Raw genomic sequence first — 100,745 nt, 5'->3', positions numbered from 1 at the left:
GACGTGACCGGCACCGTGACCCTGGCCGAAGGCACCGAGATGGTCATGCCCGGCGACAACGTGTCGTTCGGCGTTGAGCTGATCGCGCCCATCGCGATGGAAAACGGCCTGCGTTTCGCGATCCGCGAAGGCGGCCGCACCGTCGGCGCCGGCGTTGTGTCGAAAATCATCGAGTAATTCGCGCAAGCGAATGATCAGACGGAAAGGGCGTCCCGCGGGGCGCCCTTTTTGTTAGGATTCAAATGCCATGCTTCCCTCGATTTCGAGATAGCAAGCCAATACGCCAAGCTTGCGTTGAACGGCGACCCTCGACAAAATTGCAGTCAGAAATGTCCTGTAGGGGAGGATGGTGGGATGACCAAGCATGTTGAAATCGGCCGGACTGGAGTCAGGCTGCCGCAAATAGGGTTCGGTTCAACAGGTCTGGGAAGCATACCTCAGATATATGGTTACGAGGTAGACGAAGGCCGTGCGCTGGACACAATAAGGGCAATTCTCCAGCGCCCGGATGGCTTCATTGACACAGCGCGTGGGTACGCGATGGGTCGAAGTGAAGAGCGTATCGGGCAAGTCATTCGTGAACTGGGGGGGTGGCCTGAAGGCCGGGTTCTGTCCACGAAACTGGACCGGGACATGGAGAGCAACAGGTTTGATGCGACACAAGCGCGAAGGTCACTTGAAGCAAGTCTTCAGGCCCTCGGGGTGGAACAGGTGGATATTCTCCATCTACATGACCCCGAATACGCTGCAGATATTTCAGAGGTGACCGGCACCGGCGGTGCACTTGATGAGCTGTTCCGGATCAAGGAAGAAGGTTTGGCGAAGGCAGTGGGGCTTGCAGGCGGCCGGATTGACGTCCTGATGCCGATGCTGCGTGATCGCGAGTTTGACGTCCTTCTGACACACAACAGGCATACGTTGGTCAACGTGAACTCCGCTCCAATGATCGAGCTTGCGCGATCCAAAGGTGTGGAGGTTCTGAATGCGGCGCCCTATTCCGGAGGAATTCTGGCCAAGGGAAGTTCTGCTCATCATTATTACGTCTATCAGCAGGCGACCGAAGCCGTTCTGGGCCCGGTTCGTGCTGTTGAGAGTATCTGTTCTCGTTACGATGTACCGTTGGGGGCGCTTGCGTTGCAGTTCTCAGTCAAGAACGCAGACATTGCTTCAACAATCTGCGGTGCGACATGGCCGCAACATGTAAACCAAACATTCGAATGGGCCAACTGGGCTATTCCGGATGCGGTTTGGAGCGAGTTGGCGGAACTGGGTCAATCCCAAAACGATCCTGAAACTGGGTAGGGTCTATCGGTTTTTACGTTGCGCGGTGGCTCATCACCCATTTTACAAACTGTATTGGGGTCCTGGTCGCATTTCGCCCTCCTGCCAAGTCCTGCGAACCTCACCAATACACGCGGGTTCTCAACAAGAACGTCAAGGTGGGATGTTTCCCGCCAATTGGGTTTGATGAAGGGTGGTGATGCGCGTCTGTCATCCTCTCAACCGCAAAGTCAAGGAAACGGGCAGAGCGCCTTATTTGGTCGCGTTCCGCGCGGACTGTAGTCCTTGTTTGACAAGGGCTGCGATCCGCACCGGCGGCTGACAGTCTTGCTGACAGCCGCCGGTGATTGCAAATCAGGACAGCGCTGATTCAGCAGCTGCCCGGACGGCACGGATGTTGTCTCCGTAGATCTGTGGGGTTGAAACCGAACCGCCCTTGAACACCGCGGAACCGGCCACCAGCACATCCGCACCTGCCGCTGCCACCAGCGGAGCGGTTTTCGGGTCGACGCCACCGTCGATTTCAATATGCACCGGACGATCACCGATCATCTGACGCAGTTTTTTGACCTTGCCGGTCATGTCGATGAATTTCTGGCCCCCAAAGCCGGGGTTCACGGTCATCACGCAAACCAGATCCGAGAGGTCCAGCAGATGCTCGACCGCTTCGGCAGGGGTGCCGGGGTTCAGGGCAACGCCGGCTTTCATTCCGGCGCCGCGAATGGCCTGCAAGGTGCGATGGGTGTGGGGGCCAGCCTCGACATGTGCGGTCAGAATGTCCGCTCCGGCATCGGCATAGGCCTGGATGTAGGGATCGACCGGCGTGATCATCAGGTGAACGTCCATGACCGTTTTCACATGCGGGCGAAACGCTTTCACGGCCGGAGGGCCAAAGGTCAGGTTTGGAACGAAATGGCCATCCATCACGTCAACATGAACCCAGTCGGCGCCCTGCGCTTCGATGGCCTGAATTTCCTGCCCGAAATTGGCGAAATCGGCGGACAGGATAGACGGCGCGATCTTGATGGTGCGGTCAAAGCTCATGGTGGCCTCGTATCAGCTGAAGAGTCGCGGATGCGTATACCCCTGCGCCGGTGGGATGGATAGCCCCCGCAAACGCCGTGTTGCCACAAAACTCTCACCGCGCGGCTTCTGACCCAATGGGCTGAGACCTGGGATCGGCGGTCGGTTGCGGCTGAGAACCTGTGTTCGCTTATGCCTCGTTCAGGGTCAGCGTTACACGCTCACCCGCGAAAACCGTGCGGCCGTATTCGACTGGCCGTCCATCCGGGTCGGCATTGACGCCGACCGAGAAGAGAACAGGAGCACCTTCAGACAATTGAAGTTGCAGCGCCTGCGTTGCAGTCGCCCCGCGCGCGGTCAGGCGAGTCGACACGCGGACGTAATCCCTGACGCCGCAGGCTTGCAGCGCTTTGGTGACGGATTGGGTTACGGTCAATGTCTGCAAGATTTCAGGAAACCGTTCCGCGGGGAAAACGCTCTGAAACAGGGCTATGGGCTGCCCGTCCGCCAGGGACAATCCGTCATAGACGTGCACTGGATCACCCTTGTTCAGGCCCAGAGCTTCGGCTTCGGCTTCATCGGCGACGCGCGTGGTCAAAGCCAGGATTTTCTTGCCCGGTATCTTGCCGCTGGCCGAGATGTTTTTGTGATAACGCACCCTTTTGCCGATCGGGTAATCCGTTGGCCGTGCCGCAACAAAAACGCCTGCACCGCGCCGAGCGTGTACCAGACCCTGATCAGACATGTCAGCCAAAGCGCGCCGTACCGTGTGGCGGTTGACGCCATAGGTGGCGGCCAGCTGGGCTTCGGTCGGCAGGCGATCTCCGGTTTGATAGCGCCCCTCGGCGATGTCCGAGGTCAGGCGCAGGGCAATACTTTTCCAGATCGGCGTTTTGCTCATTTCACCAAACCTTCAAACGGTCGCAGATTGCATTTTGACAACCTGTCAGTTAGTATTTGTCTAGTTGTATAGTTTACCTAGACAACCTGTCCAAGAGGCTTTGATGGCAAATCAGGCGGAAATCGGGATCAAGGCACGGAAGGATTGGATGGGTCTGCTGGCGCGCGCGCCGGACGTCGCCCTGATGACGCTGTGGGACGGCATTCAGGATTGCCCGAGTTTCGAATGGCTGCGCAGGCCCGAAGTGGGTGGTGTCATGGTGCGTGGCCGCATCGGAGGAACCGGCGCTTTGTTCAACCTGGGTGAAATGACCGTTACGCGCTGCTCGGTCGTGTTGCAGGATGGTACGGTCGGTCACGGATATGTTCAGGGCAGGTCGAAATCCAAGGCAGAAGCCGCGGCACTGATTGATGCGATGATGCAGACGGCCGCTGCTGATGATTTGCAGACACGGCTGCTTGATCCGCTGAGGCTGCAAATGCAGTCGATCAAGACAGCGCGCGCCGCAAAGGCAGCGGCCACCAGGGTCGAGTTTTTCACGCTGGTTCGGGGGGAAGACTGATGCCTGATCAAATGCGGTTCTTGGGTGGCTTTCAAGACGCAGCTATCGATGCGGCACATGCATTCCGCGCGGCCATGACCGTCATGGCGCGTCCGGGTGAAATCCGCGCGCTGGCTGGCTGTGAACCACCCGCGCCCTTGTCCGTCGCGGCTGGCACGCTGCTCGTGACGCTTTGCGACGCCGAGACAAATGTTCACCTGGCGGGTGAAGCCGATACCGGTTCGGTGCGCAAATGGCTGACCTTTCACACGGGTGCACCGATAGTGGCGGCGGAAGAGGCTGATTTTGCCCTTGGCACGTGGGATGCATTGGCGCCGCTCAAAACCTATCGTATCGGGACGCCGGAATACCCGGACCGGTCCGCGACGCTTGTTGTGGAATGCAGGCGGCTGGAGCAGAATGGTGCGGTTCTGAGCGGCCCCGGCATCCGGGACACGGCGCGGCTTTCTCTGCCGGATGTTCAGGCTCTTCAGAACAATGCGCTGCTTTACCCTTTGGGGTGTGATTTTTTCTTTACCTGCGGTGAGGCGGTCGCGGCTCTGCCGCGTAGCACGCAAATCAGGTCCAGGGGGTAAGCCATGTATGTCGCTGTCAAAGGAGGCGAAAAAGCCATCGAGAATGCCCATGCGTGGCTTGCCGAAGAACGCCGCGGTGCAACAGATGTCGCGGAACTGAGCCTTGCGCAGATCCGTGAACAGTTGAGCCTTGCGGTGAACCGGGTCATGGCCGAGGGGTCGCTGTACGATCCCGACCTTGCTGCGCTGGCGATCAAACAGGCACGCGGCGATCTGATCGAAGCGGTTTTCCTCGTCCGCGCTTACCGCACGACCCTGCCTCGTTTCGGCTGTTCCAATCCCGTCAAAACCGGCGACATGGTCTGTGATCGCCGGGTCTCGGCCACGTTCAAAGATGTTCCCGGTGGTCAGGTTCTGGGGCCAACCTTCGACTACACCCACCGACTGCTGGATTTCAAGCTGGCGGCCGAGGGCGAAGTTCCAAAGGCGCCTGAAGGCCCCGTGCGGCTGGAACCGACGCCACATATTACCGCATTCCTGAAAGGCGAGGGTATCATTCAGGATGAACCTGCCCGCGATGACGTTCCGGGCGATCTGACCCGTGAACCGATGGAGTTCCCGTCCACCCGCCCGGTGCGCCTTCAGTCGCTGACTCGTGGGGATGAGGGCTTTGTGCTGGGCATGGCTTATTCGACCCAGCGCGGTTACGCCCGCAACCACGCCTTTGTCGGAGAATTGCGTATCGGCAAGGTCGTGGTTGAGCTGGACATCCCCGAGTTGGGCTTTGCCATCGACATTGGCGAGGTCGAGCTGACCGAATGTGAAACGGTGAACCAGTTCACCGGTTCGAAAACGGAACCGCCGAAGTTCACGCGGGGATATGGGCTGGTCTTTGGCCAGTCTGAACGAAAATCCATCGCGATGGCGCTGGTCGATAGGGCCTTGCGGTGGGAAGAGTTGGGTGAAGACAACGTGGGTGCGCCCGCGCAGGATGAAGAATTTGTCCTGAGCCATGCGGACAACATTCAGGCCACCGGCTTTCTCGAACATATCAAGCTGCCGCATTACGTCGATTTCCAGTCCGAGCTGGAACTGGTCCGCAAACTGCGTCGAAAGGCCGAAGAGCGCATGTCAGAGGAGGCCATGGAATGAAAGCCGTCGTTTTTGATATCGGAAACGTGCTGGTCAAATGGGATCCGCATCTGGCATGGCTGGAGGAGATGGGCAGCCGCGAGGCGGTGGCAGAGTTCCTGGCGCGCATCAATTTCCCCGAACGCAACCTGCGGGCCGATGGAGGAGAGATGTTCGCCGATCTGGCCGCTGAACTGGAAAATGCGGAAGATCGGCAGCGCCTCAGTGTTTACGTTGAACGTTATGCCAGAACCGTTCCGCGAAAGATCGAGGGAAGCTGGCGCCTGCTTTACCGCCTGAAAGAGAAAGGCACTCCGGTTCACGCGATCACCAATTGGGCAGCGGAAACCTGGCCTGTCGGCGTGGGGGCACATCCCAAATTGGGCGAAGTGTTTGGTGTCACCGTCGTGTCGGGGCAGGAGAAGCTTTTGAAGCCTCAGCCAGAGATTTTCCATCTGCTGTGCAAGCGGGCCGGGCTTTCACCCGAGAACTGCATTTTCATCGATGACGGGCCGCACAATGTCGAAGGCGCGCGTGCGGTGGGCATGGATGGGATCCACTTCACCGCGCCGCACGCGCTTGAACGCGCTCTTTCAGAAAGAGGCTGCTTATGAGCGCGTACAATTTCGCCTATCTGGACGAACAAACCAAGCGAATGATCCGGCGGGCGATCCTCAAGGGCCTGGCCATACCGGGGTATCAGGTGCCGTTTGCCAGCCGCGAGATGCCGATGCCCTATGGCTGGGGTACCGGGGGCGTACAGGTTTCAGCCGCGACGTTGACGCCCGAGGATACGTTCAAGGTGATCGATCAGGGCGCAGACGACACGACCAACGCTGTATCCATCCGCAAGTTCTTTGAAAACACCGCAGGGGTCGCCACCACGGAAAAGACGGAACAGGCCACAATCATTCAGACCCGCCACCGCATCCCCGAGGCAAAACTGCGCGAAGACCAGATCATCGTTTATCAGGTGCCGATTCCCGAACCTTTGCGCTTTTTGGAACCGCGCGAGACCGAGACGCGCAAGATGCACAGTCTTGAGGAATACGGGCTGATGCATGTGAAATTGTACGAGGACATCAGTCAGCACGGAGCGATTTCGACCGCTTATGCCTATCCTGTGAACGTGGCTGGACGCTATGTCATGGACCCGTCCCCAATTCCGAAATTCGACAATCCAAAGCTTGAGATGGACGCGATCCAGCTGTTTGGCGCCGGGCGCGAGCAGCGCATTTATGCGGTGCCACCGCATACCAGGGTCGTGAGCCTCGATTTCGAGGACTACCCGTTCGAGGCCACCAAGGCCGATCATCCCTGCGACCTGTGCGGGGCCGAAGACAGCTATCTGGATGAGGTCATCATGGATGACGCTGGCAACCGGATGTTTGTCTGTTCCGACACGGATTACTGCCGGTCACGCCGTGAGGCGGGGCATGCAGGCCGATTGGTCGGAAAGAACGCGCAATGACTCCTTTGTTGCAAGTCAAGGGCGTTGAAAAACGCTATGGCCGCCGGATCGGATGCGCGGATGTGAATTTTGATCTCTTCCCCGGAGAAGTGATGGGAATCGTTGGTGAAAGTGGGTCCGGCAAGTCGACCTTGCTCAACTGTATGGCCGGTCTTCTGAAGCCTGACGCCGGGCAGGTGATCTTTGATACCCGTGCAGACGGCCCGGTCGATACGGTCACAATGTCCGAGCCAGAGCGCCGGATGCTGAGCCGCACCGACTGGGCCTTTGTCCATCAACACGCACGCGACGGGTTGCGGATGTCTGTCAGCGCCGGAGGCAACATCGGCGAGCGGCTGATGGCCGTCGGCGGTCGCCACTATGGCAGCATTCGGGGCAAGGCCATTGACTGGCTGGGCCGGGTCGAGATTGACGAGAGCCGCGTCGATGACCGCCCCAGCGCGTTTTCAGGCGGGATGCAGCAACGTTTGCAGATTGCGCGCAATCTGGTGACAGGTCCTCGGCTGGTGTTCATGGACGAACCGACCGGTGGTCTGGATGTGTCGGTGCAGGCGCGTTTACTGGATTTGTTGCGCGGACTTGTACGTGAAATGAGGTTGAGTGCGATCATCGTCACCCATGATCTTGCCGTGGTGCGTCTGCTGGCGGACCGGTTGATGGTGATGAAAAGCGGCCGCGTGGTCGAGGCCGGGCTGACGGATCAGGTGCTGGACGACCCGCAACATGCCTATACGCAGTTGCTGGTATCCAGCGTTTTGCAGGTTTGAGGCTTTGGGGAAAGATGAAGCGATGATTGAACTTGTTGATGTCAGCAAAAGCTTCACCCTGCACAATCAGGGCGGCGCCACGATCCCGGTGGTGAAAGGCGCGTCTCTGAAAGCGGAGCCGGGTGAGTGCGTCGCCCTGACCGGGCCGTCGGGTGCAGGCAAATCCACGCTGATGCGTGTGATCTACGGCAACTATCTGGCGGCCACTGGTCAGGTGCTGGTCGCAGGGTTGGACGTGGCCAGGGCTGAACCGCGGCAGATCCTGTTGCTGCGTCGTGACACCTTGGGCTATGTCAGCCAGTTCCTGCGGGTCGTGCCTCGGGTGCCGACGCTGGACGTTGTGGCAGAGCCGCTGCTGGCTGTGGGCTGTGACAGGCAAGTGGCAACGGACAGGGCAGCCGGATTGCTGAAACGGCTGAATATTCTCGAACGTCTGTGGACCCTCAGCCCGACGACCTTCTCGGGCGGCGAAAAGCAGAGAGTGAACATTGCGCGGGGCTTTGCGCATGAATATCCGGCAATGCTGTTGGATGAACCGACCGCAAGCCTGGATGCGCAGAACCGGGAAACCGTTTTGTCCCTGATCGAAGAGGCCAAGAACAAGGGCGTGACGATTGTCGGGATTTTTCACGATCTCGACGCACGCGAACGGGTCTGTGACCGCGAGGTCGATGTCTCGGACTTCACGCCGGGGATGGCTGCATGACGTTTGCTCCGGTTATAGCGGTCGTGGGTCCTTCGGGTGTCGGAAAGGACAGCGTAATGAACTCGTTGGTGGCCCGGGCGCCGGGTGTTCAGCGGCAGCGGCGGGTGATTACCCGTCCCGAAGGCGAAGACGGCGAAGATTTCGACCGGGTCTCGGTCGATATATTTCAGCGAATGGAACGGGATGGTGCGTTTGCGCTGAGTTGGCATGCGCATGGGCTGTATTACGGCGTGCCGAAGACGATCACGCGGCAGCGGCAGGTGGCCGAGGCGGTTCTGGTCAACCTGTCACGAACGGTGTTGCTTGAGGCGCAGGAGGTGTTTGGTGATCTGATCGTTATTTCCCTGACGGCAAAGCCCGAGGTTCTGTCTGAACGCTTGTCCTTAAGAGGGCGGGAAAGCAAGGCGGAACAGACGCGGCGTCTGGACCGGGCCCAAACGTCTTTGCCCAACGGTTTGAACCGGGTCTTGGAAATCGACAACTCCGGTGCGATGGAAGATACGGTTGCTGAAATCCTGTCGCAGCTTCAACCGGAGAGCGCGTAGCGATGGATCAGGTGAAACCGCCCGTCCTCAGCCTCGCCCGCAAGGGCCAGATCCGTGATCTGGAAGGGCTGCGGCAGCAATGGGGCCAGATGGGTTTGCAGCGCGTTCCGAGTTGCTCTCAGGGTCGGTTTGTCCAGCTTGCCGCTCAGCGTGATGTGAAAGCGGAACGCGTCCAGTACGTAAGGATAGCCCCACTGAACCAGGTTGGCGTCTTGCTTCGGGGTCAACCCGGCGGCGCGGCGGCGGGCCAGTTCGGCCTCGGAGGTGGGCGCACGAAAACAGTCCAATTCCCGAACACAGGCCGCGGCAAGCGCATTCAGTGCCCGCGTCTCACCCAACGGACGCAGGGCCAGAAAGCGCCCAAACCGGGCGATCTCGAGGCCATCCAGCGACACAGGTGGTTGGCGGGAGGCGAGCGAGCTGCAAGCCTTTTGCAGGGCTTCGTACGTTTTGCCGTCGCGCAGTCTGAACGGTGGCTTCAGTGTCGCGTGCAGCCCGTACTTGCGCGGCACCTCCGTGACGGCGGCAACGTCGATGCCTTCGACAATCGGATGGGCAACCGGCTTTCCCGCCTCCATGTCCCAACCCAGCCAGCTGGTTGCAAATTTCGCCCATTCCTTTCCCGCGGGCTTCGCAAAATAGATCGCGTATCGCGTGAATGTCATATCGGCCTCCTCTTGCGTGGCCTTCCTCGGTCTCAACATGCGTGAAGTTCAGATGACAGAAGACTTGATCCTTGCCAATGCCACGCTTGTATTGCCGAATGAAACCGTAACCGGCACTGTCCGGATTGTGGGTGAGGCCATCGCTGAAATCGACACCGGAAACAGGGTTCCCGCGGGCGCGATAGATTGCGAAGGCGACTATGTCAGCCCAGGGCTTGTCGAATTGCACACGGACAACCTTGAACGTCACATTCAACCGCGCCCACAGGTGAACTGGCCCCATGCCGCTGCAATTCTTGCGCATGATGCGGAATTGGCCGGCGCCGGGATCACGACAGTGTTCGATGCCATGCGGGTTGGATCGATCCCGTCGGGCGCGCGGCGGTATGGGAAATACGCCCGCGGCCTGTCGCAGGAGTTGTGGGATCTGCGCGAACAGGATGCGCTCAAGATCAGCCACTTTCTGCACTTGCGGGCCGAGGTGTGTTCGGAAACTCTGGTTGAAGAGCTGAGCGAATTTGGACCGGAAGACAGGGTTGGCATTGTGTCCATAATGGATCACACACCCGGTCAGCGTCAGTTTCGAGATATGGGCAAGCTGGAGACCTTTCTGAAGGGCAAATATGCCATGGATGATGACACGTTCTTTCAGCACGTGGCGCAATTGAAAGGGCTTCGAGATCGCAATGGCGCACTGCACGAGGTCGAAGCTGTCAAAGCTGCCCGCCGTTTCGGAGCAGTATTGGCCAGCCATGACGACACGACTGAAGATCAGGTGAAAGTGTCCGCAGGTCACGGTATCCGTCTGGCCGAGTTCCCCACGACCGTCGAGGCGGCACGCGCCTGCCACGAAAACGACATTCAGATCATGATGGGTGCGCCGAACATAATCCGTGGGGGATCGCATTCTGGCAATGTTGCGGCCCACGAGCTGGCCCAGCTTGGGTATCTGGACATCCTGTCTTCGGATTATGTGCCGTCGGCCTTGTTGCTTTCGGCGGTTAGGCTGGGCGAGATCTGGGGCGACATGGCGCGGGGGATGAAGACGGTAACGCTGGCCCCGGCTCGGGCCGCAGGGTTGGAGGAGCGGGGCGAGTTGCGCGCCGACGCCCGCGCCGATGTCATCCGCTTCCGGATGCGCGCGGGTGTACCCGTCCCGAGTTCGGTCTGGGTGCGCGGTCGACGCGTGGCGTGATCAGGCCGTGTAGAACAGGTAACGGTCCGGGGCGATTGTCTTGGGCCCCTGGATCTGGGCAAAGCCGACCAGGGGCTGACCTGAAATCAACAACCCTCCGGGCTGCATGACTTTCGCGATCAGCGGGCTGAGCCGCTCTGCTTCGGCAACGTCCTCGTGCTTGATGCCGCGTCCGAAATCGTAATGCGCCAGCGCGATCCGATGCCCGCCGGCTGCCAGTCTGTGCAGCATTGGTTCGGCTTCACCCATCAGGAAATCCTCGGCCGGGGGCGTGCTGTCCGGATGGCATTGCAGGACCCGGTCCATCACCCAGATCCGGCGTTCTGGCAGGATTTCACGCAGGTGATCATAGGTGCGGCCATTGCCCAACCCCATGTCCAGCACATCGCCCGGCTGACCGCTGATCCGCTCGGCTGCCCAGTTCAGTCCGTCACGTTGGGCCGTCAGTCGGCGCAGCATGGAATCCAATCGGCTCATGGTGATGTCCTCATTCGTTCTGTGGCGCGATCCAAGCAGTGGCAGGCCCGCTCAGCAATTTGTTCAGCAGGGCCTCGGTAAAGGCCCAGATGCCCTGGTCATGGACCAGATGATGGGTCAATATGCCAAAGGGCTCGGTGTTGTCTGAACGGCCTTCGCGTCGGTCTCGCAGAAGACCAACAGTTTGTGCGATCAGGGCGTCGGGTGAGATCAAGCCACGCGACCCGCGCCAGTCGATCGGGTCAAGGTGGGTGTTGATCTGCTCAAGCCCCGGTGCGGCCAGACGCGATTTGCGGGGCGTTGCGGTGGACAGGATGCAGTATCCCAGCTTTGGCAACTGTTTGGCCATCTCGGGCGCAATGCGATTCCAGGGGGGCACGAACACCTGTCGCACATTGTCACCAAACAGGGACCGAAGACGCGCCATCCCGGCCTGCGCATCCGCCGCCATCACGTCCAGCGGACGGTCGAGCCGAAACTCGGCCTTCTTCTCCCCACGGGGCGCATGGTTTGTATGCGCCCACCCGTGTACGACCGGAATAAGAGACGCGCGCCCGGCAACATATTCCGCCAGCGCAGGCGTCGCGTCGCGTGGGATGACGGCCAGATGCACGGGCAGGCCCAGTTTGTCGGCCAGCACGGAAAGGCGGTCCAATTGCGGGGTTGGCGCAATGGCATCATCATCGCGCCACCACAGAGGCAAGGGCAAGCTTTCGGCACGCCAATGGTTCAACTCGACATCAAGTGGGCGCCAGTCGGGGTTCATGTACGCTGCTCCAGCAGGCGCTTGGCGACGTGAACGGATTGGATGGCCCCGTCAAAACCGAAATCCTGTTGTACACGGGGGCCGTCCGCCAGGACACGCTCCACCGCCTGCGCCAATGCCGCCCCGCTCAACGCTTTGCTTTCCAGAACTTCGATTGCAGGCAGATCGGACAGGCTCTGCCCGCGCAGCCCCTGTTCCACCTCTTTGCCGTCGTCGAAAGGCACAAACACGGCGGCGGTACCACTTTGAAGGATATCCATGGCAGTGTTGTAGCCGCACATGCTTACCGATGCCGCTGCCAGGGGCAGCATCTGGCGGAAATCCGGCCGCACCGGTTCCAGAACAACCGAAGCACCTTCGGCCATCCGGGACAATTCCGCGATCCGAACCTTTGCATCCGTTCCACCGACCAGCAGGCGCCAGCGCCTGTTGGGCATCTTTCGGGCGGCCTCGATGGCCGCGCGAAAGATCGGTTGCCCGACGGATCCGCCGCCAGCGCTGACCAGGATTTCATCCTGACCCGCCGCGTCGGGGTGCGGTCGGGGCAATGCAGGCGCCACAAAGCCAGTGTAGTGAAGTCGCTTGGCCAGTCGCTCCGACACCGGCCAGCTGACCGACAGGGGCGTAACGCTTTCGGTGGAATGAACCAAGATGCCGTCATAATACCGAGACACGATTTCATCCGCGCGCTCGACTTTGGCAGGTTTGGAGGGCGGAGCCAGAATGTCCCGGATCGATCCGAGAATGACGGGACGCTCAGGCAACGCGATCGCCGCATTCAGGGCCGCATCGAACTCGGCAGACAGTGATCGGCGACCAAAGGGGTAAAGCTCGGTGATCAGGATCTGCGGTTCGAAGCTATTCACCGCCTGCACCAGGGCTGCCTCACGCGCTGCGTAACAGGCCGCGTCAGCCTTTTCGCCGCTTTCGGTCAGCAAACGGGTGAAGTTGGTTCCGTCCGACCTGAGCGGCGGCAAGCCGAACAGGGTCATGCCCGTGCTGTCCAATTGCGGCGCGGGCATACCACCCGTCACGACCATGACGTCGTGGCCATCATCCCGAAATGCCCGCCCCAATGTCAGCGCCCGGCTGAGGTGCCCGGTGCCCAACAGGTGCGTGACGATGATCATCACCTTCATTGCGGGGTCTCGCGCTTGATCAGGCGAACGGGGTCGGCGGCGGCGGTCATGGTATTCATGTCGACGATATACAGCCGATTGCGTTTGATCTTAAAGGGGGCAGGCCCTTCAAAGTTCCAACCCCAGGCCTGAGCCAGAATGACCCGCATGATACCGATATGGCAGACCGCGACCGTATCTTGCCGCAACTCGGACAGCCACGGGTCAAGCCTGTCCCGAACCTCGGCCGGGCTTTCCCCGTTTGGTGGGCGGAAATCCCAGCCCCAATGCTCGATATGACGATACCCGCTGGATGTGTCCGCGATCAGGTCGACCCCGCGCTGACCTTCCCAATCGCCCCAGTTCATCTCGGTCAACGCGTCCGAGGTGTTCGGGTCGCGACCTGTCACTATCCGCGCCGTCTCACTGGCGCGGTGCAGGGGGCTGGACCAGATGTCAGCCCTGGCCCAGTCCTGCGGCAATCCAAAGCCCGCCAATTCGGCTCGGGCGTCATCGTCCAGCGGTATGTCGCTGCGCCCCTGGATCCGTCCCGCGCGGTTCCAATGGGTGTGCCCGTGGCGGAGCAGTGCAAGCCGGGTCATGATGCGTCCTTAAGCAGAGGTCGGAGGGTTGCCCACAAGCGCTCGGTCGCCTGTGGCATCAGGTGGCGCTCTGCCACGTAGTTGCGTGCCGCAGCGCCCAGAGTGTGGCGCAGCGTGGAATCCGACAAAAGGGCCTGCATGCCATCCGCAAATCCCCTGGCGCCACTTTCGACGGATGGATAGGCCGCCGGGGACAGAACATCGCGTACGCCGGGCCGATCCTGAGCGACCACAGGCAATCCCGCAGCCTGCGCCTCGAGGTAAATCATGCCGTAAGCTTCGTTCACTCCGGGCCATGCAAGCAGAGATGATTGTTGATAGACGCGTTGCAGTTCTTCCCGGTCAAGCTGACCCAGAAAACGCACCCGCTGTCCGAACGGCGCCATCAGCGCCTCAACTTGCCTGCGCGCTGGGCCGTCTCCTGCGATGTTCAGGTGCCAGTCCCCGGTCAAATGCGCCAGGGCCTCGGACAATATCTGATAGGACGCCAGCTTGTCCCCATGCCGCATCATGCCGACGGTCAGCATGGGTGCGCCACCTGTGGCGGCCGGAGGCAGTTCCGAGATGGGCAGGAACGGAGGCAATTCGACCAAAGCCTGATCGCCAAAGCGATCCCGCTGCAAAGTGATCAGGTCGTTGGCCGTATGATAAAAGATCACATCCGCTGCATCGCAGGCCTGATGCGCCGCCTTGGCGAACTCAGCCCACGGCCCGTTTAACCGACTGGATGCGCGGGTGCTTTCCAGTTGCACATAGGGAATGCCACGCGCCTTGCAAACCCGAGGGCCCAGCAGGTCAGGTGCCTTGTAATAGTTGTGGTAGGTCACCCACAGATCGGTATCTGATGGCAAGTCAGAGACAAGTCGCTTCGCTTCATCTTCTGCCGCGCGCCTCAGGGCTTGTTGCAGGTCTTCGTCGCCGCTTTTGTCATAGATGCGCAAGTCGGTCGCCAGATCGACCGTTTCACCCTCGGCGGTCAGCGCCTGCATCAGATTCCGGGCCATTTCACGGTCGCCCGAAGGTTTCGGGCTGTCAGGAGATTTCATCGGGGCATAAAACGCGACCCGCGCCATTACGCGTTTTCCATGCACATGGAATTGAGGCGTTCCGACAGCCGTGCAATGCCGGGAGCCATCCGGAATTCGGCGATCAGGCGATCATAGGCCGCATGCGCCATCTTTGACGCTTGCTGCGGATTGGCTGACAAACGTTCGACGGCATCCGCAAGTGCAGAGGGGGCGTCATCGGACAGAACCCCATGTGTTCCGGTTTCGATAAACTCGGGGATCGCCGAGACCGGTGTCGACAGGATTGGCAACAACTGAGACGCGGCCTCCATCAACACATTCGGCAACCCGTCGCGGTCTCCGTCCTTCGCGATGCGGCTGGGCAGAACGAACAGGTCGGCATCACGCATTGCTGCGATGACCTGGGGCTGGTCGCAAGCCCCTTTCCAGGTGATCCGGTTCGCAATGCCGGCTGCGTTCGCCTGTGCCCGCAAAGCGTCACCCAATGCGCCGCCGCCGATATGGGTCCAGTGCCAGTTCAGGTCATCGGGCAGAAATGCAAAAGCCGCGATCAGACGATCGAAGCCTTTCTTCTCGACCAGCCGCCCGACGGAAATCATGTGAAAAGGATCATTCACAGCACGCAGCCTTCGCGTTGGGGGCTTGGGAAAGCGAGACAGGTCCAAACCGTGATAGATCAGGTCCACGCGCTTGGGGTCATCGGCCAGGCTGCGCAGATGCTCGGCTCCGATGGCTGTGCAGGTGGCACCAAACGTGGCCCCGTAGGATGCGGCTTGCAGCTTTTCACGTTTTTCCCAATCCGGCGACGTCCAGATATCCTTGGCATGAGCCGAAAAACTCCACGGCAATCCGCGCATGATGGCGGCGTAACGGGCAACGGATGACGGCGTGTGCATGAAGTGAGCGTACAACCCTTGCGTCCGGGCAGGCAATTCCGCGGCCAGAACGCAGGCTTGCCCAAACCGGCGGATGCGATTGGGTGTCGGGTCGCGCTTCAAGTCCTGACGCCAGATCCGATAGGCCTTGTCGTAACCGGGAAGCGTTTGGGCAAGGGCCCGTGCCGCCCAGACCCGTTTGGGTTCGTCATGAAGATACTCGGGCAGGTATCGGACCTGTCCTGTGAACCGGTCGTGCAAGGGATGGCGTTTCGTATCGGTCGGGTTCCGCAAAGACCAGATGTCAAAGCGATGCCCGGCCTCCTGCAAGGCGACAAGTTCCTGCGCAATGAACGTTTCGGACAGTCGTGGCCAACCTTTGACCACAACCGCCAATCGAGGAGAATCTGAGGTCATCCGGTGGCTCGTTCCTGTTCCCAGGTCAGCAGGCTTTCGATGCGGTCGGTGACATAATCCAGCCCGTCCAGCAATCCGCTTTGTATCGCCTGCGACGGCAGGGACTGGTGCGGCAGTTCCCGAATGGCGCGGATCATCGCGTCCGGCGTCAGGCCATCCCGGTTTTCATCCAGCATTCGGACAAGGCCCAGCCCTTCTGCGCGCGAGGCCCGTATCCACTGTTCCAGACGGGGCGTGGTGCGCGGGACGATGACAGCGCGTTTGTCAAAGGAAAGAACCTCGCAGAACGTGTTGTAGCCGCCCATGCAGACGACGCCTTCGGCCCCTGCAAACAGCGTTTCGATCTGGGATTCGAACCCAACGGCGGTGACGCGACCGTTCAATGCGGCAACGCGGGTTTCGAAATCTTCGCGCAACTCACCGGACAGGAAGGGGCCATAGACCAAAACCGCCCGCGGCGACAGGTTTGGATCTTTTTCATAGGCAGACAGGACGAGGTTGACCATCGCCTTGCCGTCGCCGCCGCCGCCGGGCGTGATCAGGATATAGGGTTGTTGCGGAGGCTCGCCGACCGGACCAAGATCGCGGCGCAGATATCCCGTCCAGTGGATGCGGGACTGTGCCGCGGCGCTCAGCGGCAACCCCTTTGTCGGGTCGTAAATCGACTGCAAACCGTAAACCCAGATTTCGTGATAAAACCGTTCGGTGGCTTCAACCGCTTCCTTGCGCGCCCACTCGGCGGCCAGGACTTCGGGTTCATCCAGAACATCGCGCAACCCAAGCACCATTTTGGTTCCGCAGTTCTGTTGCAGGTGGTTCAGTGTCGGCAGCAGCTCACCCCGGAACCCCGTCGGTTCCTTGTCGACGATCAGCACATCAGGGTCGAACTGCTGAACAGCGGTTTGAATCAGACCCGACCGCAACTCGGTCACTTCTTCGATGCCCATCCCGATCGTGCGTGCAGCATAAGACCCGTCTGCGCGTTTGGTGACACCGGGCAGGCGCACGTGGTCAACGCGACGGGGAAAGGTAAACCGTCCGGCCACGGGTGATCCCGTCAGGATCAGCGCGGATGCGCTTTGGTCCGCCTGCGTGATCGCGGCCGCCAAAGCCCGAGACCGGCGAAGATGGCCCAGCCCGAACGTGTCGTGACTGTAAAACAGGATACGCGGTGCGCGGCCCGGTTTGGAATTGGTTTTGCCTAGGCTCATAGTGTTGCCTGTCTTCTTGATCCCGGTTCGAAATCCGCGCGTTTGCAAGCGTTACTGTATATATCCCCGTCACGCTTGCCAAAGGAGGAATTGCTCTTCCGCAAATGTTCCAAGCATTGCGATTTGGCAACAGCATATTGACGGTTTCGCGTCATGTCGCACCAAGGCTTGAGAGGGATCGCAAAAGAACCGGTGAACTGGCAAAGGCGCAGGGCCTACAGATCCCGTTCATATTCAATTTTCGCCAGATTGAAAACATCCGGAATCGGGCAGTGCGCCAAGAACACGCCCGGACACGATATTGAGCAGGGCGCGCCCGAGTGTTTGAACTGCCTGAAACCCTTCTGTAATCTGACCGCTATCGGAAAAACTGGATGTAAAACCCCATGAAACATACCTTTCTGGCCGCAACACTTCTGGCTTTGTGGGCTTTTGTACTGGCGCTTCCGGTCAGCGTTTCAGCGCAAACATCCTTGATTCCGGGATACAACGCGGACAGTTCGTCTGCGTCCTCGCCGGAAAGCGATTTGGCTGCCGCAATTCGCGCCGCCAGCGAAGCCGGGGCCAGTGTGATCGTCATCGACAGCGCCGGGCAGGTTGTGACAACAGCCGGCGGCACGGATGCGGGCACGAATGATGCGGCGGGCGATTCGAACAATCCCATGGGTGAGGGATCGCAGCTGATGAAGGCGCAGGAGAGGTTCTCGAAATTCCGTGAGTCCATGCAATCACGGCTTGAGGCGCTGCCGTATTCGGTGTTCGAAGTGAAGTATATCCTGCGCCAGACCAGTCCGGACGGTCGCATTCAGACCTATGTGGAAGTTCTGGGCTGGAACATCCTGTTCCTGTTGTTGGGCCGCTGGCTGTCTATCGAGATATACGGGAAACGCATCGCGCGCCGCTGGGTCGTGGCGCGGATCAAGGATGAACCGCAGGGTTACCGAGAAAAGATGCCCTTCCTTCTGTTCCGGTTCCTGATGGGGATCGGAGCGACGATATTTGCCATGCTCATGGCCCTGATCGTCGGATATCTGTTTTTTGGCGAAGCGGACGATATCTCGATCCAGTTCACGGTCACGGCGATCTTCACGGCGTTCTTCCTGTCGCGCACGGTGTCCGATCTTTGGCGGATGGTATTGTCACCTTACCTGAGTCAATACCGGCTGCCACCGTTCTCGGACCGGGACGCCAAGCGGCTGTATCTGTGGGCTTCGGCACTCGCGACCTATGACATCACGGTTGTTCTGTTTTCGACCTGGGTTGCGGATTTCGGGCTGAACTACAACGTCTACGCCATGGTCTATGGCTGCCTGACAATGGTGGGCGCTTTCGGCAATATTCTGATGATCCTGTTCAATGCCCGGGCCATTTCAAATGCAATCCGGGGCGGCAGAGCGCCGGATCAGGTCTCGTGGTTGTTGCGGTTCGTATCCTTCGGCTGGGCACCTGCACTGATCGTCTATGTCGTGTTCAGCTGGTTCCGTCTGGCGGTTGATCTTGCACTGGAGAACCCAACGCCGCTGCCGCTGATCGCAAGCAGCTATATGATCTTCATGTCCGTCGTCGTTGCCTATGGTGCGATGAACTACGTGCTGGAGCGGTATTTTGACCGTTCGCGCAAGATCAACGAGATAAACGAAGAAACCGCCGCTGCCGAAGCGGATGCCGAGCCCGTGGAAACGCCCGAGGCAGAACAGCGCAAACAGTATCTTCTGACCTATGAGGATCTGGCGCGCCGGGTGGCCGGAATTCTGGCCTTTGTGATTGGTGTCTACGCCCTTGTGGTGATTTGGTATCCCGATGCGGACTGGAGCGAGGACCTGCCAGTTGCACGCGTGCTGGATGTAATGGTCATCATTTTCATCGGCTACATCCTGTTTCATTTCTTTCGCATCTGGATCGACAGCAAGATAGCGGAAGAAGTCGATGATGGCACCGAGGCCGAACTGGGCGATGAGGGCGGGGAAGGCGGGCAAAGCCGGCTGGCGACGCTGCTGCCATTGTTCCGCGGCGCAATTCTGGCCGTTGTGGTCGTGACCATCATGCTGATCGTTCTCATGGAACTTGGTATCAATGTCAGCCCGCTGTTTGCCGGTGCCGGTGTGGTTGGTCTGGCTGTCGGTTTCGGATCTCAAACACTGGTGCGGGACATCTTTTCCGGGGCGTTTTTCCTGATGGATGATGCCTTTCGGAAGGGTGAGTACATCGATATCGGAGACGTCAAGGGAACGGTCGAGAAAATCTCGGTCCGGTCCTTCCAGCTGCGTCACCATCTTGGCGCGCTGAACACGATTCCTTTTGGCGAAATCAAGGTTCTGACGAACTATTCCCGTGACTGGGTGATCATGAAACTGCCGCTGCGCGTGACCTATGACACTGACGTGGAAAAGGTGCGAAAGCTGATCAAGAAGCTGGGGCAGGAGTTGCTGAGCGATCCTGTGATCGGCGAAAACTTCATACAGCCGCTGAAGTCCCAAGGCGTGATCGAGATGCAGGATTCAGCGATGATCATCCGGGTCAAGTTCATGACCAAACCGGGCGATCAGTGGTTGGTGCGCAAGAAGGTCTATCAGGAAATTCGCGAATTGTTCGCGCGGGAAGGCATCAAATTCGCGCATCGCGAAGTCACCGTGAGGTTGGCGGACGGCAAAGAGGCCGATGACTTGACGCCGAAACAGCGTGAGGCGGTAACAGGCGCGGTGCAGGCGGCGATCGATGAGGATTACCTGGACGATATCGGCCCTGGGGGCGATGATCGATAGGGGCGCTCCCGTCGCTTTGGACTGCGTCTCTTACGAGACGCCACCCAATGCGTTGGGCCCGGCCGCGCGTCTCGCGCGGCGGATGGTCAGTAGGCGTCGAGTGGCCAGACAGGTTCCGAACTGCCCAGTTTCGACGCAGGCAAATCCCAGCGCATCGTCGCTTCGCCGACCCTCAGCGCAGGGTTGAGGCGATGGCCCGGCCCCCAGCCGGACGCCTCCGTCGCCGTGCCGTAATCCGTTGTTGCCGGGGTGATGGGCGCGGATTGTGCTTCGTCTTTGCCGAGCACGGCCAGAAGTTCGGCGGTGCGCGCCAGAGAGAGATGCGCGTGCATGATGGAATTGCCTGATGCGGCCTCGGCCAGTGCGGACAGGACGGCAGCCGCCATCAGATAGCCGGTCGCGTGGTCCAGAGCTTGAACCGGCAACGGGGTCGGCTTGTCCGCGTTCGCCCACCCCATCCCGGCATGGGCGATACCCGCGCTCATCTGGACAAGGCTGTCAAACCCGCGCCGGGTCGACCATGGACCTTGCCAGCCATAGGCATCCAGCGTGACTTCGATCCGGTTCGGAGCCAGCTCGTCACGTTTGGCCCGGGTCAGACCCAGTGCCTCCAGCGCGCCGGGTCGATACCCGTGTACGAACACATCCGCCTGAGCCAGCAACCCATGCAATCGTTCAAGGCCGGTTTCGGATTTTAGGTCAAGATAGGCGCAGCGCTTTCCCAGCGATATGTCGGGGATCACCCCGGGTTCATCCCAGCCAGGTGGGTCGATGCGCAAGACCTCGGCTCCGAACCCTGCAAGCGTTCGGGTAGAAACCGGGCCGGCCAGAACGCGCGTCAGATCCAGCACCCGTAACCCGGCCAGAGGCCGATCAGCGGTGGCCCGAGGTCTGTCGCGCAGATTGACATAGCGCGGTCCCTGCCATCCGATCAAAGGGTCGCGCGACACGGCGCGGCCTTGTGGGTGATCAAGCCATTCCGTCCGGCTGCGCATGGCAGCGGCCACCCCACCTTCGGCAACAACCGCCGTTTCCAGATCCGATATTGCCCAAGACCTGACGGCTTTTGCCACGGCTTCACGCTCTGGCTGGGTGGCAAGGACTTTCAACGCGGCAGAGCGATGGCGGGGCAGGTTTGTGTGCAGCCTGATCCAGCCATCCGCGGCTTTGTAGTCGCCCGCGACCGCATCCCACAAACTGGGCATGTCCCAACCTTGCGGTTTGAAGGAATAGCCGAACCACAGAGATGCCAGCCGATGATCGATCGAGACTTCGGGTGCCTTCGTGGACAGGCTGATCGCCTGGATCAGCCGGGCCATTTCCCGCCCCACGGCTGCGAAACTGGCGGTGGCCAGTTCGGAAACGGCAAAGGCGCTTGGCAGCATACCGGCACCGACCATGTGATAGCTGCCGGCAGCGGGAAGCGTCGCCAGCAGACTCATTGCTGATAGGGGTCGAGACTGTCGCGCAGCCCGTCACCAAGGAAGTTGAACGCCAATACCACGACAATGATCGGCAGCATCGGGATTGCCGTCCAGGGATAGATCTCGATCGACGCGAGGTTCTGCGCGTCATTCAGCATCACGCCCCAACTGACTGCGGGTGCGCGCAGGCCGAGGCCAAGAAAACTGAGCGCCGTTTCCCCCAGGATCATGGCAGGGATCGACAATGTGGCCGATGCAATCAGGTGCGACATGAAGTTGGGCAGCAGGTGCTTGCGGATCACGCGGCCAGAACTTGCCCCCATCATCTCGGCGGCTCTGACATATTCCTCTTCCCGCAATGACAGGAACTTCGCCCGAACCGAGCGCGCCAAACCCGGCCAGTCGAGGATGCCCAGAATGATCGAAATGATGAAGAACACCGCGACCGGGCTCCAGTTCGAAGGCACGGCGGCGGAAAGGGCCAGCCACAGCGGCAGTTCCGGCAACGAACGCAGGATTTCGATGACGCGGTTGATGGTCCAGTCGATACGCCCGCCGAAATAGCCGGCCATCGAACCGAACAGGATGCCAAGAAAGAAGGACACCGAGATACCGATCAGACCCACCGTCAAAGACAGCTGCGCGCCATAGAGAATTCGGCTGAAGATGTCTCGGCCCAGACGGTCGGATCCCCACAGGAACAGCGTTGTCCCCTCTGGCGGGCAGAACAGATGCGTGTCCGACGGTATGAAACCGGCCAGATTGTATTCAGAGCCTTCGCAGAAGAACCGGATCGGGCGCGGGTCTTCCGTGTCGGGGACAAACTTCCATTGGAAGGTTTCAAGGTCCGCCTCGGCGACGATCGGATAGACATGTGGGCCGATAAACTCACCCTCGTGAAACCAGTTTACCGATTGTGGTGGCGCGTACAGGTGCTCTCCGTTTCGGTCATTTGGCCCATAAGGCGCAATAAACCCGGCAAAGGGCAGCATTAGATAACAAAACAGCAGGAAGATGCCCGAGATCAGGCCCAGCTTGTGGGTTTTGAACTTGCGCCAGACCAGAACCCAGTTGGGGGCATCCAGATCGGCGCGTTCCAGCTGCTGAATCGAGGCCTGCGGATCAAACGGCGCATCATCGACATAGCGATTGTCAGGACGATCAGTCATGCCTCGCGCCCCTCATACCGAATGCGCGGATCCAGCATCACCAGCAGGATATCAGAAATCATCGTGCCGATAAGCGTCAGCAGGGCGACGAACATCAGGATGAACGCTGACAGGAACTGATCCTGCGTCTTCAAGGCAGTCAGCAGTGTAGGGCCAATGGTTTGCAGGCCCAGAACGACCGATACCAGAACCGAGCCGGACACCATCGACGGCAGCAGGTTGCCGATATCGGCGACAAAGGGGTTGAAGGCCACCCGCAGGGGATACTTGGTCAGCATCCGTGACGGGGCCATGCCCTTTGCAATGGCGGTTTCCACATAGGGTTTGCCGAGTTCGTCCAGCATGTTCGCGCGCAGACGCTGCATCATCGCCGATGCGCCTGAAGTGCCGATGACGAAGGTCGGTACGATCAGGTGGATGAGGATGGATTTCAGTTTCTCCCAACTCATCGGCTGGCCTTCGAAACTGGGATCCATCAAGCCCCCGATCGGCAGGTTGAAATACTGGTGGCCATAATAGAACAGGATCAGCGCAAGCAAAAAGTTCGGCGTTGCCAGCCCCAGATACCCCACGAAGGCCGAGGTATAGTCGATCCATGTCCGGGACCGCGCGGCGGCGATAACGCCCAGCGGCAACGCGACGGCATAGACAAACAGGATCGCAGCCAGATTGACCACAACCGTCAACCAAAGCGTGTCGCCGACGATTTCGGAAACGGGACGGTCAAATTCAAAGGACCACCCGTAATTGCCCTGGATCAACCCCGAAAACCCGTGCGGTCCGGGCCAGAATCCCATCCAGATCAGGTATTGTTCCCACATCGGACGGTCCAGAGCGTATTCAGCGCGCAGGAACTCTGCCTTTGCGACACCTGCCGACTGGCCCGAGGCCTGAAGTTCAGCGATCTGGTTGCTCAGATAGTCGCCGGGCGGAAGGTTGATGATTACAAAAACCAGAACCGAGACCACCAACAAAGTCAGCAGCATCGTGAAAAAGCGATACACCACGTAGCGCAGCATGATCATTTAGCTGCTCCTGCTCAATCGGCGAAAAAGAACTCTTCCGGGCGGTGAATGCCGAAATGTGCACCGGGTTCCCAGGCCCACATAGCCTGTTCCGGAACATTTCGCAGGCGGTTTGACACCACAATGGGCTGGGGGGCGCCGTTCAGGATGCCGATGGCATAGACCTGATCGGCATGGATTTTCAACATCTCGGTCCAGACAGCCGCGCGTTCTTCATCGGTCGTGGCGATTTGCCATTCATGCGCCAATTCCATCAGGCGCTGCGCCTCTGGCATGTCGGGGGCTTCACCCGCTTCGCCACCGGTCTGATAGTGCTGCCCCCATTTTGGCCAGGCCAGGAACACCTGATCTGTCGGAGCGAGATAAGCCGGGGACGTATGCGCCTGCGGAATACCATCATCCCAACCGAACCAGACGGACGCCATCGAATTGCCCGCGAACACACGGTTGCGTAGGATGTCCCTGTCCAGCGGGCGCATGACCAGTTTGACACCGATTTCACGCCAGGTATCGGTTACGATCTGAAGCGCGTTTTCGACTTCCTGCCGCTCACCTGCGGTTTCGATTACCAGCTCCATTGGGCGACCGTCAGGCAACAGGCGAATGCCGTTCTTGTCGCGCTGATCCAGACCAGCCTCATCCAAAAGCGCATTGGCCTGATCAACATCGTATTGCGCCCAGGCCGCAGCGTTTTCTTCACTGTAGAAGGGCGAGGCGGGAAGAACCGAGTTCGCGGCGGGGTGTGCGAGTTTGAAGTAAAGCGCCTGGTTGATGGTCTGCCGGTCGATGGCCAGCGACAAGGCGCGCCGCACGCGAACGTCCCTCAGTACATCGCGCCAGACATCATCCGAAAAGTTCAGGTTCGGGTAGATCGCGATCTGCGAGGCCACGCCGGTTTTCCACAACAGCGTTTTGTATCCGCCTTGTGCTTCGCCTTTCTTGAGGATCGACGCGTCTCGGAAGGCAAGGCCACGGCCTTGCAGGTCGCTTTCACCGGCGTTGGTCTTGGCGGCAACAAGACCGGGGGCGACGATCTCCATCTCGACCACGTCAATATAGGGAAGTTGCACCCCCTTGCTGTCGATCCGGTGATAATAGGGGTTGCGCACAAAGTTGTGACGGATTTTCTTGCCCGAACTGGCGTTCAGCCATGGCTGCAACGTGGGAAGTTCGTGGTTGTCGAACTTGTAAAGATTATCCAGCTTGTTGTGCAGCGCCGCCCAGCTTTTGACCCGGGCATCTTCAACCTGAAAGGCAAGCTCTTCCGCGTCCGCGTATTTCTCGTGATACTGTTTCAGAAACGCGGCCGGCCGGTAAATAAACGGCGGTCGTGCTTGTGCCAGAGATTGCAGGAAGTTCGGGTTCGGGTCGTCCCATTCGAAGATCACGGTGGTCTCATCGGGAAACGTGACCGTGGGCAATTTACCTTCGACGATCAGAAAATCGGGTGGGCCTGACGGGCTGAGCAACTCGTTGCTGGCGACGTCTTCCCACCAATAGCGGAAGTCTTCCGAGGTAAAGGGTGAGCCGTCCGACCACTTGTGCCCTTCGCGCAGTTTCAGGGTAAATTTGCGATTGCCCTCGTTTTCATACGAGGCCAGCAGGTCGGGTACCAATTCGTAATCTTGGTTGAACCCAACCAACCTTGCATAGCCATAGACAACCATCTGCCGGATATCTTTGGATCGCGTGACCATAGTGCGCAGAGTGCCACCCGGTTTCCCGAATTCTCTTCCTTTTGCGGCCAGATCCACAATCAGAGGGTCCTTGGGCAAACGCCCCTGCACTGGCGGAAGATTGCCGCTTTCAACCTCGGCGCTCCAGAAGGCGCTTTCCTGAGGTGTTGGGATTGTATCTGCCGCCGCGGGCAGGATCCCTGAAAACGCCAGCATAGCAGCCAGCAGCAGAGGGCGAATGGTATTAAACATGGCAACGTACCTTATGGCCCGGTTCCAATTCCACCAGTGAGGGTATCACGGTGTCCGAGAAACGAAAGGCTTCATCCCAACTGTCCGGCGCGCCGGCACCCAGAGAAACCAATTGAAGGTCAATCGGGCGATTGATGTCGGGTTCGGGTTGAGCGGCAATCAGCGCCTTGGTGTATGGATGGCGCGGATTGTAGAAAAGAGTTTCGGGCGGTGCCTGTTCGACGATCAGACCCCGCCTCATGACGGCAACTTCGTCAGCGATCCGTGCGACAACGGCCAGATCATGTGAGATGAACAGGTAGGACAGGTTCAGGCTGTCTTGCAGGTTTTCCAGCAAGGTCAGGATTTGTTCCTGAACAGACACATCCAATGCCGAGGTCGGTTCGTCGCACACGATCAACTGCGGGTCCAGCATCATGGCGCGTGCCACGGAAAGGCGCTGTCGCTGCCCACCGGAAAACGCGTGCGGATAGCGTTTGAGCATATCACCCGTCAGGCCGACGCGCTGCAACATCTCGGCGGCCTTGTCACGCTGTTCGGCTGTTGTGCCGATGCGGTGGATTTCCAGCGGTTCGGTCATGGCGTCCTGGATGCGCATCCGGGGGCTGAGCGAACTGTAAGGGTCCTGAAAAACCATCTGTGCCTTGCGCTGAAACGCTGTGCGCTGGGCTCGGGTCATGTTGTGCACCGTGATCGGGTCGGCATCGGGGGCGGTACGAAACAGGACTTCACCACCGGGGTCGGGCAATTCAGCCCCCAGGGCGATGCGGGCCGCCGTTGTCTTTCCCGATCCGCTTTCACCGACAATTGCCAAAGTCTTGCCGCGCGCCAGGTTCAGGTCGACTCCTCGGCAGGCATAGATTGCTTTGTCAGACTGCCATCCTTTGCTGGACCGCATGGTGTAGGTCTTGGACACATCCTTCATCTGAAGGATCAGATCCGTGTCGGGCATCGGTATACCCACCGCATCCTGGTCCGGTATTTCCGGCGCGGCATCAAAAAGCTGCTTGGTATACGGGTGTGCGGGCGCGGTCAGGATCGGGGCGGCAGGGCCGGCCTCCATGATACGTCCCTTGTGCATGACGACGACCTGCTCGGCCATGTTGGCGACGACACCCAGATCATGAGTCACCAGAATGAGCGCCATGCCGGTTTCACGCTGCAATTCCTTGATCAGGCCCAGAACCTGCGCCTGCGTGGTCACATCCAGTGCGGTGGTCGGTTCGTCCGCGATCAGCAATTCTGGTTTTGACACCATGGCCATGGCGATCATGGCACGTTGGCGCATACCGCCGGACAACTCGAAAGGGTAGGAGTCATAGGCGCGCTGTGGATCAGGGAACCCGACGCGTTCGAATTGCGTCAGGACCTTTTTGCGTGCCGCGGACTCGGACAGCCCACGATGTAGCCACAAAACCTCGCTGACCTGATTGCCAATCTTGTGCAGCGGGGACAGCGATCTCATGGGCTCCTGAAAGATCATTGAAACCCGATTGCCGCGGATGTCGCGCAGCTCACGTTCGGAAACCGTGGTGAGCTCGCACATGCCCTTGGAATCGTTCAGGGTAATCGTGCCGCTTCGAATCTGCGCCGTGCGGGGCAGGATACGTAAGGCTGCGCGGCATGTGATTGTTTTTCCCGATCCCGATTCTCCGACAAGGGCAAGCGTCTGTCCGGCTTGGACATCGAAGTTCACATCCGTGACCACGGAATTGCCCGTACCAAAGCCGATGCTGAGGTCTCTTACGGACAACAACGCGCTCATGCGGGTTTTCCACCCGTTTGACCGTTCGATGACATCGGTTACTTCAACTCCCCGTGATTTTTTGTTCAGTGTCGCGCGGTTCCGCCCGTCTAGTCAAACCCGTTCTTGGGCCGAAATGTCGCGAAATCGTGAAACTACGGGCTTCGTCGCTACACAAAGTCTTGAGATTTTGCCATCAAGGACGGCATCGGGCGCATTTATGCTCTCGAATGGTATCAAGGAGATATTTTCCGGTGTCCGAGAATCAAAGCCGTCTGGATCTGTTCATCGATCGCATGGTGTCACAGCGCGCTTGTCTGGATTACGCAATCCGGCAAACTGCGGGCATGACAGGTCCGGTGTTCGAATTGGGTTTGGGCAACGGGCGTACGTATCACCATCTTGTGCAGCACATGGATGGCCGCCCGGTCTATGTGTTCGAACGCGCGGTGGCTTCGCACCCCGACTCGACCCCGCCCGAAGATCACGTGATTCTGGGCGATGTGCGGGATACCCTGCCTGCATCGGTTGAGCGGTTCGGCGCGTCAGCCAGCCTGATCCACGCGGATCTTGGTGGGCACAATCGCGAAAAGAATGACAAATTCGCGCGGTTTGTATCTCCGCTCATCGAGCCTTTGCTTGCTCCGGGCGGGCTGATGGTCTCAAGTGATCGGATGTATTTCGAAGGGCTGACCGAGATGCCGTTGCCCGAAGGCGCCGTCGAAGGGCGCTGTTTCATATATCGCCGCTGACCGAAAAGGAGTAACGGCATGATTTTTTACGATTGCTCCACTGCTCCAAACCCCCGTCGTGCGCGGATGTTCATTGCCGAAAAAGGATTGGATATCGAAACGCATGAGGTCTCGATTGCGAAAGGTGAACAATTGAGCGAAGCCTTTCGCGCCGTGAACCCACGGGCCACGATCCCGGTTCTGGTAACGGATGACGGAACCGTTCTGACAGAAAATCTGGGCATTGCGGCATTTCTGGAGGCACGGTTTCCCGAACCGCCTTTGATGGGCCGAACCCCCGAGGAAAAAGGATTGGTTCTGATGTGGAACGCGATCGTCGAACATCAGGGCGGGGCACCGATTGCCGAGGCTCTGCGCAATGGACATCCTGCCTTCAAGGATCGCGCCATTCCAGGCCCTTCCAATCATGCGCAGATTCCCGAACTTGCACAGCGCGGGCGCGAGCGTGTGGCATCCTTCTTTGAAATGCTGGAATCACGTCTGACGGAAAGCCCTTTTGTGGCCAGTGACGTGTTTTCCCTGGCGGATATCTCGGCTTTCGTTTTTGTCGATTTCGCCCGCGTCATCAAGATGCGTATCCCGGAAGACAACGCGGCCACCCTGGCGTGGTTTCAAGCTATCCAATCTCGTCCAAGCGCAAGTCTGTAAACCAGCCGAACCGTGCCGGGTTGCGTTGTGACCAGCACTGTACAGAAATGTCTAGACAGATGTGAACAGTGCCACTAGCGTCTCCTCAGATTCTGTTCAGGGGAGGTCGGGATGAAATCCCAATATCGCGTCGTGGTCATCGGAGGAGGCGTTGTCGGGGCCTCGGTTCTGTATCACCTGGCCAAGTTTGGCTGGTCGGATGTCGTCATGTTGGAGCGGCGGCGGCTGGCGTCTGGGTCGTCCTGGCACGCAGCGGGGGGCATTCATGCTTTGAATGCCGATCCGAACATGGCGTCTTTGCAGGCCTATACCATTGATCTGCTCAGCGAGATCGAGAAGGAATCAGGCCAGAATATCGGCCTGCATATGACCGGCGGTCTAACGCTGGCGGGAACCCCCGAACGGTGGGAGTGGTTGCAGGCCAATTACCGCATCTTCCAGTCCATCGGCATTGACGATTGTGAATTGCTGAGCCCGGAAGAGGCGCAGAAACGCTGCCCGATCATGTCCACCGATGGCATTCTGGGCGCGATGTGGGCCGACCGAGAGGGGTATATCGACACCACCGGCACCGTGCAGGCCTATGCCACCGCCGCAAAAAAGCGCGGGGCGGAATACTATGAGGAAACCAAGGTCGAGGAACTGATCCAGACCGCCGATGGCTGGCAAGTGGTGACCGACCGGGGCACGATCACCTGCGAACATGTGGTCAATGCCGCCGGCCTGTGGGCCAAGCAGGTGGGGCGCATGGCAGGGGTCGAACTGCCGGTCTCGCCGCTGAAACACCACTATCTGATCACCGACACGGTGCCCGAGGTCGCTGCGGCCGATTTCGAGATGCCGATGACCGTGGATCTGGAAGGCTTCACCTACATGCGGCAGGACCAGAAGGGCGTTCTGGTCGGCATCTACGAGGTCGATCACGAACACTGGGCCATGGACGGCGCGCCGTGGAATTATGGCGAGGAGCTGTTCAAGGAGCAGCTGGACCGTATCGAAAACGAACTGACGCTGGGCTTCGAACGCTATCCGGCGATCCAGAATGTGGGCATCAAGACATGGGTGAACGGCGCGTTCACCTTCTCGCCCGACGGCAACCCTCTGGTCGGTCCGGTCCCGGGCAAGCGCGGCTATTGGACCGCCTGCGCGGTGATGGCCGGGTTCCTGCAGGGGGGCGGTGTCGGCAAGACACTGGCCGAATGGATGATCCATGGCGAGCCCGAGGCCGACGCCTGGCCGATGGACGTGGCGCGCTATGGCGACTTTGCCCAGAACAAGCGCTATATCCGCGAGACGACGGGGCAGTTCTATTCCCGCCGCTTCGTGATGACCTATCCGAACGAGCAACTGCCCGCCGGGCGGCCGCTGAAAATGGCACCGGCGCATGATGCGATGACCGAGGCAGGGTGCAAATGGGGCGTCAGCTGGGATCTTGAAGTACCGCTTTATTTCGCGCCGAAAGGGTTCGAGGAAACGCCGACGCTCAAGCGTTCGAACGCGCATGACATCGTGGCCGAGGAATGCAATGTGATCCGCGAAGGTGCGGGCTTGCTGGATATTTCGGGCTTTTCTCGGTTCGAGGTTTCCGGTCCGAACGCAGAAGCCTGGCTGGATATGGTAATGGCCTCCAAGCTCCCCGGCCCGGGTCGTGCGAAACTGGCCCCGATGTTGGGTGAGGATGGGCGGCTGAAGGGCGATCTGACGGTGCTGAACTGGGGCGACGGGACCTGGTGGATCATGGGCAGCTATTACCTGCGGGCCTGGCATATGCGCTGGTTCGACGATCACATGATGGATGGCGTCAATATCCGTGATTTGGGCGAGGAATATTGCGGCTTTGCCGTGGTCGGGCCGAAGTCACAGGCGGTTGTGGAAAAACTGGCGGAACAGGATATCTCGGGCTTGAAGTTCATGGGGTGCGGCGATTTCGATATCGGCCTCGTGCGCGCCCGCGTCGCCCGCATGTCGGTGACCGGAGAAAAAGGGTACGAGATCAACTGCCGCTATGGCGACCATATCAAGCTGCGCCGCATCCTGTTGGAAGCAGGGGCCGAGGAAGGCATCCGCGAATGCGGCTTCAACGCGATGCTGTCAACACGGCTTGAAAAAAGCTTTGGCATCTGGTCGGCGGAATTCACGCAAGCCTATACACCGGGCATGACCGGAATGGATCGCTGGATCGACTGGGACAAGGACTTTGTTGGAAAGGCGGGCGCGCTTGCCGAACGTGACGGCAACGGCCCCGCGCAAATTCAGGCGACACTGGAAATTGATGCTCTGGACGCAGATGCCAGCGGATACGAGCCGGTATGGGCCAATGGCGAACGCGTTGGGTTTGTAACCTCGGGTGGCTACGGGCACTATACCGGCAAGTCACTGGCAATGGCCCTGATCGATCGGGACAAGGCGGAACCGGGCACGGAACTGTCCGTCCACGTGGTGGGCGTTGAACGTCCGGCGCGCGTGATTGCGCCGTCACCTTATGACCCCGAAGGCAAAGCGATGCGAGGCTGATCATGACTGCTGCAGAGCGCGGACGCCGACGGCGGGGGCGGGGGGCGGAAGCCGCCCCGCAGCCCAGTCGCGATGTGAACTATCGCCAGCTCAGGAACCCTTTCCCACAGATGGAAGTGTTCCCGGCCGATCAAATCGCGGATATGCATGACACCGCCTTGCGGACACTGGAAGAGTTGGGGGTAAAGACCCTGCTTCCCGAGGCGCGGAAACTGTTTAAACAGGGCGGCGCGCGGGTGGATGAAGACACTGAGATGGTGTTTATCGGGCGCGAGATGGTTGAAGCCGCAGTCGCGTCAGCGCCCAAATCCATCGCCTGTCGCGCCGGCTCGCGGCGTCGCGATTTTACGCTCGAACTGGGCTCGCTGGTGTTTCAACCCGGAGCCGGCGCGCCGAACGCAACCGACCTTGAACGTGGTCGGCGCCCGGCGACGGGTCAGGATTATCTGGAGTTTCTGAAGCTCACCCATCATTTCGACGTGTTCCAGATGATCTCGCCGCAGGTCGAGCCGCAGGATGTGCCGACCCATCTGCGCCATTACTTCACGACTCGGGCCCAGATGGAACTGACGGACAAGTTTCCGTTCTTCTTTTCGCGTGGAACCCCGCAAGTGATGGACTGCTTTGAGATGCTGACCACGGCACGCGGTCTTTCGGATGATGCGTTCCGGGGCCATGCGCATTGCTATACGATCATCAACACTAACAGCCCGCGCACATTGGATATCCCCATGGCACAAGGTCTGATCGACTTTGCCCGCCACGGTCAGATGTCGATCATCACACCCTTTACCCTGATGGGCGCGATGGCACCGATCACCGTGGCCGGGGCGATCACCTTGTCCCATGCCGAGGCCCTTGCCGCGCTGACTTTGACCCAACTTGCCAATCCTGGTGCTCCGGTCTGCTATGGCACGTTCACCAGTAACGTGGACATGAAGTCCGGCGCGCCCGCCTTTGGGACACCGTCGCACTTTCAGGCATCACTGGCTGCGGGCCAACTGGCGCGGCATCTTGGTTTGCCCTGGCGGTCGGCTGCCGGATCGGCGTCAAACACCAACGACGTGCAGGCCGCAAACGAGAACCAGTTTGGCCTTTGGGGATGCCTTATGGCCGGCGCAACGGTGATCATCCACTCCGCAGGCTGGTTGGAAGGCGGGTTGACGGTTTCCTTCGAAAAGCTGGTCTGCGATGCAGAAGTGCTGAACATGGTCGCCGAACTGTGCGCGGGCGCGCAGGCAGGGCCGTCCGAGATCGGGTTTGAAACTGCATTGAGTGAGGTTGAACCCAGTGGCCACTTCTTTGCATCAAGCCAGACGATGGAGCGCTATAATACTGAGTTCTATCAACCGCATGTCCATGACTACGCCAATTTCGGCACCTGGGCCGAACGCGGGTCGGTGGACGCGAACCATCGGGCAACGGATGTTTGGAAAGGCATTTTGAACGACTTCCGGGCGCCCGCTGTCGACAATGATCGGACAGGTGATTTACATGAGTTCATTGCCCGTCGTACCGCCGAGGGCGGTGCCCCACCGGAGAGTTGAATGAGCCCGAAACCGATCCTTCATCGCGATGACCCCGAGGCCGAACCATTGATCGGCAACATCAAGGTCACGCGCGACGACTGGCTGAACGTGGCGATGGATGTGCTGATTTCGGACGGGGTGGACCAGATCAAGGTCCTGAACCTGGCCGAACGGATGGCAGTATCGCGGTCGTCGTTCTATTGGTACTTCAAATCCCGGCAAGAGTTGCTGGATGCATTGCTGGCGCGCTGGCAGGCCACCAACACCGCCGCCTTGGTCGCGCAGGCCGAAGCACCAGCCGAGACGATAACGGCGGCCGTCTGCAACGTTCATCGGTGCGTGGTGAACACCGATCTGTTCGATACTGCGCTGGATTTTGCCGTACGTGACTGGGCGCGAAAATCAGGCAAGGTGCGGCGTATTCTGGACCAGTCGGACGCCCGCAGGCTGGAAGCGCTGCACGCCATGTTCGCCCGCTACGGCTATTCCGAGATCGAAGCCGAAACCCGGGCGCGCGTGCTGTATTACATGCAGATCGGTTATGATCTGGCGCAATTGAATGAACCTATCGAAATGCGGCTGTCGATGGTGCCGCATTACCTCTACGCTTTCACAGGCGTCGAGCCGAAACCCGAGGAAGTTGAAGAATTCAGCGCGTATTCCCTGCGCTTTTGGAAAGGAAACCAGACATGAGCCAACCAGACGCAATCATCATCGGAACCGGCGTGATCGGCGCGGCCATTGCGTTCGAGATGTCCAAGGCGGGATGGAAAACCCTGTCGTTGGACCGGAATTCTCAGGTCGGGCACGGTTCTACCGCGGGGTCCTGCGCGATTATCCGGATGCATTATTCTACATTTGATGGAACCGCGTTTGCCTGGGAAGGCTACCACTACTGGCGCGACTGGGCCGCGTATCTTGGCTTGCCGGAAGACGCCAACCTTGCGCAGTTCCGCGAAACCGGCTGTCTGGTCATGAAAACCGAGGCGAACGGGATGCTGGAGAAGCACATGCGCAATTCGTCCGAGCTGGATTGCCCGTTCGAGGAATGGTCAGATGAAAAAGTGCTGGAACGCTTGCCGGTCTATTCGCTGGACAGCTTTGCCCCCGCGCGCCGTATGGACGATCCTGAATTCGGCCAACCCAACGGGCGCAGAATGACGGGCGGTGTGTACTGGCCTCAGGCGGGTTATGTCACCGACCCGGCCCTGTCGGCCCAGAACCTGATGGATGCCGCGAAGCTGCATGGGGCAGAGGTGCGCACCGGCGCTGAAGTCACGGAAATCCTGACCGAGGGCGGGCGCGTTTCCGGCGTCAAGCTGGCTTCGGGCGAGGAAATCCACGCCAAGGTTGTGGTCAATGTGGCAGGACCTGGTTCGTCCATCATCAACAAGATGGCCGGCGTTCTGGACGATATGACCATCAAAACCCGGCCCTTGCGGCAAGAGGTCGTGCACGTTCCAGCCCCTGAAGGGTTCGATTTTGAACACGACGGAACCATCGTTTCGGACAGTGACATTGCCTGCTATTGCCGGCCGGAACACGGCAATCACATCCTTGTCGGATCTGAGGATCCGGAATGTGATCCGCATCAGTGGTGCGAGGACGATGTGAACTACAATCGTGAATTCACCGATCAATGGACCACGCAGGCCATGCGGTATGCGCAGCGTGTGCCCAGCCTTGGTATTCCATCGAAAACGCGGGGCGTGGTTGACCTGTATGATGCGTCTACCGACTGGATTCCGATCTATGACAAATCCAGCCTGCCGGGGTTCTACATGGCCTGTGGGTCAAGCGGAAACCAGTACAAGAATGCGCCGATTGCGGGCAAGATGATGGCGTCACTGATCGATTACTGTGAAGGTGGCGCCGATCACGACGCGAAACCGTTGCAGTTCGAATTGCCATATATCAAGCGGACAATCGACGTGGGCTTCTACTCGCGCAAACGCCCGATCAATGAGGAAAGCAGTTTCTCGGTTCTGGGCTAGTCGCGTTTCGCAAACGGTCTATGTCGTGTGTGGCTGTCAACAAGCCCGGCCCTGACATGACCGACCGAAAGACAACCGTATTGATCCTTGGCAGCGCCCCATCGGCGCTGGAGGCGCGGGCATGGTCGCGCGCGCCTTTCACGCATATCGTCGCCATCAACAACGCGTGGCGCATCCGAGAAGACTGGGATTACCTGATCCACCCCGAAGACTTCCCGGCAGAGCGCCGCCTTGGAAAAGTTTTTGGCACTCAACACATAGTCACTGCCGACGAATACGTCCCAAGACAGAATGACTATGGCGGGTTCGTCTATGCCGGCGGAACGATGGCTTTCACGGCAGGCTATTGGGCTTTGTCAGCCCTGAAGCCGGGTGTTCTGGCTTTTTCCGGTTGCGACATGATGTATTCAGGATCGGGACGAACACATTTTTACGGAAATGGCACTGCGGACCCTTTGCGAGAGGACGTGACACTGCGTTCGCTTGAAGCGAAGGCCGCTCGACTGGGTCTTTTTGCAGCCGCTCAGGGGTGCAGAACCGTACGGTTGTCCAGCGCGCCAAGCCGGCTGGTGTTTCCATCCGTCAACATATCTGACCTGACGGCCGCGCCGCTTCCCGATATTGTAGCCATGCACAGTGTGCAGCGAATGGAAGATGATCTTGGATATTATGTAGCCTCTGGTCGGTATTGGGAAGTTGAACACCGGTTCGACCCTGCTGCGATTGACGCATTGGATCGGATGTGGCTAAGGGCCTATCGGCTTGCCGTATCGGAGAACGCGGCCTGACACCGTTCAGGCGGCGGCGAAAGTAACCCAGGCCCAAACCATCGCAACATAAGTTAGGTTGTGCATCAACTGATCCAAACCTGCAGCGCGCCAAAAAGCGGGTTGCGTTGGCTCAAGTCGTTTTTTGTCTGAATAGCTGGCCTTGATGAAATCGATATTGAAATGGATGAACCATTCCAGCGCCCCGACAATCAGAATAAAAGACAACGGCGCGCCGAACACCAAAAAAACGACGACAGAACCCACAACATGCACAGCGGCATGTTGCGCGCGTCCCAAGTGAAAATACTCACCCCGACCGGAAAGCATCTTCGGTGTCTGGAGGTAGTAGTCAGCGAACATATGCTTGATCAACAAAAGACAAAGCATAAGAAACACTGCGCCAATACTGGCAGTCAAAAGAACCCTCCCGATATCGTTCTGCCGCCAACATTAGGCAATAAAACGGGCACGCGTAAATGAACTAGTTCACATTCGTTCAAGAAATTTTCCAAAAGGGAAAAATTTGCTTATCCTGTCTGGATGATATTTGATTCATGCTGTTGAAATTGCATGCATTGCGTTTAATCCACGTCGAAGGTCAGCAGCAGGGGCAGGTTCCATAGAACGCACAATTTTCCGCTTTATCTGGAAATACTCCAAGCGCGAACAGCTGATCCTGCTGGCCGTGACGGCGACGCTGTTTCCTTTGCTGTACCTCACACTTGAGTTGCCAAAACGAATAATCAATGACGCGATCGGGTCGTCCACCTCTGAGGTGACGATCTGGGGCTATTCCATGTCGCAGACCAGTTTTCTGGTCGTTCTGTGCTTTGCCTTTCTGGCGGCCGTGCTGTGCCACGGCCTGATGAAAATGCGCATCAACACCATGAAGGGCGTGCTGAGTGAACGGATGCTGCGGCGCTTCCGCTATCAGTTGATCAGCCGGGCGCTGCGCTTTCCTCAACCCTATTTCGAGCGTGTCAGCCAAGGTGAAATGGTGTCAATGATCACCGCCGAAAGCGAGCCGATGGGCGGCCTGATGGGCGATGCGATCAGCCAGCCGGTTCTTCAGGCCGGCCAAATGATCACCATACTTTCCTTCCTGTTCCTGCAAAGCGTCTGGTTCGGGCTGGCCGCGGTGGCGCTGATACCCTTGCAGGCCTGGTTGATCCCCAAGCTGCAACGCCAGATCAATCTGCTGAACAAAAAACGCATTCAGGAGGTTCGGGTTCTGGCGGCGCAGATCGGCGAGAACGCAGCGGGCGCGTCCACCCTGCGGACCAATGGCGGCTGGCGTTTTCGCCGGTCGATGATCTCAGAGCAATTGGGACGCCTGTTCGGCATCCGTTTCGAGATCTATCAAAAGAAGTTTTTCATGAAATTCCTGAACAACTTCATCTCGCAGCTTACACCGTTCATGTTCTATCTGGTTGGTGGTCTGTTGGTGCTTCAGGGCTCGGTTTCACTGGGGGCGCTGGTTGCCGCATTGGCTGCGTACAAGGATCTCAGCTCACCTTGGAAGGAACTGCTGACCTATTACAACCAGACCCAGGACATGTCGCTGCGCTGGGATGTGGTTCTTGACCGTTTTGCCCCGGCCGGAATGCATGATGAAACCTTGTTCAAAGGTGAACCTACCGAGTGGCCGCACCTGAACGGCGACATCGTGCTGGATCACGTTTCGGTGCGCGACATGGATGGCAATCAGGTGCTTGATGATCTGGACCTCAGTTTTCCTGCCGGAAAGACAATTGGGATCGCCGCCCCCAGCGAGGAAGATCGACGCGCCATCGGCGAATTGCTGACACGGGAAATACGTCCAAGTGCTGGCCAGGTTCGGATCGGGGATCTGAAACTGGCCGAGGTGCATCAGGCGGTTGTCGCCGCGCGTATCGGGTATGTCACATCACGCCCTGTCATGTTTCAGGGTACGCTGGGCGACAACGTGATGATGCCGATGCGGTTCAAACCGCTGACTGACCCGCCGGACGATCCGGATTTTCTTGAAACTCTGAGGGCGGGCAACAGTGCCGATCCGTTCAGGGCGGAATGGTTGGACCCAACTCTGGCCGGCTTTCAGGACGCCGCAGAACTGCGTGCCTGGTGGTTGCAGTTGATTGATGGAATGGGGTTTGGCGCAGCGCTGTTCCAACGAGGCGCCGAACAGAGTTTCGATGCGGCCGAGCATTGTGAATTGGCAAAGAAACTGATCGAGCTGCGCCCGGTCGTGCAGCAGGCCGTTCGGGAGGCCGGGCTGGAACAACAGGCGCTTGTCTTTGACCGGAACACCTATAACGCGGCCCTGCCTGTGGCTGAAAACCTGCTTTTCGCAACGCCACGTGTTCCTGTGACACAGGCTTTGCTTGCGCAGCAAAAGGTCTTTCTCGGACAGTTGCGTGAACTGGGGCTGGACGAGACATTGATCGCGTTGACACGCGATGTGATCGACATGCTGCGCCAGATCTTCGGGATCGATGGAACCGACCACCCGTTGTTCCAAAAGCTTGGTCTTGATGCAAAAACCTATGAAATTGCAGTGGATCTGGTGGACCAGACCCGCAAAGAAGGTTCGGACGGGCTGGATGACGAACAGCTTGCCAACATGTTGGCGGTGCCATTTGTGATCTCTGCCGAACAGATCGGACCTGCGTTCACGGATGAACTGAAGGATCGCATCCTTGAACTCCGGCACAGCCATTCCGAGAAACTGATGGAGCGTTTGCAAGACGTCTTCGTTCCATTGGATCCGAACGTCTTTGCGCCCGGATTGACGGTCATGGAAAATGCGCTGTTCGGAAAAGTCAGCCAGATTGGCGGTTCCCGTTCGGACGAAGCCCGCAAGGTGATTGTCGATGTGTTGGCTGAAAACGGCGCGCGCCCATTGGTCACAGAGCTGATCTATGATGTGCAGGTTGCTTTGGGCGGTCAGAATCTTCCGGCGGTATTTGCCGAACCCTTGGCCTTTACCCGTGCGACGATCAAGAAACCTGACATCCTGATTCTGGAAAATGCGCTGGCCAGCTACGACATGAAAACGCAGGTTGCTGTCTATAAACGGCTTCGTGAACTGCTGCCGGACACCACTGTTGTCTATCTGAATGATCAGTTCGAAAACCCCGGTGCATTCGACATGTATGTGGAAATCCGGCAAGGTCGTGTGGTCTCGGACGGAGGGCCTGTGGAGGTGGAGGAAGACAGTGCAGCATCGGCGGATTTGACGCGGAAACTGCGCGCTCTGGAACAAACCCCGTTGTTTTCGGGTCTGGATCGGCGGCAGCTGCGCCTGCTGGCCTTTGGTGCGCGCTGGTTTGATGCCGAGCCAGGGCAGGTGGTGTTCTTGAAAGATGACCAACCCACCGACGGTGCCTATGTGGTGCTGGAGGGCGAAGCAGGTCTGTACCTGCCGCAAGAACAGGGGCCTGACCAATTGATCACCAAAGTCGGGCCTGGTGCTTTGGTCGGAGAGTTGGGCCTGATCAGAAAAGAACCGCGTGCGCTGAGCATGGTGGCAGAAACCCAGCTTTCCTGCTTGCGGATCGGTGAAGAAGAATTCCTTGCCGTTGTGGAAAACGACGCGGCGACCGCATTCAAGCTGTTGCAGGTGATCGCCGGCTATGTGTCCAATTAGCGATCAGCAGTCCGTGTTGCAGAACAAATCATAAAGCAGACGGATCACTTTTTCCGTGGCGCCGTCGCGCAATGAATAATAGATTGTTTTGCCTTCCCGACGCGTCGAGACCAACTCTTCCTCGCGCAGGCGCGCCAGCATCTGGCTGACTGCGGCCTGCCGCAGCTGAAGCAGCTCTTCAAGTTGGCCAACGGATTTTTCACCACCACCAAGATGGCACAAGATCATCAGACGCCCCTCGTGCGCCAGTGTTTTAAGAAATGCAGCCGCGCGTGCAGCATTGTCTTTCATGTCCGGCAGAGCGTCTGTTGGGTGTTCCTGAGGTTCGGTTTCGTTAAGTGCCACTTTCTGACCGTCATATCGCGTTTGTGATGCCAATATGCATCAAGGCCATTGATATTGTCACCCCTCGGTTGCCGGGGCGCCCCCTTGAAAAGCGTTGCCTTCAACGTAATCGCATGGGTCTTCCTGCATTTGCAGATGCAAACCGTCTCCGTCATATGGGTGCGCGCGGGCCAGGTCTTCATCGACATCGATCCCAAGGCCCGGAGCATCCGGGGCGGCGACAAAGCCATTCTCGACCCGGATCGATCCCTTGATCAGTTGATCGTGGAAAGGTGTTTCGATGGTTTCCAGAAGCAGCAGGTTGGGAATGGACGCCGCCAGATGAATATTGGCGGCCCATTCCACCGGACCGGCATACAGGTGCGGAGCCATCTGCGCGTTGAAGACCTCGGCCATGGCCGCGACTTTCTTCATCTCCCAGATTCCGCCTGCGCGTCCCAGGGCCGGTTGCAGGATTTCGGCCGCTCCGGCGCGCAGGACGGCTCCGAATTCGGCCTTTGTGGTCATCCGTTCTCCGGTGGCAACCGGAATGCGTACATTGCGCGCGACGCGGGCCATGTCTTCGATATTGTCCGGCGGCGTAGGTTCTTCGAACCACAGGGGTTGGTATGGTTCCAACGCCTGCCCCAGCCGAATTGCACCGGCTGTGTTGAACTGGCCATGGGTACCGAACAGCAGATCGGCCCTGTCCCCCACGGCCTCGCGGATCGCCTTGCAGAAGGCGACGGACATGGAAATGTCGCGCATCGCGGGCATGTGCCCGCCGCGGATCGTATAGGGGCCGGCCGGGTCGAATTTCACGGCAGTGTAGCCACGTTTTACCATTTCCGCCGCCGTTTCACCGGCCTGTTCGGCAGAGGTCCAGAAATCGTTCAGGTTGTGCTGGGGCAGGGGGTACAGGTAGGTATAGGCCCGGATCCGGTCATTCATCCTGCCGCCCAGCAGCGCATGCACCGGCCTGTCGCGATCTTTGCCCAGAATGTCCCAGCAGGCGATTTCCAACCCCGAGAATGCGCCCATCACCGTCAGGTCCGGGCGCTGCGTAAAGCCGCTGGAATAGGCGCGGCGGAACATGAGTTCAATGTTTTCGGGGTTTTCTCCTAACATATGCCGGTCGAACACGTCCTGAATGACATGACGCATCGCTTCGGGGCCTACGGACGAGGCATAACATTCACCCCATCCCGTGATGCCGGTATCGGTCGTCACTTTGACAAGTATCCAGTATCGCCCTCCCCAGCCCGGAGCGGGCGGGGCGGTGACGATGACGTCGAGATCCTGAAGTTTCATCCCAAATCCTTTCGGTGGGTCAGGTCCTGTCGAACAGGATCACATTTCGCTTGGCCGATCCGGTTTTGGTGTCGGCGATGGCCTCGTTGATCTGATCCAGAGACCAGCGGCCCGAGATCAGCTCGTCCAGTTTCAGCCGCCCCTGCTTATACAGGTCCACCATCCATGGTATGTCGCGCTGAATGACCACGTCGCCCATTTTCGACCCGACGATACCCTGGCCCAGGGCTGCCAATACAACAGGTTCATAGCTGGCCATGTCACCGGAATGTGGCATCCCGATCATGATCGCCTTGCCGCCGCGCCCAAGATAGCGCGGAGCCTGATCATAAGCGGGAACCGCGCCGACAGTGATCAGAACGGCATCGGCACCGCGTCCACCCAGCGCCCTGTATGCAGCTTTCCAAGGTTGATCCAAGCTGGCCAAAACGCCGTGGGTTGCGCCGAACTCTTTGGCGATCTCAAGCTTTTCTTCGGTCATGTCCACGGCCACGATCCGCCGGGCGCCTGCAATCCGCGCGCCTTGAATTGCGTTCAGGCCGACACCGCCGGCCCCAATGACCACCACGTCCTGACCGGGGCGCACGCCCGCCGCATTCACCGCAGCGCCGACCCCGGTGATCACACCGCAGGACAGCAGGCTGGCCAGTTCCTTGGGCAGGTCATCCGGGATTTTGACGATCTGGCGGTGGCTTACCACGACCTTTTCGGCAAAGGCCCCGCATGCCATCGCCTGTTCGAGCGGGCCGCCATCGCCTGTTTTCAACGGACCTTTGACAGTGTCGTAGGGTGTTTCGCAAATTGTCGGTTGCCCGCCTGCGCAAGCAGGGCAAGACCCGCAGGCGCGGATCAGGGTCACCACCACAGGGTCGCCGACCTTGAAATCCCCGGCCGCCTCTCCGACTGCGGTGATCACGCCTGCGGCTTCGTGCCCGTAAACGGCTGGCAGGAACCCTCCCCATGCGCCTTCGGCATAGGAAATGTCCGAATGGCAGATGGCCACGGCATCCAGTGTCACCTCGACCTCGCCCGTGTCAGGGGGGCCCAGATGAACGTCTTCGATCACCAGTGGCTCGCCAAATGCCCGGCAGACTGCGGCTTTGATTTTTTGCATGTTGTCCCTCACTCCCGTTGGGTTCACGGTGGCGCGGGAAAAGGCGGCTCGCAAGGCAGAAACCGCCATTTGCGTGTCGTTGTTACGCTACGACAGGCCGGGACCGTCTAAACAGAAGGAACCCTGCCAGCATCAACATGAGTGCCAGCAGGAAAGGGGCGCCGGGCAGGTAGAGCGGGGTGTCAGGTCGAATGAACTGCGCGAATACGCTGGTCATCACCAACGGTGAGATCACCATCGAAAGCGCATGCAACGCAGTCAGGACACCTTGCAATTCGCCTTGCTGCGAATCTGGTGTGGCCCGTGACATCATCGCCTGAAGGGCGGGCGTGATGACCGCCCCAATGGCGGTAATCGGAATGAGAAGCAGTGCAATCAGGCCGTTGGTCAGAAAGGCCAGAATCGCGAAGCTTATGATTTCAAAGATCATGCCATAGATGATTGTTGCCCGCTCGCCCAAAAGCCGGATGGCCGGGCGGATCAGACCGCCTTGCACGACGGCCATGCCGATACCATAGATTCCAAGCGACAGGCCGATCATCTGCGCGGACCAACCGAAGCGCTCGGTCGTGAAATAGGACCAGATGGCCGGATAGACGTAGATTGAAACCGAATACAGGAAATAGACCCACAGCATCGGCTGGATGCCGGGCAATGATGCTATGGCGCGAAGCGAGTTCACCGGGTTCGCGCGTCGCAGGTTGAAGGCACGCCTGTTTTCATCGGTCACCGTTTCGGGCATCACGAAATATCCGATGCAGAAGGTCAACGCCGCCAAACCCGCAGCAGCCCAGAACGGTGCACGAGTTCCAAATTCGCTTAGCAATCCGCCGATCACCGGACCCAGGACGAACCCCACGCCAAAAGCGGCGCCCAGAAGGCCGAAATTTGCGGCCTTGTCTTTTGGGTCGGACACATCCGCCATGAAAGCCGCCGCTGTCGAATGGGTGGCCGCCGTGATGCCGCCAATGATACGTCCGACCAGCAAAAGCCAGATGCTGCCCGCCATGGCCATGACGACATAGTCCAGCGCCATGACGAACAAGGACACCAGCAATACCGTTCTACGCCCGTAAGCATCGGACAGATTTCCCAGAATGGGGCCGAAGATGAATTGCATCGCGGCAAAGGCTGTGCTCAGCACACCGCCCCAGATCGCGGCATTGGCCAGGGTGCCGCCCTGAACCTCGACAATCAGTTGCGGCATGATCGGCATCACAAGACCAATGCCCATAGCATCGATCATGACGATGCCGAGGATGAAGAAAAACGGCAGACGCATGGGACCTGAACAAATGAGTTGTGAGCGGCACCCTAGTCATGCCCGACGAATGAGGAAAGAGACAGTTCCGCCGGACACCCCATGTCGTTGCGGCAGGTTGCTAGAGTTTGCCCGCCAGCTCGGACAGAAGCTCAGCCAATTCCTGCGGATGTGAAAAAAACGGCGAATGCGAGCTGTCGATTGTACGTCGAAGGTTTTCGGGGACGCAGGCGCTCATGTCTGCCTGGTACTCGGTCGGTATCGTGTGGTCGTCGGTTGTTCGGATATAGGCCTTGGGGACCTTGGCAAAGCGTGCGCCGACAGGCAGCGGTGTTTCTTGTGGCAGGATGGCTTGCGGACACAGGCGCGCGTATGCGTATGGCAGGATGTCGTCCGGGCAATCGTGATAAAACAGCTGTGGGACCGCATCCACGGACACGGTATAGGAAAGCCCGTCCGCAGATTTTTCCACTGCGTGCGCAATGGTTTGCCGCGACCCGCGCCTGCGCATTTCCGCCATCGAAAGACCATCCCGGGGGACATAGGCACACAGGTAAATCAAAGCGCGCATTGCATCCGGGCGCGCCTCGGCCGCTGCGCTGATCGGAAAGCCGGCCCAGGAATGGCCGACGACGATCGTATCGGGTGTACAGGCGTTCAAAATGGCATCGCGGCAACTGTCCAGCGTGACGTCGGCCACCGGCGTGGGGTCTGCACCATGGCTGGGCATGTCGATGGCGCGGGCGGTATGGCCCAGGGCTTCCAAAGCGGGGATCAGGTCGCGCCAGCACCAGGCGCCGTGACACGAGCCATGGACCAACAGGAAGGACGTCATTGTCATTCTCCTTCAGACATGTCCGATCTCGGTCAGAAATCCGGTCAGGATTTCTGCGTATTCCGCGGGTTTCTCAACGCAAGGCAAATGTCCGGCGCGGCGGATCAGCCGAAATCGGGATCCGGGAACAAGATCAATCGTTTCCCGCACCAGATCGGGCGGGGTCGATCCGTCTTCGCTGCCCGCAATCCCAAGCGTGGGCAGGCGCAGGCCGCTTGTGGGGGTATAAAAGTCGGTACCGGCAATGGCGGCACAGCAGCCCAGATACCCTTCGACTGGTTGGCTGACCATCATATCGCGCCAGGGCAGGTGGTTTTGGGCGCGGCGGTATTCGCGCGAGAACCAACGCTCCATCGTGGCATCGGCCAGAGCCTCGATCCCGCCCTTTCGCACCGCCTGAATGCGCTCTTGCCAGATCGAAGGCGTAGCGATCTTGGCAGCGGTGTTCGACAGCACCAGCGCACGAAACTGGTCCATGCGTTTGACCGCCAGCCCCTGCGCGATCATCCCGCCAATCGAGAGGCCGACAAAGACGCAATCGCGAACCTGAAGGTGATCCAGCAGCGCCTCGGCATCCCGCACCAAAGCGCCCATCGAATAGGGTGCAGGGGGCACCGAGGATTGCCCGTGCCCACGTTTGTCATACCGGATGACGCGCAGCCCGTCGGGCATGTATGGCAGCACCGCGTCCCAGAGATGCAGGTCGGTTCCCAGGGAATTGGCAAACACAATGGGTGCACCGTCCGTGGGGCCGTCGATGCGATAGTTCAGTTTCACGTCGCCCAGATCAGCGATCATCATGACAAAGGTCCTTGTCGTCATGCGGTCCTGATGCAATTTGCACAGCTTTCGCACCCATGTCAGGTCAGGAATTCCAACGCCTTAGCAAATATTCCCGGATCGACATTCCCGCCCGATGTGACGACGATCACGTCGTCGCCTTCGATCTCGTCGCCCCGGAAAAGGGCTGCGGCCAGGGCTACGGCGCCGCCGGGTTCCAACACGATTTTAAGGCGCAGAAAGGCATATGCCATGGCCTGCAATGCCTCGTCTTCGGTGACAGAAAGTCCGGGGCCGCAAAGACGGTGAAGGATCGGAAAGGTGATGTCGCCGGGCTGCGGTGTCAGGATCGCATCGCATATGTTACCCGACGCCGCATTGTTGTTTTGAATGCGACCTGACGCCAAGGATCGTTTGACGTCGTCGAACCCTTCCGGCTCACAGGGGCGCGCCCGCAAATTCGGCGCGTGTTTCTCCAGCGCCAGCGCAATGCCCGAGGTCAAACCTCCGCCGCCGCAACAGATCAGAACATCCGCCTGCGAAACCCCAATTTCCGCTGCCTGCCTGGCGATTTCCAGCCCGGTTGTGCCTTGCCCCGCGATGACCTGCGGTTCGTCATAGGGGCGGATCAGGGTCAGACCACGTTCGGCAGCGATGGCTTCGCCTATTTCCTCCCGTCTTTCATTCGCACGATCGTACAAAACGACTTCGCCGCCCAGCGCACGGGTGTTGTCGATCTTGAGTTGCGGCGCGTCCGACGGCATGACAATGACCGAGGCAATCCCGTGCTTCGCGGCGGCCATCGCAACGCCTTGCGCATGGTTGCCTGATGAATATGCGATCACACCACGCTGGCGTATGCCCTCATCCAGCGCCGAAATGGCCGACCACGCGCCGCGAAACTTGAAACTGCCGGTATGTTGCAGGCATTCCGGTTTGACCCAAATCCGGCGGCCCGCAAGCGTATCGAGAAAGGGCGACGACAGGATCGGCGTTTCGCGAACGTGTCCTTTCAGCCGCTCTGCGGCGGCTTCGATCATCTCAAATGTGCTCATGCGGCGTTCTTCAATACCTTCTGTATCAGGTCCAGTGATTGGGGTTCGTTCAGGAAAGGAACATGCCCACGATCTGGTACCTCGACCGAGATCAGGCCCGGGTGTCGGTGCCGCATCTCGGCCAGAGTGGCCACGTCCAGAACATCGGAATTCGCGCCCCGGATCACACCGGTGGGAATGTCGCGCAAGGCTTCGAAGAACACCCATAGATCAGGGGCTGCCCCGCTTGCAGCTTGTTCAAGAAGCGCCTTGCGCAAGGCTGGATCATATCGCAGCTTCAGCCCACCCTTGCGCATTTCATACTGAAATTCTGCCTGTTTGCGCCAGGTTTCCAGTGGAACACCGGGAAATTGCGGCTCCATTACGTGTTTCAATGCGGCGGCGGCTTCATCATAGGTTTTGGCCGTGGGCTGCGCCCCCACGTAGGCCATGATCTTGGCGATGCCCGACGGCTCGATAACCGGCCCCACGTCATTCAGAATTACGGCGGCCAGACGTTCGGGGTGGCTTGCGGCCAGCGCCATGGCGATCAGCCCGCCGCGCGATGTTCCCAGAATGACTGCTTTAGCGATCCCCAGATGATCGAGCAGCTCAATCGCGTCATGGGATTCGCGGAAGATATTGTAGTTCATGAAATCGGAGTCGTATTCCGAACGCCCGCGCCCCCTGTAATCCATGGCGATCATGCGCAGGCCCGAGGCATGTGGCGCAAAAAACGAAAAGTCGCGGCTGTTTCGGGTCAGACCAGCCAGGCACAAAAGCGGCGTGCCGGTGCCGGCCTCTTCGAAATAGATGCGCCTGCCGTCCGTTGTCATGAATTCTGACATCAGAGACCGGCCAGCTTGGGAATCGAGGTCAGATCGGACAGCACATGCGCAGGTGTCCAGGGAAGGCGATCCATGGGTTCACCAATCCGATTGACCCATGCGGTCACAAAACCGTACCCGCTGGCCCCGGCAGCGTCCCAGCCGTTCGAACTGACGAACAAGACCTCATCGCGTGCGCAGCCAAACCTGTCTTGCACCAGATCATAGACACGGGCGTGGGGTTTGAAGACGCCGACGCTTTCGACCGACAGAACATCATCCAATACATCGCCGATTCCGGCGGACTTCACGGCTCCGTCCAGCATGGGGGGCGACCCATTGGACAGGATCGCCATGTGCAGCCCACCATCCTTGAGGGCTTTCAGCATGGCCGGAACTTCGGGATAGGCCTGCAATTCCCAATAGAGATCAAGCAGACGTTGGCGCAGTTCCGGGTTGCCTTGCAGGCCTGTGGCCTCCAGAGCCCAATCCAGCCCGTCCTGGGTGACGTCCCAGAAATCCGCATGCGCATCCGCCACGGCGCGCAGCCATGTGTATTGCAGTTGTTTCAGACGCCAATGCCCCGCAACGGTGGTCCATTTGTCTTTCAGGGCTTCGAAACCCGGCTCGTCTGCCGCCTGTCGGGCAGCCGCGGCAACATCGAACAATGTTCCGTAGGCGTCGAACACACAGGTCGTGATCGCCATATGATCCTCCTTTGATTGCGCGCAGGTTGGCACATCGGCGCAGGGGGTGAAAGAGCCGAGGGTTTACAACATTGTGTCAACCTATAGGGTTGGCCGCTTAACCCCTTGGAACGGCCGGAGGCCACGATGACCGAAATCAAACAAGGCGACACGGTTCGCATCCACTACACCGGGACGTTGCTGGACGGCAAAGTCTTTGACAGCTCGGACGGGCGTGATCCGCTGGAATTCGTGGTCGGGTCGGGCCAGATCATCCCGGGTCTGGACCGTGCCATGCCGGGCCTGTCCACCGGGGATAAGACGCGGGTCGAGATTGCCTGCACCGACGCCTACGGCCCGATCAACCCGGCGATGCGTCAGGAAATTCCCCGTGAAGGCATTCCAGACGACATCCCCCTGGATCCAGGGACACAGTTGCAGATGCAAACGCCAGAAGGTCAGGCCGTGCCTGTAACGGTTGTGGATTCAAACGACGCCACCGTTACCCTGGATGCAAATCACCCGCTGGCAGGGCAGGATCTGGTTTTCGAGATCGAAGTCGTTTCAGTCAACTGAGACATGGTTCGGGCCGGGTGTCCGGCCCGGATCTCACCCTATCAGAGCGTGAATCGCAGCCCGCACCTGTGGCTGCGTAAAGAAGACAAATACCAGCAACAGCGAAGTCAACGTAAGCAATAGCACCCTGGCCCGTTGGCTGAGAAAGCCGGGCTTTCGCCTGCTTTGCGTCACGCGTGCATTATTTGCAATGATTTGGTCAAGTTTGCTCATATCGATTACCTGCCGCTTAATGATGGTAAAATCTGGGCAGCGGCAGGGAAAGATATGGTCACATGGATTCGGGTTGAGGCATGCCCAGAACGTGGAAACCGCCGTCAACGCGGATGATCTCACCCGTCGTGCAGGCGCCGGCATCTGACGTCAGGTACACTGCCGTTCCGCCGACAGCTTCAAGTGTGGCGTTAGAGCGCATCGGTGCATTCTGATCGCAGAATTTGTAGGTCTTGCGTGCACCGCCGATGGCTGCACCGGCAAGGGTTCTCATCGGCCCCGGGGAAATCGCATTCACGCGGATGCCATCGGGGCCAAGATCGTTGGCCAGATAGCGCGTTGCTGATTCCAGCGCAGCCTTTGCGACACCCATCACGTTGTAGTTGGGCACAACCCGGTTGGAGCCCTGATACGTCAGGGTCAGCAGGGAACCGCCATTGTCTTTCATCAACGGATAGGCGCGGCGCGCGACCTCGATGAAGGAATAGGCCGAAACATCCATCGAATGCTTGAAATTCGCCCGTGTGGTATTCAGGAACCGACCTGTCAGCTCGGACTTATCCGAATAGGCGATAGCATGGACCAAGAAATCTATGGTGGGCCAACGTTCGGCCAGCTCGCCAAAAGCGCGATCCAGAGACTCGTCGTCGGTGACATCCGCATCGACCATGAAATCGCTGCCCAGGCTCTGAGCCAACGGCTCCAGCCGTTTTCCGAATGCCTCGCCCTGATAGGTGAATGCCAGTTCGGCGCCAGCCTCGTGCATGGCCTTGGCAATGCCCCACGCAATCGAGCGGTCATTGGCCACGCCCATGATCAGGCCGCGTTTACCTTTGAGAAGATCCGACATTACTTTCACCCGTTATACTTTGAAAGAACCATGGACCCGTTTGTGCCGCCAAAGCCGAAGCTGTTGGTCATAACACTGTCCAGTCCTGCGTTTTCAACCACTTGAGTTGCAATTTCACCGGGCTGAATGCCTTCGGCAAGCGTGTCGACATTGATCGATGGTGTAATGAAATCATTTTCCAGCATCAGCAGGCAGAAAATAGTTTCAAGCGCGCCCGCCGCACCCTGAGCGTGGCCTGTCATCGACTTTGTCGAGGAGATGGGGGGTACATTGCCTTCGCCAAAGATGCGGCGCACCGCCTCTACCTCACCCACATCGCCGACGGGGGTCGAGGTGCCGTGGGCATTGATATAGCCGACCTTGCGCCCCTCGGGCAGGGTACCCAGAGCAAGTCGCATCGCGCGCTCGCCGCCCTCACCTGAAGGAGCAACCATGTCGTGGCCGTCTGAAGTTGCGGCATAACCCGTAACTTCAGCATAAATCTTGGCGCCGCGGGCCAGGGCGTGGTCCAGCTCTTCCAGAACAACGACTCCACCGCCGCCCGAAATCACGAAACCATCGCGGTTTTCGTCGAACGCGCGCGAGGCTTTATCGGGTGTGTCATTATATTTCGACGACATGGCGCCCATTGCATCGAACAGGCAGGAAAGCGTCCAGTCCAGTTCTTCACCGCCGCCGGCGAACATGACGTCCTGCTTGCCAAGCATGATCTGTTCGGCCGCGTTGCCGATGCAATGCAGCGAGGTCGAGCAGGCCGACGTGATCGAATAGTTGATGCCCTTGATCTTGAACGCGGTCGCCAGATTGGCCGAGATCGTCGAGCACATGCATTTCGGCACGGCAAACGGCCCGATGCGCTTGGTCGCGCCCGTCTTCAGAACAGTCTGATGCGCCGTCAGCATCGCGCTGGTCGATGGTCCGCCAGAGCCAGCAACAAGCCCGGTGCGCGGATTGACGATCTGGTCTTCGGTCAGACCAGAATCGGCAATCGCCTGGCTCATGGCGATATGTGCATAGGCCGCCCCTGGACCCATGAAGCGCAATGTGCGCTTGTCCACATGCTGGGCCACGTCGATCTTGAGCGTTCCTGCGATCTGGCTGCGAAAACCATGTTCCGCCATCTGTTCGCTGGCCACGATCCCGGATTTACCTGCTTTGAGCGAGGTCAGTACCTCTTCGGCATTGTTCCCGATCGAGGACACAACCCCCAGACCGGTGACGACTACTCGACGCATGTGCGCACTCCTTGTTTCAGACCGTTCAGGCTCAGGCCTCGGACAGAACGACCTTCATGTCCTTGACATCATAAATCATCTCGCCATCGGCTTCGACAATGCCATCCGCCACACCCATTGTCAGGCGGCGCGTTTGAATCGCTTTTTTGAAATCGATTTTATACGTCAGCATCTTGCGGTCCGGGCGCACCATGCCGGTCAGCTTTACTTCGCCGACGCCAACGGCCATGCCGCGCCCCTGCCATCCACGCCAGCCAAGGTTGAAACCGGTCAGTTGCCAAAGCCCGTCCAGCCCCAGACAGCCCGGCATGATCGGGTTGCCCGGAAAGTGGCACTCAAAGAACCAAAGGTCGGGTGTGATGTCGAATTCGGCCAGCACATGGCCCTTGCCGTGCAGACCACCATCCGCAGAGATGTCGGTGATCCGGTCCATCATCAGCATCGGTGGGGCGGGCAATTGTGCGTTGCCGGGGCCAAATAACTCACCGCGAGCGCATTTCAGCAGATCATCTTTGTCAAAACTGCTAGGGAACTGGGCCATTCTGCCACCTTTCCTGCCGGGGGTCTGTCTTTACATCTGGCTTCGTCTAACACCCGTTTGCAAGGTCCTGCAAGAGCAGCGCGCCACATCATGTTGTGTTGGTTCTTATCTTGCGAATGAATTTCATTTGTAATTGCCGGTGATGCGCCCCTATATATATAGGCAGCAATAACGGGTATCGGATCGATGACACCTCAGAGCCGCGAAATCGCAACAGGTTGGCTGGTGAATGCCGGCTTGCGACCGACGCGTCAGCGCGTGGCGCTGGCTGAGCTTCTGGTGGGCGACGGCCGCCATCGCCACGTCACCGCAGAAAGCCTTTTTGAATCGGCAAAGGCGAACGGGGATGCGGTGTCTCTGGCAACGGTCTACAACACTCTGCGTGCTTTTTGCGATGCGGGTGTGCTGCAAGAAATCACAGTGGACGGATCGAAAAGCTATTTCGACACGAACACGCATGATCATCCCCACTTTTATTGGGAAGACGACGCAAGGCTAAGCGATGCGCCGTCGGATCAGCTGGTCATTCAGCGCCTTCCCGAGGCGCCGGAAGGTGTCGAAATCGCATCTGTCGATGTCGTCATTCGCTTGCGCAAAAAGTAAAAGACCTTAAACGCCTGTCAGCCCGGCCACCAAAACTCGCTCGGCCTTTTCTATGACCGTGTCAGAGGGCCCTGTGCCGTGCCGTGCCAGAACGACGGATTCTGCTGTGTCCGGATTGGCAATCGGTACGCTGACCAGATGCTTGTTGTCATAGCTGAAGCTGCTGGGTGGGCTGGCATAGCTGATCCCGATTCCCTCACCATGGGCGGCAAGGCTGCGTTGAATCTCAAGGGATGCGGCCCGGTGCGCGACGGTAGGGCGCAGCCCGTTTTGCCGGAACAGGCCGAGAATGTGTTGGGCTGACAATCCTTCCGAAGACAGAATCAACGGATAACCCTCCAGCAACGCAAGGGTGACTTCCGTGGTTGTCGCCAATGGATGATCCGGGGACATCAACGCCTTCGGCCTGCTGTCGAACAGCTTTGTACGGGCGAACCCCGCATCCATGGTCAGATCGTATGTGATTGCAATGTCAATCTGGCCATCCATCAATCCATTCAGCAGCCCTTCGAAGGACCCGGCCACATATGTAAGGTTGATATCGGTGAACCTGTCGCGGAGAAGTTGCAGGGCCGGGGCCAAAAGGAAGGGGGCAAGGTCCGTAAAGCAGCCCAATCTCAGCCTGGAGTTGCCCGGCGCGGAGGTATCGGACGTTTCGATTCGCGCAGCATTTTTCAGCAAGACCTCGGCTTGGTCTATGAACGTACGTCCCTGAGGTGTCAGTGCCATGGCTGCGCCTCGGCGGCGAACGAACAGCGGAAACCCCAAATGGGCTTCAACACGCGTCAGCGCAGTGGACAAGGCCGGTTGCGAAACATTGAGATGCTGGGCTGCCGCCGACAAACTGCCGTGACGCCCGACTGCACAGACATATTCATATTGGCGCAGTGAAATATATAACATGAGCTTAATAATAACTTCGAAAGATATGATTTGAACAGAATACATTTTTCCGGGCAAAAACAAAAAAAACTTCAGGAGCTTCCGATGCCACACCCTCTTGTTTCTCAGCAGATGATCGACACTTATCAGGCCGACGGCGTCGTACTGGTCAAAGGGCTGTTTGCGGATCACGTGGATCAACTGCGCGATGGTGTGGCCGCGAATATGGCCGATCCCGGTCCCTATGCCTCGGAAAACAAGAAGGCGGGTGAAACAGGTCGTTTCTTTGATGATTATTGCAATTGGACCCGGATTCCGCAGTTCCGCGACGTGATCGAGACGTCTCCCGCAGCTGAGGTTGCCGCGGATCTGATGCAATCGAGACGCGTTCAGATGTTTCACGATCACGTGCTGGTCAAGGAACCCGGTACGTCGATGGCGACACCGTGGCATCAGGACGGCCCATATTATTTCGTCGAGGGTCAGCAGACGATCAGCTTCTGGTCTCCGCTTGATCCGGTCAGGCAGGCGACGCTGCGGTGTGTCGCCGGGTCGCACCGATGGGAGAAAGAAGTTCTGCCGACCCGATGGGTTTCCGAGGACGGCTTTTTCTCGGATGAAGGTCAGTACATCCCCGTGCCGGATCCGGTTGCCGAAGGTATGAAGATCGTCGAATTCGAGATGGAGCCCGGCGATGCCGTTGCTTTCAACTATCGCACGCTACACGGTGCACGCGGAAACCAGTCGGACAGCCGTCGCCGCGCGTTTTCACTGCGGCTGGTGGGCGACGATGCCCGGTATGTAGAGCGCCCCGGCCGAACCTCGCCCCCGTTTCCCGGTCATGACATGACGCCGGGACAGCGCCTGCGCGAGGATTGGTTTCCGATCTTGTTGCAGCGCCAGGCCGGCTCAGAACCACTGACCTGATTCGATCAGCCCGAGATCCAGCAGCTGGTGGGACTGCCATTCAAACGGCACCGAGTTGCGCCAGCGAAAGCTTCGGATGTCAAAGGTTGACCCTGCATTGGATTTCAGCGCCTTCGCGGCACGGAAGGAACAAATGGCGGCCGTCAGGTTGTGATGCCAGGGACAGGAATAGGTATTGTATTCCGGTTCGTTGAACGTGTGATCGGGTCTCAGCACCAGGTTTTTTTGCGCTTTGAACAATGCGATGCGGTCGATCCTGCGACGTTCGTATGGAATGTGGTCCTCGAACCGCCATCGCAACCCGCCTGAAAGATCCACCTGACGGTCCAGCGGTTGGCCGCTTGGGTCGTGGCGGGTATGGGCATAATAGCCAACACTGTCGAACATGGCCTGATCGGGGGCCACGCCATTGGGATGTGCGGTCAGATCCTCGGCGTATAGGTCAACGACATAGCTGAGCATCGCATTGCGACGCTCTTCACCATGAAAGACAAGCATCTCGCCCACGCTGCGCGTTTCGCAGTAGGGAAAGAATAGGTATTCGGCGTTGTAGCAATAATACATCCAGATGCCGGGTGCGGCCTGAATGATCCTGTTTATGGTTTCGAACACGACCAGCCGGGGAACACATTTCAAATTGATCCGATGCACCTTGGCGGACAGGTCCTCTGTCAGGTGAAACTCGTCCGGGGCAAAGACGATCACGGATTTGAAGCCGAGCCTTAGATGATGGTGCAGCGTGCTGGCCAGCTCCACGTCGTCCTCGGCAAAAATCAATGCTACGGGGCCTTTGGACAGTGCGGCCTGTCCCGATTTCAGGAAATGGTCGAGGGAATCGTACGTCATCGGGTGCTTTTTGGTCCGGCCTTGCTGGAAAGTCCTGCCAAATTCGGGTAATTGCGCCCGCATTGCAAGCGGCGTTCGAAGCGTATAGATGACGCCGATCCAGCGAATGCAAAGGCCCGTCCCATGTCCGAACCGAAGAAGCTGTTTATCAAGACTTATGGCTGTCAGATGAACGTCTATGACAGTGAACGCATGTCCGAGGCGCTGGGCGGGCAGGGCTATGTCGAAACCAAAACGCCTGACGATGCCGACATGATTCTGCTGAACACTTGTCACATCCGCGAAAAAGCGGCTGAGAAAGTTTATTCAGAACTCGGTCGCTTCAAGGGTCTGAAGGCCGAAAAGCCTGACCTGAAAATCGGTGTGGCAGGCTGTGTTGCGCAGGCCGAAGGTGAAGAAATCATGCGCCGCCAGCCGCTGGTCGATCTGGTCGTCGGTCCGCAAAGCTATCACCGTCTGCCCGAGATGGAGGCCAAGACCCGTGCGGGCGAAAAGGCGCTGGACACCGATTTCCCCGAGGAAGACAAGTTCGAAAAACTGAAAAACCGTCCCAAGGCCAAGCGCGGCCCGACGGCGTTTCTGACTGTTCAGGAAGGGTGCGACAAGTTCTGCGCCTTCTGCGTGGTGCCTTATACGCGTGGGGCCGAAGTCAGCCGCCCCGCGGATCGCATCATCCGCGAAGCCCATGATCTGGTTGAACGCGGCGTGCGCGAGATCACGCTGCTAGGTCAGAACGTGAACGCCTATCACGGGGCCGGCCCCGACGGAGACATGACCCTGGCAGGGCTGATCTGGGAACTGAACAAGGTTGACGGGCTGGAACGTATTCGTTTCACCACGTCGCACCCCAATGACATGGCCGACGACCTGATCGAGGCACATGGCAGCTGTGAGAAACTGATGCCGTATCTGCACCTGCCGGTTCAGTCGGGCTCGGACCGTATCCTCAAGCGAATGAATCGCAGCCACACGGCAGAAAGCTATCTGCGCCTGATCGAACGCATTCGTGCGGCGCGCCCGGATATCGTGATGTCAGGGGATTTCATCGTCGGCTTCCCCGAAGAAACCGAAGAGGATTTTCAGGCAACGTTGGATTTGGTTGAAGAGGTCAAATACGGCTACGCCTATTCCTTCAAGTATTCCACACGCCCGGGAACACCGGCGGCCGAGCGGGCTCAGGTTGATCCGGCTGCGGCGGATGATCGATTGCAGCGCCTTCAGGCCCTTATCACAAGACACCAAAGGGAAATTCAGGACGGTATGGTCGGTCGTACAGTCCGCGTTTTGTTTGAAAAACCGGGCCGCCTGCCGGGCCAGATGGTCGGAAAATCCGAGTATCTGCATTCGGTGCACGTGAAGGGCACCGGGATTGCCGTTGGTGATCTGAAAGAGGTCCGGATCACCGACTCGGGCGCCAATTCTTTGGCGGGTGAGCTGCTCTGAGTCGGTAAGATTCCGCCGTTCAGACACCATAGTTGGTGTTTGTTTCGAAAATTTACCCTTGATTTATTGCTTGGAACTATGCTCGGAGAGGAGCCATGTTTTTTCAGGCGCCGTTTTTGCGTCAAAAAAACGATTATTCGCCGATCCCGAGATCGGAGTGATGGAGGTACGAGTGCCAATCTTGAACAGCTTCAGGACCCTGAGCCTAGTGAAAACCTTGCCTTTGGCCTCGGTTGTCACTTTTTTTGCCAGCGCGACGATTGCCGGAGACCTGAAGGGCACGACAACCGATCCTGTCGTTATCAGCCCCAAGAAGTTCAGCAGTGACGTCAGTGCATTTTACCTGGGGATTGCTGGCGGCTACGCATCTGGCTGGGACGATCGATTTGGTCTGAGAACGCCCGCCGGGCTGTTTGATATTGGCGACCTGAACGTATCCGGCGCATACGGTGGCTTTCGTGGTGGCTGGCGTGGTGTTCTGCCTTCAAGGTGGGGGCGTGATTTCGTTTATGGTTTTGAAGTCAGTTATGATTTCGGATCCTTGGACGATAGTGTCAGAACCCAGATCTCTGGTGCCGATGTTCAGGGTGGGACAGAGGTTTCTGACGTTTTGTCCCTCAGGTACCGAAGCGGCCTGACAAGTCGAAACGGTCGGGTTCTGTACTTTTTCAGTGTCGGTTACTTGTGGGGGGATGTTGAGACAACCAACAATATCGCAACGGGGACTTCGACACAGAATTTTGCGGTGTCGGATCGGCGGGGCGGATATACCGCAAGCATCGGTGCCGAACACAAGCTGACAGACAATTGGTCGGTCACCGGCGAATACGAATACGTCCAGTTCAAATCCGAAGACGTTCAATTCGGTTCGGGCTTTTCCACGAAGTCCACACCGAAATACGGCGGCTTGAGATTCGGGCTGAACTATACGTTCTGATGCGCGTCTGACAGGCTTTTTCTTTTGTATGATCGGCGCTTTTGTCATCTGTGGGCTTATTTTTGAAACTGTGGCTTGCGCCCACCGAGATTTGTTGTCTACGCTCAGGGTGAACTGCCAAGACAGGAGAACGGATTGGCCATCGGTGCCCTGACCCCACCGCAAGACGAAATGCCCCAACGCGAGGCGTTTTTAGAGTTTCCCGACAACCGATTGTTGATTGACCTGTGCGGCGAATACGACCGCAATCTGACCGACATCGAAAGCAAGCTTTCCGTCCAGATCGTACGCCGCGGCAATCAGCTTGTCGTGATGGGCGATGAAGACGCCCAGAAGCAGGCTATTGAGGTGCTTCAATCGCTTTACACGCGATTGGAAGGCGGGCGCGAGGTCGAGGCCGCGGACGTGGACCGAGAACTGCGGATGGGTGGTTCGGAACAGGGGACCGGCAGCCGCGACGGCGATCAGTTGGAAATGTTCAAGGGCGGTTCAGTCGAGATCAAAACCCGCAAGAAACTGGTGGAACCGCGCACGGACGCCCAGAAAGCTTATGTGCAGTCACTGTTTCAAAATGAGCTTGCATTTGGCATTGGGCCTGCTGGCACGGGGAAAACCTATCTGGCTGTCGCGGTGGGCGTGTCGATGTTCATTGGCGGGCATGTGGATCGAATCATCCTCAGCCGCCCGGCGGTCGAGGCGGGTGAAAAACTGGGCTATCTGCCCGGTGACATGAAGGACAAGGTCGATCCCTACATGCAGCCGCTGTACGACGCGCTGAATGATTTTCTGCCCGGCAAGCAGTTGGCCAAGCTGATCGAGGAAAAGCGAATCGAAATAGCGCCGCTGGCGTTCATGCGTGGACGCACGTTGGCCAATGCTTTTGTGGTGCTGGACGAGGCACAGAACGCCACGACCATGCAGATGAAGATGTTCCTGACTCGTCTGGGCGAGGGCAGCCGCATGGTAATCACCGGCGACAGGTCTCAGGTGGATTTGCCACGCGGCGTTCAGTCGGGTTTGCAAGATGCGGAAAGACTTTTGAAAACGATCCCCAACATCAGTTTCAACTATTTCACGTCCAAGGACGTGGTTCGCCACCCGCTTGTGGCCGCGATCATCGAGGCGTATGAGGCGGATGCGGGCCGCGAAACCAGTTGATTGCAAGGCTCATTCACAGGGCTGTTGTGCGATATATGAATCTGGAACTCACTGTCGAAGACGACCGGTGGCAAGGGCTTGAAGCTTTGTCGCGGCAAGCGATATCCGCCGTCCTGTCCCATGCGGAACTGGACCCTGAGCTTTGCGAAATCAGCGTTCTGGGATGCGATGATGCGCGCATTTCGGAGCTGAACGCCGAGTTTCGCGGCAAACCAGCCGCCACCAATGTTCTGAGCTGGCCGGCAGAAGACTTGGCCCCGGAGGAAGCCGGGCAAGCGCCGCATCCGCCAAAGCCGGATTTCACCGGTGAAATTCCTTTGGGCGATATTGCGATTTCCTTCGACACCTGCGCGCGTGAGGCGGATGAGGCGGGCAAGGACATTGACGATCACGTCATTCATTTGCTTGTTCACGGAACGTTGCATTTGCTGGGATATGATCACATTCGTGACCCCGATGCCGCTTTGATGGAAGGGATTGAGGTCGAGATACTTGGCAAATTGGGTATAGATAACCCATATAAGGCATAAGGTGGGTCAGGTGACCCGATCAGTTGGAACAAGGTAATGGGCGAAACAGACGGCAGTTCTAGGGCAGCGCAAAGCGCGCAACCTCAGGACAGCGGCAATGATACAGAAGAGAAAAGCGGGCTTATTTCCCGAATTTTCGACGCGTTTTCGGGTCATGAGACTCAGCAAAGCCCGGTGATCAATGGGCAGAGCGCAGCGGCAGCTCGGCCTCACGGGATGATGAACCTGCGCCGGATGCGCGTCGAAGACGTGGCCATTCCAACGGCCGAGATCATCGCGGTTCCTTCTACCATCACCAAGGATGAACTGGCCGACGTGTTCCGGGGCAGTGGGTTGTCCAGAATCCCGGTCTATGAAGGAACGCTGGATACGCCGTTGGGCTTCGTTCACCTCAAGGATTTCGCACTGACCCATGGTTTCAATGGCGGTGCCGACAAGTTTGACCTGAAATCCATGTTGCGCACGCTTTTGTTTGTGCCGCCTTCAATGCCGATCGGTGTCCTGCTGACAAAGATGCAGACCGAACGTCGCCATATGGCGTTGGTGATTGATGAGTATGGCGGCGTCGACGGGCTGCTGACGATCGAAGACTTGATCGAGCAGGTCGTGGGTGAGATCGCGGACGAACACGATGCAGACGAAGATCAGCTTTGGGTGCAGGAAAAGCCCGGCTGTTACGTTGTGCAGGCACGTGTGCCGCTTGAGGACTTCGAGGCCGAGATCGGCAGATCCTTGACCAGCCACGAGGATGTGGATGAAGAAGACATCGACACGCTGGGGGGGCTGGTGTTCATGCTGTCCGGGCGTGTTCCGGCACGGGGTGAGGTCGTGATTCATCCGGAAGGGCCGGAATTCGAAGTGATTGAAGCCGACCCGCGACGCATCAAACGGTTGCGCGTCATGCTGCCGGACGTCGCTGCATGACGCCTGTCCGGGGCTGGCCGTCATCGTTGAGATTGTTTGCCGCCGCCGCACTGGGCGCCTTCGGCGCTTTTGGCCAGGCACCGCATGGGTATTGGGGCGCTACGGTTGTTGCACTGGTTTTGATCGTTCCGGTGTTCCTTGGCAGTGAAACCCGTGCTCGCGCGGGGTGGATCGGCTGGTTCTTCGCCACCGGCTATTTTGCCCATGGGCTCAGCTGGATCATCGAGCCTTTCCAGGTGGATGCAGAGCGCCACGCCTGGATGGCACCGTTTGCGCTGGTGTTTATGGCCGGCGGGCTCGCCTTGTTCTGGGCGGTTGCGTTTCGACTGGCGCGGCATGTTGGCGCGACCGCCATGCAGCAAAGCGTTTTGCTGATCGCGACGCTGTCGCTGGCTGAACTGGCACGGGGATACGTGCTGACCGGGTTCCCCTGGGGCGGAGTGGCGCAAATCTGGGTGAATACGCCCGTGGCGCAATTGCTGTCTCTGGTAGGGCCGTATGGACTGAATGCGCTGACATTTGCCGTGGCGTTTCCGATAGGGGCGGCACTGGCTCAGGAAAGACGCTTGCGGGCACTGGTCCGTCCACTGGGATTTACAGCTGTGGCGGCGGTGCTGGCGATTGGCTATACGTCGATGCGGCCAACGGTTCAGGAAGGCCCGCACACAGTTCGTGTTGTTCAGCCCAACGCCCCGCAGCACCAAAAGTGGGACCCGGCATATGCGCCCTTGTTCTTTGCCCGTCAGATTGAATATTCCGCCGCTTTGCCCAGACCGGACCTGATCGTCTGGCCCGAGACCGCAGTTCCAGCCTGGCTGGGCAGCGCGCAACCGTATTTGACGGCCATTGCGGATGCCGCTCAGGGGACGCCCGTGGTTTTGGGGATCCAGCGTGGAGACGGCCCGAGGATTTTCAACTCGATGGTCTATCTGGATGAAGCCGGGCAGCAGGGCGGTCTGTATGACAAACACCATCTGGCCCCGTTTGGAGAATATGTGCCTTTTGGCGAGTTGATGGGCCGTTTTGGGATTTATGGGATGGCGGCCACAACGGGGCATGGATTCAGCGCAGGGCCGGGGCCCGAGCTCTTGGGCCTTGGCAAATTGGGAAAGGCGCTGCCTCTGATCTGTTACGAAGCCGTGTTCCCGCAGGATGTGAACGGGGCGGCGGGTCGGGCGGACTTTCTGTTGCAGATCACCAATGACGCATGGTTCGGAACGCGTTCGGGACCGTTTCAGCATCTGGCACAGGCCCGGATGAGGGCAATTGAACAGGGTCTGCCGATGATCCGTTCAGCCAATACCGGCATATCGGCCATGATTGACCCATTGGGTCAGGTCACGGCCTCAATGGCGCTGGGCAAGGCGGGATACGTGGATGCGATCCTGCCGCAGCCACATCAGCCAACAGTTTATTCCCGCATCGGGGACAGCCCTGTTCTTGGACTGCTATTGTTTCTTGCTGCATTGGCGTGGTTCAACATCCGTCGCCTGACCAAATAATTTAAGATTGACCCCATCTTTAAGCGAGCGTATGCGTCTGTGACCTGTCACAACGGCTTCCTGGCGTGGCGGAGAAACCCCTAATGGAGCACATTTATGTCCCGACAGAACTATACATTTACTTCGGAATCCGTTTCCGAAGGGCATCCCGACAAGGTCTGTGACCGCATCTCGGATGCTGTCCTTGATGCATTTCTCAATGAAGAACCAGAAGCCCGTGTGGCCTGCGAAACCTTCGCCACGACCAACCGGGTTGTGATCGGTGGCGAAGTAGGTCTGTCTGATCAAGACAAGCTGCACGATTACATGGGACGCATCGAACAGATCGCCCGCGACTGTGTCAAAGACATCGGTTACGAGCAGGACAAGTTTCACCACGAAACCGTCGAAGTAACCAATCTGCTGCACGAACAATCCGCCCATATCGCTCAGGGCGTTGATGCTGCGGATGACAAGGACGAGGGTGCCGGCGACCAGGGCATCATGTTCGGTTATGCCACGACTGAAACTCCGGCGCTGATGCCCGCACCGATCCAGTATTCGCACGCTATCCTGCGGCGACTGGCGGAAGTACGCAAGAATGGTACCGAACCTGCTTTGGGCCCCGACGCAAAGTCGCAGCTGTCAGTCGTTTATCGCGACGGCAAGCCGGTCGGCGTCAGCTCGATCGTTCTGTCTACGCAGCATCTGGATGAAGCGTTGTCTTCGGATGATATCCGCGCCATCGTCGAGCCTTATATCCGCGAAACCCTGCCTGACGGCTGGCTGTCGGCCGAAACCGAATGGCACGTCAACCCGACCGGCAAATTCGTTATCGGCGGACCGGATGGTGACGCGGGCCTGACCGGGCGCAAGATCATCGTAGATACCTATGGCGGTGCGGCCCCTCATGGCGGCGGCGCGTTCTCGGGCAAAGACCCGACCAAGGTTGACCGCTCGGCAGCATACGCAGCACGCTATCTGGCCAAAAACGTCGTGGCGGCCGGCATGGCCGAACGCTGCACGATTCAGCTGAGCTATGCGATTGGCGTGTCCAAGCCGCTGTCGATCTATGCCGACACGCACGGAACCGGCCAATTGGCGGATACGGTTATCGAAAAAGCTGTGGGTGAGGTCATGGATCTGACACCGCGCGGCATTCGCCAGCATCTGCAACTGAACAAACCGATCTATCAGCGCACAGCTGCTTACGGCCACTTTGGTCGCCAGCCGAGCGATGATGGGGGTTTCAGCTGGGAGCGCACCGATCTGGTCGATGCGTTGAAATCCGCAGTCTGATCTGAACAACACAAAGCGCGCCTTGCAGGGCGCGCTTTTTCCTTGTGCGTACCGCGCGCCCTTGCAACGTTCTCTGGCGCGCAGTATGGCGACCGCCATGAGCACCGAGACCCCACAACGCCCGCGCAGAAACTTCTATGGCCGCTTCAAGGGCAAGACCCTGAAGCCCAGCCAAAAGACCTATCTGAACGAAGATCTGGCGGCTTTGTCGCCCGGTGCGGTGGATTGGGATACAAACCCCGAACGCAGGCCGTTGGACCTGAACAAGTTGTTCGGCGGCAAGCCGGTCTGGCTGGAAGTCGGCTTTGGCGGCGGCGAGCATCTGGTTCATCAGGCGCAAAGCAACCCCGACATCGGCATCATCGGGGCCGAGCCCTATATCAACGGCGTTGCCATGCTGCTGGGCAAAATTCGGCAGGCGGAGGTTGATAACCTTGCCGTGCATCCCGGCGATGCCCGAGACCTGTTCGACGTTCTGCCAGAGGCCAGCATATCGCGCGCCTTCCTTCTGTATCCTGACCCGTGGCCCAAAACCCGGCATCATCGTCGCCGTTTCGTGACACCGGAACATCTTGAACCCTTGGCAAAGGTCTTGAAGCCCGGATCGATCTTCCGGGTCGCCACGGACATCCCCGACTATGTGCGGCAGACTCTCGAGGAAGTCCCCCGCGCCGGGTTCGAGTGGCTGGCCGAGCGCCCCGCAGATTGGCGCGAGCCGTGGGACGACTGGATTTCCACACGCTACGAGCAGAAAGCCTTGCGTGAAGGTCGCACGCCCCATTACCTGACCTTCCGCCGCAATGACTGATTGCCGCTGGACCAACCGGTACCAATTCGCTAATCGGCTTGAGCACTGATAGCGCAAAAGGAGCCCCCATGTCCGGACACGGAACGCCCATCCCGATGACTTCGCATCCCTGCGGCCCGCTGACCGGCACGGCAGAGGTGCCGGGCGACAAGTCGATTTCGCACCGGTCGTTGATCCTTGGCGCGATGGCTGTGGGCGAGACCAAGATCTCGGGGTTGCTCGAAGGTGAGGACGTCTTGGACACCGCAAAGGCAATGCGGGCCTTCGGGGCCGAAGTCACAGATCATGGCGGCGGCGAATGGACGGTGCATGGCGTGGGCGTCGGCGGGTTTGCCGAACCGGATCAGGTGATTGACTGCGGCAATTCCGGCACCGGAGTCCGGCTGATCATGGGTGCCATGGCGACCTCGCCGATTACGGCAACCTTTACTGGTGATGCCAGCCTGAACAAGCGGCCCATGGCGCGGGTAACGGATCCGCTTGCGTTGTTTGGTGCGCAGGCCGTGGGCCGCTCGGGGGGGCGTTTGCCAATGACGATCGTCGGTGCGGCAGACCCGACTCCGGTCCGGTACGAAGTTCCGGTGCCCTCGGCCCAGGTAAAATCCGCCGTTCTGCTGGCGGGGCTGAATGCCCCCGGTAAAACCGTGGTTATCGAGAAAGAGGCGACCCGCGATCATTCCGAGCGGATGTTGTCCGGTTTCGGTGCCGAAATTACCGTGGAAGACACTGTTGAAGGCCGGGTCATCACTTTGACGGGGCGCCCGGAATTGAAGCCGCAAGTCATCGCCGTTCCACGCGACCCGTCCAGCGCGGCCTTCCCGGTTTGCGCGGCGCTGATCACGCCCGGTTCGGACGTTCTGGTGCCGGGTATCGGCCTGAACCCCACGCGCGCGGGCCTGTTCACGACGCTGCGCGAGATGGGCGCCGACCTGACCTATGAAAACGAGCACGAAGAGGGCGGCGAGCCGGTTGCCGATCTGCGCGCGAAATACTCGCCAGACATGAAGGGTATTGACGTACCGCCTGAACGCGCGGCCTCGATGATCGACGAATACCCCGTTTTGTCCGTGGTTGCCGCAAACGCCACGGGCACCACGATGATGGGCGGGGTGAAGGAACTCCGGGTGAAGGAAAGCGACCGCATCGATGCCATGGCGCGCGGTCTGCGCGCAAACGGCGTCACGGTCAACGAGGGTGACGACTGGTGGTCGGTCGAAGGGTTGGGTATCGGCAAGGTTCCGGGCGGCGGGACGTGCGAAAGCTTCCTGGATCACCGCATTGCCATGTCCTTCATGGTGATGGGCATGGGCGCGCAGAACCCGGTAAGCGTGGATGATGGTGGTCCGATCGCGACATCCTTCCCGATTTTTGAACCGTTGATGGCGTTGCTTGGTGCAAAGGTAGAGCGCAGGTGAGCTTCACTGTCGCCATTGACGGACCTGCGGCTGCGGGCAAGGGCACGATCTCCAAGGCCGTTGCGGCGCATTTCGGGTTCGCGCATCTGGACACCGGCTTGCTGTATCGCGCCGTTGGGCGGCGCACTCTTGAAGGGTTTGGCGCGCTTGAAGCAGCGCAGGCCCTGACCGCCGCAGAGCTTGAGCAGGGTGATCTGCGCACGGCTGAAATCGCGCAGGCCGCATCCAAAGTGGCGGTGATTCCCGAGGTTCGCGCCGCCTTGGTGGATTTTCAGCGCGCCTTTGCCCGAAGGTCGGGCGGAGCCGTTTTGGATGGGCGCGACATCGGGACGGTGATTTGTCCCAATGCCGAGGTGAAGCTGTTTGTAACAGCCAGCCCAGAGGTGCGAGCCGAACGCCGGTTTCTGGAGCTTAGTACAAAAGGTGCTGACGTGACGCGCGAACAGGTTCTGGCAGATGTCAAAGAGCGGGATGCCCGCGACGCAGAGCGCAGCGCTGCGCCGATGAAGCCAGCTGAGGATGCAGTGCAACTGGACACAACGGACCTCAGTATCGAGGCTGCATTGGCCAAAGCGCTTGAAATCATAAGCGCAAAACTGCCCGCGACGCGCTGACGTCGCAGGCAGGGGCGACATTTACAGCTCGCCTACGGCGATGCTCTTGATGTTTGCCCACTGTTCGTCCGCCGTTTTTGCGGTGGCGGGAACGTCCTTCAGGAAGGCCGCGCGGGTTTCGGCGTTCAGGAACAGGTACAGTTTTCCATCTGCGACCAGGTACTGATCCGGGTCTCCGTCGAACTTCTTGCCGACCGATACGCCGAATGAACAGAACCCACCATGCTGCGGCAGGTAGGCCTCCGGGTTTGCTTCGAACGCCTCGAGGTTGGCGGCTGTGGTGAAGTAATAGGATGCGCCATCATAGGTCGCCGAGTGGGTGGCGAAGCCTTCGACCGGATTACCATCATTGACCAAAGCAACCAGATCGACCCCATGTGCGGCAAGCGGGGCACCTGCGGCCGAGATGCCGTTCGACACGTTGATTTCGTCCGCGGCAAATGCCGGAGTGGACAGGGCGATGGCGGCTGCCAGGGCGGTGAAGACGATAGTTTTCATTACACGTTTCCTCTTGGTTCTGGGTTCGGGTCGATCGGATCGTCGACCGGTGAAACATAGTTAGGGGATGAAAGCTGGACGTGTAATCGCAGATAGGCCATCAGATATTGCAGATCGTACAAGTATCTGAATGTCCAGAAGGTGCGTTCACCAAGCTTTGTTTGGTCAGTGTGGTTTTGCGTACCTATGCTGAAAGAATGCCCGCAGGAGTGCCATCATGATCCGATTAGCCCTCATCCTTGTTTTCATTGCCCGAAGCCTTGCCGCGCAAGAGCCCGTGCAAAGCCCACCCGAAGCCGAGCCGCCGATGACGTATGAACGGCTGGGCAACATTCTTTTCGCGCTTGACCCCGAAGCAGAGCCGAGCGGCCCCGGGTTTCAATTGACGATTGCAGGGGTGGAGGTCTTGGTCATCACCGACACCAATGCGGATCGGATGCGGGCCATGGTCCCGATCCGCAGCGCCGAGGCGCTGTCGGAGGAAGACTTGATCCGAATGATGCAGGCCAATTTCGACAGCACGTTGGATGCCCGCTATACGATTGCCAATGGCACCTTGTGGGCTGCGTTTATCCACCCATTGTCCCTTTTGGAAAAAGACCAGCTGATCTCGGGGCTGGCCCAGACTGTGAACATCGCCAGGACATATGGCACCCTGTATTCCGGCGGTGCGGCAGAGTTCGGAGGCGGCGACAGCACCGATCTGCAACGTGAGTTGATTGAAGAGCTGCTGAAGAAAGGCGAAGAGATCTGACTGCACCGTGAATATGGGACTGGCGTGACGCCTGCTGGTTGGCCGATGTTGCGCGGCCGGGCCTTCAGGCCGGTGCGTCATAGACCCTAGATGGATTCAGGAAAGCTGTTATAGTTTCTTCCCAGCGAAAAGGGAAAGCTGCGACACAACCTGCAAAAAAAACAGGGGCGCAGCAAAAAATTCCCAAGCCAACAGGGACAAAATTACATGAACAATCGTTTGAACAAAATCACCATCGTGGGTGGCGGTACGGCTGGATGGATGACCGCGCTGATCCTGGACATGGTGTTTTCCCGCACGTCAACGCCCAAGGATCGACCGCAAATCTGCTTGATCGAAAGCCCGAACATCTCGACCGTGGGGGTGGGTGAGGCCACGGTTCCGCGGATGCCTGTCACGCTGCGTCAGGCGGGTATTTCAGAGCGGAGTTTCTTTCGGGAGACCAACGCGTCCTTCAAGCTGGGTGTGAAGTTCTGCAATTGGAACAATGACGCCAAGGGCAATCGCATCGACTACATGAACCCCTTTGCGCACGGCCAGATGCTTGAGGGGCTGGAGGCCGCCGAGTATTTCCTGCGCTTCGGCAATGGCGACAGGGATTTCACGCAGTCCATATCGCCGCATGATGATCTGGCCCGTTTGTGTAAGGGCGCGCGTCAGTTGGGGCAGCCGGAATTCGAACAACGGTTTGGTTATGCCTATCATCTGGATGCCGTAAAGTTTGCAGGCATGCTGACCAGGGTCTGCACGAAGCGCGGAGTGGAGCATATCCGGGATGAGGTGCAAACGGTCGAGTTGGATGAACAGGGCAATGTCAGTCATCTCATGCTCGAAGCAAAAGGCCGCCATGACATTGAGATGGTCGTGGATTGCACCGGGTTCCGTGGGCTGATCATCAACAAGGCACTTGGCGAGCCATTTTTGGATTACTCTGACTACCTGCCCAATGATCGGGCCATGGCGTTGCAGATCGAGCATCCGGATCCTGACAAGATCGAAAGCGCCACCAGATCCACTGCCTTGGGCGCAGGTTGGACGTGGCGCGTGCCGCTTTTTAACCGTGTGGGCACAGGATATGTCTATTCGTCGGCACACCGCACGGATGATCAGGCAGCGGACGAATACCTTGAGTGGCTGGGTGACAGCGGCAAAGGTTTGACACCGCGCGTGATCCCGATGCGCGTCGGTCGCGTGCGCAATGCCTGGGTCAAGAATTGCGTGGCCATAGGCCTGTCCGGCGGGTTCATTGAACCGCTGGAAAGCACGGCGATCCATATGATTGACCATGCGATACGCTGGTTCGCCGAGCATTTGCCCACGCGAGACATCGAGCCTTCGCTGAGGGACAGATACAATCGACAGATGGACAAGCTTTATAACGAGGTACTGGAATTCATCTGTTTGCACTATCGGTTGGGCAACCGTACCGATGACCAATACTGGATCGATGCGCGCACCGAGATGAAGATACCGGATCGGTTGGCCGAAAATCTTGACTTGTGGCAGTATCGCCTGCCGATGGATCACGATATCGAGTTCGCCACTTTGTTTGACAGCCGCGTTTATCAGACCGTTCTTTTGGGCAAACAGGTTTATGATACGGGCTATGGTTCAGGCATCCGTGATCGTCTTCGACCGTTGAAGAAACCGATTTGGTTCCAGGGTATGAAGAACGCGAAAATGGATCTGGCGAAGATCGTTAAATCCATGCCGGATCACAAAACACTGTTGCGCGATATCCGGGGGGAACTTGATCAACCTGCCTTTGGAATGGCGGCGGCAATGAAGCCTACAGTGGCGATGCCGGGCACGGCGCCAGCCCCTGTTGTCATCGAGAACATGCCGAACTTTGCTGAAATCCAAAGCGGCAAAAAGGATCTGCAACTGTTCTGACTGCTTCCTGCCCGTCGCGCAGGGAGTGTTTGCAGGAAAGGCGGGGTGCAAACTCCCCGTTTTTTTTACTTCCGTGTGCTTTGTTGATATGTAATGTAATTACATACACATTGCGAAAGGGGACCGTATTGCAACAACATAAGAAACAAGGGCAAACAAGGGGTCGGAACTTGCGGAGTACCCTCAAACGTCGGAGACGACAGGCGGCGCCTATGCAGGTCTACGACTCTCTGCCGTCAGGGCTGCGCCTGTGGTTGGCCTCGGCAAGCTTGCCGTGGAGCCCCGTTTCTGCGCAAAAAATCTGGAACCGGGCCGGAGGTGCGCGCAACCCATCCGCAGCGTTGATGCGACTGGACGCAATTGAACAGGCCATGCTGCGGCGCGATGCCGGGGTTTGGACCTTCAAAACCGGCAACGCGCCTGGGTACAGAGCCGCCAAACCTTGAAAATATGGGCTTTGCCCTTGCACATACCGGGGAATCCGCCTATACGCGCGCTGTCGATACAAGGGCGGTCAACGTCCGGATGACGTTTCTGAGCAGGGCCGAGTTACCTCGGCCCTTTGTGTTTGTTTGCTCAGGGGCGCACCGGATCACGCCTGAAGACATCATGAAACAAGACCGGCGGAGACAACCGCTCGGCCAGCAAAAACGTATTGTAAAGGAAAACAACGCCACATGGCTAACGCATCCATGGAGGAATTCGAAGCCCTCCTGAATGAAAGCTTCGAAATGGACACACCCGAAGAGGGGTCTGTTGTCAAAGGCAAGGTTCTGGCGATCGAAGCCGGCCAAGCCATCATCGACGTAGGCTACAAAATGGAAGGCCGCGTTGATCTGAAAGAATTCGCAAATCCCGGCGAAGCCCCTGAAATCGCTGTAGGCGACGAGGTCGAAGTTTACCTGCGTGCCGCAGAAAACGCCCGTGGCGAAGCCGTCATCTCGCGCGAGATGGCCCGCCGTGAAGAGGCATGGGACCGTCTGGAAAAAGCATATGCCGACGACCAGCGCGTCGAAGGTGCAATCTTTGGTCGCGTCAAAGGTGGCTTCACCGTCGATCTGGGTGGCGCAGTTGCGTTCCTGCCCGGCTCGCAGGTTGACGTGCGCCCCGTGCGCGACGCCGGCCCGCTGATGGGTCTGAAGCAGCCGTTCCAGATTCTGAAAATGGACCGCCGCCGTGGCAACATCGTTGTTTCGCGCCGCGCTATCCTGGAAGAATCGCGTGCCGAACAGCGTGCCGAAGTTATCGGCAACCTGTCCGAAGGTCAGACCGTCGAGGGTGTCGTCAAGAACATCACCGAATACGGCGCATTTGTTGACCTGGGCGGCGTTGACGGCCTGCTGCACGTCACCGACATGGCATGGCGCCGTGTGAACCACCCGTCCGAGATCCTGACGATCGGCGAAACCATCAAGGTTCAGGTCATCAAGATCAACAAAGAGACCCACCGCATCAGCCTGGGCATGAAGCAGCTGCAGGAGGATCCGTGGGATCTGGTTGCTGCGAAATACCCGCTGGGCTCGGTCCATCAGGGTCGCGTCACCAATATCACCGACTACGGCGCGTTCGTCGAGCTGGAAGCCGGTGTCGAAGGTCTGGTGCACGTGTCCGAGATGTCCTGGACCAAGAAAAACGTCCACCCCGGCAAGATCGTTTCGACCAGCCAGGAAGTCGACGTCATGGTTCTGGAAATCGACGGCGCCAAGCGTCGCGTGTCTCTGGGCCTGAAGCAGACTCAGCGCAACCCGTGGGAAGTGTTTGCAGAAACACACCCCGAGGGCACCGAGGTCGAAGGCGAAGTCAAGAACATCACCGAATTCGGTCTGTTCATTGGCCTCGAAGGCGACATCGACGGCATGGTTCACCTGTCCGACCTGTCCTGGGACGAGCGTGGCGAGGATGCGATCCAGAACTACCGCAAGGGCGATGTCGTTCAGGCGGTTGTCTCGGAAGTTGACGTCGAAAAAGAGCGTATCTCGCTGTCGATCAAAGCCCTGGGCGGTGACAAGTTCGCCGAAGCCGTGGGTGGCGTGAAGCGTGGCTCGGTGATCACTGTCGAAGTCACCGCGATCGAAGATGGCGGCATCGAGGTCGAATACGAAGGCATGAAGTCGTTCATCCGTCGTTCGGATCTGTCGCGTGATCGTGCCGAACAGCGCCCCGAGCGTTTCTCGGTCGGTGACAAGGTCGACGTCCGCGTCACCAACGTCGACAGCAAGACCCGTCGTCTGGGCCTGTCGATCAAGGCGCGCGAGATCGCCGAAGAGAAAGAGGCCGTGGAACAGTACGGTTCTTCCGATTCGGGCGCATCGCTGGGCGATATCCTGGGTGCAGCGTTGAAATCCGGCGACTGAGCCAAGGCAGTATCCCAAGCATGAATTTCGGCTCCGCACGACAGTGCGGGGCCGTTTTTGTTGCGAATCAATATGTTCCGAACCGCAGGGTTAATAAGGGGATTGATCGCGCATTAAGTGTGGAAATTGGCCTGACAGATAAAATTTCGCGCGAGAATGTGGCAAAATAAAGCCTCAAAACTCAGAGTATCCGTTCCCCCCTTCCGGGTTTTTTCCTATACTGTCAAAACAGTAGACCTGTCACACCGGCTGCCTGGGAGGGTATCACGCATGATCCGTTCAGAATTGATTCAGAAAATCGCTGACGAAAACCCGCATCTCTATCAGCGTGATGTCGAGCGGATCGTGAACACCGTATTCGAAGAAGTCACAGACGCCATGGCGCGCGGTGACCGTGTCGAACTGCGGGGCTTTGGTGCCTTTTCCGTGAAGAAACGCGACGCACGTGTTGGGCGCAACCCGCGCACGGGCGAGACAGTGCAGGTCGAAGAAAAGTGTGTACCGTTTTTCAAAACTGGCAAGTTGCTCAGGGATCGATTGAACGGTAAAGCCTGACACCATGATGCGTTACCTTCGATATGCTTTTCTGGCGGCTCTCGGGATCATCCTGATTTCCGTGTCTCTTGCCAATGTTCAGTCCGTTGAACTGAAACTGATGCCGGATGCTCTGGCCGAGCTTCTGGGTTTTAACCTCAGCGCGTCACTGCCGCTGTTTCTGGTGGTTTTAGGGGGTGTTGCAGCAGGATTGGTTATTGGTTTCCTGTGGGAATGGCTGCGGGAACACAAGCACCGCCGCGACGCGACAGTGAAGAAAACCGAAGTGCGCAAGCTTGAGCGCGAAGTCAAGAAACTCAAGAAAAAGCAAAACGAAGGCAAGGACGACGTGCTTGCCATTCTGGATGAGACGAGCTGAGCCTGACCGATATGCCTGATGTTCGGTTCAAAATCTGCGGTCTGACCGCACCGGATCACGTGCGCGCTGCGGCAGACGCCGGGGCAGGCTATGTTGGGTTCGTTTTCTTTCCGAAATCGCCACGCAATCTGGATGTTTCGCGGGCCGCAGAACTGGCGCATCTGGTCCCAATTGGCGTTGCCAAGGTGGCTTTGGTGGTGAATGCCACTGACGAAGAATTGGACGGCATCGTTTCGACTGTACCGCTTGATATGCTTCAACTGCATGGCAAGGAATTGCCCGAACGGGTTTCCGAAATTCGCGAGCGATTTGGTTTGCCGGTGATGAAAGCCATAGGAGTGGCCGAGGCCGAGGACCTGGCGGCCATCGATCTTTACTCGGAGGTGGCCGATCAACTGCTGATCGATGCGAAACCGCCCAGAGAGGCTGAATTGCCGGGCGGCAACGGGTTGGCTTTTGACTGGCGGCTGTTGGCCGGACGGAAATACTGGCGGCGACCCTGGATGCTGGCCGGTGGCCTGACACCCCTGAACGTTGCCGAAGCTGTCCGGATGACAGGTGCCCAGCAGGTGGATGTGTCATCCGGTGTCGAAAGCGCGCCGGGTGTGAAAGATGCGGCCCTGATCCGCGACTTTGCATCGGCTCTCAGGTGATCTGAAAAAGATCTTGTTGCGTATCCCTCGAAACAGAGGGGTTGAGCATGCTCGCAGCAATCGGGGGCGTTTCCTTGAAACATTGGTACCATGCGCCGGAGTTTTTCTGGCGCGCGGGACAGGCCTGTCGGCAGGCGCAAGGCGACCCATTGTGCCTGCACGCTGACTTGTTCAGGCAGGATGGCATCTATTTTTCATTCAGTGTCTGGCAAGACATTGAAGCAATGCTGACATTTTCCCAATCCGGCCCCCACAGGCGTGCCGTGTTGGCAGCCGATCGTTTGGCGGATGTGAACAGGTTTCATCATTTTCCGTGCATTGGTGTGCCCTCGCCGGAACAGGCGATTCAGGTCTGGCGTCAAAACACGCAGGTTGTGGAATGATGCGTTTTGCCCATGGCAAATCCCGCTGCCACCACCTATGAACAACAGATACGACGAGGGAGACACCCATGGCCAACGATCTTTTCAATTCCTTCATGTCCGGCCCTGACGAACAGGGACGTTTCGGCATCTTCGGCGGGCGTTTTGTCAGTGAAACTCTGATGCCGCTGATCCTGTCGCTGGAAGAGGAATACAACAAGGCCAAAGATGATCCGACGTTCTGGGCCGAAATGGATGACCTGTGGGCAAACTATGTGGGTCGTCCTTCGCCGCTGTATTTTGCGGAACGCCTGACCGAGCATCTGGGGGGTGCCAAGATCTATCTGAAGCGTGACGAGCTGAACCACACCGGCGCGCACAAGATCAACAACGTGCTGGGTCAGATCATTCTGGCGCGGCGTATGGGCAAGACCCGGATCATTGCTGAAACCGGGGCAGGGCAGCACGGCGTGGCCACCGCCACCGTATGTGCCAAGTTTGGCTTGAAATGCATTGTCTATATGGGGGCGCACGACGTGCAGCGGCAAGCTCCGAACGTATTCCGCATGCGTCTTCTTGGGGCCGAGGTGATCCCTGTGACCTCGGGTCGTGGGACGCTCAAGGATGCGATGAATGACGCGCTGCGTGACTGGGTGACTAATGTGCGCGACACGTTCTACTGCATCGGCACCGTGGCTGGACCGCACCCCTATCCGGCAATGGTCCGCGATTTCCAGTCGATCATCGGCAAGGAAGCGAAAGAGCAGATGATGAAGGCTGAAGGCCGTTTGCCGGATACGATCATCGCGGCAATCGGCGGCGGTTCGAACGCGATGGGTCTGTTCTATCCCTTCCTCGACGACAAGGACGTCAACATCATAGGCGTCGAGGCGGGCGGAAAAGGTGTGAACGAGAAAATGGAGCATTGCGCCTCGCTGACCGGCGGTCGGCCGGGCGTGCTGCACGGCAACCGGACCTATCTGTTGCAGGATGACGATGGCCAGATTCTTGAAGGCTATTCGATCTCGGCCGGGCTGGACTATCCGGGCATCGGGCCCGAGCATTCCTGGCTGCACGAAATTGGACGCGCGAATTACGTCTCGATCACCGACAAGGAAGCGCTCGAGGCGTTCCAGCTGTGCTGCGCAACCGAGGGGATCATCCCGGCGCTGGAACCAAGCCACGCTTTGGCCCATGTGATGAAGATCGCACCGGAATTGCCCAAGGATCACCTGATCTGCATGAACATGTGCGGTCGTGGAGACAAGGACGTTCAGACCGTAGCCAAATATCTGAACTTCGATATGTCAGACACCGAAGGCCGTACGGCGGACTGAGTGTGAACCGGGGCGGCATGTCCCGGTTGCTCTGTCTTGGGGTCGATGGCTCAAGCAGACCTGAAAGCAATAATTCCAAGGCAGGACAGGCGGGATAGTCAAACATGTGACATGTCCGCCGAAATCAGGTTGCCCTGCAAAAAGGGCCGCCGCCAATGCGCATGTAAGGACAACACAGAAGCCCGAGGAATCGCCGGCTGCTGTGAAACCTCGATCATTGTGCCTGCATTTGTTTCCCAACAACTGCCAGTTGCGACCCCTGCCCGAGATTGTTGCGAATATCCCGTCAAAGCCGAGGGTCTGTATCCGGCATATCTTGAGCATATGACTTGCAAAGTCACGGCTTGTTGTGACGTCTTGCCGAGAAGACTCCCTGAAAACAACGTGCTTCGAAGTGCTTTCCGGCATTTTTCGCCTTTGCCTTGCGGTTTATGCATGGCCATGTGGCCCGCACGCCAAAGTTGAGTTGCTTCCAATTCTATACAGTGTCTCCAAATTGAATTAACTATTGGGTAACTGGCGTAGTTGCGGCCGGTTCAGGGGACGTCTCTGCAATGGATGGGACAATGGATGACGTGGTTCGGGGCACAGTGTCTTTGCCCGGGCGCCCTGGTGTTTAGCGCCCTCGCGGTGTTGTAGGAGGTAAAATGGTTAGGTCCGTTATTTCGAGGCTGTTGTGCCTCTGTTTTCTGATTTCAGCACTCATGATCGGAAGCGCGAAAGAGGGTGCGGCTCTTGGTGGCGGCTTCATCATAACCTCGGTTCCGACGCCGAACGGGGGAAGCATCTTTTTCAACAATATCCCATTTACCGGCACGGCCTTTGTTTCTCTGGGGGGGTCGGGGCAGGTTCCCGGCGGCAGTTTCTATTTCAACAACGGCATTTTGAACCAGAGTGCGATCACGCCCGCTGGCCTTGCTTCCCTTGGCTATATCGGCGCAACCATTCTCAGTCAGGATGGCGCGGATTCCACATATGCGGCAGACGGGTACATGGGGATTACGTTCACCGCGCGCGAAACCGTTGGAGGGCCGCTTTATCGCTATGAGATCGCGTTGTCCGGTGTAACGAACACCCAAATCGTCAACACGCGCGTTCTGGTGGATACGACACAGCCAACTGCAACGATCGGGGCCTTGACGCCGACCGGCAGCGGAACGTTTCAAGCAAGCATTACCCTCAGCGAACCAAGCACCGATTTCACCGTGGGCGACCTGTCCGTCACCAATGCAACGGCTACTCTGACCGGGTCCGGCACCAGCTATGTCGCCACTTTGACGCCCCAGAACAACGGTACCATCGAGCTTTTCATTCCGGCAGGGGTGTTCTCGGACGCGGCTGGGAATCTGAACCTTGAGTCAAACAGGGTCAGCACGCTTCAGGCCGTGACAAATGCCCAACGTCAGATTCAGGCGTTCCAGAACGCCCGGGCCAACAGCCTTGTGACGAACCAGCCGAAACTGACCCAGTTTCTGCAAGGTTCGGGGTCGGGTATACTGGACGCTTCGGTCACGCAGGGCTCGGGGTATCTGAATTTCGCCAGTGATCCGGCGCGGCCCGTCTGGTTCAGTGTGACCGGCAACTGGAGTTCGCAGGATGATTTTGACAACTCCTATGCACTGGCAGTTGTCGGGGCTCATCGCCAGATCAATTCGAACCTGTTGATCGGTGCCATGCTTCAGTTCGACTATGCCGAAACGGAAAACGGCCCGGCCAGCGTGGACGGTACGGGCTGGCTGGTTGGTCCTTATGTGGTGGCAAAATTGCCCAATCATTCGGTGTTTCTTGAAGGGCGCGTTCTTTATGGTCAGGCCGACAACAACATCTCTCCGTTTGGCACCTACGAGGACAGTTTCGACAGTGACCGTTGGCTGGTCCAGTCGCGCGTAACCGGTGAGATAAAGCGTGGCGCCCTGACATTGATGCCTTTGCTGGACGTAAGTTATGCCAGCGACGATCAGAAAGCTTATACCGACAGCCTGGGCAATCTGATTCCACAGCAGGATTTCAGTTTGACGACGGCACGGTTGGGTGTCGATTTCAGTCACCCGTTGCAAGTGTCACGAGGAGAGATGATGCTGACGGGTGGGCTTTCTGGGATTTGGAGCACGACTTCGGGTACCGGGACCGCCCCGGGCGTGACACCGATTGGCGATACCGCCCGTGCCCGCGCGGATCTGGGCCTGGACTACCGGCTGGAAAACAACAGCTTGCTTGCAGCAAACGTGTTCTACGATGGCATTGGTGAAAGCGGTTTCGAAAACTACAGCATCAGCCTGATCTGGCAAATGGCATTCTGACCTTGGGGCGAAACTGGATCGCGGATCACGTCTCGCCCCGGGCGCAATGGCTTTCAGGCATTCGCCTTGTTCTGAAGCAAGATATCAAGCGGCACAATCTCGAGCGCGCGTTGATGGGTCGCCTCCAGGTGAACCTTTGGCGCGCATCCTTCGTCATGGGCCTGTAGGAACCGGCCGGCACACAGACACCAGCTGTCACCGGGCTTGAGGCCCGGGAAATCGAATTCGGGCCGAGCCGTGCTCAGATCATTGCCGACATATTTCGAGAATGCCAGAAACTCGGCCGTCATCACGGCACAAACGGTATGGCTGCCCTGATCCTCGGGGCAGGTATTGCACGCACCATCCCGAAAGAACCCGGTCAGAGGATCGCGTGAGCAGGGCGCCAGAACGCCGCCGAGTACATTGATACTGTCTTGTTTCTGCATGAACACACCTTACAGGCTTTCTGCGATCTTGCGGAACATTTCGATATTCTGGTCGTTTACGCCAGTGTCGCGGAATTTCCGATCAGCGCCGGTAGACACAATCAGAACGCCGCGAGGTTGGTTGAAATAGATGTATTGCCCATACACGCCCCGGGCCAGAAACTCTCCCTCATGGGCGCCGCGCGGGATCCACCACTGGTACCCATATCCAATCTTCCCCTGAGCGGTCGGGGCGCTGGGTTGAGTTGCCTCGAATATCCAGTCGGCGGGCACCACTTGCCGGCCGCTCAATTTCCCATCTTGCAGGATCATTTGCCCGAACCGTGCAAAGTCACGTGTCGTGAAATTCAATCCGCCCAGAACAAAGGCGACACCAGCGCCGTCAGTGACATAGTACCCGTCACGCTCAAGGCCCAGGGGCTGAAGGATTTTCTCCGTCAAAAGATCCGCGACACTGCGACCGGTCGCCCCGCGTATCACCATGCCCAATACATGCGTGTCTATGGAAACGTATTGCCAGGTTTCACCGGGGGGCGCGAAACTGTCCTGCAATGAGGCTGCAAAATCGTCCAGTTCACCGCCCAGGGCAATCACACGGCCCATCCTGTTGATGTCAGATTTTGGGTCCAGATAATCTTCGCCAAACGTGACGCCGCTGGCCATGTTCAGAACGTTCCGAATTGTCGCCCTGTCATATGCGCTGCCTGCAAGTTTGGGGGCGTATTTGACGACGGGATCATCCAATGAATCGATTGCGCCCTCTTGCAGGAGAATGCCGAAAAGCGCCGACAGATAACTTTTTGCCACTGACCACGAAATCCGACGATCATCGGGACCGGTGCCCAGATAGTATTCCTCGAACCGGATCTTGCCGTTCTGCATGATAAGCAAAGAAGTGACCGAGCGTTCATTGATCCAAGTGTCGGTGCCTTCCGGAAGATCGAAACCTTCGCCGTAGGGCAGTTCCCATGTTGGGGCGTTTCCACGCGGCAGATCCACGGTCAGAAAGGCTTCATCCATATGCGAAAAGTTGTGAACGATCTTGTCCTCGGCAAACAGAGAGTTCACCGCCATCAGGCGCTGTAACTCTTCGCGTTTCCAAAGCCCAACGGCAGCGGCGGCCAAAGCCAGCGCCAGCACAATGCGCAGAACCCACTTCAGTATGGACCGCATCGCATAGCCTCCCTTGTTTGCGTGTATTGGAACGCGGACATCCCACTTTCGCAACGCCGACGTAACGGAAAGAGGGCGGGGCGCTATTTGAACTTGTCCAACAGTTTCTGCATGGCCGACCGTTCGTCGGCCGGTGGCTTCGGAGGTGCCTTAGATGCGGTTTCAGCTTTCGGAGCCGCCGTCTTGGACGACCGGGGCGGAGCAGTGCGCAGGGCCACCGCGTTCATGAATTTTCCACCATCATCCTGGGCCAGATGGGGCGCGCCGTCCGAAACACCCCGAAGAACGTCGTCCAGCCAGTCACTCTCGGCTTTCGCAAAGTCGCTCAGAACATAAGCCGAGACCATTTCCTTGCGGCCCGGATGTCCGATCCCAAGCCGGACACGGTCATAGGCTGCGCCTATATGGTCGTGGATCGAACGCAGACCATTATGCCCAGCGTGCCCACCACCCGCCTTTACCCGCACTTTGCCTGGGGCGAGGTCCAACTCGTCATGGAACACGACTACATCTGTGGACTCGAGCTTGTAGAAACGCATCGCTTCACCCACGGATTGACCGGACCGGTTCATGAAGGTCTGCGGTTTCAGCAAAAGGATTTTTTCAGACCCTAACCGCCCTTCCGAGATTTCGCCCTGAAACTTGGATTTCCATGGGCCAAACCCATGATCTTTCGCAATCCGCTCCACAGCCATGAACCCGATATTGTGCCGGTTTCGGGCGTATTTCTGCCCCGGGTTTCCCAATCCGACAAAGAGTTTCATGACCATGCTCCGCCTCTGTAGCCTCGAGGCTATGTGATGCCCGGAATTGCCATGGAAATCCAGCCAGCGCTGCGCGTGTTGACCAAAAAAAAACGGGGCTCGTCAGAACCCCGTTTCAAAATCCAGACGTTTGATCCGGATTTATTCTTCTTCTTTGCCGACGACTTCGACTTCGTCGACTGCAACTTCCGCTTCTTCACCTTCTTCGTCGTCGCTCGTGGACAGACCGGTCGGTGCCGAGACGTTCGCGATCACGAAGTCGCGGTCGATGGTCGGCTTGGTGCCTTCGGGCAGGTCAACCGACGAAATGGTGACGACGTCGTTGATGTTCATTCCGGCCACATCAACGGTGATCTTCTCAGGAATGTCACCTGCGGTGCACAACAGCTCGACTTCCGGGCGGACAACGGTCAGAACGCCGCCCTTCTTGATGCCGGGGGCTTCATCTTCGTTGATGAACTCAACCGGAATGTACAGCGCGATCTTGGTGGTCCGGCGCAGGCGCATCAGGTCCAGATGGGTCGGCAGGTCTTTGACGACATCACGCTGAACATCGCGGCAGATGACGCGAACGTCTTCATGGCCTTCGACCTTCAGGTTCCACAGGGTCGACTTGAAGCGACCGGCCTTCAGGCGCTTGAACAGTTCGTTGAACGGAATCTGAATCGGCAGCGGATCTTTGTCGCCGCCAAACACAACGCCCGGAACCATGCCTTCGCGGCGTGTTTTGCGAGCGGCGCCCTTGCCTGTCCCCGTCCGTTCCAGAGCTACGAGATCAGGAATCTCTCCAGCCATGATAATTCTCCAATGTTAGGGCGGGTATCCTCCAAGGCTGTATACCCGCGTGAAGCCGCGTCCTTATCTCGATTCATCCGGTTTGGAAAGGGGTAATTCACAGCTTGCCCTTTTGTGGGGCTCAGCCGCGCGCTCCGAAGTGTTCTTCGACAGATCAGTGAAGGGTCCGCTGCTTCATCTGGCCACAAATATCCCGGGGGAGACGCCCGGAACGGGCGGCGGGGGCAGAGCCCCAAATCTCCCGCAGGCTCAGCCTTGCCAACGACCACCAAAATCTTCTGGTACCAGAAGATTGTGCGCCCCCAGCGCGCTAACGGTTTTTTCACCGCACAGCGCCATTGTTGTATCAAGTTCCTTCTGAATCACTTCCAGCGCGGTGGTGACGCCTTTCTGACCCATGGCGCCCAACCCATAAACAAATGCGCGGCCGATATACGTCCCCGTGGCCCCCAGCGCCAATGCCTTGAGCACGTCCTGACCCGAGCGGATACCACTGTCCAGGTGCACTTCGACATCATTGCCGACAGCGTCCATGATTTCGGGCAATACCCGGATCGAGCTGAGCGCACCATCCAGCTGACGCCCGCCATGGTTCGACACGACAATGGCATCCGCTCCCAGCTTGGCAGCCATTTTGGCATCTTCCGCGTCGAGTATCCCTTTCAGGATCACCTTTCCGCCCCACTGTTCAATCAGTTTTTCGACTTTACTCCAGTCGAGGGTGGGGTCGAACTGTTCAGCGGTCCAGGCTCCCAGTGAAGACGCGTCCGAGATACCTTGCACATGTCCCACTATATTGCCGAACTCGCGCCGCTTGGCCCGCAGCATTTCAATGCCCCAGGCCCATTTGGTCAACAGGTTCGCGATGGTCTTTGCGGTCAGCTTGGGTGGTGCGGACAGGCCGTTTTTCAAGTCTTTGTGCCGTTGGCCAAGAATTTGCAGATCCAACGTAATCACCAGCGCCGAACACCCGGCGTCCTTGGCCCGCTGGATCAGACGGCTGACATAGTCGGCGTCCTTCATCGTGTAGAGCTGAAACCAGAACGGCTTGTCGGTGTGCTCGGCCACGTCTTCGATCGAGTTGATCGACATTGTGGAAAGGGTAAAGGGAACACCAAAATCCTCTGCGGCTTTGGCGGCCTTCATCTCTCCGTCCGCATGCTGCATCCCCGTCAACCCGACCGGGGCCAACGCGACCGGCATCGACACCTTCTGGCCGATCATTTCCGAGGCAGTTGAACGCCCGGACATATCAACGGCAACCCGCTGACGCAGGCGGATCTTTTCAAAATCGGAACTGTTTTCGCGGAATGTTTGTTCCGTCCAACTGCCGCTTTCAGCGTAGTCGTAGAACATCCGCGGCACGCGACGCTCGTAAATGCGCCTGAGGTCTTCAATATTGGTTATCACAGGCATGACTCAGACCTCCGAACTTACTGGTTCGTTTTCCTTACCAATGCATGTCAAAGCCTGCAATGATCTGGCCCGGCGGCGGGCAGTCAAAAAAGCCTGCCCCAGAACAGTCTGCGGCAGGCTTTCGAGTGTGTTGTGTTATCTGCCGGATCAGGCGCTATGAGCGCCATCTGACAGGGACTTTACAAAATCCAGAACTTCCTCGACCGGTTTGCCTGCGCCGATCTGGCTGACGATCGCCGATCCGACTACGGCACCATCTGCCACGGACGCGATATTGCGGGATTTCTCGGGCGTATTGATGCCAAAGCCCACGATCACCGGCAGCTCGGTAGCGGCCTTGATGCGGGCAACCTCGGGGGCCACATCCGTTGCCTGCGCCTCAGCCGCGCCGGTGATGCCAGTGATTGAGACGTAGTACACGAAGCCCGAGGTGTTTTGCAGAACGCGCGGCAGGCGCTGGTCATCCGTGGTAGGTGTTGCAAGACGAATGAAGTTCAGCCCGGCCGCCTGCGCAGGCAGGCAAAGCTCTTCGTCTTCCTCGGGCGGCAGATCGACAACGATCAGCCCGTCAATACCGGCATCTTTGGCATCGGCCAGAAAAGCCTCGACACCCCGGCTGTAAATCGGGTTGTAGTACCCCATCAGGACAATTGGCGTCGTGTCATCTGTTTCCCTGAACGCGCGCGCCAGATCCAATGTGCGCTGCAACGTCATCCCGCCGTCCAGCGCGCGTTGACCCGCCGCCTGAATTGTGGGGCCATCCGCCATCGGATCAGTGAAAGGCAAACCAAGTTCGATGATGTCCACACCCGCGCCGGGCAGGCCTTTGACCACGTCGAGCGAGGTGTCATAGTCTGGGTCCCCTGCCATCACATAGGCAACAAAAGCCTTCTTTCCTTCGGCTTTCAGGGCGGCAAACTTAGCGTCGATACGGGTCATCGGATGTCCTTGCAATCGGGTTTGGACCCGTGTGCAGAAACTTTGACCGAAAATCAATCCCGCCAACGCAGGAATAGCTCAGAAGCCCAGATGGTACCGCAGCAGAACCGCGTTTACACCAGGGTTCTCATCATTGGTGCTGGCGTTCGATTTGTGCGTGATCGCAACTGACATTCTGTTGCCGTTGTTCAGGTTATATCCAAGACCCAAAAGGCTGCGGATCTGAAAGTCTCCGCCCAGGTCGTTCTGGTCGTTGCTGGCATTGAAGTACCCCGGCATGACACTGCCTTCGACGAACCAGCGCTCACCCAGAGAATACAGTCCGACCAGCCCCACACCGATATGCGTATCCCCGTCTTCGTCCACAGAAAACGCAGCACCCCAGCCAGCACTGAACCGAGTTGCCTGGTGAAAAGGAGTGTGATGGTACTCGAGAGCGATCAGTGCCTGATCTTCGGACGTCGCCTCGGAAAAATCTGAATACCCGGCACCAAAAACAACCGTCTGAGCTTGGGCTGTAGCAAATGTAGAGACCGTCAGTACGGCTGCAAGAAGTAGTTTTTCCATTATATTCTGCCATTTAATTTGGTCGCGCTATGTTAATTGTTCATCCTACCCTTCGTTTTTCAGGACCGACAAGAACACGATTTGAGAACAATTTCGTGATGTGGCCGAAGGGACTCAAACAAAGTAGCCCCGGCAATCACTTGCGCATTGATGCGGACCTGCATAGAAGCTGCGTTCGTATTCTATGCAGGAGGCCGTTATGGGCTTTAAGATGGGAATCGTGGGTCTGCCGAACGTGGGCAAGTCGACCCTGTTCAATGCGTTGACCAAAACCGCTGCCGCGCAAGCCGCGAACTTCCCGTTCTGCACGATTGAGCCCAATGTCGGCGATGTGGCCGTGCCGGATGAGCGGCTCGACAAGTTGGCAGCAATCGCGTCGTCAAAACAGATCATCCCGACCCGCATGACATTCGTGGATATCGCCGGTCTGGTGAAGGGGGCTTCGAAAGGCGAGGGGCTGGGGAACCAGTTTCTGGCAAATATTCGCGAGGTCGATGCCATCGCCCATGTCCTGCGCTGTTTCGAAGATGGCGACGTGACCCATGTTGAAGGCCGCATCGATCCTGTGGCCGACGCCGAGACCATCGAGACCGAGCTGATGCTGGCCGATCTGGAAAGCATCGAAAAGCGCCGTGCCAACCTTGTGCGCAAGCTGAAAGGCAATGACAAAGAGGCCCAACAGCAGGACCGCCTGCTTGCCGAAGCGCAAAAGATGCTGGAGAGCGGCAAACCTGCACGGTTGGTCGAGGTTTCGGACGAGGACGCCAAGGCCTGGAAGATGTTGCAGCTGCTGACCACCAAGCCGGTTCTTTATGTTTGCAACGTGTCTGAGGAAGAAGCCGCTGAAGGCAACGAATACTCGGCGAAAGTCGCCGAGATGGCTGCCGCCCAAGGCAACTCTCACGTCATCATCAGCGCCAAGATCGAAGAAGAGATCAGCCTGCTTGAAGCGGACGAGGCACAGATGTTCCTTGAGGAAATGGGTCTGGAAGAGCCCGGCCTCGACCGTCTGATCCGTGCCGGGTACGACCTGCTGAAACTGGAAACCTATTTTACGGTCGGCCCGAAAGAGGCCCGCGCCTGGACCATCCGCACCGGCACCGCTGCACCGCAGGCGGCTGGTGTCATTCATGGTGATTTCGAAAAGGGATTCATCCGCGCCGAGACCATCGCCTATGACGACTTCATCGCCTGCAACGGCGAGCAGGGGGCGAAAGAGGCAGGCAAGATGCGGGCCGAGGGGAAAAGCTATATCGTCAAGGATGGCGACGTGATGCATTTCCTGTTCAACACCTGACGCCATTTGCCCTGTGCCGACATCAGGGCGTTTCGTTCAAGCTGCATTGTCGAATCAGCCACCCGCCGTCCGGCTGTCTGTACAAAACGTTGAGAGATGTGCCGTCATCTGTCGTTCCTTCGCGGAAAGTCGCAAGGCACCAGCCGATTTGGCCGTCTATGCCAGCCTGCACGACTTCGATGACTTTGTCCTCGCCACCTTCCTCCAGCCATTCCGCGTGTATTGTTTCAATGGCTGTTCGTCCTTTGGCTGCGGGGCCAAAAGGTGAGTATAGCTCTGCGTCTTCGGTGAAAAACGATGCGCACCCAGCTGCGTTTCGGGATCGGTAGCATCCGACATACGCGTCAAACAGTTTTTGAAATACGTCTACAGCGGTCATGCGGTACCTCGCCTTCTTGTTCCCAGCGCCTATTAATGGCGGGCAATCTTATACGACAAAGCACCAGTTTCCGACGCGCCCGCGCTGAAAGACGGTGCTTTCCCTGTACGGTAATGCAGTTAGAGTGGTCTTTGGCCTGATGTTGGAAATTTGAATCATGATCGAAATCCGCGACCTGCAATTGCTCAGTGCCTTGGCACGGCATCGGCATTTTGCAAAGGCGGCCGAGGAATGCGGGATTTCGCAGCCCGCCTTTTCCATGCGCATCCGCAACCTCGAGGATCGGCTGGGCGTGTCCATCGTCCGCCGCGCCAACCGATTTCAGGGCCTGACCGAAGAGGGCGAGATGATCGTTCAGCGGGCGCGGCGTATTCTCGATGACACCAAAGCACTGGAACAGCAGGTGCTGGCCACCAGGGGCGAGATCACCGGTACGCTGATCCTTGGCGTGATTCCGACGGCCATCGCCTTTACCGGGCGCCTCACCAAACGCTTTCGGCAAGCCCATCCTCGCATCGTTACGCGCATCGAAACCATGTCTGCCACCGCCATTCAACACCGACTGGACGAAGGAAGTCTGGACGCCGGTGTAACATATGGCGACAGCATCGGGACTGATCTGCGACAGGTGCAACCTTTGTACGAGGAAACCTATGTTCTGCTGGTTCCGTCACACATGACGGACGAAACCGGCCCCTTGCCTTGGGCGCGCGTGGCTGAATTTCCGCTGAGCCTGCTCGAGCCGCAGATGCAAAACCGGCGTATTCTGGATCGTATCTTTGCCGAACAGGGGCTGCACCCGGACGTGGTCGCCGAAACCAGTGGATTTACCGCGTCGATGGTGATGGCACGCGAGGGGCTGGCTGCTACGGTTGTGCCACGTGTGCTTATTCGGGCACTGGGCGAGTTGCAGGGGACAAAGGTGCTGCCGCTGGTCGATCCGATTGTAAGTAAACCGATCTGTCTGGCCACCCTGAGCCGAGATCCTGAACTGCCCACGGTGCAGGCACTGCGCGCTGTGGTGACGTCTTTACGGTGATAAGATGTCGTTATCGTGCGATTGCAAAAAGCGATTTGACGATATGCTAGCCTGATGAGACACGGGGCCTGAATCGGAGGGCATCATGGCACCATTAGACACCAAGCCATCAGGCGCACCCAAGGGCGTCTGGAAGTCAGGTAAAGGCAAGGGGCGGCACACGCCCAAGGGCCGACAGTTTACGGATGAAGCGCAGGCCGAAATTGCGCGCCTGCTGGGCGACCGCCCACGCCGCCGCGACCTGCTGATCGAGTATCTGCACCTGATTCAGGACACACACGGCTATATCAGCGCCGACCATATCGCCGCGCTGGCCGTCGAGATGCGGATCGGCCAAGCCGAGATTTACGAGACCGCGACCTTCTATGCCCATTTCGACGTGGTGAAAGAAGGTGAAACGCCGCCCCCCGCGCTGACCATTCGCGTCTGTGATTCCCTGTCCTGCGAAATGGCTGGTGCGCAGCAGTTGCAAAAAGCGTTGGAGGATGGGCTGGACCCGTCCGAAGTGCGCGTTCTGCGTGCGCCCTGCATGGGGCGCTGCGACACCGCGCCGGTGCTGGAAATCGGGCACAACCATATCGACCACGCGACCCCTGAAAAGGTGCAGGCCGCCATCGCGGCCGGGGACACCCACGCCCATCTGCCCGACTATGAGACCTTCGCGACCTATGTCGAGAACGGCGGATACGCCAAGCTGAAAGAGCTGCGCGAGGGCGGCGACTGGGAAGCGGTCCAGGAACAGGTTCTGGCCTCGGGCCTGCGGGGCCTCGGCGGTGCCGGTTTCCCGTCGGGCAAGAAATGGGGCTTTGTCCGCATGAATGACGGCCCGCGTTACCTGGCCGTGAACGGGGACGAGGGCGAGCCGGGCACATTCAAGGATCGCTACTATCTGGAACGCACGCCGCATGTTTTCCTCGAAGGTATGCTGATCGCTGCCTGGGCGGTTCAGGCCGAGACCTGCTTCATCTACATGCGCGACGAATATCCAGCCGTTCTGGAAATCCTGCGGCGCGAGATCGCGGCTTTGGAACAGGCCGGGATCGTCGAGAAAGGCTATATCGACCTGCGCCGCGGCGCGGGCGCTTACATCTGCGGAGAAGAATCCGCGATGATCGAGTCGATCGAGGGCAAAAAGGGCCTGCCGCGTCACCGCCCGCCCTTCGTGGCGCAGGTCGGCGTATTCGGCCGCCCGACGCTGGTGCACAACGTGGAAACGCTCTACTGGGTGTCCAAAATCTGCCGGGAAGGTCCGGAGATCCTCAATTCGGTTGAAAAGAATGGCCGCAAGGGGCTGCGCAGCTATTCGGTCTCGGGCCGGGTGGCCAAGCCGGGCGTTTACCTGCTGCCGGCAGGGTCGACTATTCTTGACGTGATTGATGCAGCCGGGGGCATGGCCGAAGGTCATGTGTTCAAGGCGTATCAACCGGGCGGGCCGTCGTCAGGTCTTCTCCCCTCCAGCATCGACGACGTCCCGCTCGACTTTGACACACTACAGCCGCTGGGCACCTTCATCGGGTCTGCTGCGGTTGTGGTTCTGTCCGATCAGGACACGGCCCGCGATGCGGCGCTGAACATGCTGCGCTTCTTCGAGGATGAAAGCTGTGGCCAGTGCACGCCCTGCCGGGCGGGCTGCGAAAAGGCGGTCAAGCTGATGCAGGCCGAGACGTGGGACACCGACCTGCTGGAAGACCTGTGCCAGGTGATGGGCGACGCTTCGATCTGCGGTCTGGGGCAGGCGGCCCCGAACCCGATCCGTCTGGTCATGAAACACTTCGCTGAAGAAATCTGAGGGAGACAGAGCCATGCTTGATGCAAGCCCAAACAAGACCGTCACCTTCAACCTGAACGGCGATGACGTCACCGTGCCCGAAGGCACCACCATCTGGGAAGCGGCCAATGGCCGTGGACTGGTGATCCCGCATCTGTGTCACAAACCGGCACCGGGCTACAAACCCGATGGCAACTGCCGCGCCTGCATGGTCGAAGTCGAGGGCGAGCGTACGCTGGTCGCCTCGTGCATCCGTCCGGCGGCTGACGGGATGGTGGTGAAAACCGACACCGACCGCGCCGAGAAATCGCGCGCCATGGTCATGGAACTGTTGGTGGCCGACCAGCCCGAGCAGCCGCACGATGCCTCGAGCCATTTCTGGGATATGGCCAAGCTGAACGATGTCAGCGACAGCCGTTTCCCGGCGAAAGAGCCCGAGAAGATTCCGCTGCTGGATGACAGCCATGTGGCGATGCGGGTCAATTTGGATGCCTGCATCAACTGCAACCTCTGCGTCCGCGCATGCCGCGACGTGCAGGTCAATGACGTGATCGGCATGGCCGGGCGCGGGCATACCGCGCAGGTGGTGTTCGACCAGAACGACCCGATGGGCGATTCGACCTGCGTGGCCTGCGGCGAATGCGTTCAGGCCTGCCCGACCGGCGCTCTGATGCCCGCCACCGTGCTGGACGACCGGCAGCACGGCGACAGCAAGGATTACGATTCCGAAACCGAAAGCGTCTGCCCCTTCTGCGGGGTGGGCTGCAAGGTCAGCCTCAAGGTCAAGGACGGCAAGGTCAAATATGTCGAGGGCATCAACGGCCCCGCCAACGAAGGCCGTCTGTGCGTCAAGGGCCGGTTCGGGTTCGACTATATCCACCACCCGCATCGCCTGACCAAACCGCTGATCCGGCGCGAGGATGCACCGTCAAAAGGTCTGAACGTTGATCCCGGCAACCTGTCGACCCATTTCCGCGAAGCGACCTGGGAAGAAGCGATGGATCTGGCGGCCACCAGACTGATGGCCCTGCGCGACCAAGACCCGCGCAGCGTTGCGGGCTTTGGCTCGGCCAAATGCACCAACGAAGAGGCCTATCTGTTCCAGAAGTTCATCCGTCAGGGTTTCAAACACAACAATGTCGACCACTGCACCCGTCTGTGCCATGCGTCGTCTGTGGCCGCTCTGATCGAGAACGTGGGCTCGGGCGCGGTGACGGCGACCTTCAACGAGATCGAGAATGCTGATGTGGCGATCATCATCGGCGCCAACCCGATCGAGAACCACCCCGTCGCGGCGACCTATTTCAAGCAGTTCGCCAAGCGCGGCGGCAAGCTGATCGTGATGGACCCGCGCGGTGTCGGCATGCGCAAATTTGCGGACGAAATGCTGCAATTTCGGCCAGGTGCCGATGTCTCGATGCTGAACGCGATCATGAACGTGATCGTCCAGGAAGAGCTGTATGACAGCCAGTACATCCACCGCTGGACCGAGAACTGGGAGGCCGAGAAGGAGCATCTGCGCCAGTTCACGCCCGAGGCGATGGCGCCGATCTGCGGCATCGAACCGGATCAGCTGCGTCGCGTTGCGCGCACCTTTGCGCAAGCCAAGGCTGGTCTGATCTTTTGGGGTATGGGCGTCAGCCAGCATATCCACGGCACCGACAATTCGCGCTGCCTGATCTCGCTGGCATTGATGACCGGGAATGTCGGCAAACCCGGCGCAGGTCTGCACCCTCTGCGGGGCCAGAACAACGTGCAGGGCGCATCGGACGCCGGCCTGATCCCGATGTTCCTGCCGGACTACAAGACGGTGACCGATGACGGCATTCGCGCGCAGTTCACCAATATCTGGAAATCGGACGATTTCTCGAACGAGAAGGGTCTGACCGTCACCGAGATCATCGACCAAGCCTATGCGGGCAACATCAAGGGCATGTACATTCAGGGTGAAAACCCGGCCATGTCCGACCCGGATGTTGGCCACGCACGTGAGGCCCTGGCCAAGCTGGACCTGATGATCGTGCAGGACATCTTCCTGACCGAAACCGCGAACTATGCCGACATCATCCTTCCGGCCTCGGCGCTGTATGAAAAGAACGGCACGGTGTCGAACACCAACCGTCAGGTGCAACGTGTCCGTCCGGCCGTGGCGCCTCCGGGTGAGGCGCGCGAGGATTGGAAGATCACGGTCGAACTGGCGCAGCGCATCGGGCTGAACTGGGACTACTCCGATGTGTCCGAGGTCTTTGCCGAGATGAAACTGACCATGGAGTCGCTTGACAATATCACGTGGGAACGGCTGGAAAACGAGACGATCACCTATCCGTCGCTCAGCGAAACCGATCCCGGCCAGTCTATTGTGTTCGGCGATGGTTTCCCCCGCGCGGGTGGCAAAGCAAGGTTCACTCCGGCCAATGTCATCCCGCCTGATGAGGCGCCCGATGATGAATACCCGATGATTGCCACCACCGGCCGTCAGCTGGAACATTGGCATACCGGTTCAATGACCCGCCGGGCAAGGGTTCTTGACGCGGTCGAGCCAGAGGCCAACTGCTCGATGAACCCGCGCACGCTGAAGCTGATGGGGATTGAGCCGGGCGAAATGATCCGCCTGACCACGCGTCGTGGTTCGATTGAAATCATGGTGCGCGCCGACCGGGCCATTGCCGAAGACATGGTGTTCATCCCGTTTGCCTATGTCGAAGCGGCGGCGAACATCCTGACGAACTCGGCCATCGACCCCTACGGCAAGATCCCCGAGTTCAAATTCTCGGCCATTCGTGTCGAAAAGATCGAGGATGCGATGGCAGCGGAATAAGATCGCGGCCAGACTGAGCAAGGGCGGCCTCTGGAAGGGGGCCGCCTTTTTTCTTTGCCGCGCCATCGTTCAAACGATTGCACCGTCTGACCGGCTCCGACAATTCGTCGGGTTTTCAATTGGCCGCAGCACCGCGCAAATTTCCGCGCTGGCGATTGCATCGCGACCACCAACGAAATCGGAATCAGGCGTCGATAAGACAATTTGAACACCCGTCACCTGCTCGTGCGACATGAACGGATGGCTCAACTCGGTTTCTTTTTTGACAGTTGGTCAGTGGTCAGTAGTCACGCTCGAAGAACACACCCACGCCGGTCTCTCCTCGGCCATCGACCGTACCGCGCACGGTGAAATTGTCCGTGACATCGAGGTTCAGGTTCACTTCGGTGTCACCTTCGGTGTTCACGGTGAAGTCCGTATAGAGGTTTTCACCCAGGTACGCGCCCGCGCCCAAACGGCCCGCGCCGCTTTCGGACGCTCCTATGTCGACCGTGTCGACTCCGGTGGAGTCGCGGAGACCTTTGGTTGCATCCCCTCCCGCACCGCTAAGCTGCGCCAGTGATGCTGCCATTTGCGCGATCAGGAAAGGCGAGATTTCTGAAAACCGGTTCCCGAACAGCAACATTGCCAGTGCTTCTTCAGCCGGACGTTCGGGGTCGGAAAACACATTGACCTCAGGTGAATCCAGCGGGCCGGCAATTTCGATCGTCGCGGTGCCGTCAGACGTGCTGGCTGAAGACTCGAACTCGATATACGGGGTCAGGTCGCCCTGCAACGTGACGATCCCTTTCGTCAGTGCCAATCTGCGGCCCAGAATGTCGAAATTCCCCCGGATCAGTTCGATCTGACCGGACGGCACGACAGAGGCAGTGGTGCCGCCGATGAAAATTCGCCCACCCAGTTCTGCGTTCACACCACGCCCTCTGACGAAAACCGCCTTGGGTGCAAGCAGGCTGATATCCAGCGCAATACGGGATGCGCTTTTCTCCGATCCTTCGGTCACGACCAATCCGGCCCGCTCTCGGGTGACGAAACCGGCGCGACTCTCGTTGATGTGCTGGATGTCCGGGATAGGTGCCGCGCCTACCGCGCCGGACGCGGCGGCAAGGTTGATGTTGGTTTCGTCAAACGTGATCTGACCGGCCAGCGAACTGTTTCCGGCCAACGCCCCGGTCATGGCAATCTGACCGTTCAGGGTGGTTTCATACAGCAACCGGTCTGTCAGCACTAGGTTGTTCAGGGTGGTGGTAATCTGGGCGTTGAACGGAGGGGTCAGGTCAACAGGCCCGTTGACGGTAAAGTTGCCGCCCGCCCGAACTCCGCCATTCAGTGTAATGTTTGCGCGACTTTGCGCCAGATCCACCTGACCACTGATCCCGGTAATGGTCTGACCAGCACCCGGAATTGCAAGGGATGTGCCCGAAGTGGTGACTGAACCGCTCAGCGACGCCAGCGCCGGAGCACCTTTGAGTGCCAGATCGAAGCGCGCCGAACCGTCGATCTTGTTGGGTGTGATGAAGACATTCGCGATCCCAAGGTTGATGCCGCCCTGTGCCTTCAGATCCGCCTGACTGCTGGTTTCATCAAAAGTGCCGGCCAACGTGGTGTCAATGTCGGCAGGCCCTTGCGCCTTGGCGTCAATCGTCCAGACACCGTTATCGCGTTTGGCCGTTCCCTTTGCTGCCACAGTGCCGGGAAATTCGGGAACGAACCGCTCGATCCGGTTCAGTTTGGCGTCAAAATCCACATCAGCCGAGCCATTCTGGCCGACCGTTCCTTGAAGGCTGGCGTAAGAGCTGTCAGGCCCGTCCAGGCGAGCAGTGCCTTCCAGTCCAGAGCCGGTCGGAGCGACGTTCCCGCTCAGGTTCAGCGGTCCGGACAAAGTTTGCGACAGACGGGCAAGGTCATCCAGTTTGGCGGAAAAGTCCAAACCGCCGGCGTCTCGGTTCAGCTTGCCCGATGCATTCGCCGAAAGGGCGGTTCCAATCAGTTGGAACGTACGGATATCCAGGCCTTCATCGTTGTTCATCGCGTCCACGGTCAGGTTCGTTCGCCCCTGGATCAGGTCGTCAACGGCGTCGATCCCGGTTTTGATGTCGTCCGCCGACAGATTGCCTTTTACGTCGAACGCTTTGCTGCCGACTGCGCCCTTGCCGGCAACATCCGCTCGGATCGCCCCTGCCAGATCGCGTTTTGCAAGGCTGGAAAACGGTGACAGGTCCGGGATGTTCACATTGACCTGCCCGTCAATGGCAAGGGCTTTCCTTGGATCGTCTATGGTAACAGAGGCCTTGGCGGTCAGGGCTGAACCGTTCACCGATGCGTCGCGGATAACAATCTGTTCTTGGCTCAGCGCACCGTCGAACGTGATCTCGTTGCGACCGACCAACAGAGGGTCGATCTCGGTTAGACTGGTTTTGATATCCCGGCCCGATACGCTGGCCGTGCCGTCAAACTCCAGCGTCTGAACGGTTCCTTTTCCGTTCAGTTTCGCTTGCACTGCACCCCCAAGCTCGCGTTTGGCAAGGCCGGAAAACACGGACAGGTCTCGGGAATTGACCGTCGCCTGACCATCGATCGTCACGTTGCCATCAGGGGTCGTTACGGTGCCGTCGGCCTGGGCGCGCAAGGTATCACCGATCAGGGTGAAATCTCGGATGGTTACGCCATCTGCGCCGCGCCTGGCGTCGAGCGTTATTGTTGTATTGCCCTTGATCACCGGATCGATGTCATCACGCCCGGTCGAGAGGTCGGTTCCTTCGACCTCCAGTTTGCCGTCGAAACTGCCTTCCAGTGGTGAGCCTTGACCGTTTAGACGGGCCGAGACCTGGCCTCCCAGCTCCAGTTGGGCCAGTTCTGAAAACCGGGACAGATCCGTGGCTTCCAAAGTGGCGGTGCCGTCGACGGCCAGACCGGTGGACAGGCCGCTGACCAATGCGTCGACGCCCAATTCGTAATCCGCACCAACCAGTTCGAGACCGGTCAGGTTCAGGGATTGGTCACTGCCATATTCGAAAGTGCCATCCAGAGTGACGAGGTCGCCAATTGCTGCATTCAGGGCCTTGTCCGCCAGGTCAATACCGTCCAACGCGGCCTGCAGGTTGCCATTGATTTTTAGCACTGCGCCCTGTTCCAGGGTCCCGTGAGCAGTAATTTGCGCGCGCTCCAAATCAACCTGCTCGGCCTGCACGGCGTTTGCAGTCAGGCTTAGGTCCCAATGATTGCCGTTTTTTTCGTCGTACAGCGCCGAAATCTGTGCTGCTCCAACGGACGTGTCACCGCCCGAAGCTGGAAGAGTTACCCTTTCACCCTCCGGCGGCGTTATGCGTCCTTGCAGGGCTGCGAGTTGCAATCGCCCACCTGCCGCCAACTGTAACTGGCCTTTCAGGTTCAGTGCTTGTGACGAGATCTCAAGCTCGTCAATTTCCAGCGCACCTTCAGGTTGGGTTCGCCCATCCACATAGAGCTGTGTTTTGGCACCGAAAAACGTATCCATTTCTTCGGCGACAAAAGGTGTCAAATCACCGCCGAGATCGGCAGTAAACGCAATGCCCTCTTCTGCGCTGGCCGCGGCAGTCGGGGCCGAGCGTAACCGAACCTGACCCGTCACCCGAGGCTGACCATCGCTGCTGAGACCGATATCGGCCGTAAAATCGGTCACGGGTCCGGATCCTTTCGCTGTCAGCGCGATAGGCGGGGTATCCGGCATTTTAAGAGCGGTCGAGATCAGGCCGCCCGCCGCCTCTGTCACCTGAAGATCAAGATCGATCTGGCTGTTCGAATTCTGAAAGCCCGCTGTCAACTTGATTTCATCACCTGCCTGGTCCAGCCGGGTGATATCAAGGTTGGTGTCCAGCGTCCCGTCGGCCAGTGACAGGTTGCCACTAACCGCCAGTTCTGCGGCCACTCCGATCAGGGGCTCGCCCAAAGCCAGCTCGTCGATGCGAATTTCACCGATTTCGATGGCAACAGGCAGTTCAGGCAGTTGGAAGCCTTTTGCCTCTGCGGTTGGCGGCGGCGTGTCTTTGGTGGTGGTGCCAGGCGCGCGGGCAACGTCGATCTCTTGCGCCGTCAGGGCATTGACTGAGAACCGCCCACGGATCAAAGCCAGCCGGTTCCAGTCAAGTTCGGCATCTTTTATGGTCAGCCAGACCCCTTCGTCATCGGCAACGGTGATCTCGGCAATCGTGGCACGTGAACTCAGTGCACCTTGCAGGCCTTTGACGGTGACGTTCTGATCCTCGCCCGACAGGGTATCCTGCAGGAACCGCTCGATCATGCTGCCGCCTTCGTCCTCCTGCGGATGTCCGGCCACAGGCACGATTGCCAGCGCGCCGATCAGCAGAGGGTATGAAAGGTACCGTCTCAAAATGCCTGTCCTATCCCGATATAGAACTGTAGCCCGTCCCCGGTGGGACCGCTGACAGGATAGGCCAGATCAAGACGCAAGGGGCCAAACCCGCCCAGATCGTATCTTACGCCGATACCGGCGCCCGAGTGATCTTCTTGCGCGCCGCTGCCGACAAAGGAAGACGTATCGACGACACCGTAGTCATAAAACCCGACCAACGACAGGCTGTCAGTAACCTTGCCACGGATCTCGCCGGACAAGCCAATAAATGACTTGCCGCCCGCGATGCCGGTCCCGACCGGAATGCCAAGGCTTTCATAGGGTTGCCCGCGAACGGTTCCCGCACCGCCCGAGAAGAACAGAAAGTCAGGCGTGACGCCATCGGCAGGTGGGCCAATCACAGATCCCAGCTGCGCGCGACCGGCCAAAACGATCCGCCCCCCTGTCCCCAGGCTGGTATAGGCCCGCCCATCAAAGAAAAGGCGGAGGCCGGTATCCGTACCGGATATTCCGACAAAGGGCATGACTTGCGAGTCCAGATAGAATCCGCGTGTGGCGCTGACTTTGCTGTCGCGTTTGTCCCATTCAGACCGGAAGGGCAGGATGAAATACCTGAACTTGCGACCAGTGCCATATGCGTCGTCGGCGTCTGACAGCTGAAACCCGGCGGATGCCTCGGCATATAAGTTGTCGGAAAAAGTGCGGCGCGCACCATAGGCCAGCGAAGCCACCGTTACATTATAGTTTTCCGTGTTGCGGCGTTCCAGCAGGGCGCTCCAGAAGGTGTTGTCATCCGGGCCAAGCCGGTCAGGTTGATCCAGACGCAACCCGATCCGGCCATCAATATCCTCTGCACCGCCAATATTTCGAACCGCCACTTCGAAGCGCAGACGTTCTGCGCGCCTGAACATATTGCGATGGGTCCACGTCGCGGTCACATCAACACCATCGCGAGAGGCCAGTTCGACACCAAAGGTCAACCGACGTTTGGGCAGGTCTTCGAACGTGGCATCGAAATCCAGTGTGCCATCCGGATTCGGCGTCTCTCGTTCCTGCAACGAGACCACGTTGAACGTGCCGGTCCGGCGCAACCGTGTTCCCACCTTCTGGATTTTCTCAGGGGAATAGACCTCTCCGCTTGGAAACCCGGCGATCTTTTCGATGGACCTGTGGCGCACATCTGAATTGCCCTTGATGAACATCTTGCCAAATGTCAGCCTGCGCCCGGGATCAAGGTCGATCTGGGCATCCAGACGGGCCTGGGCGTGGCGCGCGATGATTGTCTGACCCGCAATTCCGGCTTTTGCGTGACCCGCGTTCCTCCAACCCTGAACACCGGCCGAGGAGGCCTGTTGAATGGCACCGGTCGTCGCCAGTTTCCCGGGGGCAAAGTTTTCGGGCAGATCCGTTCCGGGGGCCAGGGGCTTGACAGTGGCGGTGCCGAATTTGAAGCTTGGCCCGGTTTCAACGGTAATTGCAGCACGGTTTATTTGTGCAGGCACCGTGAGAGAGCTCAGCTCGGCCGCCTCCTGTCCATCAAGCTTGATGCTGACGACCGGGCTGAAATACCCTTCGTCGTAAAGGATTTGTACAATCGTACGGTAATCCGACAAAGCTGCCGAGAGGATTTCAAGCGGGGTGTCGAGGCCGCGTTCCTCAGCGGTGGTTACTGAGGAGGTCTCCTTGAGGCGATCAACCAGTTCTTTCGATGCGCCGGGGGCCGAAAGGGAGGTTTCCAGCGCCGCCAGCGTGGTTGGGGCCAAAGTCACAACTGTGGCCATCAGCCAGCGCCCCAGACGGCATTGCCGCTTGCTCCTTTGCATGAATTGCCCCAACTGTCCCAATTCCAGTTCTCTTGTCCGTGTCGTGCACGGCCCTTTGAATTCAGGTTAGAGCATCTGAAAGCGGATGGGGAAAGGAATTATGCATGAGACGAGAATTTTTTCGGCCAAATTGTGTTGAGGTTGCCGCCCGGCTATTCGGCTGCCATAAGGCGGGCCACGTCCAGCATTCGCGCCGAGAAGCCCCATTCGTTGTCGTACCAACCAAAGACCCTGACCTGGTTTTCACCCACCATACGGGTCTCGGGCCCGGCAACAACCAGCGATTCAGGGCGGGACCGCAAGTCGGACGAGACCAGCGGCAAATCAGTCCAGCCAAGCACCGGAGATGCAGCAACGGCGTGCTTCAGGGCTCGATCGAAGGTTTCAGCGCTCATGCCGCGCTGAAATGTGACCACGAGGTCCACGGCTGACACACTTGCAGTGGGAACGCGGACAGCCGCGCCCGAGATACGCCCGGCCAGATGCGGAAGGACGACATCGATAAGGTGCATCGCGCTCGATGTGGTCGGAACCATCGACAGCGCCCCAGCCCGAGAACGGGCAAGGTCGCCACGCGGCGCGTCGACCATGGGTTGGCTGTTGGTATAGCAGTGGATGGTGGTCATGTGCCCCGACGCAACACCGCCGATATCGTCGATGACCTTGACCAGTGGCACCAGCCCATTTGTGGTGCAGGATGCGTTTGACACAATCCGGGCGCTGCCCAACTGGTCTTCGTTCGCACCCAGAACGATGGTGACATCAGCAGCGGGGGAGGGGCCCGAGATCAGCACTTTGCCTGCGCCCGCAGACAAACCGCGACGTGCAACGTCCGAACTGCGGGCGATACCCGTACAATCCAGCATGACGTCAACGTCCGACAGATCAACGCGGGACAGATCATCGCTGTGGGTCATGGGAATCGAGTGCCCATCCACGATCAGCGCGGCGTCCCCTGCGGACACATCGCCGGGATAGGGGCCAAACGTGCTGTCGTATTTGAACAGGTATGCACAGGTGTCCAGCGGCGCGATGTCATTGATCAGCACCAACTCGATATCTGCCCCTTCCGGCAGGGCCAGAACCTGCCGCAGGATCGTGCGGCCAATGCGGCCGAATCCGTTAATCGCGAGTTTCATGCGCAAGCTATGGCAGGCCGGTCGGGCGACCTCAATGCCTGATCTGACGCCGTGTCAGTTGCAGCTGACCTGCGAGAAAAACTGGCCCGAGATGTTCTGATACATGCTGGCCACGATCGGTTTGCACCCGGTTGCCTGCTGAATCGCGGCAATGGCCTGAACGGTGCGCAGGCGCGGCGGCGGGCCGAATGGGTTGAGGTTGTTGTTGTCACGCGTGGCGCGATAGACGACCGGCGCGTCGGAAACCTGTGTCACCGCCCAGGTGCGGCTCATGACGAAGACGGATTTGGTTTCTTCTTTGGCCGAGATGGGGGATGCAAAAAGGGCCGCGGATGAAGCGAGTGCTGCGACGGCCAGCAGGGCAGGGCGTAGTTTCATGGAACAATCTCCAGTGCTCAAAATCAGAATTTACTTGGATTTCAGCAAATTCCGGCCCGCCTGTGAAGCCCCAAGGTCAGAAACTTGCGACGCCACCCCGTCGGAAAGGTGTTACCGGCGAGCTGTGGGCAATGGCAAATGTCGGTTGCAGTCCCTGTGCCGCCAATGCCCGAACCACCCCGGATCGCCCGCGTTGCGGGCTTGCGAAGAGAAGTCTCGCAGACAGGTCTTTCCGGGGTGTTTTGAAGGTTCGCGTCAGGGGCTTGGCCCTGCCGGATTAGAGGTATAACCTTGACCACAAATGATTTCAGCTCTGCGAGGCCGCCATGAATGCCCCATGTTTTACCGCCATCGCCGCATGCGGCATTTTATTGATGAGCACTGTGGTCGAGGCCAAGCCCCTTTCTCGAATCATAGCCGAGATGGGGTTGTCTCCGGCAGATTTCGAAGTGGTCAACGCAGCCTCGAACGCGCTTTTGACCAGCGGTACGCCTTCCGTGGGCCAGGAACGGTCATGGAAGAATGACGACACGGGTTCCAAGGGGACAATCCGGGTGCGATCGGTACAGGGAAATTGCGTTGGTCTTCAGCATGTGATTCAGCCGGAAGGCGGTGATCAGAGCAGGGAAATTCGAACCCGCCGCTGCAACGACGGCAACGGCAATTGGATCCTTACGCCCTGATTATCAGCTCAGAATTCAGTAGCCCTGATCACGATTGACTTCATGCAGCAAGGCCACGCCGGAACTGAGGCGTCGGAAGTTTTCAGCCACATCCGACAAGGCGTCGCCCAGATGCCAGCCTGAAACATGTGGAGTGATCGTCACGCCGGGGTGGCGCCATAGCGGGCTGTCTTGTGGCAAAGGTTCCCGCGAGGTGACGTCCAACACGGCATGCCCCGGAACCCCTGCTTCCAGTGCCGCGATGAGGGCGTCCTCATCAATCAGATTTCCGCGCCCCGCGTTCAGCAACTGACTACCGGGTTTCATCGCCGCCAGCATCCGGGCATCAAACAGGCCAGCGGTCTGTGGGGTCGAGGGCAGGATGGCGCAAACGTGGTCACATTGGCCAAGAAGCGCGGGCAACGCGTCCTGCCCGTGCATGCAAGTTACGCCTTCAATGGCTTTGGGCGTCCGGCTCCAGCCCATGACCTGAAAGCCCACGGCGTGCAGCATCCGCGCGGTGCGGGCGCCGATGTGGCCAAGACCCAGAACACCGACCACGGTGTCCGGCGTAAAAACCGGTGCGCGCGGGGACCATTCGGCGCGGGTTTGAGCCGCTTCGTGAAACGCCATGTGTCGCTGAGCGCGCAGGATATAGGCCAGAAACCACTCGGCAATGCCCTGTGCCGGGGCGTCAGGCTTCAGGCGGGCGATGCGCACGTGGCCGGGCAGGCCGGGATGGCTGACAATGGTCTCGACCCCTGCGCCCAGCTTTTGAACCAGTTTCAGGTTGGGCAGTCGCGTCGGGTGGTCACGTTGCATGTCAACCACGGCCAGCATCGTTATGTCATCCGGATTGCCCAGCGTTTCGGCGGTGCGTATATCCGCATCCGGCAACACCGCCTGTAAACTGCGGGCAATTTCGTCATCACTTATCCAGTTGGACAGCCCGGTTTCGATCAACAACGCCATGTGCGGCTCCTGCATATGTTTGATGTGGTGACGTCCCGTCACTGCGGTGGACAGGGCCCGGGCAGTTAAGCCATCCTTGCGGCAAAAGTATAGCACGGACCCGGTGCTTCAGTGGGACATTTCCGAAAACATGACATTCAGCCTGGCCGTGCAAATTCATGATCATCTGCAAGACGTTGCAGATATGACCGGGGCCGAGGTCACTCGGATGGATGACGCATGTGTCCCTGGCGGTGATGGCGAAACTGATCGCAAGGCCAGCGTGTCAAACAAATTCGCCCCCAAAGTCGGAACGGGGAAAGTGTTTGAACGCCTGGCTTCAGACAAACGGAAACGATTTGCGCAAGAACAGACCTGAGGATCACATGGCCGAAGCGCTCGACTTTACTAACACGACCTATTTTCATCAACGCGAGGACGGGGCGTTTGTTGGCAACGATGCAGCGCGCGGGCCTTGGTCTGCCGCACATTGCCACGCGGGGCCGGTCAGCGGTTTGATCGTTCGGGCCGCTGAAACCGAAATCGGCCCCGAGAAGATGCTGACCCGACTGACTGTCGATTTGCTGAGGCCGCTCCCGCTGGCCGGGCTTCGCGTTGCGGCAGAGACCACGCGCCACACAAAGACGCTGGGCATCACGCGGGTCACGGTACACGATCTTGATGACACGCTCTGCGCCACGGCCACCACGATGCATCTTTTGCGGCGCGATCTGGGGCAGGTGCCGAATGTCGAGATAGATGCGCCGAGGATAGAGGACATTGTCGAGGGCCCTTTTCCGATAGGTGAAATTCGCCACGAATTGCCCGGTTTCGCCCATTACAGCGATATTCGCTATCCGACAGGGGGAAAACAGGGTGCCGGGCCCAAAACAATTTGGATGCGCTCTCCGCAGCTTTTGCAGGGCGAGGATCAGTCGCCCATACAGGCCCTGTGCCCGTTGGCGGATTGTGGCAACGGTATCTCGTGGAACGCGCCAACCTCGGAAATGGGGTTCATGAACACCGACCTGACCGTGCATATCCACCGTGAACCGGTTTCGGACTGGCTGGCATCCGAGTCGGTTTCGCATTGGCAGCCTTCCGGCATCGGCATGTCTCAGTCCGTGCTCTTTGATACGCAAGGTCCAGTGGGTACTGCGCTGCAAACACTGGTTCTGTTTCCGCCGACCTGATGTCGGGCCGGATTTCGCATCGGGATTGAAAATGTCGTTGCCGCCAAACGGAGGGAGACCTATCTTGATCTCATGCGTTACCTTATAACCACTTTGATCCTTTGCTTGCCGATGCAGACCAACGCCCACCCGCATGTCTTCATTGATACCGGGCTGGAATTCATCGTGGATGACGCTGGTCAACTGACCCATGTCCGCGTGACCTGGGCGTATGACGAATTCTACTCGTTGCTGGTTCTGGAAGACATGAAGCTGGATCAGGATGCCGACGGCGTTCTGACACAAAGCGAAGAACGGTTCCTGACCGGGTTCGATACGCAGTGGGTGGAAGGATACAACGGCGATCTTGTCGTTACCGCAGACGGAAACCCGGTTGCACTTTCCGGTCCGATGGAGGCGCACGCGACAGTTGAAGACGGGCGCGTTGTCACCACGCATCTCAGGGCGGTGGAGGCTGGTTCCGTGCCTGCCACGGCATTGTCTGCAAAGGCATTTGATGAGACGTTTTACACCGCCTACGAGGTGACGCGGCCCGTGACCGTCACAGGCCCTGTTGCGTGCCGGATGGATCGGTTTGACCCGGACATCGACGGGCAACTTGCGCAGATGCAGGCGTTCCTGCTGACACTGGACGCAGATTATGACCTCGAGGAAAACGATATTCCTCTGGTCGGTGAAAGCTTCGCGACCGAGATCCGTGTTTCATGTCCCGCTACCTGATTGTTCCGGTTGCTCTCGCCTGCGGTCTGCTGCTCTGGTTCTGGGGCAGCGGAGGCTTTGACAGCCTTGCGGCCTGGGCCGCGGGGGAACAGCGGGAATTCCAGAACCAGATCGCCCGGTCCTTGCGTGCCGCGCGCGCCGAGCAGCCCGAGGCGGTGGCAACGCTGCTGACGGTCTGTTTCGCTTACGGGTTCTTTCATGCCATCGGCCCCGGCCACGGAAAGGTCCTGATCGGGGGCTACGGTTTGGGTCGGCGTGTTGCTTTCTGGAGGCTATCGGCGATCAGTGTATTGTCCAGCCTCGGGCAGGCGGTGACGGCCGTCGTGCTGGTCTATGCCGGGGTGCTGGTGTTCCAGATGTCCCGCGAAAGCCTTGTTGGAATGACGGAACAGGTCATGGCTCCGATCAGCTACGGTGCAATTGCCCTTATCGGTCTTTGGCTGGTGGTCCGGTCCTTGCGCAGTTTCGCAAGGAGACGGAAAAT

95 protein-coding genes, 1 pseudogene and 1 riboswitch (1 of these 97 running past the window's edge) are annotated in these 100,745 nt (G+C 58.7%); of the genes and pseudogenes, 52 read left to right on the top strand and 44 right to left on the bottom strand.

The annotated features are described in order from the left end of the window. Both tuf and GOW31_RS14575 read left to right on the top strand, forming a co-directional pair. Positions 1 to 177, top strand: a pseudogene (gene tuf / locus GOW31_RS14580) (elongation factor Tu); the annotation flags it as partial. A gap of 177 nt (positions 178 to 354) precedes the next feature. Beyond that, the gene (locus GOW31_RS14575; protein ID WP_171171012.1) at positions 355 to 1,302 is read left to right on the top strand and encodes an aldo/keto reductase; all 948 of its coding nucleotides are present in this window, start codon (positions 355 to 357) and stop codon (positions 1,300 to 1,302) included. Positions 1,303 to 1,635: 333 nt separating this feature from the next. Here GOW31_RS14575 and rpe read toward each other — a convergent pair whose 3' ends face one another. Next, on the bottom strand, positions 1,636 to 2,325 hold the full coding sequence (rpe, locus tag GOW31_RS14570) for a ribulose-phosphate 3-epimerase (protein WP_171171010.1): 690 nt from the start codon (positions 2,323 to 2,325) through the stop codon (positions 1,636 to 1,638). Positions 2,326 to 2,494: 169 nt separating this feature from the next. Next, complete coding sequence (gene phnF, locus GOW31_RS14565) at positions 2,495 to 3,205, bottom strand: phosphonate metabolism transcriptional regulator PhnF (protein ID WP_171171008.1); 711 nt, start codon at positions 3,203 to 3,205, stop codon at positions 2,495 to 2,497. Between the two features lie 103 nt (positions 3,206 to 3,308). Between phnF and phnG the strand changes: the two genes are divergently transcribed. From phnG to phnN, 8 genes are read left to right on the top strand one after another with little or no spacing between them, the layout of a single operon-like run. Next, positions 3,309 to 3,767, top strand: a complete 459-nt coding sequence (gene phnG, locus GOW31_RS14560) for a phosphonate C-P lyase system protein PhnG (protein WP_171171006.1) — start codon at positions 3,309 to 3,311, stop codon at positions 3,765 to 3,767. Then, positions 3,767 to 4,342, top strand: a complete 576-nt coding sequence (gene phnH, locus GOW31_RS14555; RefSeq protein ID WP_171171003.1) for a phosphonate C-P lyase system protein PhnH — start codon at positions 3,767 to 3,769, stop codon at positions 4,340 to 4,342. Before phnG ends, phnH begins: the two co-directional genes overlap by 1 nt. Before the next feature lie 3 nt (positions 4,343 to 4,345). Further along, positions 4,346 to 5,434: a carbon-phosphorus lyase complex subunit PhnI gene (locus GOW31_RS14550; RefSeq protein WP_171171001.1), complete on the top strand. Its 1,089-nt coding sequence runs from the start codon at positions 4,346 to 4,348 to the stop codon at positions 5,432 to 5,434. Next, entirely contained in the window at positions 5,431 to 6,027 is a 597-nt protein-coding gene (locus GOW31_RS14545) for an HAD family phosphatase (RefSeq protein WP_171170999.1), read from the top strand. Before GOW31_RS14550 ends, GOW31_RS14545 begins: the two co-directional genes overlap by 4 nt. After that, positions 6,024 to 6,884 carry an alpha-D-ribose 1-methylphosphonate 5-phosphate C-P-lyase PhnJ gene (locus GOW31_RS14540; RefSeq protein ID WP_171170997.1) on the top strand — a complete coding sequence of 287 codons (861 nt, stop codon included), beginning with the start codon at positions 6,024 to 6,026 and terminating at the stop codon, positions 6,882 to 6,884. The genes GOW31_RS14545 and GOW31_RS14540 overlap by 4 nt, the downstream gene beginning before the upstream one ends. Continuing rightward, positions 6,881 to 7,651, top strand: a complete 771-nt coding sequence (gene phnK / locus GOW31_RS14535) for a phosphonate C-P lyase system protein PhnK (protein ID WP_171170995.1) — start codon at positions 6,881 to 6,883, stop codon at positions 7,649 to 7,651. The genes GOW31_RS14540 and phnK overlap by 4 nt, the downstream gene beginning before the upstream one ends. Positions 7,652 to 7,673: 22 nt before the next feature. After that, on the top strand, positions 7,674 to 8,357 hold the full coding sequence (phnL, locus tag GOW31_RS14530; protein WP_171170992.1) for a phosphonate C-P lyase system protein PhnL: 684 nt from the start codon (positions 7,674 to 7,676) through the stop codon (positions 8,355 to 8,357). Then, a complete protein-coding gene (gene phnN, locus GOW31_RS14525) occupies positions 8,354 to 8,902 on the top strand; it encodes a phosphonate metabolism protein/1,5-bisphosphokinase (PRPP-forming) PhnN (protein WP_171170991.1) in 549 nt (182 codons plus the stop codon). The genes phnL and phnN overlap by 4 nt, the downstream gene beginning before the upstream one ends. Here the strand turns inward: phnN and GOW31_RS14520 are convergent. Next, positions 8,884 to 9,567, bottom strand: a complete 684-nt coding sequence (locus GOW31_RS14520) for a DUF1045 domain-containing protein (protein WP_171170988.1) — start codon at positions 9,565 to 9,567, stop codon at positions 8,884 to 8,886. The genes phnN and GOW31_RS14520 overlap by 19 nt on opposite strands. 52 nt (positions 9,568 to 9,619) lie before the next feature. Between GOW31_RS14520 and GOW31_RS14515 the strand changes: the two genes are divergently transcribed. Further along, on the top strand, positions 9,620 to 10,762 hold the full coding sequence (locus GOW31_RS14515; protein ID WP_171171025.1) for an alpha-D-ribose 1-methylphosphonate 5-triphosphate diphosphatase: 1,143 nt from the start codon (positions 9,620 to 9,622) through the stop codon (positions 10,760 to 10,762). Here GOW31_RS14515 and GOW31_RS14510 read toward each other — a convergent pair whose 3' ends face one another. The 7 genes from GOW31_RS14510 to GOW31_RS14480 are packed head-to-tail and all read right to left on the bottom strand — an operon-like array spanning position 10,763 to position 17,256. Next, entirely contained in the window at positions 10,763 to 11,239 is a 477-nt protein-coding gene (locus GOW31_RS14510) for a class I SAM-dependent methyltransferase (protein ID WP_171170986.1), read from the bottom strand. Between the two features lie 10 nt (positions 11,240 to 11,249). Next, complete coding sequence (locus GOW31_RS14505) at positions 11,250 to 12,005, bottom strand: polysaccharide deacetylase family protein (RefSeq protein WP_171170985.1); 756 nt, start codon at positions 12,003 to 12,005, stop codon at positions 11,250 to 11,252. Next, positions 12,002 to 13,144, bottom strand: a complete 1,143-nt coding sequence (locus GOW31_RS14500) for a glycosyltransferase family protein (RefSeq protein WP_171170983.1) — start codon at positions 13,142 to 13,144, stop codon at positions 12,002 to 12,004. Before GOW31_RS14500 ends, GOW31_RS14505 begins: the two co-directional genes overlap by 4 nt. After that, a complete protein-coding gene (locus GOW31_RS14495; RefSeq protein ID WP_171170981.1) occupies positions 13,141 to 13,725 on the bottom strand; it encodes a histidine phosphatase family protein in 585 nt (194 codons plus the stop codon). Before GOW31_RS14495 ends, GOW31_RS14500 begins: the two co-directional genes overlap by 4 nt. Further along, on the bottom strand, positions 13,722 to 14,798 hold the full coding sequence (locus GOW31_RS14490) for a glycosyltransferase family 4 protein (protein WP_171170979.1): 1,077 nt from the start codon (positions 14,796 to 14,798) through the stop codon (positions 13,722 to 13,724). Before GOW31_RS14490 ends, GOW31_RS14495 begins: the two co-directional genes overlap by 4 nt. After that, positions 14,798 to 16,045 carry a glycosyltransferase family 4 protein gene (locus GOW31_RS14485; protein ID WP_171170976.1) on the bottom strand — a complete coding sequence of 416 codons (1,248 nt, stop codon included), beginning with the start codon at positions 16,043 to 16,045 and terminating at the stop codon, positions 14,798 to 14,800. The genes GOW31_RS14490 and GOW31_RS14485 overlap by 1 nt, the downstream gene beginning before the upstream one ends. Next, positions 16,042 to 17,256, bottom strand: a complete 1,215-nt coding sequence (locus GOW31_RS14480; RefSeq protein WP_171170974.1) for a glycosyltransferase family protein — start codon at positions 17,254 to 17,256, stop codon at positions 16,042 to 16,044. The genes GOW31_RS14485 and GOW31_RS14480 overlap by 4 nt, the downstream gene beginning before the upstream one ends. 386 nt (positions 17,257 to 17,642) lie before the next feature. On the opposite strand from GOW31_RS14480, the gene GOW31_RS14475 reads away from it, so the two are divergent. Next, a complete protein-coding gene (locus GOW31_RS14475) occupies positions 17,643 to 20,018 on the top strand; it encodes a mechanosensitive ion channel family protein (protein ID WP_152457134.1) in 2,376 nt (791 codons plus the stop codon). Between the two features lie 86 nt (positions 20,019 to 20,104). Here GOW31_RS14475 and GOW31_RS14470 read toward each other — a convergent pair whose 3' ends face one another. Genes GOW31_RS14470 through GOW31_RS14450 form a run of 5 tightly spaced genes read right to left on the bottom strand, consistent with a single transcriptional unit; the run spans position 20,105 to position 27,329 of the window. Further along, complete coding sequence (locus tag GOW31_RS14470) at positions 20,105 to 21,460, bottom strand: CoA transferase (protein WP_171170972.1); 1,356 nt, start codon at positions 21,458 to 21,460, stop codon at positions 20,105 to 20,107. Then, complete coding sequence (locus tag GOW31_RS14465; RefSeq protein ID WP_171117328.1) at positions 21,457 to 22,611, bottom strand: ABC transporter permease; 1,155 nt, start codon at positions 22,609 to 22,611, stop codon at positions 21,457 to 21,459. Before GOW31_RS14465 ends, GOW31_RS14470 begins: the two co-directional genes overlap by 4 nt. Continuing rightward, positions 22,608 to 23,636, bottom strand: coding sequence for an ABC transporter permease (locus tag GOW31_RS14460; protein WP_152457137.1), 1,029 nt, complete (start codon positions 23,634 to 23,636; stop codon positions 22,608 to 22,610). Before GOW31_RS14460 ends, GOW31_RS14465 begins: the two co-directional genes overlap by 4 nt. Positions 23,637 to 23,650: 14 nt before the next feature. Beyond that, positions 23,651 to 25,564 carry an ABC transporter substrate-binding protein gene (locus GOW31_RS14455; protein WP_171170970.1) on the bottom strand — a complete coding sequence of 638 codons (1,914 nt, stop codon included), beginning with the start codon at positions 25,562 to 25,564 and terminating at the stop codon, positions 23,651 to 23,653. Next, positions 25,557 to 27,329 carry an ABC transporter ATP-binding protein gene (locus tag GOW31_RS14450; protein ID WP_171117332.1) on the bottom strand — a complete coding sequence of 591 codons (1,773 nt, stop codon included), beginning with the start codon at positions 27,327 to 27,329 and terminating at the stop codon, positions 25,557 to 25,559. Before GOW31_RS14450 ends, GOW31_RS14455 begins: the two co-directional genes overlap by 8 nt. Before the next feature lie 209 nt (positions 27,330 to 27,538). On the opposite strand from GOW31_RS14450, the gene GOW31_RS14445 reads away from it, so the two are divergent. The 7 genes from GOW31_RS14445 (at position 27,539) to GOW31_RS14415 (ending at position 35,533) form a co-directional block, all read left to right on the top strand. Continuing rightward, positions 27,539 to 28,060 (top strand): class I SAM-dependent methyltransferase, encoded by a 522-nt coding sequence (locus GOW31_RS14445; RefSeq protein ID WP_171117334.1) that lies wholly within the window; start codon positions 27,539 to 27,541, stop codon positions 28,058 to 28,060. An 18-nt stretch (positions 28,061 to 28,078) separates the two neighbouring features. Next, complete coding sequence (locus GOW31_RS14440) at positions 28,079 to 28,708, top strand: glutathione S-transferase family protein (RefSeq protein ID WP_171170968.1); 630 nt, start codon at positions 28,079 to 28,081, stop codon at positions 28,706 to 28,708. Positions 28,709 to 28,819: 111 nt separating this feature from the next. After that, entirely contained in the window at positions 28,820 to 31,222 is a 2,403-nt protein-coding gene (locus GOW31_RS14435) for an FAD-dependent oxidoreductase (RefSeq protein ID WP_171170966.1), read from the top strand. 2 nt (positions 31,223 to 31,224) lie between these two features. Continuing rightward, positions 31,225 to 32,769: a trimethylamine methyltransferase family protein gene (locus GOW31_RS14430; protein WP_171170964.1), complete on the top strand. Its 1,545-nt coding sequence runs from the start codon at positions 31,225 to 31,227 to the stop codon at positions 32,767 to 32,769. After that, the gene (locus GOW31_RS14425; protein ID WP_171170961.1) at positions 32,770 to 33,444 is read left to right on the top strand and encodes a TetR/AcrR family transcriptional regulator; all 675 of its coding nucleotides are present in this window, start codon (positions 32,770 to 32,772) and stop codon (positions 33,442 to 33,444) included. It abuts the gene before it with no gap. Beyond that, positions 33,441 to 34,745, top strand: coding sequence for an FAD-binding oxidoreductase (locus GOW31_RS14420; protein WP_171170960.1), 1,305 nt, complete (start codon positions 33,441 to 33,443; stop codon positions 34,743 to 34,745). Before GOW31_RS14425 ends, GOW31_RS14420 begins: the two co-directional genes overlap by 4 nt. A gap of 56 nt (positions 34,746 to 34,801) precedes the next feature. After that, entirely contained in the window at positions 34,802 to 35,533 is a 732-nt protein-coding gene (locus GOW31_RS14415; protein ID WP_171170959.1) for a hypothetical protein, read from the top strand. Positions 35,534 to 35,539: 6 nt separating this feature from the next. On the opposite strand, the gene GOW31_RS14410 is transcribed toward GOW31_RS14415, so the two are convergent. Continuing rightward, positions 35,540 to 35,902, bottom strand: coding sequence for a DUF3307 domain-containing protein (locus tag GOW31_RS14410; RefSeq protein WP_371419740.1), 363 nt, complete (start codon positions 35,900 to 35,902; stop codon positions 35,540 to 35,542). 244 nt (positions 35,903 to 36,146) lie between these two features. Between GOW31_RS14410 and GOW31_RS14405 the strand changes: the two genes are divergently transcribed. Further along, positions 36,147 to 39,143, top strand: coding sequence for a cyclic nucleotide-binding domain-containing protein (locus GOW31_RS14405; protein WP_171171024.1), 2,997 nt, complete (start codon positions 36,147 to 36,149; stop codon positions 39,141 to 39,143). A gap of 3 nt (positions 39,144 to 39,146) precedes the next feature. On the opposite strand, the gene GOW31_RS14400 is transcribed toward GOW31_RS14405, so the two are convergent. From GOW31_RS14400 to GOW31_RS14360, 9 genes are all read right to left on the bottom strand, one after another. Further along, entirely contained in the window at positions 39,147 to 39,434 is a 288-nt protein-coding gene (locus GOW31_RS14400; protein WP_170345119.1) for a helix-turn-helix transcriptional regulator, read from the bottom strand. A gap of 111 nt (positions 39,435 to 39,545) precedes the next feature. After that, entirely contained in the window at positions 39,546 to 40,778 is a 1,233-nt protein-coding gene (locus GOW31_RS14395; protein ID WP_171170958.1) for a mandelate racemase/muconate lactonizing enzyme family protein, read from the bottom strand. A gap of 19 nt (positions 40,779 to 40,797) precedes the next feature. After that, positions 40,798 to 41,892: a Zn-dependent alcohol dehydrogenase gene (locus GOW31_RS14390; RefSeq protein WP_171170957.1), complete on the bottom strand. Its 1,095-nt coding sequence runs from the start codon at positions 41,890 to 41,892 to the stop codon at positions 40,798 to 40,800. 82 nt (positions 41,893 to 41,974) lie between these two features. Next, a complete protein-coding gene (locus tag GOW31_RS14385; RefSeq protein ID WP_171170956.1) occupies positions 41,975 to 43,174 on the bottom strand; it encodes a TCR/Tet family MFS transporter in 1,200 nt (399 codons plus the stop codon). Between the two features lie 100 nt (positions 43,175 to 43,274). Then, positions 43,275 to 43,988, bottom strand: a complete 714-nt coding sequence (locus GOW31_RS14380; RefSeq protein WP_171170955.1) for an alpha/beta fold hydrolase — start codon at positions 43,986 to 43,988, stop codon at positions 43,275 to 43,277. A gap of 12 nt (positions 43,989 to 44,000) precedes the next feature. Then, positions 44,001 to 44,789, bottom strand: coding sequence for a 3-oxoadipate enol-lactonase (gene pcaD, locus GOW31_RS14375; protein ID WP_171171022.1), 789 nt, complete (start codon positions 44,787 to 44,789; stop codon positions 44,001 to 44,003). A 59-nt stretch (positions 44,790 to 44,848) separates the two neighbouring features. Next, on the bottom strand, positions 44,849 to 45,823 hold the full coding sequence (locus GOW31_RS14370; RefSeq protein ID WP_171170954.1) for a threonine/serine dehydratase: 975 nt from the start codon (positions 45,821 to 45,823) through the stop codon (positions 44,849 to 44,851). Then, positions 45,820 to 46,650 carry an alpha/beta fold hydrolase gene (locus tag GOW31_RS14365; RefSeq protein ID WP_171170952.1) on the bottom strand — a complete coding sequence of 277 codons (831 nt, stop codon included), beginning with the start codon at positions 46,648 to 46,650 and terminating at the stop codon, positions 45,820 to 45,822. Before GOW31_RS14365 ends, GOW31_RS14370 begins: the two co-directional genes overlap by 4 nt. Next, positions 46,650 to 47,336, bottom strand: a complete 687-nt coding sequence (locus GOW31_RS14360) for a haloacid dehalogenase type II (protein ID WP_171170950.1) — start codon at positions 47,334 to 47,336, stop codon at positions 46,650 to 46,652. Before GOW31_RS14360 ends, GOW31_RS14365 begins: the two co-directional genes overlap by 1 nt. A gap of 126 nt (positions 47,337 to 47,462) precedes the next feature. Here GOW31_RS14360 and GOW31_RS14355 point away from each other — a divergent pair, with 126 nt between their 5' ends. Beyond that, a complete protein-coding gene (locus GOW31_RS14355; protein ID WP_171117363.1) occupies positions 47,463 to 47,891 on the top strand; it encodes a peptidylprolyl isomerase in 429 nt (142 codons plus the stop codon). 271 nt (positions 47,892 to 48,162) lie between these two features. On the opposite strand, the gene GOW31_RS14350 is transcribed toward GOW31_RS14355, so the two are convergent. Genes GOW31_RS14350 through fabA form a run of 3 tightly spaced genes read right to left on the bottom strand, consistent with a single transcriptional unit; the run spans position 48,163 to position 50,730 of the window. Further along, positions 48,163 to 48,954, bottom strand: a complete 792-nt coding sequence (locus GOW31_RS14350; RefSeq protein WP_171170948.1) for an enoyl-ACP reductase — start codon at positions 48,952 to 48,954, stop codon at positions 48,163 to 48,165. A 5-nt stretch (positions 48,955 to 48,959) separates the two neighbouring features. Further along, complete coding sequence (gene fabB / locus GOW31_RS14345; RefSeq protein ID WP_171170947.1) at positions 48,960 to 50,189, bottom strand: beta-ketoacyl-ACP synthase I; 1,230 nt, start codon at positions 50,187 to 50,189, stop codon at positions 48,960 to 48,962. A gap of 31 nt (positions 50,190 to 50,220) precedes the next feature. Then, complete coding sequence (gene fabA, locus GOW31_RS14340; RefSeq protein ID WP_152457158.1) at positions 50,221 to 50,730, bottom strand: bifunctional 3-hydroxydecanoyl-ACP dehydratase/trans-2-decenoyl-ACP isomerase; 510 nt, start codon at positions 50,728 to 50,730, stop codon at positions 50,221 to 50,223. 186 nt (positions 50,731 to 50,916) lie between these two features. Between fabA and irrA the strand changes: the two genes are divergently transcribed. Beyond that, entirely contained in the window at positions 50,917 to 51,333 is a 417-nt protein-coding gene (gene irrA, locus GOW31_RS14335; RefSeq protein ID WP_170344907.1) for an iron response transcriptional regulator IrrA, read from the top strand. A gap of 6 nt (positions 51,334 to 51,339) precedes the next feature. Here the strand turns inward: irrA and GOW31_RS14330 are convergent, their stop codons facing one another. Next, on the bottom strand, positions 51,340 to 52,236 hold the full coding sequence (locus tag GOW31_RS14330; RefSeq protein WP_171170945.1) for a LysR family transcriptional regulator: 897 nt from the start codon (positions 52,234 to 52,236) through the stop codon (positions 51,340 to 51,342). Positions 52,237 to 52,320: 84 nt separating this feature from the next. Here GOW31_RS14330 and GOW31_RS14325 point away from each other — a divergent pair, with 84 nt between their 5' ends. After that, positions 52,321 to 53,142, top strand: coding sequence for a phytanoyl-CoA dioxygenase family protein (locus tag GOW31_RS14325; protein WP_171170943.1), 822 nt, complete (start codon positions 52,321 to 52,323; stop codon positions 53,140 to 53,142). Here GOW31_RS14325 and GOW31_RS14320 read toward each other — a convergent pair. Continuing rightward, complete coding sequence (locus GOW31_RS14320) at positions 53,125 to 53,988, bottom strand: hypothetical protein (RefSeq protein WP_171170941.1); 864 nt, start codon at positions 53,986 to 53,988, stop codon at positions 53,125 to 53,127. The genes GOW31_RS14325 and GOW31_RS14320 overlap by 18 nt on opposite strands. A gap of 123 nt (positions 53,989 to 54,111) precedes the next feature. Between GOW31_RS14320 and miaB the strand changes: the two genes are divergently transcribed. From miaB to cmk, 10 genes are all read left to right on the top strand, one after another. Further along, the gene (miaB, locus tag GOW31_RS14315; RefSeq protein ID WP_171170939.1) at positions 54,112 to 55,431 is read left to right on the top strand and encodes a tRNA (N6-isopentenyl adenosine(37)-C2)-methylthiotransferase MiaB; all 1,320 of its coding nucleotides are present in this window, start codon (positions 54,112 to 54,114) and stop codon (positions 55,429 to 55,431) included. Between the two features lie 172 nt (positions 55,432 to 55,603). Beyond that, a complete protein-coding gene (locus tag GOW31_RS14310) occupies positions 55,604 to 56,368 on the top strand; it encodes an outer membrane protein (protein WP_367396956.1) in 765 nt (254 codons plus the stop codon). A 135-nt stretch (positions 56,369 to 56,503) separates the two neighbouring features. Further along, positions 56,504 to 57,526, top strand: a complete 1,023-nt coding sequence (locus GOW31_RS14305; protein WP_152457164.1) for a PhoH family protein — start codon at positions 56,504 to 56,506, stop codon at positions 57,524 to 57,526. Between the two features lie 35 nt (positions 57,527 to 57,561). Continuing rightward, complete coding sequence (gene ybeY / locus GOW31_RS14300) at positions 57,562 to 58,056, top strand: rRNA maturation RNase YbeY (protein WP_171170937.1); 495 nt, start codon at positions 57,562 to 57,564, stop codon at positions 58,054 to 58,056. A 36-nt stretch (positions 58,057 to 58,092) separates the two neighbouring features. Next, positions 58,093 to 58,980 carry a hemolysin family protein gene (locus GOW31_RS14295; protein WP_171170935.1) on the top strand — a complete coding sequence of 296 codons (888 nt, stop codon included), beginning with the start codon at positions 58,093 to 58,095 and terminating at the stop codon, positions 58,978 to 58,980. Further along, positions 58,977 to 60,482, top strand: a complete 1,506-nt coding sequence (gene lnt / locus GOW31_RS14290; RefSeq protein ID WP_171170933.1) for an apolipoprotein N-acyltransferase — start codon at positions 58,977 to 58,979, stop codon at positions 60,480 to 60,482. Before GOW31_RS14295 ends, lnt begins: the two co-directional genes overlap by 4 nt. A 41-nt stretch (positions 60,483 to 60,523) precedes the next feature. Continuing rightward, a riboswitch (SAM-SAH riboswitch) is annotated at positions 60,524 to 60,573 on the top strand. Positions 60,574 to 60,578: 5 nt separating this feature from the next. Continuing rightward, positions 60,579 to 61,760: a methionine adenosyltransferase gene (gene metK / locus GOW31_RS14285; RefSeq protein WP_171170931.1), complete on the top strand. Its 1,182-nt coding sequence runs from the start codon at positions 60,579 to 60,581 to the stop codon at positions 61,758 to 61,760. A gap of 97 nt (positions 61,761 to 61,857) precedes the next feature. After that, the gene (trmB, locus tag GOW31_RS14280; protein WP_171170929.1) at positions 61,858 to 62,568 is read left to right on the top strand and encodes a tRNA (guanosine(46)-N7)-methyltransferase TrmB; all 711 of its coding nucleotides are present in this window, start codon (positions 61,858 to 61,860) and stop codon (positions 62,566 to 62,568) included. 68 nt (positions 62,569 to 62,636) lie between these two features. After that, entirely contained in the window at positions 62,637 to 63,983 is a 1,347-nt protein-coding gene (gene aroA / locus GOW31_RS14275; RefSeq protein WP_171170927.1) for a 3-phosphoshikimate 1-carboxyvinyltransferase, read from the top strand. Continuing rightward, positions 63,980 to 64,597 carry a (d)CMP kinase gene (gene cmk, locus GOW31_RS14270; RefSeq protein WP_171170925.1) on the top strand — a complete coding sequence of 206 codons (618 nt, stop codon included), beginning with the start codon at positions 63,980 to 63,982 and terminating at the stop codon, positions 64,595 to 64,597. The genes aroA and cmk overlap by 4 nt, the downstream gene beginning before the upstream one ends. A gap of 21 nt (positions 64,598 to 64,618) precedes the next feature. On the opposite strand, the gene GOW31_RS14265 is transcribed toward cmk, so the two are convergent. Beyond that, the gene (locus GOW31_RS14265; RefSeq protein ID WP_152457172.1) at positions 64,619 to 65,095 is read right to left on the bottom strand and encodes a YHS domain-containing (seleno)protein; all 477 of its coding nucleotides are present in this window, start codon (positions 65,093 to 65,095) and stop codon (positions 64,619 to 64,621) included. 217 nt (positions 65,096 to 65,312) lie between these two features. Between GOW31_RS14265 and GOW31_RS14260 the strand changes: the two genes are divergently transcribed. From GOW31_RS14260 to GOW31_RS14215, 10 genes are all read left to right on the top strand, one after another. Continuing rightward, on the top strand, positions 65,313 to 65,849 hold the full coding sequence (locus GOW31_RS14260; protein WP_171170923.1) for a hypothetical protein: 537 nt from the start codon (positions 65,313 to 65,315) through the stop codon (positions 65,847 to 65,849). A 207-nt stretch (positions 65,850 to 66,056) separates the two neighbouring features. Beyond that, a complete protein-coding gene (locus GOW31_RS14255) occupies positions 66,057 to 67,742 on the top strand; it encodes a tryptophan halogenase family protein (protein ID WP_171170920.1) in 1,686 nt (561 codons plus the stop codon). Positions 67,743 to 67,771: 29 nt separating this feature from the next. Then, positions 67,772 to 68,188 (top strand): DUF6525 family protein, encoded by a 417-nt coding sequence (locus GOW31_RS14250; RefSeq protein WP_371813768.1) that lies wholly within the window; start codon positions 67,772 to 67,774, stop codon positions 68,186 to 68,188. Between the two features lie 231 nt (positions 68,189 to 68,419). Beyond that, positions 68,420 to 70,096, top strand: a complete 1,677-nt coding sequence (gene rpsA / locus GOW31_RS14245; protein ID WP_068337749.1) for a 30S ribosomal protein S1 — start codon at positions 68,420 to 68,422, stop codon at positions 70,094 to 70,096. Between the two features lie 270 nt (positions 70,097 to 70,366). Further along, the gene (gene ihfB / locus GOW31_RS14240; protein ID WP_050603110.1) at positions 70,367 to 70,651 is read left to right on the top strand and encodes an integration host factor subunit beta; all 285 of its coding nucleotides are present in this window, start codon (positions 70,367 to 70,369) and stop codon (positions 70,649 to 70,651) included. Between the two features lie 7 nt (positions 70,652 to 70,658). Next, positions 70,659 to 71,009, top strand: a complete 351-nt coding sequence (locus GOW31_RS14235) for a lipopolysaccharide assembly protein LapA domain-containing protein (protein ID WP_171170918.1) — start codon at positions 70,659 to 70,661, stop codon at positions 71,007 to 71,009. 11 nt (positions 71,010 to 71,020) lie between these two features. After that, positions 71,021 to 71,662, top strand: coding sequence for a phosphoribosylanthranilate isomerase (locus GOW31_RS14230; RefSeq protein ID WP_171170916.1), 642 nt, complete (start codon positions 71,021 to 71,023; stop codon positions 71,660 to 71,662). 224 nt (positions 71,663 to 71,886) lie between these two features. Next, a complete protein-coding gene (locus GOW31_RS14225; protein ID WP_171170914.1) occupies positions 71,887 to 72,045 on the top strand; it encodes a hypothetical protein in 159 nt (52 codons plus the stop codon). 68 nt (positions 72,046 to 72,113) lie between these two features. Further along, positions 72,114 to 73,361 (top strand): tryptophan synthase subunit beta, encoded by a 1,248-nt coding sequence (trpB, locus tag GOW31_RS14220; protein ID WP_171170912.1) that lies wholly within the window; start codon positions 72,114 to 72,116, stop codon positions 73,359 to 73,361. 704 nt (positions 73,362 to 74,065) lie between these two features. Beyond that, positions 74,066 to 75,661 (top strand): Ig-like domain-containing protein, encoded by a 1,596-nt coding sequence (locus GOW31_RS14215; protein WP_171170909.1) that lies wholly within the window; start codon positions 74,066 to 74,068, stop codon positions 75,659 to 75,661. Positions 75,662 to 75,714: 53 nt separating this feature from the next. Here the strand turns inward: GOW31_RS14215 and GOW31_RS14210 are convergent, their stop codons facing one another. The 7 genes from GOW31_RS14210 to GOW31_RS14180 form a co-directional block, all read right to left on the bottom strand. Then, complete coding sequence (locus tag GOW31_RS14210) at positions 75,715 to 76,089, bottom strand: DUF2237 family protein (protein WP_171117420.1); 375 nt, start codon at positions 76,087 to 76,089, stop codon at positions 75,715 to 75,717. A 9-nt stretch (positions 76,090 to 76,098) separates the two neighbouring features. Continuing rightward, positions 76,099 to 77,262, bottom strand: a complete 1,164-nt coding sequence (locus GOW31_RS14205; RefSeq protein WP_171170907.1) for a serine hydrolase — start codon at positions 77,260 to 77,262, stop codon at positions 76,099 to 76,101. A gap of 83 nt (positions 77,263 to 77,345) precedes the next feature. Next, positions 77,346 to 78,026: an aminoacyl-tRNA hydrolase gene (gene pth, locus GOW31_RS14200; protein WP_171170905.1), complete on the bottom strand. Its 681-nt coding sequence runs from the start codon at positions 78,024 to 78,026 to the stop codon at positions 77,346 to 77,348. A 141-nt stretch (positions 78,027 to 78,167) separates the two neighbouring features. Further along, entirely contained in the window at positions 78,168 to 78,821 is a 654-nt protein-coding gene (locus GOW31_RS14195; protein WP_171117427.1) for a 50S ribosomal protein L25/general stress protein Ctc, read from the bottom strand. A 249-nt stretch (positions 78,822 to 79,070) separates the two neighbouring features. Further along, positions 79,071 to 80,237: an alpha-hydroxy acid oxidase gene (locus GOW31_RS14190; protein WP_171170903.1), complete on the bottom strand. Its 1,167-nt coding sequence runs from the start codon at positions 80,235 to 80,237 to the stop codon at positions 79,071 to 79,073. A 147-nt stretch (positions 80,238 to 80,384) separates the two neighbouring features. Then, the gene (gene trpA, locus GOW31_RS14185; protein ID WP_171117431.1) at positions 80,385 to 81,176 is read right to left on the bottom strand and encodes a tryptophan synthase subunit alpha; all 792 of its coding nucleotides are present in this window, start codon (positions 81,174 to 81,176) and stop codon (positions 80,385 to 80,387) included. 78 nt (positions 81,177 to 81,254) lie between these two features. Then, positions 81,255 to 81,743: an acyloxyacyl hydrolase gene (locus GOW31_RS14180; RefSeq protein ID WP_171117433.1), complete on the bottom strand. Its 489-nt coding sequence runs from the start codon at positions 81,741 to 81,743 to the stop codon at positions 81,255 to 81,257. Positions 81,744 to 81,942: 199 nt separating this feature from the next. On the opposite strand from GOW31_RS14180, the gene ychF reads away from it, so the two are divergent. After that, on the top strand, positions 81,943 to 83,040 hold the full coding sequence (gene ychF, locus GOW31_RS14175; RefSeq protein WP_152457188.1) for a redox-regulated ATPase YchF: 1,098 nt from the start codon (positions 81,943 to 81,945) through the stop codon (positions 83,038 to 83,040). 22 nt (positions 83,041 to 83,062) lie between these two features. On the opposite strand, the gene GOW31_RS14170 is transcribed toward ychF, so the two are convergent. After that, positions 83,063 to 83,419: a nuclear transport factor 2 family protein gene (locus GOW31_RS14170; RefSeq protein WP_171170901.1), complete on the bottom strand. Its 357-nt coding sequence runs from the start codon at positions 83,417 to 83,419 to the stop codon at positions 83,063 to 83,065. Between the two features lie 157 nt (positions 83,420 to 83,576). Here GOW31_RS14170 and GOW31_RS14165 point away from each other — a divergent pair, with 157 nt between their 5' ends. The 3 genes from GOW31_RS14165 (at position 83,577) to fdhF (ending at position 89,044) form a co-directional block, all read left to right on the top strand. Next, a complete protein-coding gene (locus GOW31_RS14165) occupies positions 83,577 to 84,458 on the top strand; it encodes a LysR family transcriptional regulator (RefSeq protein WP_171170899.1) in 882 nt (293 codons plus the stop codon). An 85-nt stretch (positions 84,459 to 84,543) separates the two neighbouring features. Continuing rightward, positions 84,544 to 86,247 carry an NAD(P)H-dependent oxidoreductase subunit E gene (locus tag GOW31_RS14160; protein ID WP_171170897.1) on the top strand — a complete coding sequence of 568 codons (1,704 nt, stop codon included), beginning with the start codon at positions 84,544 to 84,546 and terminating at the stop codon, positions 86,245 to 86,247. A gap of 13 nt (positions 86,248 to 86,260) precedes the next feature. Further along, positions 86,261 to 89,044 carry a formate dehydrogenase subunit alpha gene (gene fdhF / locus GOW31_RS14155; protein ID WP_171170895.1) on the top strand — a complete coding sequence of 928 codons (2,784 nt, stop codon included), beginning with the start codon at positions 86,261 to 86,263 and terminating at the stop codon, positions 89,042 to 89,044. Between the two features lie 280 nt (positions 89,045 to 89,324). Here the strand turns inward: fdhF and GOW31_RS14150 are convergent, their stop codons facing one another. From GOW31_RS14150 to GOW31_RS14135, 4 genes are all read right to left on the bottom strand, one after another. Beyond that, positions 89,325 to 93,413 carry a translocation/assembly module TamB domain-containing protein gene (locus tag GOW31_RS14150; RefSeq protein ID WP_254441725.1) on the bottom strand — a complete coding sequence of 1,363 codons (4,089 nt, stop codon included), beginning with the start codon at positions 93,411 to 93,413 and terminating at the stop codon, positions 89,325 to 89,327. Then, on the bottom strand, positions 93,410 to 95,218 hold the full coding sequence (locus GOW31_RS14145) for an autotransporter assembly complex family protein (protein WP_171117443.1): 1,809 nt from the start codon (positions 95,216 to 95,218) through the stop codon (positions 93,410 to 93,412). The genes GOW31_RS14150 and GOW31_RS14145 overlap by 4 nt, the downstream gene beginning before the upstream one ends. A 152-nt stretch (positions 95,219 to 95,370) precedes the next feature. Beyond that, the gene (locus tag GOW31_RS14140) at positions 95,371 to 96,357 is read right to left on the bottom strand and encodes a type I glyceraldehyde-3-phosphate dehydrogenase (protein WP_171170893.1); all 987 of its coding nucleotides are present in this window, start codon (positions 96,355 to 96,357) and stop codon (positions 95,371 to 95,373) included. 54 nt (positions 96,358 to 96,411) lie between these two features. Further along, the gene (locus GOW31_RS14135; RefSeq protein ID WP_170344942.1) at positions 96,412 to 96,735 is read right to left on the bottom strand and encodes a hypothetical protein; all 324 of its coding nucleotides are present in this window, start codon (positions 96,733 to 96,735) and stop codon (positions 96,412 to 96,414) included. Between the two features lie 326 nt (positions 96,736 to 97,061). Here GOW31_RS14135 and GOW31_RS14130 point away from each other — a divergent pair, with 326 nt between their 5' ends. Beyond that, positions 97,062 to 97,418, top strand: coding sequence for a hypothetical protein (locus GOW31_RS14130; RefSeq protein ID WP_171170891.1), 357 nt, complete (start codon positions 97,062 to 97,064; stop codon positions 97,416 to 97,418). A 15-nt stretch (positions 97,419 to 97,433) separates the two neighbouring features. On the opposite strand, the gene GOW31_RS14125 is transcribed toward GOW31_RS14130, so the two are convergent. Beyond that, positions 97,434 to 98,369: a glyoxylate/hydroxypyruvate reductase A gene (locus tag GOW31_RS14125; protein WP_171170889.1), complete on the bottom strand. Its 936-nt coding sequence runs from the start codon at positions 98,367 to 98,369 to the stop codon at positions 97,434 to 97,436. Between the two features lie 130 nt (positions 98,370 to 98,499). Between GOW31_RS14125 and GOW31_RS14120 the strand changes: the two genes are divergently transcribed. The 4 genes from GOW31_RS14120 to GOW31_RS14105 all read left to right on the top strand — a co-directional run. Continuing rightward, positions 98,500 to 98,727: a hypothetical protein gene (locus GOW31_RS14120; protein WP_171117450.1), complete on the top strand. Its 228-nt coding sequence runs from the start codon at positions 98,500 to 98,502 to the stop codon at positions 98,725 to 98,727. Positions 98,728 to 98,734: 7 nt separating this feature from the next. Next, positions 98,735 to 99,541, top strand: a complete 807-nt coding sequence (locus tag GOW31_RS14115; RefSeq protein ID WP_171170887.1) for a thioesterase family protein — start codon at positions 98,735 to 98,737, stop codon at positions 99,539 to 99,541. A gap of 72 nt (positions 99,542 to 99,613) precedes the next feature. Beyond that, complete coding sequence (locus GOW31_RS14110; protein WP_171170885.1) at positions 99,614 to 100,261, top strand: DUF1007 family protein; 648 nt, start codon at positions 99,614 to 99,616, stop codon at positions 100,259 to 100,261. Beyond that, positions 100,246 to 100,745 carry the 5' portion of a nickel/cobalt transporter gene (locus GOW31_RS14105; RefSeq protein WP_171170883.1) on the top strand. The gene runs 436 nt beyond the window's last position, so only the first 500 of its 936 coding nucleotides appear in the window; the start codon lies at positions 100,246 to 100,248; its stop codon lies beyond the right edge, outside the window. Before GOW31_RS14110 ends, GOW31_RS14105 begins: the two co-directional genes overlap by 16 nt.

It is taken from the genome of Ruegeria sp. HKCCA0370, from assembly GCF_013033705.1.
Lineage (GTDB): Bacteria > Pseudomonadota > Alphaproteobacteria > Rhodobacterales > Rhodobacteraceae > Ruegeria.
This window is presented reverse-complemented; position numbering and strand designations above follow the sequence as displayed.

Excerpts from the sequence above, each read along its gene's own strand:
- GOW31_RS14575 (WP_171171012.1), top strand. The coding sequence starts at position 355 with ATGACCAAGCATGTTGAAATCGGCCGGACTGGAGTCAGGCTGCCGCAA.
- rpe (WP_171171010.1), bottom strand. The coding sequence starts at position 2,325 with ATGAGCTTTGACCGCACCATCAAGATCGCGCCGTCTATCCTGTCCGCC.
- phnF (WP_171171008.1), bottom strand. The coding sequence starts at position 3,205 with ATGAGCAAAACGCCGATCTGGAAAAGTATTGCCCTGCGCCTGACCTCG.
- phnG (WP_171171006.1), top strand. The coding sequence starts at position 3,309 with ATGGCAAATCAGGCGGAAATCGGGATCAAGGCACGGAAGGATTGGATG.
- phnH (WP_171171003.1), top strand. The coding sequence starts at position 3,767 with ATGCCTGATCAAATGCGGTTCTTGGGTGGCTTTCAAGACGCAGCTATC.
- GOW31_RS14550 (WP_171171001.1), top strand. The coding sequence starts at position 4,346 with ATGTATGTCGCTGTCAAAGGAGGCGAAAAAGCCATCGAGAATGCCCAT.
- GOW31_RS14545 (WP_171170999.1), top strand. The coding sequence starts at position 5,431 with ATGAAAGCCGTCGTTTTTGATATCGGAAACGTGCTGGTCAAATGGGAT.
- GOW31_RS14540 (WP_171170997.1), top strand. The coding sequence starts at position 6,024 with ATGAGCGCGTACAATTTCGCCTATCTGGACGAACAAACCAAGCGAATG.
- phnK (WP_171170995.1), top strand. The coding sequence starts at position 6,881 with ATGACTCCTTTGTTGCAAGTCAAGGGCGTTGAAAAACGCTATGGCCGC.
- phnL (WP_171170992.1), top strand. The coding sequence starts at position 7,674 with ATGATTGAACTTGTTGATGTCAGCAAAAGCTTCACCCTGCACAATCAG.
- phnN (WP_171170991.1), top strand. The coding sequence starts at position 8,354 with ATGACGTTTGCTCCGGTTATAGCGGTCGTGGGTCCTTCGGGTGTCGGA.
- GOW31_RS14520 (WP_171170988.1), bottom strand. The coding sequence starts at position 9,567 with ATGACATTCACGCGATACGCGATCTATTTTGCGAAGCCCGCGGGAAAG.
- GOW31_RS14515 (WP_171171025.1), top strand. The coding sequence starts at position 9,620 with ATGACAGAAGACTTGATCCTTGCCAATGCCACGCTTGTATTGCCGAAT.
- GOW31_RS14510 (WP_171170986.1), bottom strand. The coding sequence starts at position 11,239 with ATGAGCCGATTGGATTCCATGCTGCGCCGACTGACGGCCCAACGTGAC.
- GOW31_RS14505 (WP_171170985.1), bottom strand. The coding sequence starts at position 12,005 with ATGAACCCCGACTGGCGCCCACTTGATGTCGAGTTGAACCATTGGCGT.
- GOW31_RS14500 (WP_171170983.1), bottom strand. The coding sequence starts at position 13,144 with ATGAAGGTGATGATCATCGTCACGCACCTGTTGGGCACCGGGCACCTC.
- GOW31_RS14495 (WP_171170981.1), bottom strand. The coding sequence starts at position 13,725 with ATGACCCGGCTTGCACTGCTCCGCCACGGGCACACCCATTGGAACCGC.
- GOW31_RS14490 (WP_171170979.1), bottom strand. The coding sequence starts at position 14,798 with ATGGCGCGGGTCGCGTTTTATGCCCCGATGAAATCTCCTGACAGCCCG.
- GOW31_RS14485 (WP_171170976.1), bottom strand. The coding sequence starts at position 16,045 with ATGACCTCAGATTCTCCTCGATTGGCGGTTGTGGTCAAAGGTTGGCCA.
- GOW31_RS14480 (WP_171170974.1), bottom strand. The coding sequence starts at position 17,256 with ATGAGCCTAGGCAAAACCAATTCCAAACCGGGCCGCGCACCGCGTATC.
- GOW31_RS14475 (WP_152457134.1), top strand. The coding sequence starts at position 17,643 with ATGAAACATACCTTTCTGGCCGCAACACTTCTGGCTTTGTGGGCTTTT.
- GOW31_RS14470 (WP_171170972.1), bottom strand. The coding sequence starts at position 21,460 with ATGAGTCTGCTGGCGACGCTTCCCGCTGCCGGCAGCTATCACATGGTC.
- GOW31_RS14465 (WP_171117328.1), bottom strand. The coding sequence starts at position 22,611 with ATGACTGATCGTCCTGACAATCGCTATGTCGATGATGCGCCGTTTGAT.
- GOW31_RS14460 (WP_152457137.1), bottom strand. The coding sequence starts at position 23,636 with ATGATCATGCTGCGCTACGTGGTGTATCGCTTTTTCACGATGCTGCTG.
- GOW31_RS14455 (WP_171170970.1), bottom strand. The coding sequence starts at position 25,564 with ATGTTTAATACCATTCGCCCTCTGCTGCTGGCTGCTATGCTGGCGTTT.
- GOW31_RS14450 (WP_171117332.1), bottom strand. The coding sequence starts at position 27,329 with ATGAGCGCGTTGTTGTCCGTAAGAGACCTCAGCATCGGCTTTGGTACG.
- GOW31_RS14445 (WP_171117334.1), top strand. The coding sequence starts at position 27,539 with ATGGTATCAAGGAGATATTTTCCGGTGTCCGAGAATCAAAGCCGTCTG.
- GOW31_RS14440 (WP_171170968.1), top strand. The coding sequence starts at position 28,079 with ATGATTTTTTACGATTGCTCCACTGCTCCAAACCCCCGTCGTGCGCGG.
- GOW31_RS14435 (WP_171170966.1), top strand. The coding sequence starts at position 28,820 with ATGAAATCCCAATATCGCGTCGTGGTCATCGGAGGAGGCGTTGTCGGG.
- GOW31_RS14430 (WP_171170964.1), top strand. The coding sequence starts at position 31,225 with ATGACTGCTGCAGAGCGCGGACGCCGACGGCGGGGGCGGGGGGCGGAA.
- GOW31_RS14425 (WP_171170961.1), top strand. The coding sequence starts at position 32,770 with ATGAGCCCGAAACCGATCCTTCATCGCGATGACCCCGAGGCCGAACCA.
- GOW31_RS14420 (WP_171170960.1), top strand. The coding sequence starts at position 33,441 with ATGAGCCAACCAGACGCAATCATCATCGGAACCGGCGTGATCGGCGCG.
- GOW31_RS14415 (WP_171170959.1), top strand. The coding sequence starts at position 34,802 with ATGACCGACCGAAAGACAACCGTATTGATCCTTGGCAGCGCCCCATCG.
- GOW31_RS14410 (WP_371419740.1), bottom strand. The coding sequence starts at position 35,902 with ATGCTTTGTCTTTTGTTGATCAAGCATATGTTCGCTGACTACTACCTC.
- GOW31_RS14400 (WP_170345119.1), bottom strand. The coding sequence starts at position 39,434 with ATGAAAGACAATGCTGCACGCGCGGCTGCATTTCTTAAAACACTGGCG.
- GOW31_RS14395 (WP_171170958.1), bottom strand. The coding sequence starts at position 40,778 with ATGAAACTTCAGGATCTCGACGTCATCGTCACCGCCCCGCCCGCTCCG.
- GOW31_RS14390 (WP_171170957.1), bottom strand. The coding sequence starts at position 41,892 with ATGCAAAAAATCAAAGCCGCAGTCTGCCGGGCATTTGGCGAGCCACTG.
- GOW31_RS14385 (WP_171170956.1), bottom strand. The coding sequence starts at position 43,174 with ATGCGTCTGCCGTTTTTCTTCATCCTCGGCATCGTCATGATCGATGCT.
- GOW31_RS14380 (WP_171170955.1), bottom strand. The coding sequence starts at position 43,988 with ATGACGTCCTTCCTGTTGGTCCATGGCTCGTGTCACGGCGCCTGGTGC.
- pcaD (WP_171171022.1), bottom strand. The coding sequence starts at position 44,789 with ATGATGATCGCTGATCTGGGCGACGTGAAACTGAACTATCGCATCGAC.
- GOW31_RS14370 (WP_171170954.1), bottom strand. The coding sequence starts at position 45,823 with ATGAGCACATTTGAGATGATCGAAGCCGCCGCAGAGCGGCTGAAAGGA.
- GOW31_RS14365 (WP_171170952.1), bottom strand. The coding sequence starts at position 46,650 with ATGTCAGAATTCATGACAACGGACGGCAGGCGCATCTATTTCGAAGAG.
- GOW31_RS14360 (WP_171170950.1), bottom strand. The coding sequence starts at position 47,336 with ATGGCGATCACGACCTGTGTGTTCGACGCCTACGGAACATTGTTCGAT.
- GOW31_RS14355 (WP_171117363.1), top strand. The coding sequence starts at position 47,463 with ATGACCGAAATCAAACAAGGCGACACGGTTCGCATCCACTACACCGGG.
- GOW31_RS14350 (WP_171170948.1), bottom strand. The coding sequence starts at position 48,954 with ATGTCGGATCTTCTCAAAGGTAAACGCGGCCTGATCATGGGCGTGGCC.
- fabB (WP_171170947.1), bottom strand. The coding sequence starts at position 50,189 with ATGCGTCGAGTAGTCGTCACCGGTCTGGGGGTTGTGTCCTCGATCGGG.
- fabA (WP_152457158.1), bottom strand. The coding sequence starts at position 50,730 with ATGGCCCAGTTCCCTAGCAGTTTTGACAAAGATGATCTGCTGAAATGC.
- irrA (WP_170344907.1), top strand. The coding sequence starts at position 50,917 with ATGACACCTCAGAGCCGCGAAATCGCAACAGGTTGGCTGGTGAATGCC.
- GOW31_RS14330 (WP_171170945.1), bottom strand. The coding sequence starts at position 52,236 with ATGTTATATATTTCACTGCGCCAATATGAATATGTCTGTGCAGTCGGG.
- GOW31_RS14325 (WP_171170943.1), top strand. The coding sequence starts at position 52,321 with ATGCCACACCCTCTTGTTTCTCAGCAGATGATCGACACTTATCAGGCC.
- GOW31_RS14320 (WP_171170941.1), bottom strand. The coding sequence starts at position 53,988 with ATGACGTACGATTCCCTCGACCATTTCCTGAAATCGGGACAGGCCGCA.
- miaB (WP_171170939.1), top strand. The coding sequence starts at position 54,112 with ATGTCCGAACCGAAGAAGCTGTTTATCAAGACTTATGGCTGTCAGATG.
- ybeY (WP_171170937.1), top strand. The coding sequence starts at position 57,562 with ATGAATCTGGAACTCACTGTCGAAGACGACCGGTGGCAAGGGCTTGAA.
- GOW31_RS14295 (WP_171170935.1), top strand. The coding sequence starts at position 58,093 with ATGGGCGAAACAGACGGCAGTTCTAGGGCAGCGCAAAGCGCGCAACCT.
- lnt (WP_171170933.1), top strand. The coding sequence starts at position 58,977 with ATGACGCCTGTCCGGGGCTGGCCGTCATCGTTGAGATTGTTTGCCGCC.
- metK (WP_171170931.1), top strand. The coding sequence starts at position 60,579 with ATGTCCCGACAGAACTATACATTTACTTCGGAATCCGTTTCCGAAGGG.
- trmB (WP_171170929.1), top strand. The coding sequence starts at position 61,858 with ATGAGCACCGAGACCCCACAACGCCCGCGCAGAAACTTCTATGGCCGC.
- aroA (WP_171170927.1), top strand. The coding sequence starts at position 62,637 with ATGTCCGGACACGGAACGCCCATCCCGATGACTTCGCATCCCTGCGGC.
- GOW31_RS14265 (WP_152457172.1), bottom strand. The coding sequence starts at position 65,095 with ATGAAAACTATCGTCTTCACCGCCCTGGCAGCCGCCATCGCCCTGTCC.
- GOW31_RS14260 (WP_171170923.1), top strand. The coding sequence starts at position 65,313 with ATGATCCGATTAGCCCTCATCCTTGTTTTCATTGCCCGAAGCCTTGCC.
- GOW31_RS14255 (WP_171170920.1), top strand. The coding sequence starts at position 66,057 with ATGAACAATCGTTTGAACAAAATCACCATCGTGGGTGGCGGTACGGCT.
- rpsA (WP_068337749.1), top strand. The coding sequence starts at position 68,420 with ATGGCTAACGCATCCATGGAGGAATTCGAAGCCCTCCTGAATGAAAGC.
- ihfB (WP_050603110.1), top strand. The coding sequence starts at position 70,367 with ATGATCCGTTCAGAATTGATTCAGAAAATCGCTGACGAAAACCCGCAT.
- GOW31_RS14235 (WP_171170918.1), top strand. The coding sequence starts at position 70,659 with ATGCGTTACCTTCGATATGCTTTTCTGGCGGCTCTCGGGATCATCCTG.
- GOW31_RS14230 (WP_171170916.1), top strand. The coding sequence starts at position 71,021 with ATGCCTGATGTTCGGTTCAAAATCTGCGGTCTGACCGCACCGGATCAC.
- GOW31_RS14225 (WP_171170914.1), top strand. The coding sequence starts at position 71,887 with ATGCTGACATTTTCCCAATCCGGCCCCCACAGGCGTGCCGTGTTGGCA.
- trpB (WP_171170912.1), top strand. The coding sequence starts at position 72,114 with ATGGCCAACGATCTTTTCAATTCCTTCATGTCCGGCCCTGACGAACAG.
- GOW31_RS14215 (WP_171170909.1), top strand. The coding sequence starts at position 74,066 with ATGATCGGAAGCGCGAAAGAGGGTGCGGCTCTTGGTGGCGGCTTCATC.
- GOW31_RS14210 (WP_171117420.1), bottom strand. The coding sequence starts at position 76,089 with ATGCAGAAACAAGACAGTATCAATGTACTCGGCGGCGTTCTGGCGCCC.
- GOW31_RS14205 (WP_171170907.1), bottom strand. The coding sequence starts at position 77,262 with ATGCGGTCCATACTGAAGTGGGTTCTGCGCATTGTGCTGGCGCTGGCT.
- pth (WP_171170905.1), bottom strand. The coding sequence starts at position 78,026 with ATGAAACTCTTTGTCGGATTGGGAAACCCGGGGCAGAAATACGCCCGA.
- GOW31_RS14195 (WP_171117427.1), bottom strand. The coding sequence starts at position 78,821 with ATGGCTGGAGAGATTCCTGATCTCGTAGCTCTGGAACGGACGGGGACA.
- GOW31_RS14190 (WP_171170903.1), bottom strand. The coding sequence starts at position 80,237 with ATGCCTGTGATAACCAATATTGAAGACCTCAGGCGCATTTACGAGCGT.
- trpA (WP_171117431.1), bottom strand. The coding sequence starts at position 81,176 with ATGACCCGTATCGACGCTAAGTTTGCCGCCCTGAAAGCCGAAGGAAAG.
- GOW31_RS14180 (WP_171117433.1), bottom strand. The coding sequence starts at position 81,743 with ATGGAAAAACTACTTCTTGCAGCCGTACTGACGGTCTCTACATTTGCT.
- ychF (WP_152457188.1), top strand. The coding sequence starts at position 81,943 with ATGGGCTTTAAGATGGGAATCGTGGGTCTGCCGAACGTGGGCAAGTCG.
- GOW31_RS14170 (WP_171170901.1), bottom strand. The coding sequence starts at position 83,419 with ATGACCGCTGTAGACGTATTTCAAAAACTGTTTGACGCGTATGTCGGA.
- GOW31_RS14165 (WP_171170899.1), top strand. The coding sequence starts at position 83,577 with ATGATCGAAATCCGCGACCTGCAATTGCTCAGTGCCTTGGCACGGCAT.
- GOW31_RS14160 (WP_171170897.1), top strand. The coding sequence starts at position 84,544 with ATGGCACCATTAGACACCAAGCCATCAGGCGCACCCAAGGGCGTCTGG.
- fdhF (WP_171170895.1), top strand. The coding sequence starts at position 86,261 with ATGCTTGATGCAAGCCCAAACAAGACCGTCACCTTCAACCTGAACGGC.
- GOW31_RS14145 (WP_171117443.1), bottom strand. The coding sequence starts at position 95,218 with ATGCAAAGGAGCAAGCGGCAATGCCGTCTGGGGCGCTGGCTGATGGCC.
- GOW31_RS14140 (WP_171170893.1), bottom strand. The coding sequence starts at position 96,357 with ATGAAACTCGCGATTAACGGATTCGGCCGCATTGGCCGCACGATCCTG.
- GOW31_RS14135 (WP_170344942.1), bottom strand. The coding sequence starts at position 96,735 with ATGAAACTACGCCCTGCCCTGCTGGCCGTCGCAGCACTCGCTTCATCC.
- GOW31_RS14130 (WP_171170891.1), top strand. The coding sequence starts at position 97,062 with ATGAATGCCCCATGTTTTACCGCCATCGCCGCATGCGGCATTTTATTG.
- GOW31_RS14125 (WP_171170889.1), bottom strand. The coding sequence starts at position 98,369 with ATGGCGTTGTTGATCGAAACCGGGCTGTCCAACTGGATAAGTGATGAC.
- GOW31_RS14120 (WP_171117450.1), top strand. The coding sequence starts at position 98,500 with ATGACATTCAGCCTGGCCGTGCAAATTCATGATCATCTGCAAGACGTT.
- GOW31_RS14115 (WP_171170887.1), top strand. The coding sequence starts at position 98,735 with ATGGCCGAAGCGCTCGACTTTACTAACACGACCTATTTTCATCAACGC.
- GOW31_RS14110 (WP_171170885.1), top strand. The coding sequence starts at position 99,614 with ATGCGTTACCTTATAACCACTTTGATCCTTTGCTTGCCGATGCAGACC.